At 66.0% G+C, this 94947-nt stretch carries 79 protein-coding genes, 1 tRNA gene and 2 rRNA genes; 23 read left to right on the top strand and 59 right to left on the bottom strand.

The window, feature by feature from the left end; all coding sequences use genetic code 11:
• Positions 1 to 16: 16 nt before the first annotated feature.
• The 5 genes from WFL22_RS12395 to speB all read right to left on the bottom strand — a co-directional run bounded on the left by WFL22_RS12395 (position 17) and on the right by speB (position 8763).
• Positions 17 to 3119: ribosomal RNA gene (locus WFL22_RS12395) — 23S ribosomal RNA — on the bottom strand.
• 475 nt (positions 3120 to 3594) lie between these two features.
• Positions 3595 to 5121 (bottom strand): 16S ribosomal RNA (locus tag WFL22_RS12390).
• Together the 16S and 23S rRNA genes form the textbook arrangement of a ribosomal RNA operon.
• 751 nt (positions 5122 to 5872) lie before the next feature.
• On the bottom strand, positions 5873 to 7300 hold the full coding sequence (locus tag WFL22_RS12385) for a purine-cytosine permease family protein (protein WP_336993083.1): 1428 nt from the start codon (positions 7298 to 7300) through the stop codon (positions 5873 to 5875).
• Entirely contained in the window at positions 7297 to 7710 is a 414-nt protein-coding gene (locus tag WFL22_RS12380) for a YybH family protein (protein ID WP_336993081.1), read from the bottom strand. The genes WFL22_RS12385 and WFL22_RS12380 overlap by 4 nt, the downstream gene beginning before the upstream one ends.
• Positions 7711 to 7815: 105 nt before the next feature.
• Positions 7816 to 8763 (bottom strand): agmatinase, encoded by a 948-nt coding sequence (gene speB, locus WFL22_RS12375; RefSeq protein WP_336653101.1) that lies wholly within the window; start codon positions 8761 to 8763, stop codon positions 7816 to 7818.
• 140 nt (positions 8764 to 8903) lie between these two features.
• On the opposite strand from speB, the gene WFL22_RS12370 reads away from it, so the two are divergent.
• Positions 8904 to 9485, top strand: coding sequence for a helix-turn-helix domain-containing protein (locus WFL22_RS12370; protein ID WP_336653102.1), 582 nt, complete (start codon positions 8904 to 8906; stop codon positions 9483 to 9485).
• Positions 9486 to 9633: 148 nt separating this feature from the next.
• On the opposite strand, the gene tyrS is transcribed toward WFL22_RS12370, so the two are convergent.
• Positions 9634 to 10950 (bottom strand): tyrosine--tRNA ligase, encoded by a 1317-nt coding sequence (gene tyrS / locus WFL22_RS12365; protein WP_336653103.1) that lies wholly within the window; start codon positions 10948 to 10950, stop codon positions 9634 to 9636.
• Positions 10951 to 11078: 128 nt separating this feature from the next.
• On the opposite strand from tyrS, the gene WFL22_RS12360 reads away from it, so the two are divergent.
• Entirely contained in the window at positions 11079 to 12884 is a 1806-nt protein-coding gene (locus WFL22_RS12360) for a YncE family protein (protein ID WP_336993079.1), read from the top strand.
• Between the two features lie 81 nt (positions 12885 to 12965).
• On the opposite strand, the gene argH is transcribed toward WFL22_RS12360, so the two are convergent.
• The 8 genes from argH to WFL22_RS12320 all read right to left on the bottom strand — a co-directional run bounded on the left by argH (position 12966) and on the right by WFL22_RS12320 (position 22889).
• Entirely contained in the window at positions 12966 to 14408 is a 1443-nt protein-coding gene (gene argH / locus WFL22_RS12355; protein WP_336993077.1) for an argininosuccinate lyase, read from the bottom strand.
• A gap of 45 nt (positions 14409 to 14453) precedes the next feature.
• Complete coding sequence (argF, locus tag WFL22_RS12350) at positions 14454 to 15392, bottom strand: ornithine carbamoyltransferase (protein WP_336993075.1); 939 nt, start codon at positions 15390 to 15392, stop codon at positions 14454 to 14456.
• A gap of 46 nt (positions 15393 to 15438) precedes the next feature.
• Positions 15439 to 16758 (bottom strand): glutamine synthetase family protein, encoded by a 1320-nt coding sequence (locus WFL22_RS12345; protein ID WP_336993073.1) that lies wholly within the window; start codon positions 16756 to 16758, stop codon positions 15439 to 15441.
• Positions 16759 to 16824: 66 nt separating this feature from the next.
• Positions 16825 to 17667 carry a MurR/RpiR family transcriptional regulator gene (locus WFL22_RS12340; protein ID WP_336993071.1) on the bottom strand — a complete coding sequence of 281 codons (843 nt, stop codon included), beginning with the start codon at positions 17665 to 17667 and terminating at the stop codon, positions 16825 to 16827.
• Positions 17668 to 17681: 14 nt separating this feature from the next.
• Positions 17682 to 19004, bottom strand: a complete 1323-nt coding sequence (locus tag WFL22_RS12335) for an aspartate aminotransferase family protein (RefSeq protein ID WP_336653109.1) — start codon at positions 19002 to 19004, stop codon at positions 17682 to 17684.
• A complete protein-coding gene (locus tag WFL22_RS12330; RefSeq protein WP_336993069.1) occupies positions 19001 to 20236 on the bottom strand; it encodes a M20 metallopeptidase family protein in 1236 nt (411 codons plus the stop codon). Before WFL22_RS12330 ends, WFL22_RS12335 begins: the two co-directional genes overlap by 4 nt.
• Positions 20233 to 21414: an amidohydrolase family protein gene (locus WFL22_RS12325; protein WP_336993067.1), complete on the bottom strand. Its 1182-nt coding sequence runs from the start codon at positions 21412 to 21414 to the stop codon at positions 20233 to 20235. The genes WFL22_RS12330 and WFL22_RS12325 overlap by 4 nt, the downstream gene beginning before the upstream one ends.
• A 29-nt stretch (positions 21415 to 21443) precedes the next feature.
• Positions 21444 to 22889: an APC family permease gene (locus WFL22_RS12320; protein ID WP_336653112.1), complete on the bottom strand. Its 1446-nt coding sequence runs from the start codon at positions 22887 to 22889 to the stop codon at positions 21444 to 21446.
• A gap of 264 nt (positions 22890 to 23153) precedes the next feature.
• On the opposite strand from WFL22_RS12320, the gene WFL22_RS12315 reads away from it, so the two are divergent.
• Complete coding sequence (locus WFL22_RS12315; RefSeq protein WP_336653113.1) at positions 23154 to 23582, top strand: DUF6941 family protein; 429 nt, start codon at positions 23154 to 23156, stop codon at positions 23580 to 23582.
• A 100-nt stretch (positions 23583 to 23682) separates the two neighbouring features.
• Positions 23683 to 24447, top strand: coding sequence for an HAD-IIB family hydrolase (locus WFL22_RS12310; RefSeq protein ID WP_336653114.1), 765 nt, complete (start codon positions 23683 to 23685; stop codon positions 24445 to 24447).
• 104 nt (positions 24448 to 24551) lie between these two features.
• On the opposite strand, the gene WFL22_RS12305 is transcribed toward WFL22_RS12310, so the two are convergent.
• From WFL22_RS12305 to WFL22_RS12280, 6 genes are all read right to left on the bottom strand, one after another.
• Complete coding sequence (locus tag WFL22_RS12305) at positions 24552 to 26054, bottom strand: malate:quinone oxidoreductase (protein ID WP_336653115.1); 1503 nt, start codon at positions 26052 to 26054, stop codon at positions 24552 to 24554.
• 30 nt (positions 26055 to 26084) lie between these two features.
• Positions 26085 to 27407 (bottom strand): DNA repair protein RadA, encoded by a 1323-nt coding sequence (gene radA, locus WFL22_RS12300; protein ID WP_336993065.1) that lies wholly within the window; start codon positions 27405 to 27407, stop codon positions 26085 to 26087.
• A 71-nt stretch (positions 27408 to 27478) separates the two neighbouring features.
• Positions 27479 to 29152, bottom strand: a complete 1674-nt coding sequence (locus WFL22_RS12295; protein WP_336993063.1) for a helicase HerA-like domain-containing protein — start codon at positions 29150 to 29152, stop codon at positions 27479 to 27481.
• A 36-nt stretch (positions 29153 to 29188) separates the two neighbouring features.
• On the bottom strand, positions 29189 to 30265 hold the full coding sequence (locus WFL22_RS12290; protein ID WP_336993061.1) for an HTTM domain-containing protein: 1077 nt from the start codon (positions 30263 to 30265) through the stop codon (positions 29189 to 29191).
• The gene (locus WFL22_RS12285) at positions 30262 to 31179 is read right to left on the bottom strand and encodes a DUF5819 family protein (protein WP_336993059.1); all 918 of its coding nucleotides are present in this window, start codon (positions 31177 to 31179) and stop codon (positions 30262 to 30264) included. The genes WFL22_RS12290 and WFL22_RS12285 overlap by 4 nt, the downstream gene beginning before the upstream one ends.
• A 98-nt stretch (positions 31180 to 31277) precedes the next feature.
• Entirely contained in the window at positions 31278 to 34124 is a 2847-nt protein-coding gene (locus WFL22_RS12280; RefSeq protein ID WP_336993057.1) for a choice-of-anchor G family protein, read from the bottom strand.
• A gap of 424 nt (positions 34125 to 34548) precedes the next feature.
• On the opposite strand from WFL22_RS12280, the gene WFL22_RS12275 reads away from it, so the two are divergent.
• The 3 genes from WFL22_RS12275 to WFL22_RS12265 all read left to right on the top strand — a co-directional run bounded on the left by WFL22_RS12275 (position 34549) and on the right by WFL22_RS12265 (position 37346).
• On the top strand, positions 34549 to 35913 hold the full coding sequence (locus tag WFL22_RS12275) for an ATP-binding protein (RefSeq protein WP_336993055.1): 1365 nt from the start codon (positions 34549 to 34551) through the stop codon (positions 35911 to 35913).
• Positions 35914 to 36104: 191 nt separating this feature from the next.
• Entirely contained in the window at positions 36105 to 37178 is a 1074-nt protein-coding gene (locus WFL22_RS12270) for a helix-turn-helix transcriptional regulator (protein WP_336993088.1), read from the top strand.
• A gap of 77 nt (positions 37179 to 37255) precedes the next feature.
• A tRNA-Ser gene (locus WFL22_RS12265) sits at positions 37256 to 37346 on the top strand.
• A gap of 117 nt (positions 37347 to 37463) precedes the next feature.
• Here the strand turns inward: WFL22_RS12265 and WFL22_RS12260 are convergent.
• Positions 37464 to 38021 (bottom strand): phosphorylase family protein, encoded by a 558-nt coding sequence (locus tag WFL22_RS12260; RefSeq protein WP_336653122.1) that lies wholly within the window; start codon positions 38019 to 38021, stop codon positions 37464 to 37466.
• Between the two features lie 272 nt (positions 38022 to 38293).
• Here WFL22_RS12260 and WFL22_RS12255 point away from each other — a divergent pair, with 272 nt between their 5' ends.
• Together WFL22_RS12255 and WFL22_RS12250 are read left to right on the top strand one after the other, a co-directional pair.
• On the top strand, positions 38294 to 38596 hold the full coding sequence (locus tag WFL22_RS12255; protein ID WP_336653123.1) for a hypothetical protein: 303 nt from the start codon (positions 38294 to 38296) through the stop codon (positions 38594 to 38596).
• Positions 38597 to 38759: 163 nt separating this feature from the next.
• The gene (locus tag WFL22_RS12250; protein ID WP_336653124.1) at positions 38760 to 39251 is read left to right on the top strand and encodes an S-ribosylhomocysteine lyase; all 492 of its coding nucleotides are present in this window, start codon (positions 38760 to 38762) and stop codon (positions 39249 to 39251) included.
• 96 nt (positions 39252 to 39347) lie between these two features.
• Here the strand turns inward: WFL22_RS12250 and WFL22_RS12245 are convergent, their stop codons facing one another.
• From WFL22_RS12245 to WFL22_RS12230, 4 genes are all read right to left on the bottom strand, one after another.
• Positions 39348 to 40103 carry a nucleoside phosphorylase gene (locus WFL22_RS12245; RefSeq protein ID WP_336993053.1) on the bottom strand — a complete coding sequence of 252 codons (756 nt, stop codon included), beginning with the start codon at positions 40101 to 40103 and terminating at the stop codon, positions 39348 to 39350.
• 164 nt (positions 40104 to 40267) lie between these two features.
• Positions 40268 to 41668 carry an amidohydrolase gene (locus tag WFL22_RS12240; protein ID WP_336653126.1) on the bottom strand — a complete coding sequence of 467 codons (1401 nt, stop codon included), beginning with the start codon at positions 41666 to 41668 and terminating at the stop codon, positions 40268 to 40270.
• An 89-nt stretch (positions 41669 to 41757) separates the two neighbouring features.
• Positions 41758 to 42555: an SDR family NAD(P)-dependent oxidoreductase gene (locus WFL22_RS12235; RefSeq protein ID WP_336993051.1), complete on the bottom strand. Its 798-nt coding sequence runs from the start codon at positions 42553 to 42555 to the stop codon at positions 41758 to 41760.
• Entirely contained in the window at positions 42552 to 43337 is a 786-nt protein-coding gene (locus tag WFL22_RS12230; protein WP_336993050.1) for an isoprenyl transferase, read from the bottom strand. Before WFL22_RS12230 ends, WFL22_RS12235 begins: the two co-directional genes overlap by 4 nt.
• Positions 43338 to 43439: 102 nt before the next feature.
• Between WFL22_RS12230 and trhA the strand changes: the two genes are divergently transcribed.
• The gene (trhA, locus tag WFL22_RS12225) at positions 43440 to 44243 is read left to right on the top strand and encodes a PAQR family membrane homeostasis protein TrhA (RefSeq protein ID WP_336993048.1); all 804 of its coding nucleotides are present in this window, start codon (positions 43440 to 43442) and stop codon (positions 44241 to 44243) included.
• Positions 44244 to 44381: 138 nt separating this feature from the next.
• Here trhA and recQ read toward each other — a convergent pair whose 3' ends face one another.
• From recQ to mca, 3 genes are read right to left on the bottom strand one after another with little or no spacing between them, the layout of a single operon-like run.
• Positions 44382 to 46493 carry a DNA helicase RecQ gene (gene recQ / locus WFL22_RS12220; RefSeq protein ID WP_442918981.1) on the bottom strand — a complete coding sequence of 704 codons (2112 nt, stop codon included), beginning with the start codon at positions 46491 to 46493 and terminating at the stop codon, positions 44382 to 44384.
• A gap of 6 nt (positions 46494 to 46499) precedes the next feature.
• Positions 46500 to 46760, bottom strand: a complete 261-nt coding sequence (locus WFL22_RS12215; protein WP_336653130.1) for a hypothetical protein — start codon at positions 46758 to 46760, stop codon at positions 46500 to 46502.
• Positions 46757 to 47623, bottom strand: coding sequence for a mycothiol conjugate amidase Mca (gene mca / locus WFL22_RS12210; protein WP_336993046.1), 867 nt, complete (start codon positions 47621 to 47623; stop codon positions 46757 to 46759). The genes WFL22_RS12215 and mca overlap by 4 nt, the downstream gene beginning before the upstream one ends.
• A gap of 84 nt (positions 47624 to 47707) precedes the next feature.
• On the opposite strand from mca, the gene WFL22_RS12205 reads away from it, so the two are divergent.
• Both WFL22_RS12205 and greA read left to right on the top strand, forming a co-directional pair.
• Positions 47708 to 48190, top strand: a complete 483-nt coding sequence (locus tag WFL22_RS12205; RefSeq protein ID WP_336993044.1) for a DUF4307 domain-containing protein — start codon at positions 47708 to 47710, stop codon at positions 48188 to 48190.
• A 149-nt stretch (positions 48191 to 48339) separates the two neighbouring features.
• Complete coding sequence (greA, locus tag WFL22_RS12200) at positions 48340 to 48825, top strand: transcription elongation factor GreA (RefSeq protein ID WP_336653133.1); 486 nt, start codon at positions 48340 to 48342, stop codon at positions 48823 to 48825.
• 43 nt (positions 48826 to 48868) lie between these two features.
• Here the strand turns inward: greA and WFL22_RS12195 are convergent, their stop codons facing one another.
• From WFL22_RS12195 to WFL22_RS12150, 10 genes are all read right to left on the bottom strand, one after another.
• Positions 48869 to 49672: a TSUP family transporter gene (locus WFL22_RS12195; protein ID WP_442918980.1), complete on the bottom strand. Its 804-nt coding sequence runs from the start codon at positions 49670 to 49672 to the stop codon at positions 48869 to 48871.
• A 135-nt stretch (positions 49673 to 49807) separates the two neighbouring features.
• A complete protein-coding gene (locus WFL22_RS12190) occupies positions 49808 to 50728 on the bottom strand; it encodes an amino acid ABC transporter permease (protein WP_336653134.1) in 921 nt (306 codons plus the stop codon).
• Positions 50725 to 51381: an amino acid ABC transporter permease gene (locus tag WFL22_RS12185; protein WP_336653135.1), complete on the bottom strand. Its 657-nt coding sequence runs from the start codon at positions 51379 to 51381 to the stop codon at positions 50725 to 50727. The genes WFL22_RS12190 and WFL22_RS12185 overlap by 4 nt, the downstream gene beginning before the upstream one ends.
• 71 nt (positions 51382 to 51452) lie before the next feature.
• Complete coding sequence (locus WFL22_RS12180) at positions 51453 to 52364, bottom strand: glutamate ABC transporter substrate-binding protein (RefSeq protein ID WP_336653136.1); 912 nt, start codon at positions 52362 to 52364, stop codon at positions 51453 to 51455.
• Between the two features lie 67 nt (positions 52365 to 52431).
• On the bottom strand, positions 52432 to 53178 hold the full coding sequence (locus tag WFL22_RS12175) for an amino acid ABC transporter ATP-binding protein (RefSeq protein WP_336653174.1): 747 nt from the start codon (positions 53176 to 53178) through the stop codon (positions 52432 to 52434).
• Between the two features lie 236 nt (positions 53179 to 53414).
• A complete protein-coding gene (locus tag WFL22_RS12170; protein ID WP_336653137.1) occupies positions 53415 to 54383 on the bottom strand; it encodes a TAXI family TRAP transporter solute-binding subunit in 969 nt (322 codons plus the stop codon).
• Positions 54380 to 55753 carry a sensor histidine kinase gene (locus WFL22_RS12165; protein WP_336993041.1) on the bottom strand — a complete coding sequence of 458 codons (1374 nt, stop codon included), beginning with the start codon at positions 55751 to 55753 and terminating at the stop codon, positions 54380 to 54382. The genes WFL22_RS12170 and WFL22_RS12165 overlap by 4 nt, the downstream gene beginning before the upstream one ends.
• A 3-nt stretch (positions 55754 to 55756) precedes the next feature.
• Positions 55757 to 56428: a response regulator transcription factor gene (locus tag WFL22_RS12160; protein ID WP_336653139.1), complete on the bottom strand. Its 672-nt coding sequence runs from the start codon at positions 56426 to 56428 to the stop codon at positions 55757 to 55759.
• A 72-nt stretch (positions 56429 to 56500) separates the two neighbouring features.
• Positions 56501 to 57913, bottom strand: a complete 1413-nt coding sequence (locus WFL22_RS12155) for an APC family permease (protein ID WP_336993039.1) — start codon at positions 57911 to 57913, stop codon at positions 56501 to 56503.
• Between the two features lie 73 nt (positions 57914 to 57986).
• Positions 57987 to 59702, bottom strand: coding sequence for an amidohydrolase (locus WFL22_RS12150; RefSeq protein WP_336993037.1), 1716 nt, complete (start codon positions 59700 to 59702; stop codon positions 57987 to 57989).
• A gap of 156 nt (positions 59703 to 59858) precedes the next feature.
• Here WFL22_RS12150 and WFL22_RS12145 point away from each other — a divergent pair, with 156 nt between their 5' ends.
• Positions 59859 to 60458: a TetR/AcrR family transcriptional regulator gene (locus tag WFL22_RS12145; protein ID WP_336653142.1), complete on the top strand. Its 600-nt coding sequence runs from the start codon at positions 59859 to 59861 to the stop codon at positions 60456 to 60458.
• Between the two features lie 25 nt (positions 60459 to 60483).
• Here WFL22_RS12145 and ilvA read toward each other — a convergent pair whose 3' ends face one another.
• The 5 genes from ilvA to WFL22_RS12120 are packed head-to-tail and all read right to left on the bottom strand — an operon-like array spanning position 60484 to position 66009.
• Positions 60484 to 61731 carry a threonine ammonia-lyase gene (gene ilvA, locus WFL22_RS12140; RefSeq protein ID WP_336653143.1) on the bottom strand — a complete coding sequence of 416 codons (1248 nt, stop codon included), beginning with the start codon at positions 61729 to 61731 and terminating at the stop codon, positions 60484 to 60486.
• The gene (locus WFL22_RS12135) at positions 61731 to 62924 is read right to left on the bottom strand and encodes an AI-2E family transporter (protein WP_336993035.1); all 1194 of its coding nucleotides are present in this window, start codon (positions 62922 to 62924) and stop codon (positions 61731 to 61733) included. Before WFL22_RS12135 ends, ilvA begins: the two co-directional genes overlap by 1 nt.
• Positions 62925 to 62982: 58 nt before the next feature.
• Positions 62983 to 64386 carry an aldehyde dehydrogenase family protein gene (locus WFL22_RS12130; protein WP_336993033.1) on the bottom strand — a complete coding sequence of 468 codons (1404 nt, stop codon included), beginning with the start codon at positions 64384 to 64386 and terminating at the stop codon, positions 62983 to 62985.
• Between the two features lie 46 nt (positions 64387 to 64432).
• Positions 64433 to 64732: a hypothetical protein gene (locus WFL22_RS12125; protein WP_336653146.1), complete on the bottom strand. Its 300-nt coding sequence runs from the start codon at positions 64730 to 64732 to the stop codon at positions 64433 to 64435.
• The gene (locus WFL22_RS12120) at positions 64729 to 66009 is read right to left on the bottom strand and encodes an inorganic phosphate transporter (RefSeq protein ID WP_336993030.1); all 1281 of its coding nucleotides are present in this window, start codon (positions 66007 to 66009) and stop codon (positions 64729 to 64731) included. Before WFL22_RS12120 ends, WFL22_RS12125 begins: the two co-directional genes overlap by 4 nt.
• Before the next feature lie 304 nt (positions 66010 to 66313).
• Here WFL22_RS12120 and WFL22_RS12115 point away from each other — a divergent pair, with 304 nt between their 5' ends.
• Positions 66314 to 66586 (top strand): mycoredoxin, encoded by a 273-nt coding sequence (locus WFL22_RS12115; protein WP_336993028.1) that lies wholly within the window; start codon positions 66314 to 66316, stop codon positions 66584 to 66586.
• 14 nt (positions 66587 to 66600) lie between these two features.
• On the opposite strand, the gene WFL22_RS12110 is transcribed toward WFL22_RS12115, so the two are convergent.
• The 5 genes from WFL22_RS12110 to manA form a co-directional block, all read right to left on the bottom strand.
• Entirely contained in the window at positions 66601 to 67638 is a 1038-nt protein-coding gene (locus WFL22_RS12110; RefSeq protein ID WP_336993027.1) for a 6-phosphofructokinase, read from the bottom strand.
• A gap of 128 nt (positions 67639 to 67766) precedes the next feature.
• Complete coding sequence (locus WFL22_RS12105) at positions 67767 to 69944, bottom strand: DEAD/DEAH box helicase (protein ID WP_336993025.1); 2178 nt, start codon at positions 69942 to 69944, stop codon at positions 67767 to 67769.
• A gap of 188 nt (positions 69945 to 70132) precedes the next feature.
• Positions 70133 to 71080 carry a bifunctional riboflavin kinase/FAD synthetase gene (locus WFL22_RS12100; RefSeq protein ID WP_336993023.1) on the bottom strand — a complete coding sequence of 316 codons (948 nt, stop codon included), beginning with the start codon at positions 71078 to 71080 and terminating at the stop codon, positions 70133 to 70135.
• Positions 71080 to 71550 carry a hypothetical protein gene (locus WFL22_RS12095; protein WP_336993021.1) on the bottom strand — a complete coding sequence of 157 codons (471 nt, stop codon included), beginning with the start codon at positions 71548 to 71550 and terminating at the stop codon, positions 71080 to 71082. The genes WFL22_RS12100 and WFL22_RS12095 overlap by 1 nt, the downstream gene beginning before the upstream one ends.
• Before the next feature lie 75 nt (positions 71551 to 71625).
• Entirely contained in the window at positions 71626 to 72933 is a 1308-nt protein-coding gene (gene manA, locus WFL22_RS12090; RefSeq protein ID WP_336993020.1) for a mannose-6-phosphate isomerase, class I, read from the bottom strand.
• A gap of 48 nt (positions 72934 to 72981) precedes the next feature.
• On the opposite strand from manA, the gene WFL22_RS12085 reads away from it, so the two are divergent.
• Together WFL22_RS12085 and WFL22_RS12080 are read left to right on the top strand one after the other, a co-directional pair.
• A complete protein-coding gene (locus WFL22_RS12085; RefSeq protein WP_336993019.1) occupies positions 72982 to 74385 on the top strand; it encodes an O-antigen ligase family protein in 1404 nt (467 codons plus the stop codon).
• 10 nt (positions 74386 to 74395) lie between these two features.
• Positions 74396 to 74746 carry a hypothetical protein gene (locus tag WFL22_RS12080; RefSeq protein ID WP_336653175.1) on the top strand — a complete coding sequence of 117 codons (351 nt, stop codon included), beginning with the start codon at positions 74396 to 74398 and terminating at the stop codon, positions 74744 to 74746.
• 111 nt (positions 74747 to 74857) lie between these two features.
• On the opposite strand, the gene WFL22_RS12075 is transcribed toward WFL22_RS12080, so the two are convergent.
• The 3 genes from WFL22_RS12075 to WFL22_RS12065 are packed head-to-tail and all read right to left on the bottom strand — an operon-like array spanning position 74858 to position 79224.
• The gene (locus tag WFL22_RS12075) at positions 74858 to 77041 is read right to left on the bottom strand and encodes a glycosyltransferase (protein ID WP_336993017.1); all 2184 of its coding nucleotides are present in this window, start codon (positions 77039 to 77041) and stop codon (positions 74858 to 74860) included.
• A 47-nt stretch (positions 77042 to 77088) separates the two neighbouring features.
• Complete coding sequence (glf, locus tag WFL22_RS12070) at positions 77089 to 78228, bottom strand: UDP-galactopyranose mutase (protein WP_336653156.1); 1140 nt, start codon at positions 78226 to 78228, stop codon at positions 77089 to 77091.
• Between the two features lie 42 nt (positions 78229 to 78270).
• Positions 78271 to 79224, bottom strand: a complete 954-nt coding sequence (locus tag WFL22_RS12065) for a Gfo/Idh/MocA family protein (protein WP_336653157.1) — start codon at positions 79222 to 79224, stop codon at positions 78271 to 78273.
• A gap of 116 nt (positions 79225 to 79340) precedes the next feature.
• Between WFL22_RS12065 and WFL22_RS12060 the strand changes: the two genes are divergently transcribed.
• Positions 79341 to 80243, top strand: a complete 903-nt coding sequence (locus WFL22_RS12060) for an LpxD N-terminal domain-containing protein (RefSeq protein ID WP_336993016.1) — start codon at positions 79341 to 79343, stop codon at positions 80241 to 80243.
• A gap of 61 nt (positions 80244 to 80304) precedes the next feature.
• Here WFL22_RS12060 and WFL22_RS12055 read toward each other — a convergent pair whose 3' ends face one another.
• On the bottom strand, positions 80305 to 80976 hold the full coding sequence (locus WFL22_RS12055; protein WP_336653159.1) for a GCN5 family acetyltransferase: 672 nt from the start codon (positions 80974 to 80976) through the stop codon (positions 80305 to 80307).
• Between the two features lie 196 nt (positions 80977 to 81172).
• On the opposite strand from WFL22_RS12055, the gene WFL22_RS12050 reads away from it, so the two are divergent.
• From WFL22_RS12050 to WFL22_RS12035, 4 genes are all read left to right on the top strand, one after another.
• A complete protein-coding gene (locus WFL22_RS12050; protein ID WP_336653160.1) occupies positions 81173 to 82369 on the top strand; it encodes a hypothetical protein in 1197 nt (398 codons plus the stop codon).
• Positions 82353 to 83525 carry a hypothetical protein gene (locus WFL22_RS12045; RefSeq protein ID WP_336653161.1) on the top strand — a complete coding sequence of 391 codons (1173 nt, stop codon included), beginning with the start codon at positions 82353 to 82355 and terminating at the stop codon, positions 83523 to 83525. The genes WFL22_RS12050 and WFL22_RS12045 overlap by 17 nt, the downstream gene beginning before the upstream one ends.
• A complete protein-coding gene (locus WFL22_RS12040; protein WP_336993015.1) occupies positions 83525 to 84691 on the top strand; it encodes a glycosyltransferase in 1167 nt (388 codons plus the stop codon). Before WFL22_RS12045 ends, WFL22_RS12040 begins: the two co-directional genes overlap by 1 nt.
• Before the next feature lie 65 nt (positions 84692 to 84756).
• Positions 84757 to 85911 carry a glycosyltransferase gene (locus tag WFL22_RS12035; RefSeq protein WP_336993014.1) on the top strand — a complete coding sequence of 385 codons (1155 nt, stop codon included), beginning with the start codon at positions 84757 to 84759 and terminating at the stop codon, positions 85909 to 85911.
• Positions 85912 to 85917: 6 nt separating this feature from the next.
• Here the strand turns inward: WFL22_RS12035 and WFL22_RS12030 are convergent, their stop codons facing one another.
• The 4 genes from WFL22_RS12030 to WFL22_RS12015 form a co-directional block, all read right to left on the bottom strand.
• Positions 85918 to 86928 (bottom strand): 3-oxoacyl-ACP synthase III family protein, encoded by a 1011-nt coding sequence (locus WFL22_RS12030; protein ID WP_336653164.1) that lies wholly within the window; start codon positions 86926 to 86928, stop codon positions 85918 to 85920.
• A gap of 62 nt (positions 86929 to 86990) precedes the next feature.
• On the bottom strand, positions 86991 to 87749 hold the full coding sequence (locus tag WFL22_RS12025; RefSeq protein ID WP_336993013.1) for an SDR family NAD(P)-dependent oxidoreductase: 759 nt from the start codon (positions 87747 to 87749) through the stop codon (positions 86991 to 86993).
• Positions 87746 to 87964 (bottom strand): acyl carrier protein, encoded by a 219-nt coding sequence (locus tag WFL22_RS12020; RefSeq protein ID WP_336653166.1) that lies wholly within the window; start codon positions 87962 to 87964, stop codon positions 87746 to 87748. The genes WFL22_RS12025 and WFL22_RS12020 overlap by 4 nt, the downstream gene beginning before the upstream one ends.
• A 9-nt stretch (positions 87965 to 87973) precedes the next feature.
• Positions 87974 to 89065 (bottom strand): acyltransferase family protein, encoded by a 1092-nt coding sequence (locus WFL22_RS12015; RefSeq protein ID WP_336993012.1) that lies wholly within the window; start codon positions 89063 to 89065, stop codon positions 87974 to 87976.
• A 127-nt stretch (positions 89066 to 89192) separates the two neighbouring features.
• Between WFL22_RS12015 and WFL22_RS12010 the strand changes: the two genes are divergently transcribed.
• Entirely contained in the window at positions 89193 to 90254 is a 1062-nt protein-coding gene (locus tag WFL22_RS12010) for a glycosyltransferase family A protein (RefSeq protein WP_336993011.1), read from the top strand.
• A 19-nt stretch (positions 90255 to 90273) separates the two neighbouring features.
• Positions 90274 to 91368, top strand: coding sequence for a glycosyltransferase (locus WFL22_RS12005; protein WP_336993010.1), 1095 nt, complete (start codon positions 90274 to 90276; stop codon positions 91366 to 91368).
• An 89-nt stretch (positions 91369 to 91457) separates the two neighbouring features.
• On the opposite strand, the gene WFL22_RS12000 is transcribed toward WFL22_RS12005, so the two are convergent.
• The 3 genes from WFL22_RS12000 to WFL22_RS11990 all read right to left on the bottom strand — a co-directional run.
• A complete protein-coding gene (locus WFL22_RS12000; protein WP_336993009.1) occupies positions 91458 to 93254 on the bottom strand; it encodes an ABC transporter ATP-binding protein in 1797 nt (598 codons plus the stop codon).
• A gap of 10 nt (positions 93255 to 93264) precedes the next feature.
• Positions 93265 to 94374 (bottom strand): DegT/DnrJ/EryC1/StrS family aminotransferase, encoded by a 1110-nt coding sequence (locus tag WFL22_RS11995; RefSeq protein ID WP_336993008.1) that lies wholly within the window; start codon positions 94372 to 94374, stop codon positions 93265 to 93267.
• 128 nt (positions 94375 to 94502) lie between these two features.
• Positions 94503 to 94947 (bottom strand): LGFP repeat-containing protein (locus WFL22_RS11990; RefSeq protein WP_442918979.1); only part of this gene is annotated, 445 nt, incomplete at its 5' end.

The raw sequence follows: 94947 nt of genomic DNA, 5'->3' as shown, positions 1-94947 counted from the left end.
GGTGGTGTTGTGGGGTGTTATCAAGTCATCGGCTTATTAGTACCAGTCAGCTCCACACGTTGCCGTGCTTCCACATCTGGCCTATCAACCCAGTCATCTACTGGGAGCCTCTCGAACCGAAGTTCACTGAGATCTCATCTTGAGGCCGGCTTCCCGCTTAGATGCTTTCAGCGGTTATCCATCCCGAACGTAGCCAACCAGCCATGCCCTTGGCAGAACAACTGGCACACCAGAGGTCCGTCCAACCCGGTCCTCTCGTACTAGGGTCAGATCCTCTCAAATCTCAAACGCGCGCAGAGGATAGGGACCGAACTGTCTCACGACGTTCTAAACCCAGCTCGCGTACCGCTTTAATGGGCGAACAGCCCAACCCTTGGGACCAACTCCAGCCCCAGGATGCGACGAGCCGACATCGAGGTGCCAAACCATGCCGTCGATATGGACTCTTGGGCAAGATCAGCCTGTTATCCCCGAGGTACCTTTTATCCGTTGAGCGACAGCGCTTCCACAAGCCACTGCCGGATCACTAGTCCCGACTTTCGTCCCTGCTCGACCTGTCAGTCTCACAGTCAAGCTCCCTTGTGCACTTACACTCGCCACCTGATTGCCAACCAGGTTGAGGGAACCTTTGGGCGCCTCCGTTACTTTTTGGGAGGCAACCGCCCCAGTTAAACTACCCACCAGGCACTGTCCCAGAACCCGATCAGGGTCCGTAGTTAGATATCCAATATGACCAGAGTGGTATTTCAACAACGACTCCACGATAACTAGCGTCACCGCTTCAAAGTCTCCCACCTATCCTACACAAGCCACACCGAACACCAATACCAAGCTGTAGTAAAGGTCACGGGGTCTTTCCGTCCTTCTGCGCGTAACGAGCATCTTTACTCGTACTGCAATTTCGCCGAGTTCACGGTGGAGACAGCTGGGAAGTCGTTACGCCATTCGTGCAGGTCGGAACTTACCCGACAAGGAATTTCGCTACCTTAGGATGGTTATAGTTACCACCGCCGTTTACTGGGGCTTAAATTCAAAGCTTCGGGCGAACCCTAACCTCTCCTCTTAACCTTCCAGCACCGGGCAGGCGTCAGTCCGTATACGTCCACTTGCGTGTTGGCACGGACCTGTGTTTTTAGTAAACAGTCGCTTCCCACTGGTCTCTGCGGCCACCACACCCTTTCCCAAGCAAGTTGGTATAAGTGGATGGCCCCCCTTCTCCCGAAGTTACGGGGGCATTTTGCCGAGTTCCTTCACCATGATTATCTCGATCTCCTGAGTATTCTCTACCTGACCACCTGAGTCGGTTTGGGGTACGGGCAACAGCAAACCTCGCGTCGATGCTTTTCTTGGCAGCATAGGATCACCAGCTTCCCCATACGGGTCCGCATCACGTCTCACCCAAAGAACCGATCTCTTAAACCGATTCGGGCTACACGCTTACACCGGGACAACCATCGCCCGGCACTGGCTACCTTCCTGCGTCACACCTCACGCTCACCACCCCAGTTCGGGTTCACAGCCGCCACCCCAACATCACCCGAAGGATCCATCAAGGCTTTGGTTTGTTTAGCACTACTGGTTAGGTCTTTGACGGTTTACCGCCGGTACGGGAATATCAACCCGTTGTCCATCGACTACGCCTGTCGGCCTCGCCTTAGGTCCCGACTTACCCAGGGAAGATTAGCTTGACCCTGGAACCCTTGGTCTTCCGGAGGACGGGTTTCTCACCCGTCTTTCGCTACTCATGCCTGCATTCTCACTCGTGTGGCATCCACGACTGGATCACTCCGCCGCTTCACTCGCCACACGACGCTCTCCTACCCATCCAACGAACTGAACCACGAAGGCTTGTCTATACGCTGAATGCCGCAACTTCGGTGGTGTGCTTGAGCCCCGTTACATTGTCGGCGCGGAATCACTTGACCAGTGAGCTATTACGCACTCTTTCAAGGGTGGCTGCTTCTAAGCCAACCTCCTGGTTGTCACAGCAACTCCACATCCTTTTCCACTTAGCACACGCTTTGGGACCTTAGTTGGCGATCTGGGTTGTTTCCCTCTCGACTATGAAGCTTATCCCCCACAGTCTCACTGCTGCGCTCTCACTTACCGGCATTCGGAGTTTAGCTGACGTCAGTAACCTTGTAGGGCCCATCGGCCATCCAGTAGCTCTACCTCCGGCAAGAAACACGCAACGCTGCACCTAAATGCATTTCGGAGAGAACCAGCTATCACGAAGTTTGATTGGCCTTTCACCCCTATCCACAGCTCATCCCCTCAGTTTTCAACCTAAGTGGGTTCGGCCCTCCACGCGCTCTTACACGCGCTTCAGCCTGGCCATGGATAGATCACTTCGCTTCGGGTCTAGGACATGCGACTGAATCGCCCTATTCAGACTCGCTTTCGCTACGGCTGCCCCTCACGGGTTAACCTCGCCACATATCGCTAACTCGCAGGCTCATTCTTCAAAAGGCACGCCGTCACACCTACAAGGGTGCTCCGACGGATTGTAAGCAAACGGTTTCAGGTACTTTTTCACTCCCCTCCCGGGGTACTTTTCACCTTTCCCTCACGGTACTAGTCCGCTATCGGTCATCTGGGAGTATTTAGGCTTATCAGGTGGTCCTGACAGATTCACACGGGATTTCTCGGGCCCCGTGCTACTTGGGATACACACCACGCAGTGCCACCATTTCGGATACGGGGCTCTCACCCACTCCGGCCCGCCGTTCCAAGCGGTTCTCCTATAGCTACACATTCACGTTCGAGGCTCAGCAGCGCCTCACGGTATGTCCCGCAACCCCGATCGTGCAACCCCTGCCAGGTATCACACACGACCGGTTTAGCCTCATCCGGGTTCGCTCGCCACTACTACCGGAATCACATGTTGTTTTCTCTTCCTGTGGGTACTGAGATGTTTCACTTCCCCACGTTCCCTCTACCCGCCCTATATATTCAGGCGGGAGTCACCAGGTACGCACGCGCCCTGGCGGGGTTTCCCCATTCGGAAATCCTCGAATCACAGCCCGTTTATCGGCTCCCCGAGGCTTATCGCAGATTACTACGTCCTTCTTCGGCTCCAGATGCCAAGGCATCCACCGTTTGCTCTTAGAAACTTGAAATCACATAAGCATTTATCGAAACACACACCCACCACGAACCCGAAAGCCCATGGCCGGTGTGCGACCAATGAAATTAAAGTATCAACCAACCCCATCTCACAACCCACCCCACAAAGAAGCAGATCATGATTTGACGTTGGCTAGATGCTCGCGTCCACTGTGTAGTTCTCAACGTACGGCCGATCCCACCATCACGAACAACACGTTCCGTGACCGCGGGCCGGAAGAATCCCAGTCCACCCACCCCAAACGGGGCGAATCGGCTGGTCTTCCAGGACCCAATAGTATGCACCTGCCGCAAGCCCGCTCACACACCCGCACGTTCCAACACCATCCCCCGAAGAAGACGATGCGTACTAGCACCAGCGAGCAAACAAGCTTGCTTGTCATATGTTCCACCCATGAGCGACTCGCAACGAACATTCGCCGTTGTTCGAGCCATTCTGCGACAGCTTAGCTGTCGAGTGCTCCTTAGAAAGGAGGTGATCCAGCCGCACCTTCCGGTACGGCTACCTTGTTACGACTTAGTCCTAATCACCAGTCCCACCTTCGACGGCTCCCTCCCACAAGGGGTTAGGCCACCGGCTTCGGGTGTTACCGACTTTCATGACTTGACGGGCGGTGTGTACAAGGCCCGGGAACGTATTCACCGCAGCGTTGCTGATCTGCGATTACTAGCGACTCCGACTTCATGGGGTCGAGTTGCAGACCCCAATCCGAACTGAGACCGACTTTTTGGGATTCGCTCCACCTCGCGGTATCGCAGCCCTTTGTATCGGCCATTGTAGCATGCGTGAAGCCCAAGACATAAGGGGCATGATGATTTGACGTCATCCCCACCTTCCTCCGTGTTGACCACGGCAGTATCCCATGAGTTCCCACCATAACGTGCTGGCAACATAGGACGAGGGTTGCGCTCGTTGCCGGACTTAACCGAACATCTCACGACACGAGCTGACGACAACCATGCACCACCTGTATACGAGTGTCCAAAGAGTCCTGCATCTCTGCAGTGTTCTCGTATATGTCAAGCCTTGGTAAGGTTCTTCGCGTTGCATCGAATTAATCCGCATGCTCCGCCGCTTGTGCGGGCCCCCGTCAATTCCTTTGAGTTTTAGCCTTGCGGCCGTACTCCCCAGGCGGGGAACTTAATGCGTTAGCTACGACACAGAACCCGTGGAACAGGCCCTACATCTAGTTCCCAACGTTTACGGCATGGACTACCAGGGTATCTAATCCTGTTCGCTCCCCATGCTTTCGCTCCTCAGCGTCAGTAGCGGCCCAGAGATCTGCCTTCGCCATCGGTGTTCCTCCTGATATCTGCGCATTCCACCGCTACACCAGGAATTCCAATCTCCCCTACCGCACTCTAGCCTGCCCGTACCCACTGCAGGCCCGAGGTTGAGCCTCGGGTTTTCACAGCAGACGCGACAAGCCGCCTACGAGCTCTTTACGCCCAATAATTCCGGACAACGCTTGCACCCTACGTATTACCGCGGCTGCTGGCACGTAGTTAGCCGGTGCTTTTTCTCCAGGTACCGTCACTTTCGCTTCTTCCCTGACAAAAGAGGTTTACAACCCGAAGGCCGTCATCCCTCACGCGGCGTTGCTGCATCAGGCTTGCGCCCATTGTGCAATATTCCCCACTGCTGCCTCCCGTAGGAGTCTGGGCCGTGTCTCAGTCCCAGTGTGGCCGGTCACCCTCTCAGGCCGGCTACCCGTCGTCGCCATGGTGAGCCATTACCTCACCATCTAGCTGATAGGCCGCGAGTCCATCCATGTCCGATAAATCTTTCCAACACCTCACCATGCGGTGGATGCTCGTATCCAGTATTAGACGCCGTTTCCAGCGCTTATCCCAGAGACATGGGCAGGTTACTCACGTGTTACTCACCCGTTCGCCACTCATCCACCCGAGCAAGCTCGGGCTTCAGCGTTCGACTTGCATGTGTTAAGCACGCCGCCAGCGTTCGTCCTGAGCCAGGATCAAACTCTCCGTAAAAAACATGTGCAACCAGACACCGGAATAAGGCGACCAGCTGCGAGTTTGACCTGACAACAGACCATCATTACTGACAATCTCGTTATCCAAAAAAGGAATCTCCAACACCAACCAAAACAGTCGATGCCGGGGATAAATAATTGGCATATGACAATTAAGTGCACACTATTGAGTTCTCAAAGACCAGACACCACCCGTACCAGCCAAAGCCTTCCGAACAGCAACCTGTCTAACTTACCACTTGAACTTGCTTTTCGCAAATCCAACTCGTTTTGATGAACGAGCATCAGAATCTCATCCTGTTTCAGGATGGATCTCGGTGGTGAGATCGAGAGTCCCACTTTACACTCTCAGGCAGACTTTATTCAAGTCCTTCTCGGAGTGATCTTCGTGAGATCCGATTCGCAACTTGTCCGGGCCGCTCTCGCTGCCCGCCCTGTCGCGCTGACAAGGGAATACATTACGCAGATCTCGGAGCCCCTGCAATTACCGCCCAAATCCCGGGCGTGTCTCCGCATGATTCCGCGGTTTTTGCCCTCGACGCCTCTTCTGCTCGCGAGGCCCGAAACCCCCGAAAACAGCCCCAAACTGCCCCAATTGCTCGGTTGGGCCCCGTTTCCCGGGCGTGTCTCACCCTCACAAGCTCCATCAACGTCAGAAGCCGCCCGCCACCGCCCCACCCAGGTGGGACGACAGCGAGCGGCTTCTGCTCGTGCGATGTGCGGGCCAGCGTTGCGCCGGGCCGCAGCGCTCAGCTCTCCAGACGCAGCGCGGCGGTCTCGTCGGCACCGTCGAGCAGGTGTCCGGCGGGATCGGCGTCGCGCCGATCCCGCAGACCGAACGCTCCCCCGCGACCGATGACCACCATGAGCCCGAGGTACAGCAGGAAGCTCACCGCGAAGGCGGGGATGTTCGCGCCGATGGGGCTGGGGGCCACATAGGCGAGCATGTATGAGAGCACGGCGCCGATCACCCACACGATCACGGCCACCCAGTTCACGCCGCCCGTGTACCAGTAGCGGCTCTCGGGGCGCTCGTGCAGAATCTGCCGCGAGTAGCCGCGGCGCTTCAGCAGGTAGTAGTCGGCGATCATGATCGCGAACACCGGCACGAAGAACGCACTGATCACGAAGAGGAAGTCGGTGAACTGGTTCAGCAGCCCGAGGAAGGTCGAGCCAATCACCGAGATCGCGCCGAGCACGAGCGCCGTCGGCAGGAACTTCAGGTGCCACTTCGACTGGGCGTTCACCACCGAGGTCACCATGCCGAACACCACCATCGTGTTCGTCGCCATCACCGACAGGAAGATCGCGATGCCGAGCGGCCAGCCGAACTCGGACACGATGGTCGCGGGGTCGAAGGGGATCGGCTCGCGGTCGCCGCGCAGCAAAACTGCGCTGAAGGCGACGAGACCGAGGAACATCGAGATGGTGGTCGAGAGCGTGTAGCCGATGCCCGAGCCCACGATGCCCGCGGTGCTGCTCTTCGCGTGGCGGTTCATGTCGGCCGAGAGCACCGTCCACGAGATCGCGGTTGCGATGACCATGTCGAGTGTGATGAACGGGGTACCGCCGAGTGAGGAGTCGACGGGGATCGCCGCGAACTCCTCGGGGCTGAACGCCCCGAAGGCGGCGGCGAACACGAAGCCCATGACCACCAGGATCGCCAGGGCGAGCCAGGGCTCCACGCGCGAAATGCCCGTGTGGCCGAAGATCGCCAGCACTACTACGACGGCTTGGCAGATCGCCGAGAAGAGCATGGGGTTCGAGAAACCGGTCGCCTCGTGCACGAGGTAGTTGACCGTGACGCCGGCGAGCATGGCCTGCACCCAACTCCACCCCATGAGGATGATGAGGTTCGCCGCGGCCGGCAGGATGCTGCCGCGAATGCCGAAGGATCCGCGGGTGAGCGCCATCGTGGGCAGGCCGGTGCGCGTGCCCATGTTGCCGATCAGCACGAGCACGACCACGCCGATGAGCGTGCCGACCACGATCATCGCCGATGCTGTGCCGAACGAGACCGCGGGAGTGAAGAGGGTGCCGGTGAGCAGCGTGGTGACCACGAGGTTGGCGGCGAGCCAGATCATCGCGATGCGCAGCAGCGACTGCGTACCGCGCACGGGGCCGGCCGAGTCGTCATGGCCGTCGAGGTTGACGGCCATCGTCTGCGGAGAGGTCACGCCTCGCTCCCCTCGCCCGGCACGGTCGACAGGTGCTCGTGGATCGCGACGAGGCCACCGGTCTCGGCGACGCGGAAGATGATGCTCTCACGCTCGATGTAGGAGTCGGGCCCGTCTGCGGAGTCGATGCTCGTGGCGACGGTGTGGCTGAACACTGCGCCGCCGGGGAAGGTCTGCACGATGCGGTCGGTGGAGCTGCAGGCGGTGACCCGCCAGCCGGAGGCGACCCAGCCGGCCCAGAGCGCTTCGTATGAGGCGCGCGAGTCGAGCCGCGCGGGCTCGGGGTGGAAAATGAAGCTCGCGTCTTCGGAGAAGCCCGAGAAGTAGGCTCCGGTGTCGGTCGCCGCGAACGCCTCGATGATGGCGTCGGCCGCGGCAAGCACCTCGGCTTCAGTGGGGGTGGTGGTCATGCTGGTGCTCCTATGAACCTCAGTGGGGTGCGGCTTCGGGTGGGCGGGAGAGCGGATCGGGGCCGAGCGATCCCGATCCGCCCCGCTCACCCACAGGGGGGTGGATCAGTCGCGACCGGCCATGGCGCTCACGAGCTCGTACACGACGTGGCTCGCGGAGACCGCGGTGATCTGGGCGTGGTCGTAGGCGGGGGCGACCTCGACGACATCGGCACCGACGATGTGCAGGTCGGCGAGACCGCGAATGAGGCGGAGCATCTCACGGCTCGTGAGACCGCCGGCTTCGGGGGTGCCGGTGCCGGGGGCGTGCGCGGGGTCGAGCACGTCGATGTCAATGGAGATGTAGAGGGGCTTGTCGCCAACGCGCTCGCGGATCTTCTCGAGGGCGGCGGGGATGCCGTGCTCTTCGATGAACTCGCTCGTGACGATCTGGAAGCCGAGCTTCACATCGTCTTCAAGGTCGCTCTTGCCGTAGAGGGGGCCGCGAGTGCCGCCGTGCATGGAGGCGGTGAGGTCGATGAGGCCTTCTTCGGAGGCCCGGCGGAAGGGGGTGCCGTGCGTGGTGGGCGCACCGAAGTAGGTGTCCCAGGTGTCGAGGTGCGCATCGAAGTGCAGCACGGCGACGGGCCCGTGCTTCTTGTTGATGGCGCGCAGCAGCGGCAGGGCAATCGTGTGGTCGCCGCCGATAGTGACGATCTTGTCGACCTTTTCGCCGAGTTCGGTGGCGGCTTCTTCGACCTGGCGCACGGCTTCGTCAAGGCTGAAGGGGTTGGCAACGATGTCACCGGCGTCGACGACCTGCTTGCGGGCGAAGGGCGAGATGTCCTGCGCGGGGTTGTAGGGGCGCAGCAGGCGCGAGGCTTCGCGCACGTGGCTGGGGCCGAAGCGGGCACCGGGGCGGAAGCTCACGCCGGTGTCGAAGGGCACACCCACGACGGCGATGTCGGCGGCCGGCACGTCCTCGATGCGGGGCAGCTTGGCGAAGGTCGCGATCCCTGCGTAGCGCGGGGTGAGGCTGGCATCGACAGGGCCCTGAGGCGTGTGTTCGGTCACGGTGCCACTTCCTTTCGAAGTTGTCTTATAGTAAACATGTGAGTTCTGTTGGTGAACTTGCATTCACTATAGGCCGGTTCTTCCCGCGCCGTCAACGAAGCCGCGCACCGCATCGGCACGCGCGGAGAAGGGCAGACACTATGCGCCCCGTGCACCCCACCGCCGACGATGCACCGGTGCGGATCGGAGCCCAGCTGCGATCCTCACGGCTCTCCCAGGCGATGACCCTTGAACACCTCGCCACGGCGACCGGGCTCACCAAAGGGTTTCTCAGCCGCATCGAACGCAACGAGACCATGCCGAGCGTGCCCACACTCGTGCAAATCTGCCAGGCGTTGTCACTGCCGGTGGGCAATCTGTTCGAGGCCCCCGATCTGCAGCGGGTTGCGCTCGCAGATGCCCCGCGCATCAATATGGGCGGATCCGGCGCCGACGAGCGCCTGGTCACGCCCCGCACCGAGGAGCGCGTGCAGCTGCTGCGCTCCCACTTGGAGCCGCACGCGAACGGCGGCGATCAGCTGTACACCGTCAACTGCGCCGTCGAGTCGCTGCATGTCATCTCGGGCTCGGTCACCGTGGAGTTCGCCGGCCGTGAAGAGGCCCTCGACCCGGGCGACACCCTCACCTTCCCAGGTCGCACGCCCCACACTTGGCGCACGGCCGAGGCCGGTGCCGAGGTGGTGTGGGTGCTGGTGCCCGCCGCGTGGAGCGGATCCGCGTAGCGGCTACGTGATCCGCCACCCGCTGGCCACCGGCCACCGGCCACCATCGAGTCGGCCCACAACGTTCGAGCCGGCCTGCAATTCACGTGAATTGCAGGCCGGCTCGAAAAGGTGGGCTGGGTCAGTGCAACCGCCGGGGCCGGGCGGGTCAGCCAGCGACGACGCCGGCGAGGGTCTTCTTGCCTCGGCGCAGCACGGCGAAGCGGCCGTGCAGCAGATCCGCCGCCTCGAGGGCGCGATCCTCGCTCTCGACAGCCACGTTGTTCACGTAGACGCCGCCCTGCGCGACCGCGCGACGCGCCTCGCCCAGGCTCTTCACGAGCCCGGCCTCGACCATCAACTGCGTCACCGGCGCGCCAACCGCACCGACCGCCTGCGACAGCTCCGACACCGCACCCCGCAGCGTCGCCTCGTCAAGCGCGGTCAGATCACCACGACCGAACAGCGCTTCCGACGCGTCGATCGCGCCCTGCGCGGCGGCGGCCCCGTGCACCAGCGTGGTGACCTCAAGCGCGAGACGCTTCTGCGCGGCGCGCTTGAAGGGCTCCTCCGCGACCTGGCGCTCGTACTCCTCGATCTCGGCGCGCGACATGAAGGTGAACACCTTGAGACGATCGATCACGTCGGCGTCGGCCTGGTTGAGCCAGAACTGGTAGAAGGTGTAAGGCGAGCACATCTCCGGGTCGAGCCAGATGGCGTTGCCCTCGCTCTTGCCGAACTTCGTGCCGTCGGCGTTCGTGATGAGCGGGGTGCCCACGGCGTGCGCCGAACCACCTTCGACCTTGCGGATCAGATCGGTGCCGCTCGTGAGGTTGCCCCACTGATCGCTGCCGCCCGACTGCAGCACGCAGTCGTACTGACGGAACAGCTCGAGAAAGTCGAAGCCCTGCAGCACCTGGTAACTGAACTCGGTGTAGCTGATGCCCTCATCCGAGTTGAGGCGTGCCGCAACGGCATCCTTCTTCAGCATGGTGCCCACGCGGAAGTGCTTGCCCACCTCGCGCAGGAAATCGATCGCCGACAGCGGTGCCGTCCAGTCGAGGTTGTTGACCAGACGCACCGCGTTCTCACCATCGCTCGACAGGAATCGCGACACCTGACCCTGCAGGCGCGTCACCCACTCCGCCACGGTCTCGCGACTGTTCAAGGTGCGCTCAGCAGTGGGGCGCGGATCGCCGATCAGGCCCGTGGATCCGCCCACCAAGCCGAGCGGCTTGTGCCCCTTGAGCTGCAGACGACGCAGCAGTAGCAGCTGCACCAGATTGCCCAGGTGCAGGCTCGGTGCCGTCGGATCGAAACCGCAGTAATACGTGAACGGCTCACCCTCGAACAGCGCGGAAAGCGCCTCGGGGTCGGTCGACACGTGCACCAGCCCTCGCCACTGCAGTTCGTCCCACAGGGTGGCGAAGCTGTCGTCGTTGCGCTGGGCGGCCAGGATCTCGGCTCGTTCTTCTGCTACTGACACGCCTGCCATCGTACCGTGACCCAGCCCGGGCGCGCGGCCCCGCAGCAGAAGGAAACACCCAGCACAGTGGATCAACAGACAAAGGATAGCTACATTTATGAATTTGAGCATTCATTCCAAGGAGGATCATGCCGAAGACCCATATCCGCCCGGCGCGCCGTTCGGCCTCTCTCGTCACCGCACTCGCAGCGGTGGCGGCATCGTTCACCTGGGCCGGTGCCGCACCAGCGCTCGCTACCCCCGATCCGGGGTCCCAGGCCGGTTGGCAGTGGACCAGCACCTCAACCGCAGCGCACGCCGCACCGCGCGGCATCACAGTATCGCCAGACGGAGCAAGACTCTTCGTCAACTACGAGGCAGGCAATCTGCTCAGCGTTTTGAACTCCGACACCATGGGCGTCTCCGCCGAGGCACCCATCGAAGGCTGGGGTGAGCCCACGATCACCACTCCCGCCATCGACGGCTACCGCGTGCTCACCGCAGGCACGAACAACGTCTACTCGTTGACACCCGGTATCTGGTCTGGGATCGCTACGCACGGTCCCGGCATCGACGCCATGACCTACTCGAAGCACACGACGACCGTGTTCAGCACCGACGCTGGCCAACTCTCCGAGCGAGACCCGCACTCCGGTGAGCTCATCCGGTACGCCGGCCTGGAAGATTCGCCCACCGCCGTCGCCGCGCACCCCGGCAAGCTCGTCGTCTACACGGCCGACGAGAACCAGCAGTCGATCACCGCGATCGACCTCACACAGGTCGATTGGAACACCGCGCACGGCACCGAGGACGCTTCGACAGTGCTCGCCCTGCCCGGCACGACACCCTCCGACCTGGCCATCTCGGCCGACGGGTCGACGCTCTACGTGCTCGATTACTACGCCGCGATCCACGCGATCGACACCGCCACGTTCACCGTAAAGAAGTCGCGAAACATCAGCGGTGCCGACTTCGCCTCGGCGTCGCTCTCCGTGAACCCCGTGACCGGCGAGCTCGTCGCTTCCGACCTCAACGGCAACGTGTTCTTCATCGACCCCGCCAGCCTCAAGGTCACCCGCGCACTCCCCCTCGAAGAAGGCCTCTGGGACACCGCGATCTCCCCGGACGGCACGAAGGTCTACGTGACCAACACCTTTGAAAGCTCGATCTCGGTGCTCGAATACGTCACCCCCGCCCCAAACCCCGCCACCGACGTACAGGCAATCCCAGGCGCCCGCCAGGCCGCCGTGACCTGGACGGCATCCACCACCGGATCCGCCACTTACACCGTCAGCGCAGTCGGCAGCAGTGACGTGCTCTGCACCACCACGTCAACTTCTTGCGTCATCCCGAACCTGCCGCTTGGCTCAGTGCAGTTCGTGGTGACCACCACCACCGAGGCCGGCTCCACGCCGTCGCAGCCGTCGGCACCCGCGATCATCACCGCCCCCGAAGCGCCGAACTCGGTGCCCACACCCACCGGCGACGCCACCATCGGCTTCGCAGGCGCTCAGCCGACCACCGCGCTGTTCGGCCAGAAGGTCGACGTCGTCGCGACCGGCTTCGCTCCCTCCTCATTCGTCGACGTCTCGCTGCACTCCAGCCCTGTGCTGCTCGGCTCGGGAGTGGTCGGCAATGACGGCACCGCTAACTTCCAGGTGACGATCCCCGCGAGCGGTGTCGAACCCGGCGCCCACCACCTCGTCGCCACAGGTTTCACCGCCCAGGGCGCCCCGGCGGCGGCCGTGCGCGAGATCACGCTCGCGGCACCCCCGGGGCCGAAGCCGCCGACGCCGCCCACGCCCACCCCGGGCGGCGGTTCGAAGACCTCAGGCGGCGACGCGCTCGCCCGCACCGGCGCCGAGACCGAGCCGCCCATCTGGGCAGCGGCGTTCCTGCTCACTGTCGGAGCAGCAGCCGTCACCGCAGCGCGCCTGCGCCGCCGCACGGTCTAATACCGACGGCACCCCGCACACGACGATGCCCCCGCAGGCCTGGCCTGCGGGGGCATCGTCGTACAGCGGGAGCAGCGCGTGTCAGCCGCGGAACTCCGCGATCCGCTCACCCAGGCGGGCCAGCTGCTCCTCGACGCGCACCTTGGCGGTGCCGCCGGCACCGGTGCGTGAGTTCACCGAACCCTCAATGGTGAGCACCTCGCGCACAGCCGGGCTGAGATGCTCCGACACGCTCAGCAGCTCTTCATCGCTCGGCTCGTGAAGCTCCAGGCCGCGCTCCTCGCAGTAGCGCACCAGCTCGCCCGAGATCTCGTGAGCATCGCGGAAAATCACGCCCTGCTTCACCAGCCACTCAGCAACATCGGTAGCGAGCGAGAAACCCTGCGGGGCGAGCTCGGCCATGCGGTCAGTGTCGAAGCTCATCGTCGCAACCATGCCGGTGAAGGCCGGCAGCAGCACCTCAAGCTGCTGCACCGAATCGAAGACGGGCTCCTTGTCTTCCTGCAGATCACGGTTGTACGCGAGCGGCAGCCCCTTGAGCGTGGCGAGCAGCCCCGTCAGGTTGCCGATCAGACGCCCCGACTTGCCGCGCGCGAGCTCAGCAATATCGGGGTTCTTCTTCTGCGGCATGATGCTGGAACCCGTGGAGTAGCCGTCGTGCAGGCGCACGAAGCCGAACTCCTTGGTGTTCCAGATGATGATCTCCTCGCTGAGACGCGACAGATCGATGCCGATCTGAGCACAGATGAACGCGAACTCGGCAACAACATCGCGAGCCGCGGTGCCATCAATCGAGTTCTCGAGCGGATCGCCGAGGCCGAGCTCGCTGGCCACCAGGCGCGGATCAAGGCCGAGTGAGCTGCCGGCCAGCGCCCCGCCGCCGTAGGGCGAGGCGCTGGCGCGCTGCGCCCAATCGCGCAGGCGCTCCAGATCGCGCACGATCGGCCACGCATGAGCGGCAAGCTGATGCGCGAGCAGCACCGGCTGCGCGTGCTGCAGGTGAGTACGGCCAGGCAGAATCGCGTCGGGGTGCTTGGCAGCCTGCTCGGCGATCGCATCGAGCAGGTCGAGCAGGTGGCCCTTGATGATCGCCGCATGATCGAGCAGGTACAGCCGCACGAGCGTGGCGATCTGATCGTTGCGGCTGCGGCCGGCTCGGAGCTTGCCGCCCAGCTGCACGCCGGTGATCTCGATCAGCAAACGCTCCAGCGCGGAGTGCACATCTTCATCGTCATCGGCGGGCACTGCGCGGCCATCGGCGACGCGGGCAGAGAGCTCGTCGAGCGCGGCGCGCATATCGCGCAGCTCATCCTCGCTGAGATAACCGGCCGCAGCGAGCGCGGTGGCGTGCGCCTTCGAACCGCGAATGTCGTACTGCGCGAGCACCCAGTCGAACTGCGTCGACTTGCTCAGCGCCGCAAGCGACGGCGACGGGCCGCTCGCGAAACGGCCGCCCCACAGGGCGCCGGCCTCAGCGGCACGATTGCCGGTCTCCGCAGTGGTGTTCTCGATGCTCTCAGTCACCAGACCAGCCTACCGTTTGCGGCGCGTTGGGCTCCGCTCGCGGGCCTACCCCTGTTCGAGGAGCCAGGCCATGAGCGCCTTTTGCGCGTGCACGCGGTTCTCTGCCTCATCCCAGACCACGCTCTGCGGGCCGTCAATCACCTCGGGGGCGACCTCAAACTCACGGTAGGCGGGGAGGCAGTGCAGGAAGATCGCGTCGGCGGCGGCGTGCGCCATCAGCTCAGGGGTGACCCGGTATGCACCGAAGGTGGCGATACGCTCGGCCTTCTCTTCCTCCTGCCCCATCGACACCCAGGTATCGGTGATGACTGCATCGGCCCCGCGCACCGCCTCAACAGGGTCGGTGAGAATCGTCACGCTGCCGCCGGTCTCGGCGGCGATCCGCTTCGCATCGGCCACGATGTCTTCACGCGGGTGGTAGCCGGCGGGGCCCGCAACCCGGATGTGCATTCCGGCTGTCGCGAAGCCGAGCAGGTAGGAGTGCCCCATATTGTTGGCAGCATCGCCGACGTACGTTGCGGTGAGACCCGTGAGCTCGCCGCCGTTGCTGGCCGCGCGATGCTCACGAATGGTCTGCAGATCGGCGAGGATCTGGCAGGGGTGGAAGTCGTCGGAGAGCGAGTTGATCACGGGCACCGTCGCGTGCGCGGCCATCTCTTCGAGGCCGGCGTGCGCGTAGGTGCGCCACACGATCAGCTCGACCATGCGCGACAGCACCTTGGCCGTGTCTGAGATCGACTCCTTGCCACCCATCTGGGAATTCTTCGAATCCATGATGAGCGGGTTGCCGCCGAGATCGGCGACGCCCACCGAGAAACTCACCTGGGTGCGGGTGGAGGTCTTGTCGAAGATGACCGCGGCGGTCTTCTGCCCGTCGAGCGGACGTCGCGCGAAGCGATCCTTCTTGAGCGCTGCGGCGAGGTCGAGCACCTCGCGCTGCTCGGCGGGGCTCAGATCGTCGTCTCGAAGGAAGTGTCTGGTCACACGACCAGCCTACCCGGAGCGCACACCCCGGGCAGGCCGCCTCTGCTCAGTAGGTCGTGGCGTATGAGTCGTACTTCTGCGCCGCGTCGAGACCGGCCACCCGCGCGATCTCGGCCCGCTTCACCGCGGTGAAGGTGTCAGCGAAGTCGCGCGAGAACCATCCCCGCACAGTCTCCGACTCGGTGAAGGCGTCGAGGGCCTCCTCAAGCGTCGTGGGGATGCTGCGAATCCCGAGGCTGTCGCGCTCCCCCTCGGACAGCTCCCCCGTCTCGCCGTGCACGATGTTCGGCGCCGGCAAGCCGCGGCGAATCCCATCGAGGCCAGCCCGAATCAGGCAGCCGAGCACGAGCCACGGGTTCGCAGTGGCATCGGCGGCCCGGTATTCGAGGTTGTACTGCTTCTGATGGTTGGCGCCCGGGGTATCGAAGAGCGGGCAGATCCGCAGCAGCGCCTCACGGTTGTTCTCCCCGAGGAAGACACCGCCGGCGCTCCAACGGTTGGGGGCCAGACGCTCATACGAGATCGGCGCGGAGGCGGCAATGGCCTGGATCGCTTCGGCGTGCTCCAGGATGCCCGCGGCGAAGGAGCCAGCGACCTCAGAGAGCTTGCCCGGTCGGCTCGAATCGTAGGTGACGAAACGCCCCTCGCCGTCTTGCAGGCTCAGATGCACGTGCACGCCGTTGCCGCCACCGTTCTCCTCGATGATCGGCGAGAAGGTGATGCGCTTGCCCAGCAAGCTGGCGACGTGCCTCGTGATCTCGCGCAGATAGATAGCGCGATCGGCGGCAACCAGGGCCGGTGCCGGCCGAATGGTCACCTCGAACTGGTTGCGGCCGAACTCGGGCAGCCACATCTCCGGTTCGAGGCCGGCATCCTGTAGCGCGGCGACGAGCAGACCGCCCAGCTCTTCCTCCTCGAGGAACGATTCGAGCGAGAACGGCGTGTTCACGGGGCTGCCGTCGTCGTCGCGCAGCATGAACTCGTGCTCGAACGACGACACCACGCTGAGCCCTGTAGCGCTTTCGAGATCATGCACCGCGTTCTTCAGGAAGGTGCGGGGGTCGTTCTCCCACGGCTCACCGGAGGGTGTGTGAATATCGGCGAGCACCATCGTCGTTTGTTCGCCAGCATCGTTCAACGTCACCGTGGCAATGCTCGACACATCGGGCATGAGGCGCAGATCGCCCACCGAGCCGAAGGGGTTGGGGGTGACGATCGAACCGAAGGCGTCGATCGCGAGATTCGCGGGCACCCAGCCGCAGCCGGAGCTCAGGTACTTCTGGAAGTCCTGCTGCGGGAAAGCTCGGCCTCGTGCCTTCGCTGCGAGGTCGGAGGTGAGGATGATGCCGAGGGGTTCTTTTCTCATGATGCGTCCTTACATATTGCAGAGTGAAATGAGTGGGGTGGGAGTGCGGCAGCGGATCGCGGCCAACTACTCCCAGGCGTCGAAGGCCTGGATTCGCCCGAGGGGTTCGTCACCAAGCTCGGCGACCACCCCGGCGATGACGCTCTCGACGAGCGCAAGCGCGGGCACGAATGAGTCGAACGGGCTGGGGGCGTCGACCACGCTCGATAGCAGGCAGTCGGCGTGCTTCGCAGCCGGCGACAACCAGGGGTCGGTGAACAGCACCGTGCTCACCCGGTTCGCCTTCGCCCGGGCCGTGAACGACACTGTTGCGTCCTGATAGCGGCGGTAGTCGAACGCCACCAGCACGTCTCGGGGCCCGAAATCGAGCAGCGCGAGCGACTTGTCTGACTCGCTGTGGCCAACGAAGCGCACCTCGGGTCTGAGCATGCGCAGGTGGATCGTGAGGTACTCGGCAAGCAGCCCGCTGTATCGGCCGCCCACCGTCCAGATGCGACGCTTCGGATCGGCGAGCAAGCGCACCACCCTGTCGAACTCCGAACCCGGCGCGGCGTCGAGACTGGCCGCAATGCCGTCACTGAAGACGCGCTTCGCCTCCCCCAGCAGACCGTGCACATCGCTGCGATCACTGCCGCGGGAGGCATACTGGTCGATCGGCGAGGTGGTGCGATGCGCGATCTCCTGACGCAGCATCTCCTGCATTCGCGGGTAGGAGGGGATGCCGATCTTCGCGAGCATGCGGAACACCGTCGGGGTGCTCACACTCGCCCGTTCGGCAAGCTTCGTCACCGATTCGAGCCCCGCGACAGGGTAGTCGGCGATCAGCACCCGTGCGACCTTTTTCTCGGACGGGCTCATCGCATCGAACGAGATCTTCAGCGCCTCGGCGAGTGTGCGTGACTCCTGCATGTCCTGCCCCTCCCCTACCAGCCCCGGAACGGGGCGATATCAGCGTCGGAGACAACCCCCGAACGCACATCGGCGATCGCCGCGTCAAGCAACTCCACGGCCCGCACCGCCTGCTCGGCCGTCAGCGTCAACGGCGGGGTCAATTCGATCACATTGTCGCGCACGAGATAGCAGATCGCGCCGAGCTGCCACATGCGGAAGATCACCCGCTTCGTAAAGTCGGCGTCGGCTCCCGCCCCAGCGCCCGGCTCGGCGCGCAGCTCGATGCCGAGGCTGAGACCGCGGCCACGCACCGCGTGCACCTCGGGCGCGCGTTCGGCGAGCTCCGCGAGAAGCGCGCGCAGCTGGAGGCCTCGCTCCTCGGCAGCTTCCACCAGGCCCTCCGAGGCTATGGTCTCCAGCACGGCCCGTCCGCTCGCGGCGGCGATCGCGTTGCCCGCTGTGGTGAGCAGGGCACTCGCGGGGGCAGCATCGAGCACCTGCGCCGGGCCGACTACGGCCGACAGGGGCAGTCCCCCGCCGAGCGCTTTCCCGAAGGTCACCAGGTCAGGCACCACCCCGTCATGCTCAAACCCGTGCATGCGCGCCGTGCGCGCAAGACCCACCTTCACCTCGTCGCAGATAAGCAGCGCCCCGGCAGCGCGTGCGCGATCCGCAAGCCCACGAAGAAAACCAGGTGGCGGCACGAGCAGCCCGCCATCTGACTGGTGCGACTCCACGATGATCGCCGCAACGTCACCTCCCGAGGGGCCGACGAGTTCGGCATCGAGCGCAGCGAACACCCGCGCAAGCGTCGCGGCGTCTGCTGCAGGATCGCCAGTCTCGACAGGATATTCGAGCAGCGTGCTCGACGGATCAGCAGCCACACCGCCGTCGACGAACACCCCGCTCACCCCCTGCGCCACACCAGAACCGCCGTGGTAGCCGCCGCGGAACGCAATGATTCGGGCTCGCCCCGTCGCCGCCCGGGCTGCGGCGAGCGCCGAATTGTTCGCGTCGGTGCCCGCATGGCCCAGCAGCACGCGCCGCTCCCCAATGCCAGGAGTGACCTCGAGCAACACTTCGCCCAGCGCGACCGCGAAAGGGTTGGTGGCAGAGAGCACACTCGCCCCTGCCCCCGTCTCGGCCGCAGCCGTGATCGCGGCAACCACGCGGGGATGAGCGTGACCTACGCTGTTCGCACCCCACGCCCCCGACAGGTCGAGCAGGCGACGGCCCGAGTGGTCAACCACTTCGCAGCCCCGCCCCGAGACCATACTCGCGGGAAAGAACCGCAGCTTCTGATTGCCTGCGATCACCCGCGCGTCACGGTCGAGCAGGGTGGGCGAGGCGGTCACGATCCGGCTCCGGCGACAGCGGGCGCGGCCGCAGCCTGCGCGGTGCGCGCATCGAGCAGATCGCAGGCGCCGAGATACCCCGAGACGAGCGCGAGCGTGACGCGGCGCACAGCATCCTCATCGGGCAGAAAGTTCGCACTGTGCAGACTCGGCTGCGTCGCAGCCCCCGAAGTCTCCACCCCCACGAACGCCATCAGCCCAGGCAGCTCCTCGGAGAAGAACGAGAAATCGTCAGCACCGCACGACCGCATCGGCTCGCTCGTCTCAAGGCCCAGGCTGCGCAGCCGCTCATCGACGAAATCGACAAGCTCGGCGTTGTTCTCCAGCACGGGCTCACCGAGTGTGATCGCAACCTCTGCGGTCATGCCGTGCGCGGCAGCAATCCCGGCAGCATAGCTGCGGATCGCGGCATGTGCGTTCTCACGGTCGGCCCGATCCATGGTGCGCAGTGTGCCGGCGAACGAACCGGAATGCGGGATCACATTCGCGATCCGCCCCGCCGAAAAACGACCAACAGTGAACACGGCCGGCCGCATCGGAGAAATGGTGCGACGCAGCACCTCTGTGATGCCCACCACCATCTGAGAGAGCACCGGGATCGGGTTCTGCGCCTCATGCGGGTACGCGCCGTGACCGCCGTGCCCGTGCACCGTCACCGTGATCTCGTCGGCCGCGGCGTTCGTGGGGCCCTTGCCCGTCGCAACTGCGCCGACAGGGATGCGCGGGTGCACATGCGCGGCCAGCACCGCCTCTACCCGGTGCCGGGAGAGCACCCCCGAACGCACAATGTCGAGCGCGCCCGAGGGGTACGCCTCCTCGCGCGGCTGCAAGAACGGCACCAGCGCGTAGGGCAGGCCCAGCTCGGCCTCCACTTCGGCGGCAGCCCCGGCAAGCGCGAGCAACGCCGCCTGGTGCACGTCGTGCCCGCAGGCATGCATCACGCCGGTTGTGGATGCGAACGGCGCGCCCGTCACCTCTGCCACCGGCAGCGCGTCGAGTTCGGCGCGGACGGCGACGGACGGCCCGTCGTGCGGGCCGATCCGCCCGATACGCCCGGTTTCGGCTACGGTCTCCATCGCCGTGGGCATGCGTTCCGCGATCCACGCCGCCGTGCCGTGCTCGGCACCGGACAGCTCGGCCATGCCGTGCAGCACCTCGCGGTCGCGCACCGCCGCGGGGATGCGGGCCAGCGCGGCCTCCGTGAGCCGCGCCGCAAGCGCCTCGTGATTCACGCGGACACTCCCGTCGCCCCGCGCCAGGTGGGCTCTTCGGCAAGGCCATACGCCCGGATCGCGTTGTCACCAGTGATCTTGCGGATCAAACGCTCGCCATCGGCGGCACTCCACTCGTCATTGCGAATCCAGTCATTGATCGTCGCCAGCAGGCCACGGCGGAACAGATGCGCGCCGAGGTGGTAGAGCTCGGGGAGCCCCCACGCATCCGACGAGAACAGCGCCTTGTCGAAGGGAGTGAGTTCGAGCGACTCCGCGATCACCTGCGGCGAGCGCGCGCCCACATAGTTGATGGCGAGGCCGACGTCGCAGAACACGTGGGGGAAGACGTGAGCGAGGTAGCCAGCCTGCCGGTGGAAGGGGTAGCAGTGCAGCAGCAGCACCCGGGCACCGGACTCGCGGGTGCGCCGCAGCCACTCCGTCAGCAGCAGCGGGTCGCAGCGGTGCAGGTCGACGTCCGGGTCGCCGAAGCCGATGTGGAACTGGATCGCCTGGCGCTCTTCGACCGCGCACCAAATCCCGAAGCGGATGAGCACGGGATCAGTGATCCGCACCGCCGCACCCGCCTCGATCTCAGCCAGCCAACGCTCCGCAGCACGCACCACCTCGGCGTCATCGGGACGATCCGGGTCGAAGTCGAGGCCGATCCGGTATGCCGCGATCGACTTCACACCGACCGCGAGACGGAGCTGATCGCGCAACTCGGCACGGAAACGATCGGGGTACGTCGCAGCCGCCGGGCCGGTCTCGATGACCTGCTCGGCCACCCGCTCCAAGCGCACCACAGCGTCGGAGGTCGCACCCGAGCGGATCGCCATACCTGCGGGGTCGAGAATGTCATCCCCGCGATGCCCAGTCTCGATGAGGTAGCGGTCGATGCCGGCGGCGCGCAGCAGCCGCGCGTTAACGAGCTCGGGCGCAAGCTCCGCGCGGCGCTCGATGTAGCGGTCGGCGCTCACATGCGGTTCGAGATCGAGCACGGGGGCGCACCAGCGGCGGATCGCGACGCCCAACTGCGAATCGAACACCGAGGTGCCGCTGGGCGCCGCCCAGTTGGACTCGGTGATCATGTCTTCGAACGCCGGCCGATCAAGCGTCTGCTCGACGACCCCGTGGCAGTGGTGGTCGATGAGTGGTGCGCTGTCGAATGCCGATGCATCGAGCAGGGTGTGCGTCATTCCATTTCCTTCCGGCTACGGGGTTCGAATCAGTCGAGGTCTTCGGCCGAGAGCCTGCCACCGATGCGTTCGGCCAGCTTCGGCATGGTGACGATGATGATGAGACCGACCACGCACCAGGCACCCGCGATCCACGGGAAGTAGGTGTAGGGGGCCTGCTGCCCGATCACCTGCACCGCATACACGAAGGCGAGGTAGATGAGGCCGAGCACCGGCATGATGACCTCCCACTTCGGAATGCGGCTGCGGCGGCGGAACACATAGACGATCACACCGATGGAGGTCATGCCGTAGGCGACCACCATGCAGAGTGTGGCGATCGTGGCATACCAGTAGTAGGCGTCGAAGGCGGTGCCGCCGAAGATCGAGATGCCGCCTGCCAGCAGCAATGCCAGCACAATCGTGGTGAGCACGGCGGCGGTAGGCACGCCCGTGCGGGGGTTCGCCACGCCCAGACGCTTCGGGCCGAAGCCGTCGCGGGCCAGCGCGTAGATGAGTCGTGCCGCGGCAGCGGTGGAGCTCAGCACCGAGGCGAATGCCACGACGAAGGCGATGAACGCGATGAGCAGGGCGTACTCGCGACCGATGTAGAGCGTGGAGAGCTCGGTGAGAGTGGAGTTCGATCCGGCGAACGCGGCGACGCCGGCCTCGCCGGTGCCGTAGCCAACGGTCTGGGCGAACATCATCACCAGGTAGAGGAGGCCGGCCACGACGATCGCACCGAGCAGGGCCCGCGGGATGACGCGCCGCGGGTTCTCGGTCTCCTCACCGAGCGAGGTGCCCGACTCGAACCCGGCCCACGACAGGAACGCGAACACCGACGCGGTGAGGATTGCGGTCCCGCTGGCCTCGCCGGGAAGGAATGCACTCCAGTCGATCGTGGCACCCTCGACCGGTGCGTCACCGGTGCCAACGCGCCAGAAGATTACGGCGGCGAGCACGAGCATTGCGAGCACGCCCAGTGAGCCGATCACGAACAGCACCCGAGTGACGATCCGCGATTCCCTGACGTTGAGCACCACGACCAGCACTGACACGACGAGCGCGATGATGATCCACGGCACACTGCGCAGGCCACCGCCGAACTGCTCGGCCCACGCTTCGAAGAAGACGCCGGTGGCGCCGAGGATGCAGGCTGCGAAGAAGAGGTAGGTGCCCAGCAGTGCGAAACCGCCGAAGAAGCCTGCGCGCGGCCCGATGGTGGCACCGGCCAGAGCGTAGACGGACCCTGCGTGGGTGAAGTACCCGGTGAGCCTGATGAAGCCGTAGCCGACGAGTAGCGTGCCGATAAAGGCGAGGGCGAAGGTGAACGGCACGGATTTGCCGACGAGCCCGGCCACGCCGATCCCGTTGAGCGCCATGGCCATCACCGGGCCCATGAAGCCGACCGAGAGGGCGGTGACCTCCCAGATGCGCAGTTTGCGCTTGCCTCCGCCTGCGGTCTCCCGTGCTACCGGGATAGTGGTCTCAGTCATCTGTGCGGACTCCTTCGTCTCTGATGAATGGCGGTGTTGCGTCGTTCGGGGCCGAGATCGTGAGAGATCGGTGCCGAAATGGGTGTTCTCCGCCGAACTGAAATGTACACGAGGATACGCAATTTGCAAAGTGTGACTACTTTGTACAATTTGAGACGGATCGTGTTGCGCACACCGCAGGCCCCATCGCCGAGGCGAATGCAGCGATCCCGACATCCGCCCAGCCCGCCATGCCAGAGTGGAGCCACGATCCGAGGAGGACACATGCGAGTGGCAGCGGCATTCCTGGCCGACGCGGCCAACGTGCGCGAAGGCACGCTGAGCGTACTGTCGGGATTCATCAACACCATCAACCGCGAAAGCTACCCCGCCCCGCTCGGCGCGGCACTCGTGGTGGTCGTCGAATACGACGAAAGCGAATCCCGCCGCGGCGACCCCGAGCGCTCCTTCCGCGCCCGCTGCGAACCCGCCATCGGAGGTGCCGAAATCTTCAGCCTCGAAGGCACCTTCAGCCTCGGCGGCGGCAACGACGCCTCCGGCTACATTCCCATGGTGTTCCCACTGCACGACGCGCAGGTGCCCATGCCCGGCAGCTACCGCATCGTCTTCGAAGGCACCGGCCTCGAACGCGTCGACGTGCGCTTCTACGCCAACGCAACCGAGATGCCGTCACTCGACGAGACAGAGGTGTGATCCACTGCAGCTAATGCCGGCACCATGCGACAGTTGCGGCCGCAAGCTTCGCAGGCGGGTGCGGATCGGCGTCACCCCCGCCGCATGGAAGGATTGAAGCATGACCGAGCTGCCCCGCCTCATCGCCTTCGACCTCGACGACACCCTGGCCCCCTCGAAGTCGCCCGTCGACCCGCGCATGCTCGCGGTATTCGCCCGGCTGCTCGACCGCACCACCGTCGCCGTGATCTCGGGCGGCAACTTCGAACAGTTCGAAGCCCAACTCGTCGACCGCCTCGACACCTTCGCCGGCGTCAACGAAGCAGCACTCGAACGGCTGCACCTGCTGCCCACCTGCGGCACCCGCTACGAGCGGCGCGAGGGCGGCCGCTGGCAGACCATCTACCGCGAAAACCTCTCGCCAGAAGAGCGCGACGCCGCACTCGCAGTGCTGCGCGAAGAAGCCGAACGCCTCGGGCTGTGGGAGGCCGAACCGTGGGGCGAGATCCTTGAGGATCGCGGATCCCAGGTCACCTTCTCGGCCCTCGGCCAGCGCGCCCCCGTCGAAGCGAAGCAGGCGTGGGATGCAGACGGCACGAAGAAGAACACCCTGCGCGCCGCCGTCGCCGACCGCCTGCCAGGCCTCGAAGTGCGCAGTGGCGGCTCCACCTCGGTCGACATCACCCGGCGCGGCATCGACAAGGCCTACGGTATGCGTAAGCTCGAAGCCCACACCGGCATCCCGCTCGACGCCATGCTGTTCGTGGGCGACAGGCTCGACCCTGACGGCAACGACTACCCCGTGAAGGCACTCGGTGTGGCGTGCCGGGAGGTCGAGAGCTGGGAGGACACCGCCGACTTCCTCGAAGCGCTGCTCGCTGACTGAGCGCCCGGCTTCTGCCCGAAATGCCAGAGGGCGCCCTCTCGGACGCCCTCTGGCATTTGCGGAGCTGAGCCGCGGGCCCGCGGCTCAGCTCTCGGAATCGGCGATCAGGCCTCGACGGCCGGCTGCGCAGCCGGAACGAGCCCGAGCACCTCGGCGGTCTCGGCAAGCGTCGCTGCGGCCACAGCCGCATCGCCGTTGACGCCCTCGCCGAGCGCGGGAATCTGCTGCTTGAACGTAGCCTTCCAGCCACCCTCGTACTGCTCGGGGAAGCAGCGCTGCAGCACGTCGATCATGGCGTGCACCGCGGTCGAGGCTCCGGGCGAGGCGCCCAACAGGCCGGCGATCGAACCCTCGGCGCCGGTGATGACCTCGGTGCCGAACTGCAGGATGCCGCCCTTCTGGGGATCCTTCTTCATCACCTGCACGCGCTGACCGGCGGTGATCATCTGCCAATCCTCGGTGCGGGCAGTGGGCATGTACTCGCGCAGCGTAGCCATCTGCTTCTCACGGCTGGCGAGCACCTCGCCGACGAGGTACTTCTCAAGCCCGAACTCGGTGAGGCCGACCTTGAGCATCGGGCCGAGGTTGTGGGCGCGCACCGAACCGGGCAGATCCCACCAGGAGCCCTTCTTCAGGAAGTTGGGGCTGAAGCCCGCGTAGGGGCCGAAGAGCAGGCTCTCCTTGCCGTCGACGATGCGGGTGTCGAGGTGCGGCACCGACATGGGCGGAGCGCCCACAGCGGCCTTACCGTACACCTTGGCACGGTGCTGCTTCACGATCTCGGGGTTGTCGCACTTGAGGAACTTGCCGCTAATGGGGAAGCCGCCGAAGCCCTTGATCTCGGGAATGCCAGAGGTCTGCAGCAGCGGCAACGCGCCGCCGCCGGCACCGACGAACACGAACTTGGCGTTCACGATGGTGCGGGCGTGGCCCGAGAGGTTTTCAACGTGCACATTCCAGGTGCCGTCGGCCTGTCGCCGCAGCTTCGTGACGCGCTGCTCCAGGTGCAGCTTCGCGCCCTGAGATACGAGGTGATCGAGGAGCTGGTGCGTGACCGCACCGAAGTCAACGTCGGTGCCGCTCTCTGAGCGGGTCGCCGCGAAGACTTCGTCCTTGGCGCGGCGGTCAACGAGGAGGGGCGTCCACTCCGCGATCTTCTCGGGATCGTCGCTGAACTCCATATCGGCGAACAGGGGCTCATTCTTCAGCAGCTCGTAGCGGCGACGCAGGTAATCGACGTTCGCCTCGCCACGCACGAAGGTCATGTGCGGGGTCGCGTTGATGAACGAGGAGGGCTCGCCGAGCACGCCCTGCTTGACGAGCGACGACCACCACTGGCGGGAGAGCTGGAACTGCTCGTTGATGTCGATCGCCTTCGCAGCCGACAGGGAGCCGTCTTTGCCCTCAGGCATGTAGTTCAGCTCGCACAGGGCTGCGTGCCCCGTGCCCGCGTTATTCCAGGCGTTGCTGCTCTCAGTAGCTACCTGGGAGCGGGACTCGAAGATCTCGATCGACCAGTCAGGCTGCACCTGCTTGATGAGGGTGCCCAGGGTGGCGCTCATGACACCACCGCCGACGAGGACGACGTCTACCGTGTTCTTACTCACGATCGTTCATTCTACCCCTCACTTCAGTGGCTACAGCCCCGCCTGCGATCGGGCACCCTGCAGGGTCTCAACGGCCGCGTCGACCACTCGGGTGTACCCCAGACGCGCTGCCTCGCCGGCCCGCTGCGCACCGCCCACGACAGGGCGCACCTCTCCTGCGAGGCTGATCTCGCCGAAAGCTGCGAGATCGTGCGGCAGCGGGCGGTCGGTGATCGCCGACAGCACGGCGAGCGCGATGGCGAGATCGGCAGCGGGCTCGGCCAGCTTCACCCCGCCCACCGTTGAGACATAGACGTCTTGATCGTGCAGGCGCGCACCGATGCGCCGCTCAAGCACCGCAAGGATCATCGCCACCCGCGACGGGTCGACACCGCCGGTGACCCGACGCGGATTGGGGGTGGCGCTCTTCGCAACAAGCGCCTGCACCTCGACAGGCAGGGCCCGGCGCCCCTCCAGGGCAACGGTCGCGCAGGTGCCACTGACGGGCGACGCCGACCGGCTGAGAAACAACCCACTGGGATCGGGAACCTCGACGATGCCGCGATCCTGCATTTCAAAGCACCCCACTTCATCGGTGGGACCGAAGCGGTTCTTGAGCGTGCGCAAGAAGCGCAGTGACGTCTGCCGGTCTCCCTCGAAGTGGCAAACCACGTCGACGAGATGTTCGAGCAGGCGCGGGCCGGCCACCGAGCCGTCTTTGGTGACGTGCCCCACCAGGATCACCGGCGTGCCCCGACCCTTCGCGGCACGAATCAGCGCGCCGGCAACCTCGCGCACCTGCGCCGGGCCGCCCGCCGCGCCATCGACCTCGCCGCTCGCGAGCGTCTGCACAGAGTCGACGATCACCAGTGCCGGGTCGACCTGCTCGATGTGCCCGAGCACCGTGGCGAGATCAGTCTCGCTCGCGAGGAAGAGGGTGTCGTGCATCGCGCCTGTGCGTTCGGCGCGCATGCGGATCTGCCCGGCTGATTCTTCTCCGCTAGCGTAGAGCACGCGCGCCCCCGCCGAGGCCGCGCGCGCAGCGGCATCGAGCAGCAGCGTCGACTTGCCCACGCCGGGCTCGCCTGAAAACAGGATCGCCGCGCCGGGCACCACCCCGCCTCCGAGCACGCGATCCAACTCACCAATGCCGGTCTGCCGGTGCCGCACCGCCTCCCCCGTGAGCTGGGTGATGGGGCGGGCCTCGCGCCCCGCCCCCGGAGCCACCGCGCGCGTGGTGCGGGCGAGCGATGCGCCCGCCGCCGCACGCTCTTCGACGGTGCCCCACTGCTGGCACTCGCCGCAGCGACCGACCCACTTCGAGGTCTGCCACCCGCACTCGGTGCACACATACGCACTACTCGTTCTCGCCATGCGGCGAGCCTAACGTCAGCCTCCGACATTCACGGATCGACAGCGGTCCGGGTGCTCGAGAGTACGCCCCCCTACTTCTTGAAGAGGTTGCGCAGCACCTGGTTCACGACGGTGCGCACGCCAGAGGTGACAACCGAGCCGACCCTGTCGACGGTCTTCTTCGTCGCCGCGGCCCGCTCGCGTTCGCGGCGCGCCTCCTCCTGCTCGGCTTTCCGAGCTGCGGCTGCGGCTGCGCGCTCGGCTTCCCGCTCTGCCGCACGCTCGGCCGCGGCCGCGGCCTTCTCCTCCGCTTTCGCCTGCGCGGCGGCCTCTTTCTCGGCAGCGGCCCTCGCTTCCGCCTCGGCGCGGGCGGCTGCGGTCTCCTCGGCGCGCTCGGCGAGCACCTCGGTCGCCGAACGCTCGTTCACGGCTTCGCCGTACTTCGCCTGCAGCGGCGACACCAGCACCGCGGCCTGCACGGTCGCGGCGGGGGCCGGGTTCATCGCCCCCTGCGGCGCGCGCAGCCGCGTCCACGCGACCGGCGTAGGCACCCCCTTCTCACTCATCACGGTGACGATCGCCTCGCCGGTGCCGAGCGACTGCAGCACCTCTGCGAGCTCGTACCCCGAGTTCGGGTAGGTCGCCACTGTGGCCTTGAGCGCTTTTGCATCGTCGGGGGTGTGGGCGCGGAGGGCGTGCTGCACGCGCGAGCCGAGCTGGGCAAGCACATCGCCGGGAACGTCTTTCGGGGTCTGCGTCACGAAGAACACGCCCACGCCCTTCGAGCGGATCAGCCGCACCGTCTGGGTGATCTGCTGCAGAAACGCCTTCGATGCGTCAGCGAAGAGCAGATGCGCCTCGTCGAAGAAAAACACCAGTTCCGGCTTATCGCGGTCGCCCACCTCGGGCAGCGTCTCGAAGAGCTCTGACAGCAGGAACATGAGGAACGTCGAAAAGAGCACGGGGCGGTCTTGCACGCCGGGCACCTCGAGCAGGTTCACGACACCGCGCTCGATGCCGTCGGCATCGGTGACGGTGCGCAGGAGGTCGGCGGTGTCGAAGGCCGGCTCTCCGAAGAACACGTCGGCCCCCTCGGCGGCGAACGCGATGACGTTGCGCTGGATCACGCCCACGGTCTGCCGCGAGAGCCCGCCGATCTGCGCGATCTGCGCTTTGCCGTCGTCGCTGGTGAGGTAGGCGAGCAGCGATTGCAGGTCGTCGAGCCCGATGAGCGGCAGGCCCTGTTCGCGGGCGTAGTAAAAGATGAGGCCGAGGCTCGATTCCTGAGTCTGGTTGAGCCCCAGAACTTTCGCGAGCAGCACCGGGCCGAATGTTTCGATGGTGGTGCGGATCGGCACACCGATCCCCAGCCCGCCGAGCGTGAAGAACTCCGTTGCAGAGGCCCGCGGCTGCCATTCCTGCCCGATGCCCGCGGTGCGGGCGAGCAGTTTCTCGTTCGCTTCGCCTGCGACGGCGATACCGGAGAGGTCACCTTTGATATCGGCAGCGAAGACGGGCACGCCGTGCGCGGCGATCTGCTCGGCAAGCACTTGCAGGGTGCGGGTCTTGCCGGTGCCGGTGGCCCCGGCGATGAGGCCGTGCCGGTTCAGCATGCCGAGCGGGATGGTGATCTGGGTGTCAGGTCGGGGCTCGCCGTTGACGAGCGCTCCGAGGTCGAGCATCGTGGGGCCGCCGCCCTCCGGGGCCGAGGCGGGGTATCCGCTCCGCACGGCTTCGACCTGTTCTTCGGTCAGTGGTTCGCTCATGCGTTCGCTCCCTCGCGGTGTGTCACTCCCGTCATTTCACAGGGTAGCCGAGGGGCTCGGTTCGCGGTTGGTCGATGCGGCGGATCGCGGCTCACGGGCGGCCCACAAGCGGAATCGCGGATCCCGCTGTCTCACCCAGGTGAGCGCGTGCCGCCAGGTGTCGTCTCTGATGAAGATCATGTCGCCAAGGATCATGACGAGGGAGAACCAGGGCAGGGCGAGCAGCACCGCGATGGATGCGTGCATGCCTGTGACGAGGATCAGCCCGATGATGCGGGTGGGCCTGGTAAGGAGCATCAGCGGGAAAAGGAGTTGGCCGTAAACGCTGACCCAGGTTGTGATGAACACGAGCGGGGTGATTTGCCAGGCGAGATGGCTGAGTGCTGGGAAGATCGTAAGTTCGTCGATCTGCAGCGGGTAGTAGGAGGCAACGCCTGAGGCCCAGGTGTGGCCCTGCAATTTCCAGAGCGCGCTGCTCACGTAGATCACGCACAGCTGGTAGCCGATGAGGATCACCGCGGCATTGTTCGCCAGCACGGGCACCCACCGTGGCAGGTGCCACGACCCCCATCCGAGGGGCGGATCCTCACCCTGCCTGCTGCGTCGTCGCGCATCGAGCGACCACCTGCGCGAGGTGTCGGCGAGCAGCAGGAACAGCAGGAAGACACGGAAGGTCTGGTAGTGCCCGGTGTTGAACACCACAGGGTTGAGGCCGGTGAAGCCGAGCCACATGGCCGTGAACACGGGTGCGGTGATCCGCATGCGCCAGCCGAGCAGGTAGACGACGGCAATGGCCATCAGCAGCAGCGTCTTGGCGAGGCGCACGCCGTCGGGTTCGTCACGCGAGAATAGCGCCGAGATCGGCCAGATGAAGTCGTTCACCGATGAGCTGCGGTAGAACGCCTCCCCCCATCGTGCGCCTTCGCCGAAGGTGTAGGAGAAGTTGGGCAGGTACATTGCGAGGATCACCACGGTCATGCCGCCCATGCCGATGCGCATCAGTGCGAGCCCGTAGCTCGATCGTCGTTCGTCGAGCAGCCAGTGCAAGAAGCCGTCGATCACGAGGGAGGCGAGCCCCCGCCTATGCGGGGTGTTCCGCAGCTGGGTGCTCATTGTGAGGCCTCCTTCGTGCCGGTCTGCGATGCGGCCTCGCCGGTGTCGGCGCTGCCGCCGGTCACGGAGAGCTCAGTTGCTGTTCCGGCTGCCGCGGCCCAAGAACGGAAGGTGCGCGCGAAGGCCTCGCGATCCTGCCCCTGCCATTCGAGAGTGGGGGTCCACCCGAGGTCCGTGTACGAGGAGGCTGGCTGCTCGGCATCGGGGTTGTGGCGGTCGTTCCAGCGAATCACGGGGTCGAACACTGCTCGGGTTTGCACGGCGATGATGGTGCCGGTTTCACCCCACAGCGCTTGCGCGACCTGGGTGGCGTACGAGGTGGTGAAGTTGTCTGCCCTGATGAAGTCTGTGGCTGCGGCTGATTTCGTGGGATCGGCGGCGAGTATGGCGTCGCGCAGCGGGTAGAGCCCTGTTCCATCGAGGTGATTCTCGGCTGCTGCGGCCCGTTGGGCCTCGCTGAGGCCGCGGTAGGCGGCCATCAAGCGTTCGGAGCCGACGATGGAGAGCTGCTTGCGCAGCAGTTTGCGGTAGGGGGCGGCGAGTTCGATTTCGGTGGCGTTGATCCACTGCGAGGTCACCCGCTCACCCTCCGAGGTTTCCACCCAAGCGCGCAGCCACAGCTGCCTGTCCGAGTCGATGGGTTCGGGCGCGAAAATCTTGTAGTCCTGCACGAGATAGGGCTGGATGTAGTTGTTGGCGAGCTGCCAGGCGCTGCTGCTGCGGATCTCGGGTGCCGGTGCGTTGAAGATGGCGGTCAGGGTCATGTGCACCGCGAGCAACAGCACGGTTGCGCCCGCGGCAAGCTTGGCTGCCGGGGATATGGCGGATCTGCGCCCTTCGAAGCGGGGGGTTCGCCCGCCGTCAGCGGTGCCGCGCTCCCCGGTGCTTGCCGCACCGACCTTCTCGATGTGCATGACCCTGTTCTTCCCCTCATCGCTCTGCTGCTCTGCGACTGGAATGGTGGTGCGGTGGCCCCGGAGTCTGCTCCGGGACCACCGCGAACCGCCTCAGATCAGATCCGAGTGGTGTGCGGTCGTCGGCGCCGCGAGGCGAGGAAGACCCCGGCGCCTGCGAGCAGCAGCAGCGCACTCACCGGAGCAAGGGATCCGAGTTCGGCGCCCGTGGTTGCGAGCTTCGCGCCTGAGCCGCCGCCGGTCCTGCCTGGCGTTCCCCCGCCTGGCACCCCCTTCGCCACGACGATGACGCTCGCGTTCGCGGTGCGGCCGCTCGTGTCGCCTCGTGCTCCGAAGGCAGCGTTGCCCGGGGCGAAACCCGTCGGCACAACCCAGGCCGTAGTGAAGGTGCCCGAACCGTTTGTCGCGACGGTGCGCTTGCTGCCGTCGGGCAGTGTCACGATCACGTTCTCGCCGGGCTGGAAACCCGTTCCAGTGAGGGTGACGGTGTCGCCGACTCGCACGGTGCCGGGATTCGCCGTCAATGCGGCGGTTCCGTCGGGGTCGGAGCCGGGATCGGCACCAGGGTCAGCGCCGGGATCCGCGCCCGGGTCAGCACCGGGGTCAGTGCCCGGGTCTGTCCTGGGGTCAGTACCGGGATCAGCACCGGGATCAACACCCGGATCAGCACCAGGATCCGCACCAGGATCAGCACCCGGATCGGCACCCGGATCGGCACCAGGGTCAGCACCCGGATCGGCACCAGGATCAACTCCCGGATCAGCACCCGGATCCGCACCAGGGTCCACTCCCGGATCCGCACCCGGGTCCACTCCCGGATCAGCACCCGGATCCGCACCCGGGTCAGCCCCAGGATCAGCACCGGGATCGGAACCCGGATCTGTGCCAGGCTCAGCACCGGGATCCGCACCCGGGTCAGCACCCGGATCAGCCCCAGGATCAGCACCAGGATCAGCCCCAGGGTCGGCACCCGGATCCGCACCGGGATCGGAACCCGGATCTGTGCCAGGCTCAGCACCGGGATCCGCACCCGGGTCAGCACCCGGATCAGCACCAGGATCAGCCCCAGGGTCGGCACCCGGATCCGCACCGGGATCGGAACCCGGATCTGTGCCAGGCTCAGCACCGGGATCAGCACCCGGATCGGCACCAGGGTCCACTCCCGGATCCGCACCCGGATCAGCACCAGGGTCAGCACCAGGGTCAGCACCCGGATCCGTGCCAGGCTCACTCATCGTGGCCACCGACACCGTGATCGCCACCGTGTCGGTGCTGCCACCGGCCTGCAGCGCCGTGATGGTGTGCGAACCGACAGGCACCGTCGGGAACGTCACCGTCCACGTGCCACCGGAGGAGACCGTCGTGGTCTGAGCGGTCTGACCTGGCAGCGACACCGTGATCCCCAAACCCGCCTGGCCTGTGCCCGACACCACCACCGGAGTGGTCGCTCCTGCAGTGGGCACCGGGTAGGAGGCCCCATTCGCCGGTGAGGTGATGTCGACATTGGCGACGGCGAGCGCGTTCGGCCCCACCGTCGCGTTAGCGAGATCCAGGGTCACCGCGGCCATGCCGGGCAACACCGTCAGTCGCAATGCCGTCTCTGAGAACACGCCCGCCGCCGGCGTTTCCTGCACATTGGCGTGCAGCGTGGAGACGAGCGGCAGCAGTTCGGTCAGCGCCGGGCTGAGCACCGCGTTGACGGGTGCGAGCACCGCGGCAGTCAGCCCCGTGATCTTCGTCACCGTGCTCTGCAACGGCGACGCCAGCGCACTGACCACCGCGGCGACACCGCCAGGCAGCCCGAGGCCAAGGCCGAGCAGGCTGACGCCGCTCGTGCTTCCGTCGAGAAGGTTGCCCACCGTCGTGTTGACCGTGAGCACCGGGATCGCCGGGGTCACCTCAGTGCCACCCACGACCACAGCTGGAACCTCTACATTGCCCGTCACTGCGAGGGAACGCAGCGCCGTCGTAGCGCTCTGGGTGACATCGGCGAGCAGGCCGTCGATCAGCGCCAGCGTCGCTGTCTGCACGTACTCGAGCGTGGTGCCCGAGAGCAGGTTCGTGCCAGGGGTGAGGTTGTTGAGGTCGAGAATCCCCTCCAGATCAACAATGATCTGGCCGGTGCCGAGATTGATCGTCACTCCCGGATAGGCAGGGTCGGTGAGTTCACCCGTGACCAGACCCGCAGCCGCGTTGAACACGCCTGAGGTGTTGATCGTGAGATTCGCATTGAGCGCCCCGAGACCCGACACTGTGCCGAGCAGCCCCAGCACCCCGGAGTTCAACTGAGCCTGCACCCCGTTCAGCAGGGTCTGCGCACCCGACAGTTCACTCGCCACCGCAGCGGAGAGACCGCTTACGGTCTCACTGCCGATGACAAGCCGCGTTCCCGCGATCTCGTAGTCGCCCACCGCGGCTGCGGGAGCCGCCTGCGAGGCATTCGCACTCACCGCCCCGACGGTCAGATCGAGGGAAGCGATCTCATCGACGAGAGCGGCAGTGGTGTCGCCCGCGAGGGCGTTCACCGCGTTGCCAAGGTTCACGTGCAGCGGGCCGGGAGCCACACCGTCGGCCGGTTCGATGCCCGTGCCGATCGTGCCGGATTCGCTGATCAGCCCCGAGGCGCCCACAGAAGACCCGTTCGGCAGCGCGCTCGCATACTGACCGACAACGCCGGCGCTCGCGAAGTCCAAGGGCAGCTGCACGCCACCCGGAATGGTGACGTTCAACAGCGAAAGCGCCGTGAGGTCAAGGGTGTTCGCGTCCGTGTCGGCGGGAGTGACACTCCCGTTATTCACGGCCGCGGCCCCGGCGAGGGCCGCCACGACATCGGCGTCGAGGTAGCCCAGAATTGATCCGCTCAGAAAGGTGCCCGTCGCGCGAGAGGTGTCGCCCGGGGCCGCCAGAGCAGCCGGGGCCGCAAAGCCCGCGAACGCGAGACCCACAGCCGCAGTTGTTCCGATGGCCAGGGGGCGAAGGCGCGCTCTGCGACGCCTCTCCCTTCCTGCTGGTGCTGTTGTTTTCAAGAGAACTCCCCCATCATCTCGATGCGAATGTCACGTGCGCCTCCCAGCTCGCGCAACACTGCGCACATGCGGGAGACACCCGTGCTTGAGGTTTTCAGCAAACGAAGCGGCGGGTCCACGGAAGTCAGCGGTTCGCACAGCCGCAGCTCCAGCTACGCATCTGGAATCTCAGCACTACTGAGATCCGCACCCCCGCATCCCGAGAGAATCGCGCTGCGCTTCGTAACGGAACAGCTACGCCCTGTCATCGCGTTCCCACCCACGCAGAATCCGTCTATGGTGGTGCCAACAGTCCTGGGATGCTCCCATGAGGCACCCCCGGGGCAAGCAGAAGGGGGACGCTATGCAGCGGGGAACTGCATCGCACAGAGACGAGCTACCTCAGGCTCTCGCGAATCATCTCAGCGACACCGACGAACCTGTTCTTCTCACAGGACCGCATGGCAGCGGAAAAACCCACACCCTGCGGGCGCTCTCGGCACTGCTCACCAGCACCGGCACACCGCACCTCGTCGCAAGAGGTGCCTCGAACGACTCAGCGCCGCGGCTCGCACAGCTGCCCGCCGGCACCCTCGTACTCTTCGACGACTACGAACTCGCCTCTTACGAAACACTGCAGGCGATCGCCCGCCACATCACCGACGGTGGCAAAGTGGTCGCCACAGTCACCGAGGCCCACGTCGACACCGGATACGGCGAGCGCATGCGGCGCCTCTACGAACTCTTTCCCGAGGCGCAACAGACACTCGAACGCACCCGCTCGATCCGCCTCGCCCCCTTCACCGATAGCGAAATCGCCAACATCGTGCACCGCGCGAACCCCGAGCCGCTCACCTCGGTGACCGTCGCAGCGATCCAGCAACTCTCGTGGGGGCTCCCCGGCGCCGCCCTCACCCTGCTGCAACTGCACCGCAGTGGCTCGCTCTCGAGCACCCCGCGGCCCCGCATCACCCGCACCCACACCGTCGACATGCACCTCGCCGCCCTGCACCAGCCCGTGCGCGTCGCAGAGGCGCAGCTCTCCTCTGAACAGGTCGCAGCGGCCGTGGTGCTGTCGGAAATCGGCCCGCGCAGCCGTAGCGGCATCGCCGACGTCTTCGGGGCGACGACCCAGGCGAACCTCTTCGATAGCGGCTTCCTGCTCCCCCACCCCGGCTCCGTCGAGGTGTTCGGCGTTCCCGAGCTCTACGCCGCAGCCGTGCGCAACCTCACCAGCGCCGAAGTGCTCAAAGGTATCAGGCAGTCCACCGCCATGCACCTGCTCTCGCAAGAAACCCTTGGCATCCCCATGCCCGACCGCGAGGCCATCTTCTGCGCGCGCGTGCTCAGCCGCCACGACTCCTCGCTCACCGCAGACCCGCTGCTCGACGAGCACCACGCGCGCTTCCTGCAGCGCATCATCGACGATCTCCTCTGCTTCGGCGAGGCGAACGGGCGCGCGACCTGCTGCTGCGGCTCGGCAACCGCGGGCCGGCACTCTGCCCCGTCAGACGAGCCCGCCTTACCACGATGTTGCGAGACGCCCATACCGGCCTGCAAACGCTGCTCGTCTCCCGAACCCCGCAAGGCAACTGCGAGCTCCCACCCGTCGACCCAGAAGAGCGCATCTCCCAGCTCGCACTACGCGCCAGACTTTCGGCGGAGGCGGGGCTGCCCTTCGAAGCCGACCCCGACCTCGATGAGGGATGGGACGACGCACTGCTGGTGATCCGCCGCTGGAATGACTCGCAACCGCTCGCCTCAGACGCACCCGAGTTACTGCGCATCGCGCGCTCGCATCCACGCCCCGAAATCGCGCTGCTGGCCGAACAACTACTCACCAGCGAGGCCGCGATCAACGGGGTCAGCTACCGCTCACTCGGCCAAGACAATGTGGAGCAGCGGATCGGGCGCATCGCCATGCAATCATCCGAGCTGTTGCGCGACCTGCTCGTGACCTCGCTCGTCGCCGGCGCCCTCGTGCGGTTCTTCGCCCCCGGCAAGCGCGACGACGACGGCCGCATCCACGATCTCGTCGACCATCTCCCCGGCGCATCCCGCCACCGCATCTGGCTGACCCACCTGACCGCCGCCCGCACCGCGCTGCTGTGCAGCGATCTCGCACGAGCCGCCTCGGAGTGGGAGGGCTTCGCCACTCACGCGCCCCGCTTCATCGCGTACCGACTGCAAACGCTCATTGCGCAAACCACTGCAACGCTGTCGGAAGAGCTTGCCACTCAGGCGCCGAACCGCTCGTACAGCGCGCAGCTGTTCCGATACTTCTCGGGATCGTTCGATGCGCTGCGGCCCGAAACCTTCGCAGAGCTGTCGCCGCTCAGCGGCAGAACCCGGCCAAGCGCCGCAATCGATCGCAGCGAAGCAGCACAGATCGAAGAGCTGCCGTATCGCAGGATAATTCGCGCGCACCTCGAAGCGCTACGCACCCAGAACCCCGCCGCCCTCATGCGAGCGGCCGAGGCACTCGACACGGGAGGTATGCCGGGCCCCGCGGCCCACGCGCTGCGGGAGGCCCGCCGCATTTTTCTGCGTCGACGCGCGAGCGGCAGCGTCGCAGCAGCCGACGCACGCCTCGCAGCACTCGCCGCAGCCATCGAGCAGCAGGTGCCCTGGTACGACGCAGGCACCGTCGAGGATGCGCCACGCGAACGCCTCACCCCACGCGAGGCCGTCACCGCCCAGCTCGCAGCGGAGGGCCTGAGCAACCGTCAGATCGCCGAGCGCATGCGGTGCAGCGTGCGCACCGTCGAATCCCACCTCGCGCAGGCGCGCGCCAAACTCGGTGTCGCGAATCGGGACGCGATGCGTGCGAAGCTTCACGGCATTGACGGCGGGGTTGGAGGCGCTGGGAGTGCTGGGGGCGGAAGCGGGGCCGGTGGTGCCGGCGGTGCCGTCGGTGCCGAATTGCGCGCTGTGCAGCGAGGGCCGAAGCGGCCACCGAAACCACAGCAATCGCCGTACATGCGCATCGCATAAGGGCGTCGCGGCCCCAACACGCCCGATGATTCGCCCTCGATTCGCGTTGCGCAAGCGGATGCCGTATTCTTTTTCGCGGTGACGTGTCCGAGCGGCCGAAGGTGCGACTCTCGAAAAGTCGTGTGCGGTAACCCCGCACCGTGGGTTCAAATCCCACCGTCACCGCCAGCGCGAAGGCCCCGAGATTCCTGAGAAATCAGCGGATCCGGGGCCTTTGTCATATCCGGGCCGGCTGGCCGCGCGGGCGGTGCGGGATGGCCTCACGCACCGCCCGCGCGCGCCAGCTCAGCCGAGGCGGTTCCAGAACTCGCGCAGCTGCTCACTCTTGCGGAACACGATCGTGTCCCACTCCTCATCGGTGGTCGAGCTGTCGGCGAAGTCAGAGGGCACCTTGAACATCTGCAGCGGCACCCCGAAGCGCTCGCAGACGCTCGCGAAAGCATAGGCCTCCATATCGACGAGCGAGGCTCCAAGGCTCGCGATGTGACCGCGCTGCGCGTCATCCTTTACGAAAACGTCGCCGGTGGCAATCACCGCGGTTCGCTCGGGCGGCAGCATCGTGTCCCCTGCAGGGCGAAGCTCAGGTGAGGGCAGCGAGAAATCGTGCTGCACCACGCCAGTGATCTGATACACCTCTTCGAGGCTCGGGCGCTCGGGCCCGTCGCTCACCACTCCCGCCGTGCCGAGCACAACAACACGCTCCACGCCTCCCTCTGCGAGGGCACTCGCCAACGACACAGCCGCGTTCACCTTGCCCACCCCTGTCACCAGGTGAGGCACGTCGGCGAAGGCGGAGGCCTCATCGCGGTGCGCGAATACGAGCAGCGTGGCGGGCTGGGGCATGGCTGATCTCCTCATGGCGACGGGCGCCTGTCGATGCGAACGCACCCCACACTAGCGTTTTTCGAAGACTTGTTCTAAACTTGTGAGTTGAGCTTCCGAGAGGCACGCGTTTCCGCCCGAGGAATCGGAGAGATTCACGGCGTCGAGAGATCAACTCCGCGGGTCCCGCGAAGCTCAGCAGCACGGCCCGGCCTGCATGGCCGCCTTGGCATGCGTCGTGCGCATTTCAGAGAACAACCGCACCACGGTGGTGCGGTTCGAAAGGACTCATCATGGAAACACAGAACATCATCGACCTGCAGCAGCGTCGTCGGCGCCCGCTGCGCACCCCCTACCATTCCCTCGGCGACGACACCGAGATGCGCGTGCCCGAGTGGGCGCAGCACCGCTCCGTGTACCGCACCGGCGGCCACACCATGTACCTCGTCGAAACCGACAATCTCGACGAAGCCCGCGGCGATCTGAACCGGCTCGACCACGCAGGGTGGGAGGTGCGGGTATCCGAAGACCCCGAAGCACCCGGATCCCGCGCCCGCATCGCGCTCACCCGTCGCGACCTCGCCCGCGCCGCGTAGGCGCGCTCCGGTGACCCGGCGCTCCGGTGCTCCGGTGCTCCGGGGCCGCAGCGGGCACGTCGGTTCAGGTCTCACCGAAGGCGGATCCGCACCCCCAATACCCCGCGCCGCAAGCCGCTGTCACACTCGCACCGCCCCCGGCAGCCGTCGCTACACTGGCGGCATGAGCGATGTCGAACTTGCCGAGGTTGAAAGCTTCTCCCTGGACCACACGAAGGTGTTGGCCCCCTATGTGCGCCTGATCGGGGTGGAGCACGGGCCCAAGGGCGACGCGATCTCCAACTACGACATCAGGCTCGTGCAGCCAAACCAGGGCGAGATTCCCACGGCAGGCCTGCACACCATCGAGCACACCATCGCCGCTCTGCTGCGCACCCGCTTCGACGGACTGATCGACATCTCGCCGTTCGGCTGCCGCACCGGCTTCCACATGATCGCCTGGGGCGAGCCCACTCCCGAACAGGTGGGCGCGGCGATCAAGAGCTCTCTCGAAGACCTCGTTGAGCGGGTCACCTGGGACGACGTGCCCGGCACGGAGGCAGTGAGCTGCGGCAACTACCGCGACCACAGCCTGCACTCGGCGAAGGAGTGGGCGAAGCAGGTGCTGGATCAGGGCATCAGCCTCGACGCCTTCGACCGCTCGCGCCTCGCCTGAGCAACCGGTCGCACCGCGAACGGGAGCCTCGCTCTGCAGCATTCCCATCGGACTGCTGCAGAGCGAGGCTCCCGTTATGTGCGAAGCGTGTAGCCGCTACGCCACGAGCACGTCGAGCGCGGCGTCGAGCGCACCATCGACAGCGCGGGTGACGATCTCCCGGTAAGGGTCGTAGCCGTCCATCGACTCGTCCTGCGCGGCAAGTGGGTTGCCATCGATTGCGAATACCGCACCCGACTCGATGCCGTGCAGCGCGGCGATCACGAACAGCGCCGCGGCCTCCATCTCAACGGCGACGGCACCGGCGCGCTGCCACATGCGCAGGTCGACGCCGGTAATCACGTTGCTCGGGTAGAACATGTCACCGGTGACGACGACACCGCTGTGCACGTCGAGGCCCGTCTGCGCCGCGGCAGCCTTGAGCGCGATTGTCAGCTCGGGAGTCGCGAGCGCGGGAAACTCGGTGGGCACCAACTGGTGGCTCACCCCGTCGGCGCGCACGGCGCCGGTGGCGACCACGATGGCGCCGTCGACAACGTTGGGCTGCATGCCGCCGGCGGTGCCTGAGCGGATGATGCGGGTCACTCCCCCGCGCGCGAGCTCTTCGAAGCAGACGGCTGCGCCGGCCGCGCCGACTCCGTGGGAGGCGACGGTGACGGGCACGCCGCGGTGGGTGCCCGCATAGACGTGGTATTCGCGGTTGTCGGCGAGCTGGCGGGCATCGTCAAGGCGCTCGGCTACACGCGCCGCGCGGGCGGGGTCGCCGACCACGAGCGCGCGGTCGGCGAGGTCGGAGACCCTGGCGCGCAGCAGCGGAAGTTCGGCGTCGGCAGGAAGTCGGACGGGTGCCATGTCGGAGGCCTTTCAGTCGGGGAGTCGGGAATCTTGGGGGTTCTGAGTGAGTTCGGGTGCAGCTCGCCGTCGGCCGTAGATACGGGATCTGCCAACTATCTGGCCTGCGACCGAAGATCCACCATATATTCGGCAGATTCCATATCTACGGAACGGCTCCGGGTTTAGCCCGCAAGCAGGCGGGATCGTGCTTGAGCGGCCCGCTCTCGGATTGCCGGGGCATCGAGGGTGAGGTGCTCACCATCTGCATAGACGTGACGGCCACCGATGAACACGTGGCGCACATCGGCTCCGGTCGCCGCAAAGCCGAGGTGCGAGACGAGAGCGGCCGGCTGAGCTGCCAGGTCAAGCGGTGTCGCGGCGGCTCCTGAGATATCGAGCGCGATGACATCGGCGAAGCCGCCAACTTCGAGCGCGCCTGAGTCGGGGAAGCCGATCGCCTCGGCGCCGCCCCTGGTGGCGATGTCGAGCAGGTCGGCGGCCCGCACGATCGCGGCGTCCTGGTGCACGCCGCGATGCAGAATGGTGCCGGTCTTGATCTCCTCGAACAAGTCGAGCGTGTTGTTGCTCGCGACGGAGTCGGTGCCGAGAGAGATGCGCAACCCCGCACGCTGCCAGGCGGGGAGCGGCGCGATGCCGTTGCCGAGCTTAAGGTTGGATACCGGGTTGTGGCTCACTGCCGTGCCCGTGCGGGCGAATAGTTCGATCTCGCCCTCGGTGAGGTGCACGCAGTGTGCCGCAAGCACCTCGGCGTCGAAGAGACCGAGTGAGGCGAGGTGGTCGCCCGGGGTCGCACCGTACTGTTCGAGGATCTGCGCGACCTCGGCCGCCGATTCGGAGATGTGGGTGTGGATCGGGATGCCACGTTCGAGTGCGCGGGCGGTGATGTCGCGCAGGAAGTCAGGCGGGCAGGTGTAGGGCGCGTGAGGGCCGTAGGCGATGCGGATCTGCGGATCGCCTGCGTACTGGGCGGCGAGCGCCTCTGTGCGCGCGGTCACCTCGGCCCCGTTCCAGGGCGACACCCCGGGGAATCCAACGGCATCGGGAGCGAACGAGGCCAGTGCGACCATGGCCCGCATACCGGCCGACCGCACCAGCTCGACGAGGGATTCGTCCCAGTGGTACATATCGGCGAAGGCGACCGTGCCGGTCTCGATCATCTCGACCATCGCGAGCTGCAGGCCGAGTGCGACATCTTCGTGCGTGAGGTGCTGCTCGAGCGCCTGCACGGCGGCGAGCCAGGGCATGAAGCCCTCGTCGTCTGAGACGCCGCGCAGCAGGGTCATGGCCGAGTGGGTGTGGCCGTTCACGAGCCCCGGCATGAGCACGTGGCCCGTGAGATCGTGTGTCACCCGACCCGAGTGGGCGGGCACGCCGGTCTCATGAACTGCGGGGCTGACGCCCGCGCTGCCCTGCGGCTCGCCGAGATCGAGATTGGCGATGCTCTCGGAGCGCACCGCTCCCGCGTAGGTGATGCGCCCATCGGCGTCGAATGCGAGCTCGGCGTCGACCACAACCCCGCCAGGGGTGAGCATCGCGTCGGCCCTCAGAATCGTCTCGCTCATGCGTGGCTCCTCTCGTCCACGCCCACTGTATCGTCAGCCACTGACACTCTCGTGCCTTCCGCGACGCAGCCGCGCGGCGACTGCCGCAGCTACCAGCCGGGGGTGGCGAGCATGCCGCCGTCGACGGCGAGATCCTGCCCGGTGATGAACGCGGCAGCGGGCGACGCCAGCAGCACGCAGGCGTTGCCAATGTCGTCGGCGGTCGCAAGACGGCCGAGCGGGGCGCGCGCGATCCAGCTCTCCACACCCTCCGGCCAAGCTTCGGCAAGCCCGGGGCGATCCACAAGTCCGGGCGACACCGTGTTCACGCGGATCCCCGCGGGCCCCAGTTCGAGCGCCGCCGCACGGGCGTGCATCACAAGCCCCGCTTTCGCCACTGCGTAGTGCGCATGCGCCGGAGCAGGGCGGCTCGCCTCGATCGACGCGATATGCGTGATCCACCGGTTGCACTCGGCGTCGCCCATGGCCGCCGCAGCAGCCTGCGACAGCTCGAACACGGCCCCCAGGTTCGTGGCAAGCACCTCGTCCCACTCTTCGCGCGAGGTCTCGGCGAGGGTGGCGAGCGGCTGAATACCGGCGTTGTTGACGAGCCCGTCAAGACCGCCGAGCGCCCGCACCGCCTCGTCGACCAGGCGTGCCGCAGAGCCTGGCTCTCCGAGATCCGCTCGCACCGCCACAGCGACGCCACCGCGTTCCCGCAGCTCCTCGACCAGCGTGAATGCCGCATCGATCGACGCCGCCGACGCACCCCGGTAGTGCACGGCGACGTGCGCGCCGGCAGCAGCGAAACGCCTGGCGATCCCGCTGCCGACACCGCCGGAGGCACCCGTCACCAGCACTCGCTGTGCGCTCAGATCAGGCAGTTGCACATCACGCACCGCGTTCACTTTCCCATCCTTCGTTGCCGTGAAGAGTAGTCGCGCAGCGCCCGCAAGAAGTCGACCTCGCGTAGATCGGGGTAGAGCGCCTCGACGAAGTAGAACTCGGAGTGCGCCGACTGCCAGATCATGAAGTCGCTGAGCCGCTGCTCGCCTGAGGTGCGGATCACGAGGTCGGGGTCTGCCTGGCCCCGCGTCCATAGGTGCTCGCCGATGTTCTCCGGGGTGAGGTGCTCGGCGAGGGTGTCGATCGTGCCACCGGCGGCCTGGTGCTCGGCGATGATGTCGCGCACCGCCGAGGTGATCTCGCTGCGCCCGCCATACCCGACCGCGAGGTTGATGTGCAGCCCCTCGTGATCGGCGGTGCGCTGCTCGGCATCGCGCAGGGCGGCGACGAGCTCTGGGGAAAGCCCTTCGCAGGAGCCCACGTGTTTGACCCGCCAGCGCGGATTCCCGGCGAGTTGCGCAGCGAGCGCCGCGATGATGCCAAAAAGGTCTTCGAGTTCTTGGCGGTCGCGCGCCCCAAGGTTGTCTGCCGAAAGCAGGTAGAGAGTGGCAGTGTGCACGCCGGCCTCTTCGCACCACCCCAGAAACTCGGGCACCTTCTGCGCGCCGGCACGGTGCCCGAAGGAGGCGCGTTCTTGCAGGCGCTGCTTGGCCCAGCGACGATTGCCGTCGACGATCACAGCGATGTGCTGGGGCACCCGACGCGGGTCGATTTCCCGGCGCAGGCGCCGCTGGTAGAGCCGGTAGAGCAGTCCGGCGCGCGGCGTCGTGGGCGGGGCATTCACCCTCAGAGTGTATCGCCTGCCCCGGCCGCGCCCCCGACCACCCCAGCTGGGGATCTCCACATATATGCCCCCTCAGAACTGTGCCGACCCTACACTCGAAGCATGAGCACGAACGGCTCCACCGACGATCTTCGCCCGCACTCCGAGCAGACCGAGAGGCACCGGTTCCCCGAGCCTGACACGTTCTCGCTTCCGCTGCTCGCAGACGCGCTCGACCACGCCCACGACCAGCCAGGCGGCGAGCCTGCCTCGGCAGCGGGGTCAGAGGCGAAGCCCCGTTGGCGGGGCTGGATCCACGCCGGCATGTTCCCCGTGGCCGTCGCCGCCGGCATCGTGCTCATCTCGCTCGCGCACGGCCCCGTCGCGAAGTGGGCCTCGCTCGTCTACATGCTGTCGAGCATGCTGCTTTTTGGCATTTCGGCGCTGTACCACCGTTTCAACTGGAAGCCCAGCACGAAGCAGGTGTTCCGCCGCCTCGACCACGCCAATATCTTCCTGCTGATCGCTGGCACGTACACCCCCATCGCACTGCTCGCACTGCCACTCGACAAGGGCGTGCTGCTGCTGGTGCTCGTGTGGGCAGGCGCGCTGCTGGGCATCGGATTCAGAGTGTTCTGGATCGGCGCTCCGCGCTGGCTCTATGTGCCGCTGTACGTGCTCCTCGGCTGGGCCGCCGTGATGTTCCTCGTCGACATCTATCATGCGAGCCCGGCCGCGATGGTGCTCGTGATCGTGGGCGGCCTGCTCTACACGCTCGGCTCGGTAGTCTACGGCCTCAAGCGGCCAAATCCAGTGCCCGGGGTGTTCGGGTTCCACGAAATCTTCCACGCACTGACGGTGCTCGCGTTCCTGTGCCACTGGACCGCGGCGCTGCTCGTCGCGCTCGACCCTGTCTACCTGCGGTAGGGCGTGTCTCGCAGATCCTCGCCTACTGCGCGCGCCTGTTCGGGGCGGATCAGAACCTCCTGCGCCGTTCACGAGTGTTTCATGTGAAACACCTCGCGTCTCGGCGGCGAGCGCAGCAGCGCACCCGCTTTTGCCCCGTCACGCGGCGGCGAGCACTTCGAGCACCGCGGCCCCGTATCGCTCGAGCTTGACCTGACCGATGCCCGAGATCGCGAGCATTTCGTCATCGCTTGCCGGCCGGTGCACCGCGAGCGCTGCGAGGGTCGCATCGCCGAAGACCACGTAGCCCGGCACACCCTGCTTGCGTGCCTCGCCTGCCCGCCACTCGCGCAACCGTTCGAAGCATTCGGCCTGCTCGGGGCTGAGATCAGCGGCAGCAGCGGATCGCTTCGAGCCTGCCGCCGATCCGCCCGCACGCACACCGCGCGCGCCCCGGGCCGCGCCGGCCTTCACCACGACCTCCTCGCGCATCATGACCTGCTCCTCGCCGCGCAGCACAGGCTTCGCCGCCTCCGTGGGAGCGAGCACACCCCACTCGCCGCGGGCTTCGAGCACCCCCACCGCGAGCAGATGCCGCACCAGCCCGCGCCACTGCGCCACCGACCACTCCGAGCCGATGTTCCAGGTCGACAACTCATCGAGACGCATCTGCGAGACCCGCTCAGATGCGACCCCGCGCAACACATCGATGTGCTGGCCCGCCGCATAGCTGCGGCCGCGCTCGCGCTGCGTACGGATAATCGTCGACAGCAACATCTGCGCGGGAATCGTCGCATCCCACAACTTCGGCGGGTCGAGACACACATCGCAGTTGCCGCACGTCTCAGCAGCCTCCTGCCCGAAATAGCGGATCAGGAAGCGCCGCCGACACGCCACGCCCTCGCACAAGGCGAGCATCTGATTGAGATGCCTGGTCTGGCTGGCCTTCGTCACCGCATCGCCATCACCCGACTCGATCATCTGGCGCTGCTGCACCACATCTTGCAGCCCATACGCGAGCCAGCCCTCGGAGGGCAGCCCGTCACGGCCCGCGCGCCCCGTCTCCTGGTAATACCCCTCGATCGACTTCGGCAGATCGATGTGCGCCACGAACCGCACATCGGGCTTGTCGATGCCCATACCGAAGGCGATCGTGGCAACCACCACCACACCATCCTCACGCAAGAAGCGGGTCTGCGCTTCAAGACGCTCGTGCGCGGGCAGACCAGCGTGATAGGCCACGGCATCGACACCGGCGTCGCGCAGCGCGGCAGCGGTCTGCTCGACGCGCTTACGACTCAGCGCATAGACGATGCCGGCCTCACCCGCGTGCTCGCCGCGAATGAAGGAGATGAGCTGCGCACGCACGTTCTGCTTCGACACGATGCGGTAGCGAATATTCGGGCGGTCAAAGCTCGACACGAAGTGCTTCGCCTGCTCCAGGTGCAGGCGCTCGGTGATCTCGCGATGCGTTTCGGGCGTTGCCGTCGCCGTGAGTGCGATGCGCGGCACATCGGGCCAGCGCTCTGCGAGCGCTCCCAGGCGCAGATAGTCGGGGCGAAAATCATGGCCCCACTGCGACACGCAGTGCGCCTCGTCAATCGCGAACAGCGCGATACGCCCCTGTTCCAGCAACTGCACCGTGCCGGGGGCCGAAAGTCGCTCGGGAGCGAGATAGAGCACATCGAGCTCGCCCGCACGGTAGGCGCGCTCGACCTCACGGCGATCCTCGATCGACATCGCCGAGTTGAGTGCCGCGGCCCGCACCCCCACCAGCTGCAGCGCCGCCACCTGATCGTGCATCAGCGCTACGAGCGGCGACAGCACCACCCCCGTGCCCTCACGCACCAGCGCGGGAATCTGGTAGCAGATCGACTTGCCGCCACCCGTGGGCATCAGCACCACCGCGTCACCGCCGCCGATCACCTGGCGAACAATCTCCTCTTGGTCGCCGCGGAACGCGTCATACCCGAAGACCTCGGCGAGCACCGCCAGCGGATCCTGCCCCACATGCGGGCCACCAGCCGGCGCAGCGGGTGCGGACGACGGCGACGCCAGGCCAGGCGACGCAGCGCCAGGCACCGATGCGTCGCGAGAACTCACGACGGGCGGCACCCCGCGATCCGCCCAGCCCACCGGAGCCGGCGCACCCCAGGCCTCCCCCGGCCACCGCTCCTCGGAATCGAAATCAGAGCCATCGAAATCAGCTCCGCCGAAATCACCGAACGCCCCCGGCTCGACACCGAACACGGAATCGCCGCCGTCAATCACCCGCCCTCAGCCCCGCTGATCGGACTCAGGATCGCGATCCGGCTCCCCGCCGTTCTCCTCTGCACCGAGCTCGCGCTCGATATCCTCACGCACCTGATGCCGGTACGCATTGCGACGCAAACGCCCCACCAGCAAGAAGCCGAGCACAATAATGCCCGCCGCCATCAGACCCGTGAACACGAAGCCTTCAAAGCCCGGCGTCACCTTATTCGGGTCGAACTCCGTGCTCTCCTCGGCGACTCGCGCCACCACACTCCACACGCTCACGCGCCCTCCTCGATTCCTTGAAACAGATCGGCCTCGAACTCGCTCGTCGCCACACGCGACGCCGCAAGCCGGTAATCCTCGAACGGCCACGCCTCGCGCTGCAACTCATTCGGCCAGAAGAAGAACGGGCTATCTGGCGGCACCTGACTCGCGTGCGCGCGCAACGCCTCATCGCGACGCTCGAAGAAGCGCCCCACCTCGATCTTCGCCGTGCCCCGGTACGCGCGGCGCGACATCCACTCCCGCAGCTCAGCGAACTGCCCGATCAGCGGCGACTCCGGCTCATGATCGAGCAACCACTGGTAGACCGTGGTGACACGCTCGGCATTGAAAATCTCTTCGTAGTACAGCTTCTTGATGCTCCACGGTGCGCCCGCATCGGGATACGCGCTCGCATCACCCGAACGCTCCCACGCGATACGGCTCACCTCGTGGCAACGGATGTGATCAGGGTGGGGGTAGCCGCCCTGCTCGTTGTAGGTGATCATCACATGCGGCCGGAACTCGCGCACCACCCGCACCAGCGCTTCAGCCGAAACCTCGGCCGGAATATGCGCGAACGAGCCCGCAGGCACCGGATCGCCCTCTGCGGGCAAGCCCGAATCCTGATACCCCAGCCAGCGATGCTCGAACCCGATAATGCGCTGCGCACTCGCCATCTCATCGCGCCGCAACCCCGCAAGATCACGGCGACTCTTCGGATCGCGCGCCACCAGCTCGTTGAGCACATCGCCGCGCTCACCACCGGTGCAGCTGACGATCAGCACTTCGACGCCCTGATCGAGATAGTGCGCGCACGTCGCCGCGCCCTTGCTCGACTCGTCGTCGGGGTGGGCGTGCACCGCGATCAGTCGAAGGGTCATGCGGTCCTCTCACGTGCTTCCCGGGCGAACCCCGGTACGCTGGCAACGACTACACAGTTTACCCAGTGCGCATCGGAGGATCCCGTGTCGGAGACCGCATCCGCACAGCCGTCGACCCCGGGGGCTGCAAGCGCGTCGCCCACCACGGCCGCAAGCGCCGCCGACGCCCAGCCCGCGCAGTCGCTCGAAGACCGCTACGGCACGGGTCGCCGCCGCAGCATCGACAGACGATTCGCCTGGATCGCCGCGGCGCTGCTCGTGCTCGCAGGCATCGGCTTTCTGCTCTTCAGCGGCTGGCAGAGCACGAACCGCGTGTCCTGGCAGGACATCGGCTTCACCCGCGACAGCGACTTTGCCCTCGACGTCAAATTCGAGGTGACGGCACCGCCGAGCACCCCTGTCGCCTGCGCCGTCGAAGCCCTCAACACCTCGAAGGCCACCGTTGGCTGGAAGGTGGTAGAACTGCCCGTCACCGCAGAGCCCACCCACACCATCGTCACGCGCCTCATCACCACCAACCCCGCGACGGCCGCGTCCGTGCGCGACTGCTGGGTGATCGAGAAGTAGCAGCCCGGCTACCGCCCCTCGCGGCGGAGTCGCTGATATCCTGAAGGTTGCGCCCTGATCTCGTCGGGGCGTTGCGTATATCCCTGCGCATTCCCGCGCACGGCCCCGGCGGTACTTCGCCGGCAACAACCAAGGAAACGAGGATCGACATGGCCGAGCCCACCCAGACCTGGCTGACTCAAGACGCCTACGATCGGCTCAAGGCCGAACTCGACGAGCTCTCGGGCCCTGGTCGCAAAGACATCGCAGCGCGCATCGAAGCCGCACGCGAAGAAGGCGACCTCAAGGAGAACGGCGGCTACCACGCCGCAAAAGACGAGCAGGGCAAAATGGAAGCCCGCATCCGCGACCTGGAAGAGCTGCTGAAGCACGCCGTCGTGGGCGAGGCACCCCAGGCGAGCGGTGTTGTCGAGGTCGGCACCGTCGTCACCGCCGAGATCTTCGGTGACGAAGAGCGCTTCCTGCTCGGCAGCCGCGAACTCGCCGACGGCTCAGACCTCGACGTCTACAGCGCAGACAGCCCGCTCGGCGTCGCCATCACCGGTCTGAGTATCGGCGAAGAGACCAGCTACTCGGCACCCAACGGCAACCAGATCCCCGTGAAGATCCTCGCCGTCGACACCTACACCGGCTGAGCAGCGGCCGCCCCTGGCCGCTGGCGCGGCGCACGGGCGGCCCTCAGCTGAGGGTGTCGTGCCACACGTCGAAGCCGAGTTTCACCACCAGCACGCTTACCACCACGAGGAACAGCACGCGCACGAATCGCACGCCCCGTGCGATAGCCATGCGTGAGCCGATGAAGCTGCCTGCGACGTTCGCGATCCCCATCACCAGCCCTAGCGGCCACAGCACCGCACCGAGCGGAATGAAGAAGAGCAGCGCGCCGAGATTCGTGGCGAAGTTGACGATCTTGGCCTGAGCGCTCGCCCTGAGAAAGTCGTAGCCCAGCAGGCCGACGAGCGCGATGACGAGGAACGTGCCGGTGCCCGGCCCCAGCACCCCGTCGTAGAAGCCGATGGCCGCGCCCGTCGCGCCGGCGATCACGATGTGACGCCGGCCCCGATGCTTGAGGCGCGTGACCGCACCAAGCGCGGGCTTGAACAGGGTGATGAGCGCCACCGCGATCAGGGCGACCACGATGATCGGTTTGAAGAGTGCCGCAGGGAGGAACGCCGCCACTGTCGCCCCGCCGAACGAGCCGAGCAGCGCGATCCCCGCCATCGGCAGTACCGTGCGCAGACCGGGCCGCACGCGCCGGGCGTAGGTGACGCTGCTCGTTGCTGTGCCGAAGACCGATGCCAGCTTGTTCGTGGCGAGCGCCTGCACGGGGGTGATGCCGGGCACGAGCAGCAGCGCCGGCAACTGGATCAGCCCTCCCCCGCCGACCACGGCGTCGATCCACCCCGCGGCGAACGCCGCCGCGAACAGCAGCGCGAGGGTGGTCCAATCGCCGCCCTCGGGCACGAACACGAACTCGCTCACCAGCACACCCTTTCACATCGAAACCGCGCGGCCGCAGTTCACCCCGTGCATCGCAGTTCAGGCGGAGGTTCTCGTCGTCGAAAACCTCCGCCTGAACTGCGATCCGCTCCCGCGGCTACGGGAGCGCGCCGCCGCCTATCTCCCCTGCGTCGCGATCACCTCGGTGGTCGTGCCCGCCTCATGCAACCGCGGGTCGCCCGGCTGCACCGGGACGGTCTCCGTCGGGGTGCCGGCCGCGCCGCCTCGGGCCCTCGGGTTCTTGCGCGTGCGGATCTCGAACCACTTCGCCAGGCCGGAGAGCATCAGGCACATGATGATGTAGATGCCGCCGATAACGAAGGCAGACTGCAGCAGCGGGCGGCCGAACTGCACATTGCTGCTGAGCTGCTTTGCGAGGTACAGCAGTTCGGGGTAGGTGATGATGAAGCCGAGCGCCGTATCCTTCATCGTCACCACGAGCTGCGCAACAATCACGGGCAGCATTGACCGCACCGCCTGCGGCAGCAGGATGAGCCGCATCACACCGCTCTTGCGCAGACCAATCGAATACCCGGCTTCCTTCTGCCCGCGGGGAAGCGCCTCGATGCCGGCGCGCAGCGCCTCGGCGAGCACTGAGCCGTTGTAGACCACGAGCGCGATCACCACCGCCCAGTACGGCTCCATGCGCACCCCCACCGACGGCAAGCCGTAGTAGAGCAGCATCATCATGACCAGCACCGGCACCGCGCGGAAGATCTCGGTGACCCCCATGAAAGGGCCGCGCACCCAGCGATGGTCAGACAGCCGGCCGATGGCGAGCACGAAGCCGAGCACGATGCTCAGCACTGCCGCGAGGCCGAAGGCCGCGAGCGTCTTGCCGAGTGCCGCGAAGATCTGCTCCCAGATCGCGGTGTAGGTGAACAGCCCCCACTTCGTTGCGGAGAACTGGCCGGAGAGCGCCAACCGGTAGATCAGGAACGCCGCCAGGGCACCGATCACCACTACCGTCGCCACCGCGATCAGCCGATTGCGCAGGATCGCCCTCGGCCCTGGAACGTCGTACAGTACGGAAGTCATCGAATGATCCTCCACTTCTTCTCAAGACGGTTCTGCACGAAGCTCAGGATGAACACGAGCACCACGAACACCAGCGCCACCCAGAGCAGCACCTCCATCGGGCTGCCGGGGCGTCCGGCGGAATCATTGATCGTGGCGCGCAGTGCGGCGAGCTCGGCAACCGAGAAGCCAGCCGCCACGGTGGTGTTCTTCAGCAGGGCGATGAACACGCTCATCATCGGCGGCACCACCGAGCGGAATGCCTGCGGCAGCACCACAAGACCCATGACCTGCCCGAACGGCAGGCCGATGGCCCGCGCAGCCTCGGCTTGCCCCACAGGCACGGTGTTGATTCCCGCTCGCAGCACCTCGGCAACATAGGTGGCCGTGTAGATGCCAATGGCGAGGATGCCGAGCAGCAGCGTGCTCATCTTCGGGAGCCCGAGCGCGGGGTACCCGAGGACGAAGAAGAAGAACACCAGCGTCAGCGGCGTATTGCGGATGATGTTGACGTAGACGGTGCCCACCCCACGCGCGATCGGCACTGGTGAGACCCGCATAGCGCCAACGATGACGCCGAGCACCAGGGCGAGCACCCCGCCTCCGAAGAACACCAGCAGGGTGTTCTTAATCGCGGTCCCCCAGAGATCGAGGTTCCCGAAGATGACGTCCATGCGCCTTCCCCTCCTGAGCGAGGGCCGCCGGGGCGGGAGGGTTCACCCCCGCCCCAGGCGGCCAGCAGCGATTAGTATGCGTCGACCTTGGGCTGCTCGACCTTGATCCCCGAATCGCCGAGGTTCTGGTCGAAGATTGCCTGCCAGATGGTGCCGCCGTCGGTGAAGAGGTCGTTGATGTGCGTGCGCAGCACGTCGTCGCCCTTCGGGAGGCCCACCCCGTAGAGCTCCTCGGTGAGGAGCGGCCCGGTGGTCACCTTGAGGTTGTCGGGATCCTGCGCGGCATACCCGATGAGGATCGCCTGGTCGGTGGTCACCGCATCGACCTGGCCGTTGACGAGACTCTCGACGCAGGCCGAGTAGAGGTCGAACTCCTGTGTCTTGATCTCGGGGAAGTTTTCCTTGATGTTCTGGATCGGCGTCGAGCCGGTCGCCGAGCACACGGTCTTGCCCGCGAGCTCTTCAAGCGACTGGTAGTCCTCGCCGTCGCTCTTCACGAGCAGCCCCTGGCCGGTCACGAAGTAGGGCCCGGCGAAGTCGATGTCCTGCTTGCGCTTGTCGTTGATCGAGTAGGTGCCAACGTAGTAGTCGATGTCACCGTTCACGATCGCCTGCTCACGGTTCGCCGAGGCGATCGCCTTGTACTCGATCTGTTCCTCATCGAAGCCGAGCGAGGCGGCGATCCAGCGTGCGATGTCGACATCGAAGCCGCTGCGCTCCTGGGTGACGTTGTCGAGGTAACCGAGGCCCGGCTGGTCCTCTTTGACACCCACCACGACCTTGCCGCGCTCCTCCATCTTGTCGAATGTGGGGCTGCCCTCGAGGGTGAAGCCTTCCGCGACCTCCCACGGGGTCTTGCTGGCTGCCGCGGGGGCGTCGTTGCCGCCCTCGGTCGCACCAGGGGAGCCGCTGTTGCAGCCGGTGAGCGTCAGCGCCGCTGCGGCAAAAAGGCCGAGCGCCGCGAGTGATTTCTTGAAACGCATGGAGTGTTCCTTTCGATCGGTGGTTCGGGTGTTCGGGTCGTCGGTGCCGCCTGGCGGCGCAGACGCCTCAGCTGGTGATGAGCTTGGAGAGGAAATCCTTGGCACGGTCGCTCTTCGGGTGGGTGAAGAACTCGTCGGGTGTGGCCTCCTCCACGATCCGGCCGTCGGCCATGAAGACGACCCGATCCGCCGCCTTCCGCGCGAATCCCATCTCGTGGGTGACGACGATCATCGTCATGCCCTCCTTGGCGAGTTCGACCATCACGTCGAGCACCTCGTTGATCATCTCGGGGTCGAGGGCGCTTGTGGGCTCATCGAAGAGCATCACCTTGGGGTGCATCGCGAGAGAGCGGGCAATGGCGACGCGCTGCTGCTGCCCGCCGGAGAGCTGCGCAGGCAGCTTCGAGGCCTGCTTCTCAACGCCGACCCTGGCGAGGAGCTCCATCGCTTCCCGCTCGGCGTCAGCCTTGCTGAGGCCGCGAACCTTGATGGGGCCGAGGGTGACGTTCTCGAGGATCGTCAGGTGGGCGAAGAGGTTGAACGATTGGAACACCATGCCGACCTCGGCGCGCAGCTTCGCGAGCGCCTTCCCCTCGGCGGGCAACTCCCTGCCGTCGACGCGGATCGAGCCGCTGGTGATGGTCTCCAGGCGGTTGATCGAACGGCAGAGCGTCGACTTTCCCGAGCCGGAGGGCCCGATGATCACGACCACCTCGCCCGCGTCGATCGTGAGATCGATATCGGTCAGGGCTTGAAACTCTCCGTAGTGCTTCTGCACGTTCTCCACGACGACAAGCGGTTCGCTCGCACTCATCATGTCTCCACCTCTGGGTCGTGACCTGCAATGCGGCGAGCGCATCGCAGGCGGCTGGCCTGGCTGCGACGGTTCGGCGGGCGCTGCCGACCCGTGCGGGTGGGCGGTACGTCGTCGAACCGATCGGCCCCAACGCTAGAGAGCGGATCGCGTGCGCGTCAGCCGCCTTGAGGCTTTCTTGAGCGTGCCCTTGAGCGTTTCTTGAGGTTCGCGACGCGGAGCGTCGATTCCAGGGGTTACCGTCGGGCGTCGACGTAGAAGCGGGCGGCACCCGGATGCAGCTCCACCGGGGCTGTGAAAATGGCCTGCCGTCGATCGAGGAATTCGCCCGCGGCGACCCGGCGACCGATCTCCTGGCGCGAGTCGAAGAGCACCCGCACCACGTCGTAGACGAGTTCGTCGGGTGCGTCTTCCGAGACGATCAGATAGTTCGGCACCGTCATGGTGACCGTCGGTGTTTCGATGCCGTACACGCCCACCGGGAAGTCTGCGAGACGGTACACCCCGGCGTGCCCGGAGTTGACGCGATCCACAGTGTCGGCCTCGATGGAGAGCAGACGGATCGGCATCGCCCTCGCCAGCCGCTCGATCCCCGGCGTGGGCAGCCCACCCACCCAGAAGAAGGCGTCGATCTCGCCTCGCTGCATCGCCTCGATCGAGGCATCTGGGCCAAGCTCGGGGTTCTCGATCCGGTCAAGCGCGACGCCGGAGGAGGCGAGCACGCGGGTTGCGATGACCTGCACGCCGGAGTTCGGTGCCCCGAGCGACACCCTGCGACCCTCAAGGTCGGCGATCCGGCGCACTTCCGACTCGGCGGGCACCACCAGGTGAACGTATTCGTCGTAGACGCGGGCGGCTGCGCGCACCGGGAGCGGATCAGCGAAGTCGCCGGTGCCGCGCACCGCATCGGCCGCCGTGTCACCCTGCGCGAAGCCGAGCAACGCCTCCCCTGCTGCGACCCGCAACAGGTTGTCGACCGAGCCGTGAGTCTCGGCGACGGTGATGTCGAGCCCGAGCTCCCGGTGCAGGGCGCCCGCGAGCTCCTCGCCGTAGGCGTAGTAGACCCCGGTGGTGCCGCCACCGGCGATCTCGAAGTGCTCGTCGCTCGCGTAGTCGGGGCCCACGCAGCCGGTGAGCCCGAGCAGCGCGGTCGCCAGCGCGGCTACCGCGGCGACGACCCGCGCCCGTGCTCTGCGCCGCATCATCGTTCGCTCCCCGGCAGTCGCAGTGCGACACGGAGGCCGCCGCCGTCGGGCGCGGAGACCTCGACGCTCCCCTGCAGCGCCGTGAGCAGATCCGTTGCGATCGCGAGGCCGAGGCCCGAACCCGGCACGTTCTGGTCGCGCGGGCTGCGCCAGAACCGGCTCTTCACCCGTTCGAGTTCTTCGGCTTCGAGTCCGGGGCCGCGGTCGCGCACTGCGATCTCGCAGGAGTCGCCATCTCGTCGCACCGTCACATCGATGGTCGAGCCCGCGGGTGCGAACTTGAGGGCGTTGTCGATCACGGCGTCGAGGGCGCTCTCCACCGAGGTGCGATCGGTCGAACTCATCACGCCAGGGGCACCGTCGACCCTGATGCGGAGGCCCCGCTCGCGGGCCACGTCGCGCCACGCTGCCACGCGGCTCTCCACGAGCTCAACGAGATCAACTGCGACGAACGAGGAATCCTGTTGCCCGGCTCGCGCCATGTTCAGCAGCGTGTCGAGGATTCGCGACATGCGACGCCCCTCCTCACGGGTCTTCTCGATGTCGTCTTCCCAGCGAGGATCGAGCCGGGTCGCAAGATATTCGACCCGCATCAGCAGCGCCCCGAGCGGGTTGCGCAGCTCATGGGAGGCGTTCATCGCGAACTCCCGCTGACGCGACACCACCCGCTCGATCTCCTCCGCCATCTGATTGAACAGCCTGATCATGCGGCGCATCTCCGCTGGGCCGGTGTCGTCTGCGATGCGGGCATCCATCTCGCCGTGCTCAATGGCGGCCATCGCGTTATCAACGCGCAACAACGGCTGCAGCACCCAGCGGGCGAGACGGAACACCGCGAGGACCAACAGGCCGATGACGAGGGCGCACACCAGCACCATCAGCGTCCAATGGGTCAGGATCTCACCACGTGGTGCGTCGGCGCTCGCCGCGATCAGCACCGCGCCGATCACATTGCCGTCATCGAACACGGGCTCGACCATCACGGTCTCACCGAGCGACCAGGGCAGTACCGTCAGATTCGGGTCGCTGCGACGCCCCGAAAGTGCGAGACCGATCTGAGCGGTCATCTCTTCGTCGATCTCCTCGGGTTGCAGACCGCCAGCGGCCCAGAGCGTTCCCGATCGGTCGAAGACCGCGATCCGCGTGCCATACAGCTCGCTGTACCGCTCCAGCTCGCCCGCCACCACCGCCGGATTCGCGGCCCGCAGCGACTGGCGGGCACCGGTGAGAAAGTAGCCGAGGTCGCCGAGCTGCTGACTCGAAGCTTCCTGCTGGATACTGCGCGCCACGCTCCAGGCGTAGGCACCGCTCAACGCCAGCAGAATCACCGTCACCGGCACCAGAAACACGATGATGAGGCGGGTGCGCACGGCTCAGGCCCCGGTCAGCCGGTATCCGACGCCCCGCAGTGTCGCGATGAGCGAGGGGCGCGCGAGTTTGCGGCGGATCGAGCCGACGTGCACTTCGAGTGAGCGGTTGAAGCCGCTCCAGTCAGTGCCCCACACCTCACGGATGATGCGGTCGCGAGGCACCACCACTCCCGGGTAGCGGGCCAGCACGGCGACGATGTCGAACTCCTTGGGGGTGAGTTCGACAGGGGCTCCGTCGGCCAGCACCAGCCGGTTGCGGAAATCGATGTATACGCCGTCGACGGTGATCCCCGAGGCCTCGTCCGAGTCGACCGGCAGTGGTCGTGTGCGCCGGGTGACGGCTTCGATACGCGCGACCAACTCGCGCACATCGTAGGGCTTCACCACGAAATCATCGGCGCCGGCGTGGAGACCCTTGATGCGCTCCTCGACGTGGCTGCGCGCGGTCGCGACAATGATGGGGACGCCCGAGATGCCGCGGATCCGCCTGCACACATCGATCCCGTCCATATCGGGCAAGCCGAGATCGAGCAGCACAGCCTCGGTGTCAGCGCCGAGCGCTTCCAGGGCTGCCGCACCGCTCGCAGCGCAGACAGTGGTGTACCCCGCTTGACGCAGATAGGCGCTCAGGGCATCGGAGACGCGCGCGTCATCTTCAACGATCAGGATCTTCATGTCGGGATATCCGCCTAGTCCGAGGGCACCTCCAGACTAGGCTATCCCGCACGCCTGCGGTTCGAGGCCCCTCTACTCGTACATGCCAATGTTGATGGGGCCGGTGAGGTCTGGCGCGGCGGCGCGGAAGCCGCGCGTCTTCACAACGAGGTAGACGAGGCCCAGGGCGAGCCAGATGCCGCCGATCACCATCGACACCGCGTCAAGGCTGAGCCACAACCAGACGTTGATGACCACGCCCACCGCCGGCACCAGCACGAAGCCGAGCCAGGCGCCCACAGACCGCCGCTGCAAGAATCGGAAGAACACGAAGATCACCGAGAGGTTCACGAAGGTGAAGGCGATGAAGGCACCGAAGTTGATCATCGAGGCCGCCTGGTCGAGATCCACGAAGAGGGCGGTGAGTGCAATTGCTGCAACGATGAGCACGTTCACCACGGGCACGCCCGTGCGCTCGTTCACGCCGCCGAAGAGACGCTTCGGCAGCGCACCGTCGCGGCCCATCGCATAGAGCAGGCGCGCGGCGCTCATCTGCTGCGTGATCCCGCAGCCGAGCACGGCCATCATGTAGCCGCCCACGAAGATCGCCTGGAATGCGGCACCACCGATGTACTTCGCGATCTCGGGCGAGGCCCCCACGATGTCGCCGAGCTGGGTGACATCGGGGAAGAGCACCTGCATCACGTAGGTGACGGTGATGAAGAAGGCTCCGGCCACAGCGATGATGATGAAAATCGCGCGCGGGATGTCCCGCTCGGGCTTCTCCGCCTCCTCCGCGAGGGTCGAAACCGCGTCGAAGCCGAGGAAGGAGAGGGCGAGGATCGCCGCACCAGCGGCGATCGCCGCCACCTGGATGTCGCTCGAAATGAAGGGCCGCGCCGTGAACTCAGCACCGTTCGCACCGTTGACGATGTTGACGATCGTGAGCACCACGAACACGACGGCCACAACGAGCTGGATCGAGACGAGCAGCACGTTCATGCTCGCCGCAAGCTTCACCCCCACCAGATTGAGGGCCGTGCAGATCCCCACCGTCAGCAGCACCCACACCCAGAACGGCACCTCGGGGAACACCGCCCCCATGTAGATGCCCGAGAGGATCGCGTTGATCATCGGCAGCAGCAGATAGTCGAGCGTGGCCGCCCACCCCACGAGGAAGCCGAGGTGCGCGTTGATCGCTTCTTTTGCGTAGGTGTAGGCGGATCCCGCGATCGGGAAGAAGCGCACCATGCGCGAGTAGCTGAATGCGGTGAACAGCACCGCGACCATCACCACGAGGTAGGCGAGCGGCACGTGGCCGCCGGTCTCGTCGGCAACAATGCCGAACATGTCGAACACCGCGAGCGGCGCCATGTAGGCGAGGCCGATGAACACGAGGTGGCGCAGCTTGAGGGTGCGCTTCAGGGCGCCCGGCTCCTGGGTAATAGCGTGCGCGATCTGGTCATCGCCGGCGGCGACGCCGGTGCGGGTGGGGAGGCTGGTCATGAGGGTCCTTCTTACACATCGTTGTGGTGAGCACTGCGGTGCTCCCCGGGGGCGTGCCCCGGGGAGGGGCGGATCAGTGGCTGTGGCAGTGGTGGCTGTCGTCGGGCTCGGTGCAGCTCTGACCGGCTCCGGCGGGATCCTGCACGGTGGCCGCGGCCGCGTTGCCGCCGAGCTCGCCGTGGACATCGTGGATCGCGGATCCGCCCACCACTGTCAGATCGGCGCGCTGCTCGAGGATTTCGGAAGCTTCCATGCCATAGAGGTCGCCCGACCAGACGACGAGGTCGGCGAGGTACCCCACGCGCAGCATGCCGAGCGCACCCTCGTGGTGGAACGCCTCGGCACCGCCCCGCGTGTACGCCTCGAGCGTCGCGTCGAGGCCCACGCGCTCGCCCTGGGTCCACGCCTGCGAGCCGTCGAGACCGGCGCGGGTCATGGCGCTGTAGACGCCCACAAGCGGATCCATTTCGCCGACCTGCCAGTCGCTTGAGAAGGTGACGCGGGCGCCCGAGTCGATCATCGACCGGAAGCGCCACGCGCGATCCCAGCGAGTCTCGCCGACGTTCTCCATCCAGGTGCCGGCCACGAGATCCGGTGAGGCGTGGCGGGGCTGCATCGCCGCGACCACGCCGAGTTCGCGGAAGCGAGGCAGGTCTTCGGGGGCGAGGCACTCGACGTGCACAATGCCGTGACGGGTGTCGGTGCGGCCGTTGGCGCGTTGGGCGGCCTCGATGGAGTCGAGGGTGAGGCGGATGCCCCAGTCGCCCGTGGCGTGGGTATGCACCTGGTAGCCGAGCCTGTCGAGTTCGGTGAAGAGCCTGGTGAACTCGGTGGGTTCGAGGCTGGTGTGCCCGCGGTGGCCGGGGCGGTTGGCGTAGTCCTGCAGCATCGCGGCGGTGTGCGGTTCGATAACGTCGTCGGCGTAGAGCTTGACGGGACCGAGCTTGAAACGTTCGTGCTGGGGTGTCTCGCGGATCGCCTCGGTGATGCGGGCGCGGAAGTCGCCGTCGGCGCCGACGGGGTGGTAGATCGCGGCAATGGTGCGGCTGGTGAGGCGGCCCTCCCGCTCGGCGCGGGCGAAGAGGTCGAGTTCGGCGAGCGGCACCTGCGGTTCTACCACGGTGGTGATGCCGAAGCGGGCGGCCATGTCGAGGCTGTTGGCGATCTTCGCGTAGCGGCGGTCGGGCGAGTACATGGGGATGTCGCGCTGCAACTCGGCGAGGCCGTTGATGGTCATGGCGCTCGTGTAGAAGTCGGTGACCCAGCCGGTGGGCTCGCCGGTGGTGCTGTCGATCTCGGGGTTGCCCCAGGCGATGTCGCCACCGTTCAGGATGCCGAGCTTCGCGAGCGCGGGGCGGTTGAGCCACACGGAGTGCTGGTCATAGGTGGTGATGAAGACGGGCTTGTCGGTGACGCCCACCAGGTCGTCGGCGTTGGGACGGCGGCCCTCGACGACGGAGTAGAGGGCGTTCTCGGCGCAGATCCACTCGAGCTCGGGGTGGGTTTCGGCGAACTCTGCGATGCGGGCACGCACGACGTCGAGGCTGGTGACCTGGTCGAGACTGACGGCGAGGTCGTCGAAGCCGAGCAGCAGGTGATTGTGGGTGTCGGCGACGCCGGGGGTGAGCAGGCGCCCTTCGAGCTGCACGGTGCGGCGGGCGGCGGGGGCATCGGCGGCGGATCCCACGTAGGTGATGCGATCGCCGGTGACGCCGAGGGCTTCGACCCAGGGCTGGTCGGGGTCGAAGGTGCGAATCCTGCCACCGGTGTAGAGGGTATCGACGGCCATGTCATCTCCTGAGGCTCAGTGGGACCGCCGCTGCGGTCGAGTTCTTTCACTCCAGAGTAAATTAATTTACTCATTTGTCAAGAAACCTGCGCCCGGCTCGCGAAAAGCCGTCATTCCGAGGCTTGCTCGGCTGCGACGCCTGGCATACTGGCAGGCATGGCACGCCCGAGCACCCAGAAGCAGCGCCGCCGCGAGGTGGTCGACGCGGCCCTCACCGCCGCCGCCGAGCACGGCCTGCGCAACCTCTCGCTCACCGACGTCGCCAACCAGGCCGGGGTGACGCGCGGTGCGCTGCTCTACTACTACGACGATCTCGAAGCGATCCTCGTCGAGGCCCATGCCGCCGGCATGGAGCGCGTGGGCTCAGAACGCGCCGCGCTCGTCGCGCAGCAACAGGGCGCAGCCGCGAAGCTCGCAACCGCCGTCGAGGCCGGCCTGCCCGAAGGCCCCGACGATGCACTCATGCGGCTGCTCTACGAATTCGACGTGCTGGCCGGCAAGTCGCCGCTGCACGACGAACTCGTGCAGCGGCTCTACCGCGAACAGCTCGAGCTCTACCGCGGCATCCTCACCGAGGGTGTCGCCAGCGGCGCATTCGCGCTGACTGGCCCGCTCGACGATATCGCCATGAACTTCGTCGCCCTCGAAGACGCCTACGGCCTGCACATCGTTGCCGGCGGCAGCATCACTCTCGACGACGCGCGGCGCGCGATCCGCCTCTTCGCAGCACAGTCCGGCGCCCCACTCCCCCATTAACCCCTGGAGTTCAGGGCGTAGGAGCTTAGTACCGCTCGCCCACTCGCACCGTGTAGCCGGCATCACGCAGGGCCTGCGCAACGGCGTCGCCGTGCTCGTGCCCGCGCGTCTCGATGTGCAGCTCCAGCTCGACTTGGCTGACGGGCAGCTCGGTCGCGTGGCGCGTGTGGATCACCTCGACCACATTGGCGTTCTGAGATGCCACGATCGACGCCGTGCGCACCAGCTGACCCGGCACGTCGGGCAGCAGGATGCGCAGCTTGAGGTAGCGCGCAGACGCGGCGAGGCCGTGACCGATGACGCGCTGCAGCAGCAGCGGATCGATGTTGCCACCCGACAGAACCGTCGCCGTCACGCCCGAGGCGCGCACCTTCCCCGCGAGAATCGCCGCAACACCTGCGGCACCGGCCGGCTCGACCACGAGCTTCGCCCGTTCGAGCAGCATCACGATAGCGCGCGCAATATCGTCGTCGCTGACGGTGACGACCTCGTCGACGAACTCACGCACCATCTCGAAGTTCAGCTCGCCGGGGCGGGCGACCGCGATGCCATCGGCGATCGTGGGTCGCGTCTCGATCGTCACCGGGTGTCCGGCCTCAAGCGACGGCTTGTAGGGAGCCGCATTTTCCGACTGCACGCCGATCACTCGCATCGGGCGGCCCTCGCGCGCGGCCCACTGCTTCGCCGCAGCCGCGACACCCGAGATAAGGCCGCCACCACCGATCGGCACGATCAGCGTCTCAATGTCGGGCTGCACCTGCAGCATCTCAAGCGCGACAGTGCCCTGCCCCTCGATCACCGCGGGGTGGTCGAACGGTGGGATGAAGATCGCTCCGCTCTGCTCGACGAACTGCTGCGCTGCCCGGTTCGTCTCGTCGAAGGTGGCCCCTTCGAGCACCACCTCGGCCCCGTAGTGCTTGGTGGCCTGCAGCTTCGGCAATGCCACACCGAGGGGCATGAAGATCGTCGCCTTGATGCCGAGCTCGCGTGCCGCGAACGCCACTCCCTGCGCATGGTTGCCGGCCGAGGCAGCAACCACGCCGCGCGCCCGCTCCTCCGGGGTGAGCTGCGTCAGACGGTTGTAAGCGCCGCGCAGCTTATAGGCGCCGGTACGCTGCAGGTTTTCGCACTTCAGGTAGACCGCGGGCACATCGAGCACCTCGGCAAGATAGCGCGACGATTCGAACGGGGTGCGCTGCGTGACCCGGTGCACCGTTTCGAGTGCACGCTCGAAATCTTCGAGGGCGGGGGCGGTGCGAGCTGCTTCGCTCATCAGTGTCCTTCCTTGCGCAGCAGTCGCGCGACATTGCGAGCGCGGTGACGCGCCCGCTGCGAGGTTTTCTCGCGGCGGTGGTACTCGGCGACAGGATCCGATCCCGGATCCCACTGCCTGTGCACGAGCGTGTTGACGATGGAGTTGGCCGAGGCCGCGATGGGTACCGCGAACAAGGCGCCTGGGATGCCCGCGAGCAGCGCGCCGGTCGACACCGCGAGCACGACGCCCAGCGGGTGCACCTTCACCGCACTGCCCATGACGAGCGGCTGCAGCACGTGACCCTCGATCTGGTTGACGAGAATCACCACGCCGAGCATGAGAAGCGCGTTGACAGGCCCGTTGTAGACGAGCGCGATGAACGCGGCGAGGGCGCCTGTGGTGATAGCGCCGAGGAACGGAATGAACGAGCCCAAGAACACGAGCACCGCGACCGGTATCGCCAGTGGCACGCCGAGCAGCGCCGCGCCGGCACCGATGCCGACGGCGTCGACGAACGCCACGAAGATCTGCACGCGCACGTACTGCCCTACCGAGACCCAGCCGGCCCGACCGGCGGCGTCAACCGGAGCGTGCGCCCGCGCAGGCAGGAACCCCAGCACCCAGAACCAGATGCGACGCCCGTCAATCAGCAAGAAGATCAGGGAGAACAGGGTGAGTAGCGTGCCCGTCACGAACTGGCCGGCGGAGGTGGCCACGCCGAGGGCACCGTTCCAGATCTCCGACTGGTGCCCGTCAATCGTCTTCATGAGCTGGCCGGTGAAGCCGTCGATTTCCTCAGCCGAGAACCCGAAGGTCGCCTCACCCCAATGCAGCAACTCCACCCAGGCCTCCTGGGAGCGCTGCGCCACATCATCGAAGCCGCTTCGAAGCTGCGTCGCGATGAGGGTGACGAGGATCCACACCGCTGCGACGAACATCGCGAGGGCGAAGATCACCCCCAACCAGCGCGGCGCACCGCGCTTCTGGAACCACTGCACCACGGGTGACAGCAGCGCCGTCAGCAGAATCGCGACCAGCAACGGGATCACGATGATCCGCACCTGCACGATGAGCCACAGGAACCCGGCGCAGGCGAGGCCGATGAGAATCAGCCGCCACGACCAGGCGGCTGCCACGCGCACACCGAGGGGCAGCTCATGCGCGGCATCGTCGTGCACGGCTTCTCCGGCTTCGCTTCTGGGCTGTTCCACGGCACAATCCTACCGATCGCCCGCTGCGATCAGGCATATGTTGGGGCAGCGCCGCGAGCTAGAGCAGTTTACGCAGCCATCGACGCACGAGCGCGTCTTTCTGAGGGGTGAACGGGGGCATGATGGTGGCCCCGAGAGTGTCGGGCGTGAGCGGCTTCGACAGCACGGCTTTCTCATGGCTGAATACCTGGAACGAACGCTCCCCGTGATACGCGCCGGTGCCGCTCTCGCCGACCCCACCGAACGGCAACTCGGGCACCACGAGGTGCAGCACCGGCACCCCGAACCCCAAGGCACCCGAACTTGTCTCGCGTTCCCAACGCTGACGCACCGCCGCCGAGTCACTGAACACGTACGCTGCGAGCGGCTTGTCGCGGCCGGTGACCACGGTGAGCGCGTCGTCGAGATCGGAGACCTCCACAAGCGGCAGGATCGGGCCGAAGATCTCGTCGCGCATCACTGCTGCATCGCGATCGACCCCGACGAGCACGGTCGGCTCGAGAAAGCGGTCGGCGCGATCGTGACCGCCGCCGATGAGCGTTTCGCCGTCGTCGAGGTAGCCGAGCAGACGCCCGAACTGGGCGTCGTTGACGATGCGCCCGTAATCGGGATTGCGCTGCGGAGCGCTGCCGTAGAGGGTGTGGATCGCTTCGGCGAGCAGCGGGCCGAGCGTGCGCAGCACCGGCGCACTGCCGAGCACGTAGTCGGGGGCCACGCAGGTTTGCCCGGCGTTCATGAACTTGCCCCACGCGATGCGCTTCGCCGCTTCTGCAAGGTCGACGGTGTCGTCGACGTAGACGGGAGATTTGCCGCCGAGTTCGAGGGTGACCGGAGTGAGGTGCTCGGCTGCCGCGCGGGCTACGATGCGGCCCACCCGCCCGTTGCCCGTGTAGAAGATGTGGTCGAAGCGCTGTTGGAGCAGCGCTGTGGTCTGCGGCACGCCGCCCTCGACGACGGCCACCGTGCGACGGTCGAGCGCGTCGGGCACGAGGCTCGCAATGAGCCGCGCCGTCGCGGGGGCGAGCTCGCTCGGTTTGATAACGACCGCATTGCCCGCCGCGATCGCCCCGATCACGGGTGAGAGCGCGAGCATCAGCGGGTAATTCCAGGGGGCGATCACCAACGCCATCCCGAGCGGCTCGGGCACGATCCGCGCTGCCGCAGGCTGAGCCGCGAGGGGCACGGCGGCACGGCGCGGCCGCATCCAGCCGTGCAGGTGGGCGAGCGCGTGATCGATCTCGGCCACCAAGAAGCCGATCTCGGTGAGCTGCGACTCCGTGCCGGATTTGCCGAGATCATCGAACAATGCGCGCTCGAAGTCGTCGCCGCGTTCCACGAGCAGGGCCCGCAGTCGCCTGAGCATCTCGCGCCGCCACGGCTCGGGGCGGGTGACGCCACGCTCGAAACTGTGGCGCAGGCCTGCCACAACGCCGGGAATCCGCTCCACCTGGGTCTCGTTCATGCGCCCAGGCTACTCCCGTCCCCCGACTGATGCCGGGGAGCGCAACTCACCAGAAGTGCAGCGCCGGAATGATGAGGAAGATACCCACGAGCACCGCAAGGGCCGACAGCGTGAAGCAGACGTTGGCGGCCACCGTCGCCCAACGGGGCCGGCCGGCGTCGTCGACATCGTCGTCTTCGTCGTCGCGGGAGGGGCCATCGGGCTCGAGGCTGCCGTCGATGCCACGCGCGCGCGGTGCCGGTGTCGCGAGGAAGCGGATCCCGAGCGAGTACAAGGCCACCACGAACACGGCCGAAAACAGTGCCGCCACGAAGACGATTAGAAACGCCATCCAGTCGATGCTCATCGTTCTTCCTCCCGGGCAGCCTTCGCGGCCTCACGCGCCGCGATATCGTCGCGCACCGCCGACTGCGCGACGGGGGTGAGGGGCGGGATCGTGCCGGTGTGCGTCTTGACCTTCTTGACTTTGCCCTTCTTCACACGCACGGCGTAGCCTGCCTCGGCGACATCGGGCACCGGGATCGCGTTCGAATGATCGACGCGGTTGCGACGCGAACGCCAGAAGATGAAGAGGATGAAGCCGAAACCGAGCACGGCGTCGATGATGATGCCCACGGGGCCGATGTGCGCGATGAGCGCAGCCACAGCTGCGACAATGCCCGAGGCGGGCAGGGTGAAGAGCCAGCCCAGGCTAATGCGGCCGACCGCGCGCCAGCGCACACTGGAGCCGCGGCGGCCGAGACCGGAACCGATCACCGAGCCGGAGGCGACCTGCGTGGTCGACAGCGCGAAACCGAGGTGGCTTGACGCGAGGATCGTGGCAGCGGTGCTGGTCTCTGCGGCGAAGCCCTGAGCGGGCTTCACCTGGGTGAGGCCCGAGCCCAGGGTGCGGATGATGCGCCAGCCGCCCGAGTAGGTGCCGAGGGCGATCGCGAACGCGCAGGCGGCGATAACCCAGAGGTGCGGGCCGGTGCCTGGATCTTGCAGGTTGGCCGCGACGAGCGTAAGCGTGATGACGCCCATCGTCTTCTGCGCATCGTTGGTGCCGTGAGCCAGCGCAATCAGCGAGGAAGAAGCGATCTGCGCGTAGCGGAAGCGGCCGCGTCCGTCTTTCTTGCCGTCGTGGCGGCGCGTGATCGCGTAGGCCACGCGGGTCGCGGTGAAGGCGACGATACCAGCGGTCAGCGGTGCTGCGAGCATCGGAATGAGGATCTTCGAGAGGAAAACGCCGCCGTTGACCGAGGAGATGCCAGCGCCGATGATGGCTGCGCCGATCAGGCCGCCGAAGAGAGCGTGGGACGAGCTCGATGGAAGCCCGTAGAGCCAGGTCAGCAGGTTCCAGACGATGGCGCCGATGAGGCCGGCGAAGATCATCTCCGGGGTGATGAGCACCCCGCCGTCTCCCTCGTTGATGAGGCCGCCAGAGATCGTCTTGGCCACCTCCGTCGAGAGGAACGCGCCTACAAGGTTGAGGATCGCGGCCAGCAGCACCGCGGTCTTCGGCTTGAGGGCCCCCGTTGCGATGGGCGTCGCCATCGCGTTGGCGGTGTCGTGGAAGCCGTTGGTGAAGTCGAAGAAGAGCGCCAGCACAATGACCAGCAGCACGATGAGAGTGAGTTCCACCGGCGTCTTTCGTTCGGGAGCATGTGGTGCTTGGATCACCCGCGAAGACACCCGATGTTCACAGTTTTTCCGCGGACACCGGCACACCGCGCGCGCCGTACATATGGTTTCACCTCCCTCCGCACAGGTCAAGCCAGGTGGCCAAGTTCACCGTTCGTTCACCTGGGGTGCGGAACACGCAGACTCCTCCGCTGACGCGTTGGGGCAGCTCGCGTGGGCAGCGGCCGCGGAGACACCCGGTGGCTTCGGATACCGCGAGGGTAGGCTGGCTGGCGGATCGCATCGCGAACAGAGGAGTAGACGCATGACCGCAGCGCTGACCGATTTCGTGCCCGAGGCGGGCTCCATCACCATGTTCTCGACGGAGTGGTGCGGCTACTGCAAGCGCCTCAAGCTGATGCTCGATAAGACCGGCATCGGCTACACCGAGGTCGATATCGAGCGCACCCCCGGCACCCCCGAGCTGGTCGAGCACGTCAACTGCGGCAACCAGACCGTGCCCACTGTGGTGTACCCCGACGGCACCACGGCCACGAATCCGTCGCTCGCCGACGTCAAGGCTGCGCTCGGGCTATAGCTGAGACTGCGGCACTACCCGAAGTTGAGGCGCGCCTCTTCGTAGCGCGAGGCGGGCACGGTCTTCAGCCGACCGATCGCCGCCTCCAGCGGCACCATCTCGATGCGGTCGCCGTGCAGGCCCGCCATCGTGCCCCATCGCCCCGCCAGCGCAGCGTCGGCGGCAGCGATGCCGGTGCGGGTGGCGAGCACCCTGTCGAATGCGGTTGGCGATCCGCCCCGCTGCACATGCCCCAGCACGGTGGCGCGCGTTTCAATGCCCGTGCGCTGCTCGATGAGCGGGGCCAGCACCTCGGCGATGCCACCCAGGCGCGGCCGCCCGAACGCGTCGAGCCCGTCACGGGTGACCGCCTGATCGGTACCCTCGAGGCGAAAACCCTCGGCCACCACGACGAGCGAGGAGCGGCCGCGATCGCGCACGCTCAGCACCCACTCCCCGATCTGCTCAATCGACTCCGGAAACTCCGGGATCAGCGACACCTGCGCACCCGCCGCCATGCCAGCGTGCAGCGCGATCCACCCCGCGTCGCGGCCCATCACCTCAAGCACCATGCAGCGCCGATGCGACTCTCCTGTGGTGCGGAGCCTGTCGATGGCCTCAGACGCGATCGACACCGCGGTGTCGAACCCGAAGGTGTAGTCGGTGCCGCCGAGATCGTTGTCGATGGTTTTGGGCAGGCCGATGGTCGGCACCCCGCCGCTGTTGAGCAGGCTTGCCACGGTTTGTGTGCCGTTGCCACCGATCAGCAGGAAGCCGTCGAGGCCGTACGCCGCGACGCGCTCGCGCACCGCACGCAGGCCAAGCTCAGGGTCGCTGCCCTTCGGAAACGGGGGCACGCGGCTCGTGCCGAGCATCACGCCGCCGAGGGGCGACAGCCCGCGCACCGCCGGCCGGTCGAGCGGGATCCAGTCATCTTCGTGGAAGCCGCGCCAGCCGTCCATGAAGCCGATCATCTCGAAGCCGTGCACGTCCACTCCGCGCAGCACCGCGCCGCGGATCGCCGCGTTCATGCCTGGGCTGTCGCCGCCTGAGCAGAGCACACCGATGCGCATGTGGAATCTCCCTCGTCTCGCCAATCGCACGGCGGAGCAGACCGCCTCCCCCAGACTAGCGATGGCGGGAATGCGATCAACAGCTCAGATACCGCCAGATTCGGAACGAAACCGGCCAGACCCGCCGCCTACCGCAGCGCCCGCTCCAGCACGCCCATGAGGGCGAGCAGCTGCACCGAATCGGCCTCCTCCGCAGGAGCCGCAGCGCCGTCGAGCGCCCGCGCGGCGAGCCCCGCCTTGCCGTCGATCAGCTCCGCGATCTTCGCGTCGATTGTCTGCGCCGCCACGATGCGCCACGCGGTGACGGGCTCCTCCTGACCGATGCGGTGCACACGGTCGATGGCCTGCGTCTGCTCGGCGTCGGTCCAGCTCAGCTCTGCGAGCACCACGTTCGACGCGGCCTGCAGGTTCACACCCACACCGGCCGCCGTGAGAGAACACACCGCCACAGCGATATCGGGATCCTTGTTGAAGGCATCGATCTGCTCCTGGCGGAACGCGGCCGTCTGATCGCCGCGGATCGACACCGTGCGCAAGCCTGCCTCGGCGAGCTGCGTCTCGGCCCGGTTCATCACATCGATGTGCTTTGCGAAGAACACCACCTTGCCGACGGAACGCGCGAGCTGCGCCGTGTAGTCGGCCGCGAGCCCGGCCTTGGCCTGGCCGATCTGGCGCACCATCGTGAAGACGTTCATGCCGTCGGCAGAAGCGTTCGACTCTTCGAGCTCCTGCGCGCAGACCATGCGAATGATCGCCTCGTCCGACAGCTTCGCGCCCAGCTTGCCGCTCTTGACCGCCGTAAAGCGGTCAACAAGCTTACGAGCGAGCTTCGCCTCGGCATCGCGAATACCGCGGCCGAGTTCGTCGTCGAGTTCGACGGGCAGATCGACTACGCGCTTCGCCGGCAGATCTGCGGCGACATCGATCTTGCGACGGCGCACAATGCCCATATCGACGACACTCTGCCTCGCCTCAGGGTAGAAGGCGGGGTCTGCGGGAGTCCAGCCGTTGCTCTCCAAGCTGGCCATGAGCTCGGGGCCGGGCTTCTCGGCGTCGATCCAACCGAGGAAGCGCCAAATGGCGCGGAAATCGTCGATGTCGTTGATGAGCGGGGTGCCCGTGAGCGCGATCAGCAGCGGCGAAGCGCCCGGCGTGCGCTCGCGGATACTCTCGGCAATGGCGAGCACATTGCGGGACCGCTGCGACTGCACGTTCTTGATCATGTGCGCCTCGTCGACCACCATGCCCTTGAACCCGAAACGCGAGATCCAGCTGAGGTGACGGTCGAGGATCTCGTAGTTCACCACGAACACGTCGGCGAAGGCGTCGATGTCCTGGCCGTCGCCGTGGATCACCGTCACACGGCGCTGCGGCGTCCACCGCTCCACCTCGCGCGCCCAGTTCATCTTCACGACGTTGGGCACCACGACGAGCAGCGGGTAGGCCTCAGCCACCGATGCCGCCAGCACCGACTGGGCAGTCTTGCCGAGACCGGGCTCGTCGGCAAGCAGGAAGCTGCGATGCCCGTCGCGCACACTCGCAAGCAGGCGCGCCTGGTGCGGCATGAGTTCGCGTCCGGCAGGGGCGAGGCGGTCGGGCACGGGAGGATCAGGCAGCTCCATGCACGCGGAGCCGCCGCCGCCCTGCTCGAACGACTTGAGCAGGGGCCCGAGCAGTTCCCAGTTCGCGAGCCGCACCACGGGGGTGGGCTTGCGAGGCGGGGTGAGGTCTGGGGCGAGGAAGGGGTTGGCGAGCATGCGCGACTCGATGCCGGCGGGCTCCACCTGGCGCTCGGCCAGCTCCGGTGGCACGAAGGCCTGCGCGGGCTCGGCCTTGCTGGGCTCTTCGTCTGGCAGCTCGATACCGGCCTGGGTGAGCATCTTGCGCTTGAGCAGGCGCGTCGCCTCGGTGATGGGGGCGGCGGGCTCGAGCAGCGTAATGAGGCTCGTGTCGCGGGCGGCGGTCTTCGCGAGGATCGCGGCGACGCCGTCGAGACGCTTCAGCGTCTCGGCGCGCTCCGACTCGCTCACGTTCTCATCGGTTTTGACTCTGGCGCGTTCCTCGCGCATGAGCAGCGCGATCACGTGGAACTTAGTGCGGCCGGCCGGCGAGGCCTTGCCGCGCTGAGCCGAGGCCTCCACCTCGCGCACGGCTCGCGCGAGCAGCGGAATGATGCCCTCGTTGTGCGTGTGCTTGCGGCGAGCGCCGCCACGCTGCTGGCCGCCCTTCTGGGCGCGGGAGGACTTCGGCGTGCGCTCGGCTGCGTTCTTCGCAACGGGCTGACGCTCGGCAGTGGTGAGTGCCAATGGATCTCCTGATCGGCGTGGTGCGGGCAACGGCCTGCGTGCCGGAACCCCGGTCGCACGCGGCTTCGGAGCCTGACCTCATGCGCGGCATGGGGCTCGAGAACGCTTCGCGGGTCGCGACCGTGCTGCAATCCTACCACCCGCGGGCGGCGGTGGGCCTGCTTGATTTCAGGAAAGCGGCTGGCGAATCAGCGCGCGAGCAGCTCACGGGTGCGCGCCACATCGGCGTGCATCTGCTCCAGCAGCGCTTCGAGGCTGTCGTAGCGCTCCATACCGCGCAGGCGGTGCGCGAAGCGCACCTCGATCCGCTGTCCGTACAGATCACCCGAGAAGTCGAGCAGGAAGGCCTCCACCCGTGAACGGCCCTCAGGTGTGAAGGTGGGGTTGTTGCCGACTGAGATCGCTGCGGGACGCGGATCGGCCTCGCCGTCTCCGATCACGGCCCAGCCGGCGTAAACGCCATCGGCGGGCACGAGCCCTTCGATCTCGCCTCCGAGATTCGCGGTGGGGAACCCGATCTCGCGCCCCCGCGCATCGCCGTGCACCACCTCGCCGCGCACGACGGGCGCGCGGCCCAGCATTGCGGCAGCCGCGTCGACATCGCCCGCGAGCACCGCCTCGCGCACACGCGATGACGAGGCCTGGCCCACCCCATCGGCGGCGACCAGGTCGAGCTGCTGCGCGGAAAACCCGTAGCGCTGCCCCAGAGCTTCGAGCAGGGCGCCATCGCCTGCTCCGCCCGCACCGAAACGGAAGTTGGCTCCCATAATGACGTGCCGCGCGCGCAGGCCGTCGATCAGCACCTCGCGCACGAAATCGTCGGCGGGGATCGCCGCCACAACCTCGTCGAAGTCGATCATCACGCAGTCGTCGACACCTGCCGCCGCGAACCCTTCGAGGCGCTGCGCGCGACTCATCAGCGGTTGCGGGCAACGCTCGGGGCGCAGCAGGCTGAGGGGGTTATTGGCGAAAGTGAGCACGACTGCTGGATGCCCTGCGGTGTGCGCACCTTCGACGAGGGTGCGCAGAATCGCCTGGTGGCCCCGGTGCAGGCCGTCGAACTTGCCGATCGCGACGCTGCTGCCCTCGGGATAGTCGGCCGGCCTGATCGCGTCGAGGCTGGTGATGACGCGCATCAGCGGGCTCCCGCGCCCGCTGATGCGGAACCGGCTGGTCGCCCGGAACGGCGCAACCACAGCAGACCCAGCACGGGCAGCACGAGGGGGATGAAGAGGTAGCCCATGCCGAACTGCGACCAGACCGAGGGGTGCGCGAAGAGCTGAGGTGCGATGAGGCTGAGTGTGCCGACGATGAGCACGCCCGCCAGCTCGAAAACGAGCGCACCCCACGCCACGACACGCCACGCCCTGCCAGCCTCGCTGCCGCCCGCAGCCTGCCGACCCCGACGACCGCTCTTCACGAGTGCGACCGTTGCAACGATATAGACGACTCCGGCGAGTGCCGACAGCGCATATGCTACAGGCGCCTCATCGAACTTCGTGAGGATTTGATAAACCGAACGGAACGTCGCCGCAATCGCCAGCACGAGATACACGGCGATCAGCACCTTGCCCAGACCGCCGAGCCGATCCGTGGCGCTCGTCACGACGGCAGACTGTTCACTGTTGGACCCGGGGTTCGACACGACGCCCAGCTTACCCGCGCCCGCCCAGGGCAGCTCTCAGCCGCCGACCGTCGCGAGAAACACCTCGCCGTGACCGGTGAGCCTGATCGGATCACCTGCCGAAACGTAGAGCGACTGCCCGCGTCTCGCCGACGCGACTTCGGCGAGTCCGTGCTCGCCCTCGGCCCGCCGCTCCACGCGCACCCTCCCAGAAGTCACCACGAGCACCAGCGGGTGCCTCGCCGGCACCTCGACAGCAGGTGCGCTATCGGCAGGCGCCGCCCCTTCGGCGCTCTGCTCGGGATCGCAGAGCCTCGCGCGCAGCAGCGCGAAATCGGGAACATCGGGGCGCCAAGCCAGGAGGCCGCGCGCCACCCGTTCAGCCGCGAACCGCGGCTCGGCGATCTCGTCGGTGTCGACGACCCGGCAGAGCTCGGCGATATCGACATGCTTCGGCGTGAGGCCTGCGCGCAGCACGTTGTCAGACGACGCCATCACCTCGACAGCGATACCGCTCAGATAGGCGTGCAGCTGACGGGCGCGCAAGTACAGCGCCTCACCAGGGTCAAGCCGCACCAGGTGCAGCAGCACCGAGACGAGCACACCCGGGTCGCCGGGATGCGCGCCCACGAGCTCGCGCAGTGCGACAGTACGGGCACTGTCGATACGCGGATCGGCATCGCGAGCTGCCATTGCAGAGCCCGGCTCCTCTGCAGCACCGCACCGCACGGCAGCCGACACACCATCGAGGGCGCTCGCCACAACCGGGTCGCCGCTGAACACCCACTCGAGGAACACCCGCCGCAGCGCCCCGGGATCCGCCCCCCGCAAACGCGCTTCAACCGCTTCAAGCGCCGCAGCACCCTCAGCAGCACCCGCCCTCCGGGCCGCAGCCGCCAGCAGCAGCACCTCACGGCGCGCCTCAGCAAGCGGCCGAAAACCGCTCAAGGCCGTCACTTCGCTGAGCGCAACCAGCAGCTCCGGCTTGTGATTGGCGTCGCCATAATTGCGATGCGGGGCATCCCGCGGCACCCCGGCGGCCTCCTCAGCCGCGTAGCCGGCCGCCGCCTGCGCCCGATCAGGATGCACCTGCAGTGAAAGCGGCGCGCCGATCGCGAGCACCTTCAGCAGAAACGGCAGCGATCCGCCATCGACACCGTAGCGCTCAGGATCACTCTCAACCAGATCGATCAAGGTGCGCGCACCAGCCGAAGCCTTCGCGACATGCGCGGGACTGCCAGGATGCGTGCCGAGCCACAACTCGGCCTGAGGTTCGCCCGTGGGGGCAAGCCCCAACATGTCGGGCAGAGCATCCTTCGACCCCCACGCATATGCGCGGGGGGTGTTCTCGATGAAGATCAGCACGCCACTCCTCATGCCGTCACGGAGGTCCAATGCTCTACCATACCGACTATGGCGCAGAGCAGAACCCGACTCGGCGTGAGCGCATACGCGATCGGCGTGTTCGTGCTCACCCTCGGCAGCAACGGCGTGCGTAACGTCGTGGGCTGGTGGGGATTCCTCGCACTGGCCGTCGCATTCACCGCGGTGGGCATCATGCTGTTCGTGCGCGAGAAGCCGGCGCGGTTCCGCTGGTACCGCCTGCCGGCACCCCTCTACTGGTTCCTGGCACTCGCCGTGTTGTCGATCGCCTGGTCGCAGTACCGATTCGAGAGCGTGCTCGGCGTGCTCGCACAGCTCGCGACCACACTGCTCGCGGTCGTGCTCGCCTTCGTGTTGACCTGGCACGAAGTGCTGCGCACGCTCGGCACGGCACTACGGTACCTGCTCGGGCTGTCCCTGGTGTTCGAACTGTGGGTGTCGCTCGTCATCCGTGAACCTATCTTTCAGAACTTCCTGGTGTTCGTTGACGTGCCCGAGAGCGGTAAACCCTCGAAGCTGCTCTACTGGAGCCGCGACCTGCTCTTCTCAGGCGGGCCCATTCAGGGCTTGGTCGCCAGCTCCGTGCTGCTCGGCTTCCTCGCACTGCTCGGCCTGATCGTCTTCGGCATCCAACTGCGGGCCGGCCTCGTGCGCCCCTTCGCAGGGTGGTTCTGGGTGATTGTCTCAGCCGCGACACTGCTACTCACCCGAGGAGCAACGGTGTGGGTGGCGCTCGCAGCTGTGGCCGTCGCACTCGCCCTTGCTCTGTGGGCCCGGCGGCTGGGCCCGGAGCGGCGGGTGCCGCTCTACGCGACCGGCGGCGCACTGATCGCAGCAGCCGTCCTCGCGGTGTTGTTCGCGCGCGACTTCGTCTTCGGCCTGCTCGGCAAGAGCGGCGACATGACGGGTCGGCTAGAAACCTGGCATGCCGTGATCGGGCTGGCCGAGCAGCGCCCCTGGTTCGGCTGGGGCTGGGTGAGCTACTGGGCGCCGTGGGCCGAACCGTTCAAGTCGCTCGACGTGAAGGCCGGCCTGCCTGTGATGAGCGCACACAACGCCTGGCTCGATGTGTGGCTACAGCTCGGCATCGTCGGCGTGCTCGCCTTCGCCCCGCTCGTGGTGCTCACTGTGTGGCGCGTCTGGTTCCGCGCCGTGGACCCGCCCCGGCGCGGTTTCGGACCACCACTCCCATACGCGACGAGCGCGCTGTGGCCCTTCCTCGTGATGGTGGCGCTCGTGGTGCAGTCGTTCACCGAAAGTCGCCTGCTCATCGAAGGCAACTGGGTGCTGCTCGTGCTGCTCGCCGTCAAATCACGCTTCGACTTCGAACTGCCCTCTCAGGACGCCGAACCGACAGCGCTGCCGTGGCGCAGAGTGCCGATCCCCCGCCGCACCGGGGCGATCGAGCTGCCGCGAGAATCCCCGCGACGGTGACCCCGTGAACATGACCACGGAGCGTCTGCTGCGACTGCGCGCCGACGCCCGTCTCGAACGCGACACCATGATGGAGCATCGCGTGCGCGACGGCGAAGACCCGGCAACGGCCTACGCCGAAGTGCCGGAAGTCGACGATCTCGTGGTGCTGGCCCTGCGCGACGAAATGCTCGAAGATCGCGGGCAACTCGCCGAGTTCGGGCTGGCGCGCCTCGCGGCGCGCTCCGGCGGCCCTGATGCCCAAGAGCACCAACGCAACGCCGATCGCGTGGAGTTCGAACTCCTGCGCGAGATCGCAGCATCGGCACCGATGCTGACGGCCGCGGTCTGGCGAGCCAGTGGAGAACTCGACGTAGCCTGAGCAATCCTCACAATCCATCGGCCTGAAGCGGCCCATCGCCCTGAATCGACTCAGACCCACCGCAGGCGAGCGCACACCCCTAGGGTCGCCCGCCTGCATGTTTCAATGCGCTCAGCTGTCTCGCTCATCGATGAGCTCGTTCACCTGCTCAGCAATCTCATCGATGCGTCGACGCTGAGCGACGAGCTGAGACGAGAGCGCCGCTGTCGACTTCGCCAGCTGCTCGCGCAACAGGGTGACATCGGCGTGGATCTGCTGGCGAGCACGCTGCCCGGGAGAGAAGCGGGGAAGCACACGGTTCAGGGAACTCTGCAGAGCCCGCCCGGTACGGAAGACTGCGCGTCGTAGCGCCGGGGCACCGTTGAGGCGCCCAAGCACACCCGAGAACACGCGGTGCTCAAGATTACGCAGGGCGTAAGCGTCGAGTTCGACGAGGCGTTCACGGTTCAAATCGATGAACTCCCGCAGCTCGCTCCAGATCTCAGGGTGATCGCTCTCCTCGGTGTGCCTGAATGCAAAGGTGGCGTAGCTGTCGAGCAGACGCATGTAGTAGCTGCCGTACTGCTCGGCCAGCTCGTGCATCTCCAGGAAATCAAACAACTCGAAGGCGACAGTGAGGTGATCCTTCGCGGATCCTGCGTTGCCAAACGTCGTAGCCATCGTGCTGCCGGCGCGACGCACATAGTTGTAGACGTGGACTTCTGGGGGCAGGAAATATGCACTGCGGCTCGTGAGGCCGTAGGCGTTCACGAAGTATGCGTCTTCGAAGCGCAGCCCCTCAGGAAACTCGACGCCCCTGTTCTCCACGGCCTCGCGCAGGAACATCTTGTTGCAGACGGAGGCGTCGAGGTCGAGCAGGAGCTCACTCGTGATCTCGTGCAGACCGGAGCGGCGCACCTCGTAGTAGTGCTCGTCCTCGAATTTCTGCATCGCGCTGCGCATGCCGGGCTCGAACACCGGACGGATGCTGCCGACCACGAAGTCGGCACTGTGAGTGAGGAGCGCTTCACGCATCGTTTCGAGCGCATCTGGCTCGTAGTAGTCGTCGCCATCGATGAACGCGACGCACTGGGCGTGCGCGAGCTCGAGGCCGCGATTGCGCGCGATGGCCTGACCGCTGTTCCGCAGGCTTACGAGACGCACCCGTGGGTCGCGGACAAAATACTCTTCTGCAATATCAGCAGAGGCATCAACCGAACCATCATCGACGAGGATGAGTTCAACCTCGGAGATGGTCTGCTGTAGCACCGAGTCGACGCTCTTGCGCAGGTATGCCTCGACATTGAAGAACGGCATCACAACCGACACCAGCGCCGCGTCCTGAGCGCGCTTGCGCTCGATGACGCGTTCGGGGTGCTCGATGAGCTCGGTGATCTCCCGCGCCTGATTCACATCGCAGAACTCGAAATTGAACTCGCCCGATGCGCGGGCTGCGCCGAACTGCTCGGCGGCAAGCTCGATGAACTCGGGCGCAAGATCGGTCTGCAGCCGATCAATGTTCCAGGCGTATGCGCCCCACTTGCACACGCGCAGAATGCGCCAGATCTCGGTGGAGAGCTTACGTTCTGCGGCAAAACGTTCGATCTCGGCATACTCGTCGGAGACGCAGAACACCTTGCCCGGCTGGTTCACCGAGGAGGCCTCGTTGTCGCGGCGGTAGTGCAAATACGCTTCGGAAGTGAACGCGACACGGTGCGCCGAGGCCCACACCTTGAAGGCGAAACTCGTGTCCTGGTAGGACGCACCGGGGGTCGGGAGAAAGTGAATCCCATTCGTTTCAAGGAAGTCGCGGCGGTAGATCGCAGACCAGATCGCCGGCTGCTGAAAGAAGATATGGATGTTCTTCGACGGGTCGATCACCCTCCCCGTCTCGTCTTCGCGGACGAGCTTGATCTTCTCGTCGCTCAGTGCCTTGCGTGCGGGGTCAGCGTAGTAGGTGAAGTAGTTACTCTTGACGACCTCGAAGCCCTGATCCACCGCAATATCGTGCAGCTTCTCGAACATGTCTAGCTCGATCCAGTCATCGGACTCGACAATGGCGATGTACTCGCCGGTGGCGCGTTCGAGCCCTTTGTTCATCGAGTCGCCGTAGCCCGAGTTGGGCTTGTCGATAAGGACAACGCGCGGATCCCGTTGCGCGTACTCCTCGATGATCGCCAGGGATCCATCGGTCGAGCCGTCATTGATGCAAATGATCTCAAGATCGCGGAGGGTCTGGTTCACCACACTGTCGAGACACTCGCGAAGGTACTTCTCGACGTTGAAGATGGGGACAAGGACTGAGATCTGAGGCATATGACTTTCTGATTCGCTTCGGGGTGCCTATCGACTGGGGATGCCGGTTACAGCAGCTCCGAGAGCTTGTTGTTGAACATCGAAAGAGCCGAGCCGATCGCCATGTGCATGTCGAGGTACTGGTAGGTGCCGAGACGGCCACCGAACAGCACCCGGTCTTCACGATCGGCGAGCTCGCGGTACTTGAGCAGGCGATCGCGGTCCTCGGGGGTGTTGACCGGGTAGTAGGGCTCGTCCTCGCGGGTGGCGAAACGTGAGTACTCACGCATGATGACGGTCTTATCTGTGGGGTATTCGCGCTCGGGGTGGAAGTGGCGGAACTCGTGGATGCGCGTGTACGGCACGTCCGATCCCGCGTAGTTCATCACGCTGGTGCCCTGGAAGTCGCCCGTGGGCAGCACCTCCTGCTCGAAGTCGAGCGTGCGCCAGGAGAGCTCGCCCTCGGCGTAGTCGAAGTAGCGATCCACGGGGCCTGTGTAGACGACGGGCACCTTGCCGATCACAGCCGCCTTGTTGAGGGGCTGCGACTCGTCGAAGAAGTCGGTGTTGAGACGCACCTCGATGTTCGGGTGATCGGCCATGTTCTCAAGCCACGCGGTGTAGCCATCAACGGGCAGGCCCTCGTAGGTGTCGTTGAAGTAGCGGTTGTCGTAGGTGTAGCGCACTGGGAGGCGCGAAATCACCTCGGCAGGCAGCTCGGTGGTGGGGGTCTGCCACTGCTTCGCCGTGTAGTCACGGATGAACGCCTCGTAGAGGGGGCGCCCGATCAACGAGATGCCCTTCTCTTCGAGGTTCTTGGCCTGCTTGGTGTCGAACTCCTCGGCCTGCTGCGCGATAAGCGCACGCGCCTCATCGGGCCCGTAGGCGGCGCGGAAGAACTGGTTGATGGTGCCCAGGTTGATGGGCAGCGGGTACACCTCGCCCTTGAAGTTCGAATAGACCTTGTGCTCGTAGGCCGTGAACTTTGTGAAGCGGTTCACGTAGTCCCACACGGTCTCGTTGGAGGTATGGAAGAGGTGGGCGCCGTAACGGTGCACCTCGATACCGGTCTCGGGCTCCGCCTCCGAGTAGGCGTTGCCGCCAATGTGGGAGCGGCGATCGATCACGACCACATTCTTGCCCGCGGACGCCGCGCGCTCAGCGATGGTGAGACCGAAGAAACCAGAGCCGACTACCAGAAGATCCATGGCGACAAGTCTATTCGACCGTTGGTGAGGAAAGCCCCCGGATCAACGACCCTCAAGCGCGGCCGCGATGATGCGGTGAGCCGGGAGAATGCTGCGTCGCTCGGCATCCGAGTCGATCCGCCCCTCGACCAGATCAACGAAGTGCTCGAACTGGGCCGCGAGGGGCTCGAGGCCGGAAACCTCGGGCACCTCCATCTCGGTCATCTGCTTAAAGCCCACCTTGTCGTCGGTGCTCTCGATGTTGGTGTGGCGGTACTTCGTGACGCTGCGCAGCAGCAGATCCACCTCAACCATGGAATCGAGCGACTGCACCACCATGCGGCGCACTTTGCGCTGGCCGATACGGCTGGCCGAAGCGGAGGCGATGCCGCCGCCGGGGAAACGCAGCGTCATGTCGATGACATCTTCTGCGCCCTCCATCGAATCAGGGTGGAAGTAGCCGAGCTCGGCACTCACCGACTCAGGCGTGGCCGCACCGTACAGGTTCGAGATGAGGTCGGCATCGTGCACCAGCATGTCCCAGGCCACGCCGGTCTTGATGCGTGCCCAGTGCGGCGAGTGGCGCTCAGCCCGCACGTAGACAGGCTCGTCGATGAGCTTCTTCGCGGCGAGCACACCAGCATTGAAGCGCTCCAGGAAACCGCACTGCACGGGCACATCACGGCGCTCGGCCATACCGAGGATCTCCTCCGTCTGTTCGAGCGAGGGGCAGATCGGCTTCTCGATGAGCACCGGCAGCCCTGCGTCGAGAATCTCCTTGGCGATGTCGTAGTGGTACTCGGTCGACGCTGCGACCACAACCGCATCCGCTCGCTTGAGCGCCTCATCAGCAGCGGGGAACCAGTCGCCCCCGTACAGATCGGTTGCGGCCCGACCGTTCTGCTCGAAGGGGTCTACGATGCCGACGAGATTCGCACGCGCAGATGCTGAGATGATGCGCGCGTGGTTGCGCCCCATCGTGCCCGCTCCGAAAAGAACGATATTCGGCTGCGCCATCCTGACTCCTCCATTTGCATGCTTTGCGTCCGCCTATCGTATCCGAGGGGCGAAAGTCCGCTCCCCAGTCTACGTTCGCGCCAGGGCTTCCTCCGGATGCGCGGTACAGTTTTCGCATGACCGGACTCAGCGCACGTACCATCGCCTCCGACTTCGCCGCGGATCTCGTAGGCGCCGACCTCACCGTCGCGAAGCCAGCCCCCCTGCTCGACGCCGGGGCGGAGCATCTCACCTTCGTGGGCGACACCTCCCGATTCGCCGAAGCGTTCGAGCGCGCCGCGCTCGCCGGCGCAGTGATCTTCGCGCCGATCGGCACAACTCCCCCCGTGGCTGCCGCAGGCGCCCTCATCCTCGTCGATAATCCGCGAGCTGCATTCGGTCAAGCGGTCGCCCGCTACTTCGCGCCGCACGCCGAAGCCGGCATCGCCGAAACAGCCCGGGTGCACCCGAGCGCTCGCGTGCACAAGACCGCACACGTCGGCGAGTACACCGTGATCCGCGAAGGCGCCGTCATCGAGGCCCACGCCGAGATCCGCGACCATGTGGTCATCGGCCGCGACGTTGTCATCGGCGAACACGCACTCGTCAAGAGCCAGGCCGTCGTCGGCGAAGAAGGCTTCGGCATCGAGAAAGACAGCGACGGCAACAATTTCCACGTGCCGCACATCGGCTCAGTGCGCCTCGGCGCGCACACCGAGGTCGGCAATTTCACGACAGTCTGCTCAGGCACCATTGCCCCCACCGTCGTAGGTGATTACACCAAAATCGACGACCATGTGCACATCGCGCACAACTGCCATATCGGGAAGAACGTGATCATCACCGCCTGCGCCGAAATCTCGGGCAGCGTCGTCATCGAGGACGAGGTATGGATCGGGCCGAACGCGTCGGTGATCCAGGGCCTCACCCTCGGCAAGGACTCGCTCCTCGGTATCGGCGCCGTCGCCGTCAAATCGGTGCCCGCGAACGAGGTGCGCGTGGGGAACCCCGCGAAGCGCCTGGGCGACAATAAGAAGTAGTCTCTGAAACAGACTACGGCCCGCGGATCCCAGAATCCGCGGGCCGTCGTCTGTTTCAGGCTCAGTAGTTCTCGGCTGGCACCTTCTCGAACCACCAGAAGGGATGGGTAAGCACCTGCATCAGCGGCTCCTTGCCGACCCACTCGCCGAAGTGGCCCTCGCGCCAGCGGCCGCTCGAATCGCTCAGATACTTCATATTCGGCATCATGAAGCGGTCCTCGTAGGCGTGGTAAGCCACGCTGTCACTCCACCGCTCAAGCAGCCCGTTCGCGAACTCAACACCGCCCATGCGGGCAGGCTCATGCGAGCTGAAGCCGCCGAGCGGGCGACCCACCGCGGCCTCGAAGACGGCGCGCTGTCGATCCGCCCAGTCAAGATTGTCACTGCCAAGCCAGTCGCAGAGCCCGCCTTCGAGATGCAACTGCACTTCGTGGCCGAGTTGCTCCATCTCCTGCACGATCTGCAGCGATGGCAAACTCAGCAGGTTGTAGCCCCTGGCGTGCACCCGCAGGAAGAAGGTCGAGCTGACCCCCGCGTCGGCATCGACTCGGGCCACACGCAGCGCCTGTTCAATCGTATTGTCGATGTCATGGCGCAACACCATGTGGCGCTCCTGCGGGTTGGCGAGATACTCCTGGAACGAGGTGATCGCGTAGCCGGCCTCGCGGTAGTCCCGCAGAGTATCGGCGTACGACTTCAAGGAGTAGTCGAAGATCTTGGGGGCTGATGCCATGTGCGGATCGCCTTTCAGGTCGGTTCGGCCGCGCAGCCGGGTGAAGCAGCGGGGAAGATCGCGCCCCCATGATACGGGAGAAGGGCGCTCCGGGCACCGATCGGGTCCGGGTTAGGATTATGGGCATGACTTTTGTGAGCCGAGCGGGTTTCCCCAAGCTGTGAATCGCAACAGCTTTCCAGCGTGGGTCAATCGGATGATCGATCACCTCGCCGATGCCCCCATGAGCCCGCTCGGTCGCCTCGCTGCACGCCGTCTCGGGCGCCCGGCGCCGCGAGGCAGCGTGAGTGCCACCGCCTTCGCGGAGCGGCCGATCCGCTTGCTCATCGCGCCCGTCAACTATTCGGGCCAGGCCTACGCCTGGGCCCGGGCTCTCGAAGCTGCAAACACCTCGATCTCAGCCCGCAATATGGCGATCGAGGTGCCCGGAGGATTCGATTTCGCAGCGGATCTGCTCGTGCCCGTCGGCACCTACCACAACGACACTGACTGGCAGCAACGCCAACTCGACGCCGCATCGCACGCCACTCACGTGCTCATCGAAGCTGAGGAGCCGCCTTTCGGCCGTCTCCTGGGGCGCTCCGTCGCCGCGCAGGCGCAGGCGCTCCTCGATCGCGGTGTCGACGTCGCCTATCTCGCGCACGGCACCGATGCCAGACTGCCATCGCGGCACATGCGCGAGCATCCGATCTCCTACTACGACGACCCCGCCGTGTACTTGCCGCGGGCCGAGCAGGTCGCCGCACGCAACATCGCATTGCTCAAGAGCTGTGGCCGCCCCGTGTTTGTCTCCACCCCTGACCTGCTGAGCGATCTGCCGGGCGGGGTCTGGTGCCCGGTAGTTGTGGATCCCGCTCGTTGGGCTGCACCGGGTCGGCGGGAGCGGCCCGCCGGGGCACCACTTCGTGTCGCCCATGCCCCGTCCGTCGCCGCATACAAGGGAACTCCGCTCATCATGCCAGTGCTGGAACGGCTGCAGGCGGAGGGGGTTATCGAGCTCGACCTGATCCAGGGAGTGCCCTCTGCCAATATGCCTGCCAGGTTCGCTGCGGCCGATGTCATGCTCGACCAGTTCCGCACCGGCTCGTACGGCGTGGCCGCGTGCGAGGCCATGGCTGCTGGCTGCGTGGTGGTGGGCGAGGTCTTCGAAAGTGTGCGCAACAGTATTCTCGAGGCGACGGGCATGGACTTGCCTGTGGTCGAGGCGACACCAGGTACCCTTGAGGGCGCGTTGCGTCGTCTCGCCGCGGACCCGGATCTCCCGCGTAAACGTGATCGCAGCGTCGAGTTCGTGAGCGCCGTGCACGACGGACACCACTCGGCCCGGGTGCTGCAGCAGCACTGGGTTTCCCGCCAGACCCGCGAGGAGGGCCCCCATGCATCCCGCAGCTGAACGCCTCTGGAAACTCGTCCCCAAGTTCGGGCAGGACGCGATCGCAACGACGGTCGACCGCCTTAAGGGCGTCGTTCCACCCCCGCCGCCGCTCCCTGACGAGAGCAAGGACGTGCGTCTGTTCATCGGCCCCGTGAACTACGCGGGCCAGGGCTATCAGTGGGGCCGGGCTGCCGAGGCGACGGGCCGGGTGTCGGCGCGCAACTACGTGCACGACGGCAACAACCTGCTGCACTATCCCGCTGACTACACCGTTTCTTGGCGCACCACTGAGCATTCCCGCGCGTGGCAGCATGCGATGGCCGAGACGCTCGCAGAGCACTACACGCACGTGCTCATCGAAGCGTGCTACCCGATTCTCGGCGGCATGTTCTCTGGTGACATGCGGCATCAGATCGCGCTCATGCGCGAGGCGGGGCTCAAGGTCGCGTTCGTCGGGCACGGCACCGATGTGCGCCTTCCTTCCCTCCACGCCAAGCTCGACGAGTGGTCGTATTTCCGCGACTCAGACTGGATCGACCCCGCTCTCGTGGAGCCCGTGGTCGCCGCAAATCTGCAACTCATCGCCGATACGCAGGCTCCGGTGTTCGTGTCCACAGCCGGACTGCTGCTCGATCTTCCCGATGCACACTTCTTGGGGGTCATCATCGATCCCGATCGTTGGGCGAACGATGCTCCCTTGCTCGAGCGAGAACGCATCAAGGTGGTGCACGCCCCCACGAACCCGATTCCGAAGGGCACCCCCTATGTGGCCCCGGTTGCGCAGAAGCTCCACGATGAAGGTCTAATCGAGTACGTCGAGCTGCGTGGGATCCCGAATCATGAGATGCCCGCCGTGTTCGCCGACGCCGACGTGGTGCTCGACCAGTTCCGCTCGGGCGATTACGGTGTGGCCGCCTGCGAGGTCATGGCGGCGGGCCGTATCGTGCTCGCGCACGTCAGCGAGCAGGTGCGCGGCGAGGTCGCCGGCCACGCCGGCATGCCTCTTCCGATCCACGAGACCACAGTGGAGAACGTCGAGGCTACGCTGCGTGACATCGTGGCCCGCCGCGAGCACTATCGCGAGCTCGCTAGCAAAGGCCCCGAGTTCGTGCGTCGTCTGCACAGCGGCGAGTTCTCGCGCGGTGTGCTGATGCAACACTTCTTGGAGGCCTAGTGCGCGTCATCATCGCCACCCGCATCTACCGACCCGAGCCGGCGGCGGCTTCGCTGTATCTCGGTTGCGTCGCCGATGCGCTGCGAGAGCAGGGTGCCGAGGTCGAAGTGCTCACCGCGGAGCCGGTGCCCGGGCAGGGCAACGGGTCGCGCGGAGAGCGCATTCGCACGTTCCCGGTGCTGCGCGATCGCAACGGCTACCTCCGCGGATATGTGCAGTACATGAGCTTTGATATCCCGCTCTTCTTCAGGCTGCTGTTCGCCCGCCGACCCGATGCCGTCTTCGTGGAGCCTCCGCCCACGACAGGGGCTGTGGTGCGGGTGGTCTGCGCGATCCGGGGTATTCCTTACGTCTACGATGCCGCCGACATCTGGTCGGATGCCGCCGGTTACATGGGCACTTCGTCGCTTGCGGTACGCATCCTGCGCAGTATCGAGCGCTTCGCGTTGCGGGGCGCTCGCGGGCTGGTGACGATCTCAGAAGGTGTAGCGGATCGCGTGCGCGCGCTTGGGGTGCACACGCCCGCCACAGTCACTGGATTCGGTGCAGACACGCTGATCTTCCACTACGCCGAAGCCCCGGTCGAACGGGTATTCCTGTACGCCGGCACCTACACCGAGTTGCACGGCGCCGACATCCTGATCGAAGCCTTCGCGCGTTTCTCGGCAACACACCCCGGTTACAGGCTGCGCTTCATCGGGAACGGCAGCGGGCAGGAGCAGATGCTGCAGCACGCGCACGAGCTGGGGATCGGGGGATCGGTCGACTTCGTCGACCCGGTGGCACCGGCCGCACTGCAGCCCGAGTTCTCGCGCGCTGTGGCCAGCCTCTCCACCCAATTCCCGGAGCCAGGCTACCGTTACGCTTTTACTTCAAAGATCTACTCCTCGTTCGCTGCCGGCTGCCCGGTGATCTTCGCGGGCCCCGGGCCGACGGGAAGCTTCATCGAGCAGGCTGCGCAGCAGATCGAGCTCGGCTCTGCGGTCGCCTACGAAGCCGATGCCATCGCGGATGCGATGCGCTCGCGCGCCGATGCACCCCTGCCTGCTGAGAAACGGCGCGCGCTCGCTTCCTGGGCGGCGACCCACCATTCAATGGGGGCCGTGGGGAGGCGAGTCGCCGAGGTGATCTCCGCGGCTGCACGCACCCGCGGTGGGCGGCGCTGATGAGTCCATTCTTCTCGAACGCTGCCGCTTGGGCGATCAAGCATCGCTCGAGGCTACCCGCGTGGATGCAACGACTCATGGAGTCGGCGGCACGCAACCCCGACGGGGTGATGGGGCGGCTCACCGGCCGTTTGCTGGGCAGCGGAAACGCACCGAACACCGACGTACCCGACACCGCGGTGCGGGTGTATATAGCCCCCACGAATTACGCCGGACAGGGGTTCCTGTGGGCGCGATCGCTCGAGGCCGCCGACCCCCGCGTGGGGGCACGCAATATGGCGATCACGCTGCCCGGCGACTATGCGTTCCGCGCCGATACTCCGGTGTCCATCGCCGCGTTCAACTCCTCCGAGGCGTGGGGCGAAGCAGAGTGGAAGGCCGCGCAGCATTTCACTCATGTGCTTGTCGAGGCTGAACGACCCATGTTCGGGCGACGCTTCGGCCACGATCTGCGTGCCGAGGTCGCAGCGCTGGAGGCAGCCGGGCTCTCAGTGGCGTTCATCTGCCACGGAAACGACATCCGCGATCCGGATCGTCACGCGGCGCTCACGCCGTGGTCGCTGTTCCCAGAAGATCCGCGCACCGAGTTCTTCCGCTCCGAGGCGAGGAAGAACCTGGCGCTCATCACCGAGTTCGGCAACCCCGTGTTCGTATCCACACCAGACCTGAGCGCTGATGTGCCTCACGCTACCTGGTGCCCCGTCATCGTCGACCTCGAACGCTTCGGCGGACAAACCCCTCCCGTGTTCAGTCAGGAGCGCGTGCGCGTCGTGCACGCATCGAGCGATCCCTTCGGCAAGGGCACCAACTACATCGAGCCGGCGCTTGCGCCGCTCATCACATCGGGGATGATCGACTACCGTCTCGTCACCGCGACACCGGCCGCCGAGATGCCCGCGGTCTTCGCCGCAGCAGACATCGTGATCGACCAGTTCAGGGCAGGTTCCTACGGTGTCGCCGCATGCGAGGCGATGGCCTCGGGACGCGTGGTCCTCGGCCACGTCATGCCCGTCGCGCGCGACTTCATCACCCAGCAGACTGGCCTCGAACTCCCCATCGTCGAGGCCACGCCCGACACACTGCGCGCGGTGGTCGAAGAACTCGCAGCCAACCCAGACCGAGCGCGCGAGATCGGGGAGGCCGGGCGCCACTACGTCACAAACGTGCACACCGGTGAGGCTAGCGCTCGCGCGCTGCTCAGAGCCTGGATCGGCGACTGACGCCGCTTACCAGTTCAGGACGAGGCCACCCCAGGACAAGCCGACGCCGAAGCCCAGAAGCATCACCCGCATACCGGGCTGCAGAGCACCCTGGCGCACGGCTTCGGTGAGGGCAATGGGAATCGTCGAAGACACCGTGTTGCCAGACTCTGAGAGGGCGACGAAGAACTTCTCCTGAGGCACTTTCAGCTTCTTGCGCAGGTGCTCGAGCATGAATGCATTAGCCTGGTGGAAGACGAAGAGGTCGATATCGTCGAAGCCGAGTTCGGCCTTCGTGAGAATCGCATCGACAGATTCTGGCACCACCCGCAGCGTGAAGTTGAAGATCTCGGGGCCGTCCATGTACAGGTCGTAGCCGTTGCTTTCGAGTCCGCGTTCGGCCGCAGGCGACTTCGCCTCAATGTCACCGCCCTGCCGTATACCGCCGTGTGGCACCACCAGCTTGCCAGCGCCCGAACCATCAGTGCCGTAGGTGAGCGCTGTGATCCCCGAAGTTTCACCCGGCTCAGCGGTGACGAGAGTGGCAGCGGCCCCGTCACCGAAGATCGTGCGCACGCTCTTGTCGCTGGGATTGACGAACTTCGTGTAGGTGTCGGCGGTGATCACCAGCACATTCGAGACCTGACCCGACTCGATGAGGCCCTTTGCCTGGCCGAGGGCGTAAATGTACCCCGAGCAGCCAAGATTCAGATCTGCGGCACCGGCCGTGCTGCGCAGGCCAAGTCCCTCGTGCACGATGCACGCCGTGGTTGGCAGGTAGAAGTCGGGGCTTTGCGTGCAGACGATGAGGTAGTCGATCGACTCGGGTGGGACGCCGTGCTCGCCCAACAGACGTCGGCCAGCTGCGATCGCGAGATCGGAGCTGAATTCGTTTTCGCCAGCAATGTGCCGGCGGTCGATACCGGTCTTCGCCGAGATCTTCTCGACGCTCCACTCCGGAAACTCGGCCGAGAGATCTTCGTTCGAGAGAACGCGCTCGGGAAGGTAGTAATCAACGGCGGAGATACGAGCCTGCATAGCTGCAATCCTACCGCGCACCGCCGCGAGCGAGCGATGCGCGCCGACGGCGCGTGCACAACTCAGTGAGCCGTGTAGCCACCATCGACCACGACCGTCGTGCCGGTGACCCATCGGGAAGCATCCGAAAGCAAGAACAGGGCGGCATTCGCCACGTCATCTGCCGAGCCGATACCCAGAGGGTGCTCCGACTCGATGCTCTGCCATGCGCTCTGACCGACCTTGCGCCGTAACTCGTCGGTGAGCGCCGTCTCGACGATGCCCGCCGCGATGCTGTTGACGCGGATAGCTTCGGGCGCGAGTTCAAGCGCGAGCGAGCGTCCGAGCGACGACACAGCAGCCTTGGTGGCTGCGTAGACGCTCACACCGGCCTCACCGACAAGCCCCACAGCCGACGACATCAGCACGATGCTCGCCTGTTCGGCCCGCACCTTCGTGCTGCGGAACGCCTTCGAAAGCAGCACGCTGCTCGTCACATTCGTCTCGAACAGGGCGGTGATCTGCTTCGCAGACACCGCTCGCAGCGGTGTCGTCGCGTGCACACCAGCAGCGTGCAGCAGACCTCCCAGCGGCCCCACGGCTTCGACGGCATCTCGCATCAGGCCTGCGTAGCCGGCATGATCCGACAAATCAAACGACAGAATGTGATGCCCGTCACCGTCGAGCAGAGCCGCAGTCTCTTCCAGCGCCTCCTGGCGGCGAGCCACGAGCACCAGCCGTGCACCGGCACGGCTCGCGAGCACCGCAGTCGCCCGGCCGATGCCGGACGAGGCGCCGGTGATCAGCAGAGCGCGATCCTCCAGCCGGAGGAAGTCGCTCACGACTGGGCCGAGATCAGAGCCTGCAGGTCTGCGACGGTCACGGCCTTGGCGAGCTCATCGGCGTCGATCTGCAGCCCCAGACGCTCATCGATCTCGGCGATGAACGCCAGGTTGGCGAGAGAATCCCAGCCCTGGTCCTCCAGGGAGTCGGTAGCGGAGGCCTCCTCGACCTCGAGAATCTCTGCGACCAGCTCGAGCAATGCGTCATGTTCCATGGGGATAGCCTAACAACCAACGGGTTGCTTCGCGTCACGAGCGTCCTTCCACCGACGCATACGACGCTCGAGGGGATGCTCGATGAAGCGGTACAGCATCCACGCGAGCAGCAGATCCACCAGGAACACTCCGGCGAACCACACGAGATTGCGCCAACTCGGCTCCTGGTAGCCGAACACGCGCAGGGCAAGGTAGATCACCGTCGCGTGCACGAGATAGAACGCGAACGACCATTCACCCAGCTTCACCTGCCAGCGACTCTCGAAGCCCGAGCGCTTTCCGTCCAGAGCACGCGCCGCGAGCGATACGATCGCGAGTCCGACCGCCACGGTGACGAACTCATTGCCGAAGACTCGCAGCGGCAGCAGCGTCCCGAAAGCCTCGCCACCGGCCATGAGGCACAGGAGCGCAAGAAGCGCACCCACCCCGACCACCGGGTGCACACGGGGCCGCCACCCCGCCCGGATCGCCCAGGCGATGGCCATGCCCAGCACGAACTCGGGCAGCCGCGTCACCGGCATCGGGACGGCAGTCAGCCAGGACTCTGGCCAGAACACCACTCCGAGCCGGTAGGCAAAGGCCCACGCCACTGCGATGCCGGCCATGACGAGCGCACCCCGCTTCGCGAAGCGCAGCAGGTTCCTCGCGAGGAACGGGTGCAGGGCGTAGAAGAAGAACTCGACTGTGAGCGTCCAGGCCGCGGGATTGCCCGAGAAGAGGATCGCCGGGTTCGCCCACCAGCCCTGGATCACCAGCACGGAGAGCAGCAGCACTCCCACGTCGAACGGCTTCAGGAAGCTACCCTCGGGGATCGTGGCGAGCGTGTAGAACACGGGCACCGCGAAGAGCAGCGCAACGATGTGCGCTGGCCAGATACGGGCGAAGCGCCGCCAGTAGAAGGTGCTCAGAGGCACCCTCGGGCGCAGCGACCAGGTGAGCACGAAGCCGGAGAGCACGAAGAAGAACGTCACACCAAAGTAGCCCTGGTTGAAGACCGTCGCAATGGGCTCCGGCAGCGGAGCAAAGACCCGCATGTGGAACAGGAACACGGCGAATGCGGCCCACCAGCGCAGTCCAGTGAGGGCATCGATCCTCGGCATCCTGCGTTCGAGTATCGCGGAACCGCCGAACGTCACTGATGTCTCCCGCGGGTGTCGTGCTGATCATGGACCGTGGCCCACTGTACCCGATGCGGGGCACCGATCTCCGCCCGCTACCATCGAGGGTATGGCCGAACCCCTTGTCGACGTCATCATCCCCGTCCATTCGAAGACGCGTCCGGTCGCCAGGGCAGCGGCGTCGGTCCTCGATTACAGTGAGACCGACGTCCGGGTGAACGTGGTGGCGCACAACATCGACCCGGCTATCATCCGAGCGAATCTCGGTTCCATCGCCTCAGACTCTCGCCTGCGGCTGTTCCACCTCGCCGACGGTATCCCCTCCCCCGCCGGCCCGATGAACCTGGGCCTCGACCGGGCGACAGCTCCCTATGTGTCCCTACTCGGATCCGATGACGAGTTCGCCCCTGGCGCCATCGATTCCTGGCTCGCCATCGCCCGCGAGACCGGTGCGAGCACCGTCATCGCGCGCATCGATCGCGAACTCAGCGGCGTGGAGCCGCTGCCCCCGACGCGACGCGCTCGCACCCGCGACCTCGACCCCGTGAAAGACCGCCTGGCCTACCGGTGCGCCCCGCTCGGGCTCATCTCGCGGATGCACTTCCCCGAACTGCGTTTCACCCCCGGCCTCGGCTCGGGTGAAGACCTGGAGTACACAGCAGTGCTCTGGTTCCAGGGCGAACACATCTCCTACGACCGCAACGGCCCGGCCTATATCGGCCACGAAGACGAGCACGACCGCGTCACCGGGGCGAAACGCTCGGTCGCCGAAGATTTCGCCTTCTTCGCAGCGATTACCTCAGCGCCCTGGTTCGCCCACCTCAGCCCCAGACAGCGCACCGCACTCGGCGTGAAAACGCTGCGGCTGCACTTCTTCGACGCCGTCTTTGCCAGGCTCGACGCGCCCGAAGGATTCGCCGCGCATGTGCGACCACTCACGGAAGTACTCGACACCATAGAAGCTGCGGCGCCGGGCAGCATTCGCCTGCTCTCGCGTGCGGACCGGGCCGTGATCGACGAAGTGCTCGGTTCAGCCCCGGACACCTCTCGCATCCTCGCACTGCTCGGCGCGCGATGGGGCGGCGGGCTGAACGCCGTACTGCCCCGCAATCCGCTGTTCGCCCTGCACCCGCAAGCACCGTTCCGCACACTCAGGAACACGCGGCCGTAGCCGCAGAAACGACGCAGCCATGATCAAGCCCCTCGTCGATGTCACCATCGCCGTACATTCCGCGACCAGACCCATCTCTCGAGCCGTCGCCTCAGTGCTCGAAGGCACCGCAGCCCCGGTGCGCGTGAACGTGATCGCACACAACATCGACCCGGAGATCATTCGCCGCAATCTCGGCACATACGCAGACTACCCCGCGCTGCGGCTCCTCAGCATCAGCGACGGCATCGCCTCCGCAGCGGGCCCCATGAACTACGGCCTCGCCCACTCCGAAGCCCGCTACGTGAGCATCCTCGGCTCAGACGACGAGCTCGCTCCAGGCGCTATCGATTCCTGGCTCGCTACCGCCCGCGACACCGACGCCGACGCGGTTCTCGCCAGAATCCAACTCGCCAACGGCGGCGTCGACCCCTACCCGCCTGTGCGCGGTGGTCGCCGAACACAACACCTTGACGCACGGCGCGACCGCCTCGCCTACCGCAGCGCACCGCTTGGCCTCATTGATCGTGAACGGTTCGGTCACCTGCGCTTCAGCGAAGGGCTCAGCTCCGGCGAAGATCTCTCATACTCGCTCACACTCTGGTACACCGCTGAGCGGATCGCATACGACCTCTACGGCCCGCCATACGTCGGCCACGACGACGCCGACGACCGGGTGACCTTTGCCCCTACTCGACCACTCGAAGACGACTTTGCATTTCTCAGCGAGCTTCAGCAGCTGCCCTGGTTCACCGCGGCGAACCCCGCAATCCGCACAGCGATCACCGTGAAACTCATCCGCATCCATTTCTTCGACGCGGTGCTGGCGCGATCAGCATCGCAGCAAGCATTCGACGAGAACCGTGAAGGCCTCGCCACTCTCGCAGATAGGCTCATCGCCATCGCTCCCGGGGTCGACCAGCTCCTCTCACGCAGCGACCGCGCTGTCATCACGGTGCTGCGCGATCCGCAACCGACATTCGACGCCATCTGCGATGCGATGCAGGCTCGCCGGTCCTATCTGACGCCGGCATCACTCATCCCAAGCAATCCACTCCTCGCGCTGCACGCGCAAGCGCCATTCCGCACCCTGTTCGCAGGCTTCCGGATCATGCGTCGCTACCCGCGAGGCTGACTGCAGCCGGAGTCACAGCAGCTGCAAGCACCGCGGCGGGCAGGGGTGCCTGTCCGCCGCGGTGGCAACGGCAACGGCAACGGCAACGATCAGCGGACCTCTCCGCCGAGACCCGCGAGCGCCACCTGCTCACCAAATGCGGGATGCCGACGCGCCACCTCGGCAAAGGTGCCCTGCGCGACAATCACACCGTCGTCGAGGTAGCACACCCTGTCGTAATCCTTGATCGTCGAGAGACGATGCGCCACCGAAATCAAGGTGACCTCGCCCTGCAACTCCTTGATCGCGCGGGTGACCTCGTCTTCGGTCTTAGTGTCGAGCGAGCTCGTCGCCTCATCGAGCACCAGCACCAGCGGGTCAGTGTAGAGCGCGCGAGCGATACCAAGCCGCTGCTGCTGACCACCCGAAAGCGACACCCCGCGCTCGCCGATGCGCTCGTCAATACCCGCGGCCCGATCCGCAATGAGGGAGCCGAGCTGGGCGCGCTCCAGCGCGTAGGCGACTCGCGCGCGATCGATTTCATCGTCAGTCCAGGAGAGCGCCACGTTCTGCGCAATGGTGCCATCGAAGAGCGCCACCCGCTGCGGCACGTAGCCGACACGGCCGCGCCACTGTCGCAGTACCGTTCGCAGGGACTCACCGTCGAGTTCGATAGACCCCGCGGTGGCCTGGCTGAGACCGAGCAAAAGGTCGATGAGCGTCGATTTGCCAGCACCCGAAGGGCCGACGATACCCACCGAGCTGCCCAGCGGAATATCGAGGCTCATACCGCGAATCACATCGGCAGCAGCGCCGGGGTAGCGGAATCGCACGTCGTTCAGACGCAGCAGCTTCGGGCTCTCAGCCAGTTCAGCGGTGTCTGCCGGAGTCTGCGAGGTCTTCATGTCGCTCTCGGCTGCGATGAGGTCTCCCACCACATCCTTCGCACCAGGCATACTCGCGGTCGCCTGCACGATGCCACCCTGAACGCCCGTGAGAGCGGGAATCAGACGGAACCCCGTCGTTGCGAACAGCGCTACAGCGGCCAGGGCCGCCTGCATCCCGCCCTGGAAATAGGAGAAACCGCCGATGAGGGCGATACCGCCCAGCAGTGCAGCCTCGTAGGCGAAGCCGGGAAGCACGCCCAGGAACGCCCCATTCGCACGGGCCCGGGTGCTATGGCGGCGATTCGAGGTGACGAGATCAGCAACTTCGCCCAAGCGATTGCGCAGGCTGAGCTCCTTCAGCGCTTCGATCATCTCCGTCATCAGATTCGCTACCCGATAGCTGTACCTCAGGTTCACTTCGCCGGCTTCGAGTGCGCGCCGCGTGACGACAAAGTGCACAACGAGCATCACCAGCGACAGATAGACGAAGGCGATCACCGAGGTCATCGGGTCTGCGATGACGAGCACGCCGAGCACCAGCACGAAGGTGAAGAACGCGCTGGGGATCCGCATGATGGGCAGCACGAATCCCGCCATCGCGTTCGCGATGCCTCCGTCCGCGATGCGCGTGATCTCGGCGATCGAGCGCTTCGAGCGCTCTTCCCAGCTCGAATTGATGTAAGCCCGGAACAGGCGATCACCGATCTCGAGCTCGTACTTCGCAAACTTTCGGGTGGCGAACCATTGCAGCACCACGTTGAGCACCGACTTCAGCAGCATGAGCGCCAAGGAGATCAGCACAAAGAGCGGCGCAGCCTCGGGCTGCAGCTCGCCGACCACGGGGAGCTTGATCGTGGTGCCCGCGATTGCGGGGCCGATCACGATCGCGAGCAGCGACATCCCGATCGCATCGAGTGCGGTGATGAGGCTTGTCGCCACGATGTATCCGACGAAGTAGCGCTGCGCACCAGCGGGAAGCAGGGGCAGCAGCTGTCGAAGGACGCGCCAGATCTCTTTCATAGAGTACAGGTCAGGCGCCGGCGTTCACCACCGCGGTGACCGCGGTGACGATGCGCTCGATGTCGCCCTCGGCGAGCGAGGGGTGCACGGGAAGCGAGAGCACCTCACGCGCGGCACGCTCGGTCTCAGGTAGATCGAGCCCGGGTGCGAACTTCGTGAGCGAAGGCAGGCGGTGGTTCGGGATCGGGTAGTAGACGCCCGAGCCGACACCGTGCTCCTCTTTGAGAGCAACATGGATACGGTCTCGCTCCCCGGCGTCGAGACGCACGGTGTACTGGTGGTACACATGCACGGCACCCTCGGCAACCTTCGGGGTCTGCACACCGGCCAGACCGGCCAGACCCTCGTTCAGTGCTGCCGCATTGCGCTGACGCTGCGCGGTCCAAGCGTCGACCTTGGTGAGTTGCACACGGCCGATGGCTGCGTGGATGTCGGTCATTCGGGCGTTGAAGCCAATGACCTCGTTCTCGTACTGCTTTTCCATGCCCTGGTTGCGCAGCAGACGCACATTCCGAGCAATTTCACCGTTCACACACGAGACCATGCCGCCCTCGCCCGAGGTCATGTTCTTCGTGGGGTACAGGCTGAACATAGCGAAGTCCCCGAGCGTGCCCACCGGGCGGCCGCCCCAGGAGGCACCATGCGCCTGGGCTGCGTCTTCGTAGATCGCAAGACCGTGCTCGCGCGCAATGGCCTCGATCTGGTCGACGATGAAGGGATGACCGTACAGGTGCACGGGCATGATGCCCTTCGTGCGCGGGGTGATCGCAGCACGCACCGCCTCGGGGTCGAGGGTGAAGTAGTCGGGCTCGATGTCGACGAACACGGGAGTGGCGCCCGTGAGCGCAACCGAGTTACCCGTAGCCGCGAAAGTGAAGGAGGGCACGATAACCTCGTCGCCCGGGCCGACACCAGCTGCGAGCAGTCCCAGGTGCTGGCCGCTCGTGCCGGAGTTTACCGCGACGACTTCGCGACCGCCCACGAAATGCGCCGAGAACTCCTGCTCGAACGCTGCAACCTCTGGCCCCTGCGCGATCATGCCGGAGCGCAGAACGCGGTCGACGGCCTCGCGCTCTTCATCGCCGACGATCGGCTTGGCTGCGGGAATGAAATCCGTCATCGAAAGATCCTTAACTCTCTTCTCAGGCAGGGACGCCACGGTGTGCACTCCCATCGATCCTACTCCGGGATTACTCGAGGATCGCTCCGGGCGATAGATGCGACGCCCAGGATCGGCAGGGGATCGGGCTACTGGGACGCGGTCGTTTCGTCTTCAGCCTTTGCGACTGGGGGCACAGCGAGCGAGGCCGGGGCTGAAGCGGTTACGGAGGCTGGCACCTCGCGGACGCCCTCCGAAGCCGACCATGTGAGCGCGCCTCGCTCGAATTCCTGACGCGAGACCCCGCCGGAACGGATCTCCGGCCCGACAGGCAGCCCTAGTGACCCCGAAGGGCCACCGTGCGCCAGGTACCAACTGCGGATAGCACCGTTGATCACCGAAGCACCAGTCCGATTCGACCAATACGCCGTACCACGCTCAAACTCCTGACGCGACACCCCATTCGAACGCACCTCAGCACCAACAGGCAGACCCAAATACCCATCAGGGCCACCCTCGCTCAGATACAAACCACGAATCGCACCATTGATCACCGAAGCACCAGTCCGATTCGACCAATACGCCGTACCACGC

This window comes from Leucobacter sp. VD1 (assembly GCF_037150695.1).
Classification (GTDB): Bacteria; Actinomycetota; Actinomycetes; order Actinomycetales; family Microbacteriaceae; genus Leucobacter.
Note: the sequence above shows the minus strand (reverse complement) of the source record. Positions and strands in the feature narration are given on the sequence as shown.

Bases quoted from the DNA above. Each gene is read 5' to 3' on its own strand.
- WFL22_RS12115 (WP_336993028.1), top strand. From the start codon at position 66,314: ATGACCGCAGCGCTGACCGATTTCGTGCCCGAGGCGGGCTCCATCACC.
- WFL22_RS12150 (WP_336993037.1), bottom strand. From the start codon at position 59,702: ATGGCCGTCGATACCCTCTACACCGGTGGCAGGATTCGCACCTTCGAC.
- WFL22_RS12020 (WP_336653166.1), bottom strand. From the start codon at position 87,964: ATGGAACATGACGCATTGCTCGAGCTGGTCGCAGAGATTCTCGAGGTC.
- WFL22_RS12345 (WP_336993073.1), bottom strand. From the start codon at position 16,758: ATGAGAAAAGAACCCCTCGGCATCATCCTCACCTCCGACCTCGCAGCG.
- WFL22_RS12250 (WP_336653124.1), top strand. From the start codon at position 38,760: ATGAGCGATGTCGAACTTGCCGAGGTTGAAAGCTTCTCCCTGGACCAC.
- WFL22_RS12100 (WP_336993023.1), bottom strand. From the start codon at position 71,080: ATGCGCGTCATCACCAGCCTCGACGCGATCAGGCCGGCCGACTATCCC.
- WFL22_RS12310 (WP_336653114.1), top strand. From the start codon at position 23,683: ATGACCGAGCTGCCCCGCCTCATCGCCTTCGACCTCGACGACACCCTG.
- WFL22_RS12315 (WP_336653113.1), top strand. From the start codon at position 23,154: ATGCGAGTGGCAGCGGCATTCCTGGCCGACGCGGCCAACGTGCGCGAA.
- greA (WP_336653133.1), top strand. From the start codon at position 48,340: ATGGCCGAGCCCACCCAGACCTGGCTGACTCAAGACGCCTACGATCGG.
- WFL22_RS12180 (WP_336653136.1), bottom strand. From the start codon at position 52,364: ATGCGTTTCAAGAAATCACTCGCGGCGCTCGGCCTTTTTGCCGCAGCG.
- WFL22_RS12290 (WP_336993061.1), bottom strand. From the start codon at position 30,265: ATGAGCACCCAGCTGCGGAACACCCCGCATAGGCGGGGGCTCGCCTCC.
- WFL22_RS12125 (WP_336653146.1), bottom strand. From the start codon at position 64,732: ATGAGCATCGACTGGATGGCGTTTCTAATCGTCTTCGTGGCGGCACTG.
- WFL22_RS12185 (WP_336653135.1), bottom strand. From the start codon at position 51,381: ATGGACGTCATCTTCGGGAACCTCGATCTCTGGGGGACCGCGATTAAG.
- WFL22_RS12145 (WP_336653142.1), top strand. From the start codon at position 59,859: ATGGCACGCCCGAGCACCCAGAAGCAGCGCCGCCGCGAGGTGGTCGAC.
- radA (WP_336993065.1), bottom strand. From the start codon at position 27,407: ATGGCGAGAACGAGTAGTGCGTATGTGTGCACCGAGTGCGGGTGGCAG.
- trhA (WP_336993048.1), top strand. From the start codon at position 43,440: ATGAGCACGAACGGCTCCACCGACGATCTTCGCCCGCACTCCGAGCAG.
- WFL22_RS12110 (WP_336993027.1), bottom strand. From the start codon at position 67,638: ATGCGCATCGGTGTGCTCTGCTCAGGCGGCGACAGCCCAGGCATGAAC.
- WFL22_RS12255 (WP_336653123.1), top strand. From the start codon at position 38,294: ATGGAAACACAGAACATCATCGACCTGCAGCAGCGTCGTCGGCGCCCG.
- WFL22_RS12380 (WP_336993081.1), bottom strand. From the start codon at position 7,710: ATGACCACCACCCCCACTGAAGCCGAGGTGCTTGCCGCGGCCGACGCC.
- WFL22_RS12080 (WP_336653175.1), top strand. From the start codon at position 74,396: ATGACCACGGAGCGTCTGCTGCGACTGCGCGCCGACGCCCGTCTCGAA.
- WFL22_RS12325 (WP_336993067.1), bottom strand. From the start codon at position 21,414: ATGACGCACACCCTGCTCGATGCATCGGCATTCGACAGCGCACCACTC.
- WFL22_RS12175 (WP_336653174.1), bottom strand. From the start codon at position 53,178: ATGAGTGCGAGCGAACCGCTTGTCGTCGTGGAGAACGTGCAGAAGCAC.
- WFL22_RS12055 (WP_336653159.1), bottom strand. From the start codon at position 80,976: ATGGCATCAGCCCCCAAGATCTTCGACTACTCCTTGAAGTCGTACGCC.
- WFL22_RS12035 (WP_336993014.1), top strand. From the start codon at position 84,757: ATGCAACGACTCATGGAGTCGGCGGCACGCAACCCCGACGGGGTGATG.
- WFL22_RS12155 (WP_336993039.1), bottom strand. From the start codon at position 57,913: ATGACCAGCCTCCCCACCCGCACCGGCGTCGCCGCCGGCGATGACCAG.
- WFL22_RS12275 (WP_336993055.1), top strand. From the start codon at position 34,549: ATGCAGCGGGGAACTGCATCGCACAGAGACGAGCTACCTCAGGCTCTC.
- WFL22_RS12295 (WP_336993063.1), bottom strand. From the start codon at position 29,152: ATGAGCGAACCACTGACCGAAGAACAGGTCGAAGCCGTGCGGAGCGGA.
- WFL22_RS12075 (WP_336993017.1), bottom strand. From the start codon at position 77,041: ATGCCTCAGATCTCAGTCCTTGTCCCCATCTTCAACGTCGAGAAGTAC.
- WFL22_RS12065 (WP_336653157.1), bottom strand. From the start codon at position 79,224: ATGGCGCAGCCGAATATCGTTCTTTTCGGAGCGGGCACGATGGGGCGC.
- WFL22_RS12015 (WP_336993012.1), bottom strand. From the start codon at position 89,065: ATGCCGAGGATCGATGCCCTCACTGGACTGCGCTGGTGGGCCGCATTC.
- glf (WP_336653156.1), bottom strand. From the start codon at position 78,228: ATGGATCTTCTGGTAGTCGGCTCTGGTTTCTTCGGTCTCACCATCGCT.
- WFL22_RS12170 (WP_336653137.1), bottom strand. From the start codon at position 54,383: ATGATGCGGCGCAGAGCACGGGCGCGGGTCGTCGCCGCGGTAGCCGCG.
- WFL22_RS12030 (WP_336653164.1), bottom strand. From the start codon at position 86,928: ATGCAGGCTCGTATCTCCGCCGTTGATTACTACCTTCCCGAGCGCGTT.
- WFL22_RS12010 (WP_336993011.1), top strand. From the start codon at position 89,193: ATGGCCGAACCCCTTGTCGACGTCATCATCCCCGTCCATTCGAAGACG.
- WFL22_RS12130 (WP_336993033.1), bottom strand. From the start codon at position 64,386: ATGAACGAGACCCAGGTGGAGCGGATTCCCGGCGTTGTGGCAGGCCTG.
- WFL22_RS12085 (WP_336993019.1), top strand. From the start codon at position 72,982: ATGGCGCAGAGCAGAACCCGACTCGGCGTGAGCGCATACGCGATCGGC.
- mca (WP_336993046.1), bottom strand. From the start codon at position 47,623: ATGACCCTTCGACTGATCGCGGTGCACGCCCACCCCGACGACGAGTCG.
- WFL22_RS12000 (WP_336993009.1), bottom strand. From the start codon at position 93,254: ATGAAAGAGATCTGGCGCGTCCTTCGACAGCTGCTGCCCCTGCTTCCC.
- WFL22_RS12240 (WP_336653126.1), bottom strand. From the start codon at position 41,668: ATGAGCGAGACGATTCTGAGGGCCGACGCGATGCTCACCCCTGGCGGG.
- WFL22_RS12160 (WP_336653139.1), bottom strand. From the start codon at position 56,428: ATGAAGATCCTGATCGTTGAAGATGACGCGCGCGTCTCCGATGCCCTG.
- ilvA (WP_336653143.1), bottom strand. From the start codon at position 61,731: ATGAGCGAAGCAGCTCGCACCGCCCCCGCCCTCGAAGATTTCGAGCGT.
- WFL22_RS12245 (WP_336993053.1), bottom strand. From the start codon at position 40,103: ATGGCACCCGTCCGACTTCCTGCCGACGCCGAACTTCCGCTGCTGCGC.
- WFL22_RS12285 (WP_336993059.1), bottom strand. From the start codon at position 31,179: ATGCACATCGAGAAGGTCGGTGCGGCAAGCACCGGGGAGCGCGGCACC.
- WFL22_RS12340 (WP_336993071.1), bottom strand. From the start codon at position 17,667: ATGCAGGAGTCACGCACACTCGCCGAGGCGCTGAAGATCTCGTTCGAT.
- WFL22_RS12060 (WP_336993016.1), top strand. From the start codon at position 79,341: ATGACCGGACTCAGCGCACGTACCATCGCCTCCGACTTCGCCGCGGAT.
- WFL22_RS12005 (WP_336993010.1), top strand. From the start codon at position 90,274: ATGATCAAGCCCCTCGTCGATGTCACCATCGCCGTACATTCCGCGACC.
- WFL22_RS12050 (WP_336653160.1), top strand. From the start codon at position 81,173: ATGATCGATCACCTCGCCGATGCCCCCATGAGCCCGCTCGGTCGCCTC.
- WFL22_RS12360 (WP_336993079.1), top strand. From the start codon at position 11,079: ATGCCGAAGACCCATATCCGCCCGGCGCGCCGTTCGGCCTCTCTCGTC.
- WFL22_RS11995 (WP_336993008.1), bottom strand. From the start codon at position 94,374: ATGACGGATTTCATTCCCGCAGCCAAGCCGATCGTCGGCGATGAAGAG.
- WFL22_RS12045 (WP_336653161.1), top strand. From the start codon at position 82,353: ATGCATCCCGCAGCTGAACGCCTCTGGAAACTCGTCCCCAAGTTCGGG.
- WFL22_RS12190 (WP_336653134.1), bottom strand. From the start codon at position 50,728: ATGACTTCCGTACTGTACGACGTTCCAGGGCCGAGGGCGATCCTGCGC.
- WFL22_RS12270 (WP_336993088.1), top strand. From the start codon at position 36,105: ATGCAATCATCCGAGCTGTTGCGCGACCTGCTCGTGACCTCGCTCGTC.
- WFL22_RS12260 (WP_336653122.1), bottom strand. From the start codon at position 38,021: ATGCCCCAGCCCGCCACGCTGCTCGTATTCGCGCACCGCGATGAGGCC.
- WFL22_RS12320 (WP_336653112.1), bottom strand. From the start codon at position 22,889: ATGACTGAGACCACTATCCCGGTAGCACGGGAGACCGCAGGCGGAGGC.
- WFL22_RS12370 (WP_336653102.1), top strand. From the start codon at position 8,904: ATGCGCCCCGTGCACCCCACCGCCGACGATGCACCGGTGCGGATCGGA.